General features: G+C 69.9%; 104 protein-coding genes and 1 pseudogene (1 of these 105 only partly in view). 43 read left to right on the forward strand and 62 right to left on the reverse strand.

The features are described from left to right. A protein-coding gene (locus H4F70_RS19615) for a tocopherol cyclase family protein (protein WP_182358448.1) crosses the window boundary here: on the forward strand, nt 1-766 show its 3' portion. The gene continues 308 nt to the left of window position 1, outside the view; only the last 766 of its 1,074 coding nucleotides appear in the window; its start codon lies off the left edge, out of view; it ends in the stop codon at nt 764-766. A 14-nt stretch (nt 767-780) separates the two neighbouring features. On the opposite strand, the gene H4F70_RS19620 is transcribed toward H4F70_RS19615, so the two are convergent. The 10 genes from H4F70_RS19620 to H4F70_RS19665 form a co-directional block, all read right to left on the reverse strand. Then, on the reverse strand, nt 781-1,506 hold the full coding sequence (locus H4F70_RS19620; protein ID WP_235681231.1) for a class II aldolase/adducin family protein: 726 nt from the start codon (nt 1,504-1,506) through the stop codon (nt 781-783). Nucleotides 1,507-1,616: 110 nt separating this feature from the next. Then, nucleotides 1,617-2,015, reverse strand: coding sequence for a DUF488 domain-containing protein (locus tag H4F70_RS19625; RefSeq protein WP_182358450.1), 399 nt, complete (start codon nt 2,013-2,015; stop codon nt 1,617-1,619). A 149-nt stretch (nt 2,016-2,164) separates the two neighbouring features. After that, nucleotides 2,165-2,545 (reverse strand): VOC family protein, encoded by a 381-nt coding sequence (locus H4F70_RS19630; protein WP_182358451.1) that lies wholly within the window; start codon nt 2,543-2,545, stop codon nt 2,165-2,167. Between the two features lie 9 nt (nt 2,546-2,554). Continuing rightward, a complete protein-coding gene (locus H4F70_RS19635; protein WP_182358452.1) occupies nt 2,555-3,550 on the reverse strand; it encodes a bile acid:sodium symporter in 996 nt (331 codons plus the stop codon). A gap of 22 nt (nt 3,551-3,572) precedes the next feature. Beyond that, entirely contained in the window at nt 3,573-4,457 is an 885-nt protein-coding gene (locus H4F70_RS19640; RefSeq protein WP_182358453.1) for an SMP-30/gluconolactonase/LRE family protein, read from the reverse strand. Nucleotides 4,458-4,621: 164 nt separating this feature from the next. Continuing rightward, the gene (locus H4F70_RS19645; protein WP_182358454.1) at nt 4,622-6,757 is read right to left on the reverse strand and encodes a hypothetical protein; all 2,136 of its coding nucleotides are present in this window, start codon (nt 6,755-6,757) and stop codon (nt 4,622-4,624) included. A gap of 126 nt (nt 6,758-6,883) precedes the next feature. Next, nucleotides 6,884-7,684 (reverse strand): tyrosine-protein phosphatase, encoded by an 801-nt coding sequence (locus tag H4F70_RS19650; protein WP_182358455.1) that lies wholly within the window; start codon nt 7,682-7,684, stop codon nt 6,884-6,886. Continuing rightward, the gene (locus H4F70_RS19655) at nt 7,681-9,294 is read right to left on the reverse strand and encodes an ABC transporter substrate-binding protein (protein ID WP_182358456.1); all 1,614 of its coding nucleotides are present in this window, start codon (nt 9,292-9,294) and stop codon (nt 7,681-7,683) included. The genes H4F70_RS19650 and H4F70_RS19655 overlap by 4 nt, the downstream gene beginning before the upstream one ends. A gap of 45 nt (nt 9,295-9,339) precedes the next feature. Continuing rightward, nucleotides 9,340-10,218 carry a TauD/TfdA dioxygenase family protein gene (locus H4F70_RS19660; RefSeq protein ID WP_182358457.1) on the reverse strand — a complete coding sequence of 293 codons (879 nt, stop codon included), beginning with the start codon at nt 10,216-10,218 and terminating at the stop codon, nt 9,340-9,342. Between the two features lie 72 nt (nt 10,219-10,290). After that, nucleotides 10,291-10,905 carry a TetR family transcriptional regulator gene (locus H4F70_RS19665; protein WP_182358458.1) on the reverse strand — a complete coding sequence of 205 codons (615 nt, stop codon included), beginning with the start codon at nt 10,903-10,905 and terminating at the stop codon, nt 10,291-10,293. Between the two features lie 372 nt (nt 10,906-11,277). Here H4F70_RS19665 and H4F70_RS19670 point away from each other — a divergent pair, with 372 nt between their 5' ends. The 3 genes from H4F70_RS19670 (at nt 11,278) to H4F70_RS19680 (ending at nt 13,104) form a co-directional block, all read left to right on the forward strand. Further along, on the forward strand, nt 11,278-11,643 hold the full coding sequence (locus H4F70_RS19670; RefSeq protein ID WP_182358459.1) for a helix-turn-helix domain-containing protein: 366 nt from the start codon (nt 11,278-11,280) through the stop codon (nt 11,641-11,643). Between the two features lie 13 nt (nt 11,644-11,656). Next, nucleotides 11,657-12,490 (forward strand): ImmA/IrrE family metallo-endopeptidase, encoded by an 834-nt coding sequence (locus H4F70_RS19675; RefSeq protein WP_182358460.1) that lies wholly within the window; start codon nt 11,657-11,659, stop codon nt 12,488-12,490. 77 nt (nt 12,491-12,567) lie between these two features. Beyond that, complete coding sequence (locus H4F70_RS19680; protein WP_235681608.1) at nt 12,568-13,104, forward strand: PIN domain-containing protein; 537 nt, start codon at nt 12,568-12,570, stop codon at nt 13,102-13,104. Nucleotides 13,105-13,190: 86 nt separating this feature from the next. Here the strand turns inward: H4F70_RS19680 and H4F70_RS19685 are convergent, their stop codons facing one another. From H4F70_RS19685 to H4F70_RS19720, 8 genes are all read right to left on the reverse strand, one after another. Beyond that, on the reverse strand, nt 13,191-13,952 hold the full coding sequence (locus H4F70_RS19685) for an SDR family NAD(P)-dependent oxidoreductase (RefSeq protein WP_182358462.1): 762 nt from the start codon (nt 13,950-13,952) through the stop codon (nt 13,191-13,193). Nucleotides 13,953-14,036: 84 nt separating this feature from the next. Then, nucleotides 14,037-16,016 (reverse strand): oxidoreductase, encoded by a 1,980-nt coding sequence (locus H4F70_RS19690; protein WP_235681232.1) that lies wholly within the window; start codon nt 16,014-16,016, stop codon nt 14,037-14,039. Between the two features lie 38 nt (nt 16,017-16,054). After that, nucleotides 16,055-17,509: an aldehyde dehydrogenase family protein gene (locus H4F70_RS19695; protein WP_182358463.1), complete on the reverse strand. Its 1,455-nt coding sequence runs from the start codon at nt 17,507-17,509 to the stop codon at nt 16,055-16,057. Between the two features lie 75 nt (nt 17,510-17,584). Next, nucleotides 17,585-18,583 (reverse strand): PDR/VanB family oxidoreductase, encoded by a 999-nt coding sequence (locus H4F70_RS19700; protein WP_182358464.1) that lies wholly within the window; start codon nt 18,581-18,583, stop codon nt 17,585-17,587. A gap of 54 nt (nt 18,584-18,637) precedes the next feature. Continuing rightward, nucleotides 18,638-20,029 (reverse strand): aldehyde dehydrogenase family protein, encoded by a 1,392-nt coding sequence (locus H4F70_RS19705; RefSeq protein WP_182358465.1) that lies wholly within the window; start codon nt 20,027-20,029, stop codon nt 18,638-18,640. After that, nucleotides 20,026-20,829, reverse strand: coding sequence for an SDR family NAD(P)-dependent oxidoreductase (locus tag H4F70_RS19710; RefSeq protein ID WP_182358466.1), 804 nt, complete (start codon nt 20,827-20,829; stop codon nt 20,026-20,028). Before H4F70_RS19710 ends, H4F70_RS19705 begins: the two co-directional genes overlap by 4 nt. Nucleotides 20,830-20,910: 81 nt before the next feature. After that, nucleotides 20,911-21,630 carry a GntR family transcriptional regulator gene (locus tag H4F70_RS19715; RefSeq protein ID WP_182358467.1) on the reverse strand — a complete coding sequence of 240 codons (720 nt, stop codon included), beginning with the start codon at nt 21,628-21,630 and terminating at the stop codon, nt 20,911-20,913. Continuing rightward, nucleotides 21,627-22,706 (reverse strand): aromatic ring-hydroxylating oxygenase subunit alpha, encoded by a 1,080-nt coding sequence (locus tag H4F70_RS19720; protein WP_182358468.1) that lies wholly within the window; start codon nt 22,704-22,706, stop codon nt 21,627-21,629. The genes H4F70_RS19715 and H4F70_RS19720 overlap by 4 nt, the downstream gene beginning before the upstream one ends. A 490-nt stretch (nt 22,707-23,196) precedes the next feature. On the opposite strand from H4F70_RS19720, the gene betT reads away from it, so the two are divergent. The 3 genes and pseudogenes from betT (at nt 23,197) to H4F70_RS20750 (ending at nt 26,885) form a co-directional block, all read left to right on the forward strand. Continuing rightward, complete coding sequence (gene betT / locus H4F70_RS19725) at nt 23,197-25,374, forward strand: choline BCCT transporter BetT (protein ID WP_235681233.1); 2,178 nt, start codon at nt 23,197-23,199, stop codon at nt 25,372-25,374. Nucleotides 25,375-25,749: 375 nt separating this feature from the next. Then, nucleotides 25,750-26,034: pseudogene (locus H4F70_RS20745) on the forward strand (integrase catalytic domain-containing protein); the annotation flags it as partial. Between the two features lie 299 nt (nt 26,035-26,333). Continuing rightward, nucleotides 26,334-26,885 carry a hypothetical protein gene (locus H4F70_RS20750; RefSeq protein WP_235681234.1) on the forward strand — a complete coding sequence of 184 codons (552 nt, stop codon included), beginning with the start codon at nt 26,334-26,336 and terminating at the stop codon, nt 26,883-26,885. Between the two features lie 297 nt (nt 26,886-27,182). Here the strand turns inward: H4F70_RS20750 and H4F70_RS19735 are convergent, their stop codons facing one another. Continuing rightward, nucleotides 27,183-28,049, reverse strand: a complete 867-nt coding sequence (locus H4F70_RS19735) for an alpha/beta fold hydrolase (RefSeq protein ID WP_182358469.1) — start codon at nt 28,047-28,049, stop codon at nt 27,183-27,185. A 51-nt stretch (nt 28,050-28,100) separates the two neighbouring features. Next, complete coding sequence (locus H4F70_RS19740; RefSeq protein ID WP_182358470.1) at nt 28,101-29,045, reverse strand: 3-carboxyethylcatechol 2,3-dioxygenase; 945 nt, start codon at nt 29,043-29,045, stop codon at nt 28,101-28,103. On the opposite strand from H4F70_RS19740, the gene H4F70_RS19745 reads away from it, so the two are divergent. Next, nucleotides 29,039-30,106, forward strand: coding sequence for a LysR family transcriptional regulator (locus H4F70_RS19745; RefSeq protein WP_182358471.1), 1,068 nt, complete (start codon nt 29,039-29,041; stop codon nt 30,104-30,106). The genes H4F70_RS19740 and H4F70_RS19745 overlap by 7 nt on opposite strands. Nucleotides 30,107-30,129: 23 nt before the next feature. Here the strand turns inward: H4F70_RS19745 and H4F70_RS19750 are convergent, their stop codons facing one another. The 5 genes from H4F70_RS19750 to H4F70_RS19770 all read right to left on the reverse strand — a co-directional run bounded on the left by H4F70_RS19750 (nt 30,130) and on the right by H4F70_RS19770 (nt 35,336). Next, nucleotides 30,130-30,927: an ABC transporter ATP-binding protein gene (locus H4F70_RS19750; protein ID WP_182358472.1), complete on the reverse strand. Its 798-nt coding sequence runs from the start codon at nt 30,925-30,927 to the stop codon at nt 30,130-30,132. Further along, nucleotides 30,927-31,772 carry an ABC transporter permease gene (locus H4F70_RS19755; RefSeq protein ID WP_182358473.1) on the reverse strand — a complete coding sequence of 282 codons (846 nt, stop codon included), beginning with the start codon at nt 31,770-31,772 and terminating at the stop codon, nt 30,927-30,929. Before H4F70_RS19755 ends, H4F70_RS19750 begins: the two co-directional genes overlap by 1 nt. Before the next feature lie 11 nt (nt 31,773-31,783). Next, nucleotides 31,784-32,830 carry an ABC transporter substrate-binding protein gene (locus tag H4F70_RS19760; protein WP_182358474.1) on the reverse strand — a complete coding sequence of 349 codons (1,047 nt, stop codon included), beginning with the start codon at nt 32,828-32,830 and terminating at the stop codon, nt 31,784-31,786. 26 nt (nt 32,831-32,856) lie between these two features. After that, the gene (locus H4F70_RS19765) at nt 32,857-34,509 is read right to left on the reverse strand and encodes an FAD-dependent monooxygenase (protein ID WP_182358475.1); all 1,653 of its coding nucleotides are present in this window, start codon (nt 34,507-34,509) and stop codon (nt 32,857-32,859) included. Between the two features lie 197 nt (nt 34,510-34,706). Beyond that, on the reverse strand, nt 34,707-35,336 hold the full coding sequence (locus H4F70_RS19770) for a TetR/AcrR family transcriptional regulator (protein ID WP_182358476.1): 630 nt from the start codon (nt 35,334-35,336) through the stop codon (nt 34,707-34,709). A 103-nt stretch (nt 35,337-35,439) separates the two neighbouring features. Between H4F70_RS19770 and H4F70_RS19775 the strand changes: the two genes are divergently transcribed. Beyond that, the gene (locus H4F70_RS19775; protein WP_182358477.1) at nt 35,440-36,393 is read left to right on the forward strand and encodes an aldo/keto reductase; all 954 of its coding nucleotides are present in this window, start codon (nt 35,440-35,442) and stop codon (nt 36,391-36,393) included. A 177-nt stretch (nt 36,394-36,570) separates the two neighbouring features. Continuing rightward, nucleotides 36,571-37,554, forward strand: coding sequence for an AurF N-oxygenase family protein (locus tag H4F70_RS19780; protein WP_235681235.1), 984 nt, complete (start codon nt 36,571-36,573; stop codon nt 37,552-37,554). Between the two features lie 6 nt (nt 37,555-37,560). On the opposite strand, the gene H4F70_RS19785 is transcribed toward H4F70_RS19780, so the two are convergent. Continuing rightward, nucleotides 37,561-38,607: an SNG1 family protein gene (locus tag H4F70_RS19785; protein WP_235681236.1), complete on the reverse strand. Its 1,047-nt coding sequence runs from the start codon at nt 38,605-38,607 to the stop codon at nt 37,561-37,563. Between the two features lie 127 nt (nt 38,608-38,734). Here H4F70_RS19785 and H4F70_RS19790 point away from each other — a divergent pair, with 127 nt between their 5' ends. Beyond that, on the forward strand, nt 38,735-39,313 hold the full coding sequence (locus tag H4F70_RS19790) for a TetR/AcrR family transcriptional regulator (RefSeq protein ID WP_182358479.1): 579 nt from the start codon (nt 38,735-38,737) through the stop codon (nt 39,311-39,313). Nucleotides 39,314-39,355: 42 nt separating this feature from the next. Here H4F70_RS19790 and dnaB read toward each other — a convergent pair whose 3' ends face one another. The 7 genes from dnaB to H4F70_RS19825 all read right to left on the reverse strand — a co-directional run bounded on the left by dnaB (nt 39,356) and on the right by H4F70_RS19825 (nt 47,649). Continuing rightward, entirely contained in the window at nt 39,356-42,004 is a 2,649-nt protein-coding gene (gene dnaB, locus H4F70_RS19795; protein WP_182358480.1) for a replicative DNA helicase, read from the reverse strand. Between the two features lie 622 nt (nt 42,005-42,626). Beyond that, nucleotides 42,627-43,088, reverse strand: coding sequence for a 50S ribosomal protein L9 (gene rplI, locus H4F70_RS19800; protein ID WP_182348396.1), 462 nt, complete (start codon nt 43,086-43,088; stop codon nt 42,627-42,629). 16 nt (nt 43,089-43,104) lie between these two features. Then, the gene (gene rpsR, locus H4F70_RS19805; RefSeq protein WP_182348395.1) at nt 43,105-43,359 is read right to left on the reverse strand and encodes a 30S ribosomal protein S18; all 255 of its coding nucleotides are present in this window, start codon (nt 43,357-43,359) and stop codon (nt 43,105-43,107) included. Between the two features lie 113 nt (nt 43,360-43,472). Then, entirely contained in the window at nt 43,473-44,003 is a 531-nt protein-coding gene (locus H4F70_RS19810) for a single-stranded DNA-binding protein (RefSeq protein ID WP_182358481.1), read from the reverse strand. 203 nt (nt 44,004-44,206) lie between these two features. Then, entirely contained in the window at nt 44,207-44,494 is a 288-nt protein-coding gene (rpsF, locus tag H4F70_RS19815; RefSeq protein ID WP_182348393.1) for a 30S ribosomal protein S6, read from the reverse strand. A gap of 162 nt (nt 44,495-44,656) precedes the next feature. Next, nucleotides 44,657-46,243 (reverse strand): pyridoxal phosphate-dependent decarboxylase family protein, encoded by a 1,587-nt coding sequence (locus H4F70_RS19820; RefSeq protein ID WP_182358482.1) that lies wholly within the window; start codon nt 46,241-46,243, stop codon nt 44,657-44,659. 20 nt (nt 46,244-46,263) lie between these two features. Then, nucleotides 46,264-47,649 carry an MFS transporter gene (locus H4F70_RS19825; RefSeq protein WP_182358483.1) on the reverse strand — a complete coding sequence of 462 codons (1,386 nt, stop codon included), beginning with the start codon at nt 47,647-47,649 and terminating at the stop codon, nt 46,264-46,266. A gap of 161 nt (nt 47,650-47,810) precedes the next feature. Here H4F70_RS19825 and H4F70_RS19830 point away from each other — a divergent pair, with 161 nt between their 5' ends. The 3 genes from H4F70_RS19830 (at nt 47,811) to H4F70_RS20900 (ending at nt 50,926) form a co-directional block, all read left to right on the forward strand. Then, the gene (locus H4F70_RS19830) at nt 47,811-49,241 is read left to right on the forward strand and encodes a hypothetical protein (protein WP_182358484.1); all 1,431 of its coding nucleotides are present in this window, start codon (nt 47,811-47,813) and stop codon (nt 49,239-49,241) included. Between the two features lie 220 nt (nt 49,242-49,461). Continuing rightward, a complete protein-coding gene (locus tag H4F70_RS19835) occupies nt 49,462-49,839 on the forward strand; it encodes a response regulator transcription factor (protein ID WP_235681237.1) in 378 nt (125 codons plus the stop codon). Nucleotides 49,840-50,428: 589 nt separating this feature from the next. Then, complete coding sequence (locus H4F70_RS20900) at nt 50,429-50,926, forward strand: helix-turn-helix transcriptional regulator (protein WP_182358486.1); 498 nt, start codon at nt 50,429-50,431, stop codon at nt 50,924-50,926. Between the two features lie 75 nt (nt 50,927-51,001). On the opposite strand, the gene H4F70_RS19845 is transcribed toward H4F70_RS20900, so the two are convergent. The 5 genes from H4F70_RS19845 to H4F70_RS19865 all read right to left on the reverse strand — a co-directional run bounded on the left by H4F70_RS19845 (nt 51,002) and on the right by H4F70_RS19865 (nt 58,014). Beyond that, nucleotides 51,002-52,090: an N-acetylmuramoyl-L-alanine amidase family protein gene (locus H4F70_RS19845; RefSeq protein WP_220471741.1), complete on the reverse strand. Its 1,089-nt coding sequence runs from the start codon at nt 52,088-52,090 to the stop codon at nt 51,002-51,004. Nucleotides 52,091-52,445: 355 nt separating this feature from the next. Beyond that, nucleotides 52,446-52,946, reverse strand: coding sequence for a peptidylprolyl isomerase (locus H4F70_RS19850; RefSeq protein WP_235681239.1), 501 nt, complete (start codon nt 52,944-52,946; stop codon nt 52,446-52,448). 303 nt (nt 52,947-53,249) lie between these two features. Continuing rightward, nucleotides 53,250-54,839, reverse strand: a complete 1,590-nt coding sequence (locus H4F70_RS19855; protein ID WP_220471742.1) for a glycosyltransferase family 87 protein — start codon at nt 54,837-54,839, stop codon at nt 53,250-53,252. A 113-nt stretch (nt 54,840-54,952) separates the two neighbouring features. Further along, on the reverse strand, nt 54,953-57,388 hold the full coding sequence (locus H4F70_RS19860) for a transglycosylase domain-containing protein (protein WP_182358489.1): 2,436 nt from the start codon (nt 57,386-57,388) through the stop codon (nt 54,953-54,955). Between the two features lie 221 nt (nt 57,389-57,609). Beyond that, entirely contained in the window at nt 57,610-58,014 is a 405-nt protein-coding gene (locus H4F70_RS19865) for a DUF5318 family protein (protein WP_235681240.1), read from the reverse strand. Nucleotides 58,015-58,204: 190 nt separating this feature from the next. Between H4F70_RS19865 and H4F70_RS19870 the strand changes: the two genes are divergently transcribed. The 7 genes from H4F70_RS19870 to H4F70_RS19900 all read left to right on the forward strand — a co-directional run bounded on the left by H4F70_RS19870 (nt 58,205) and on the right by H4F70_RS19900 (nt 65,759). Continuing rightward, complete coding sequence (locus tag H4F70_RS19870; RefSeq protein ID WP_182348383.1) at nt 58,205-58,801, forward strand: PadR family transcriptional regulator; 597 nt, start codon at nt 58,205-58,207, stop codon at nt 58,799-58,801. Continuing rightward, a complete protein-coding gene (locus tag H4F70_RS19875) occupies nt 58,794-59,894 on the forward strand; it encodes an inositol-3-phosphate synthase (RefSeq protein ID WP_182358490.1) in 1,101 nt (366 codons plus the stop codon). The genes H4F70_RS19870 and H4F70_RS19875 overlap by 8 nt, the downstream gene beginning before the upstream one ends. A gap of 426 nt (nt 59,895-60,320) precedes the next feature. Further along, nucleotides 60,321-61,835: an MFS transporter gene (locus H4F70_RS19880; protein WP_182358491.1), complete on the forward strand. Its 1,515-nt coding sequence runs from the start codon at nt 60,321-60,323 to the stop codon at nt 61,833-61,835. 114 nt (nt 61,836-61,949) lie between these two features. Next, entirely contained in the window at nt 61,950-62,555 is a 606-nt protein-coding gene (locus tag H4F70_RS19885) for an FKBP-type peptidyl-prolyl cis-trans isomerase (RefSeq protein ID WP_182358492.1), read from the forward strand. 104 nt (nt 62,556-62,659) lie between these two features. Then, nucleotides 62,660-63,583 (forward strand): LLM class F420-dependent oxidoreductase, encoded by a 924-nt coding sequence (locus H4F70_RS19890; RefSeq protein WP_182358493.1) that lies wholly within the window; start codon nt 62,660-62,662, stop codon nt 63,581-63,583. Beyond that, on the forward strand, nt 63,580-64,059 hold the full coding sequence (locus tag H4F70_RS19895) for a nuclear transport factor 2 family protein (protein WP_182358494.1): 480 nt from the start codon (nt 63,580-63,582) through the stop codon (nt 64,057-64,059). The genes H4F70_RS19890 and H4F70_RS19895 overlap by 4 nt, the downstream gene beginning before the upstream one ends. 194 nt (nt 64,060-64,253) lie before the next feature. Then, on the forward strand, nt 64,254-65,759 hold the full coding sequence (locus tag H4F70_RS19900; RefSeq protein WP_235681241.1) for an endoglycoceramidase I: 1,506 nt from the start codon (nt 64,254-64,256) through the stop codon (nt 65,757-65,759). A gap of 13 nt (nt 65,760-65,772) precedes the next feature. On the opposite strand, the gene H4F70_RS19905 is transcribed toward H4F70_RS19900, so the two are convergent. The 6 genes from H4F70_RS19905 to H4F70_RS19930 form a co-directional block, all read right to left on the reverse strand. After that, nucleotides 65,773-66,027: a hypothetical protein gene (locus tag H4F70_RS19905; RefSeq protein WP_235681242.1), complete on the reverse strand. Its 255-nt coding sequence runs from the start codon at nt 66,025-66,027 to the stop codon at nt 65,773-65,775. A 10-nt stretch (nt 66,028-66,037) separates the two neighbouring features. Then, complete coding sequence (locus tag H4F70_RS19910) at nt 66,038-66,937, reverse strand: carbohydrate ABC transporter permease (RefSeq protein WP_182360562.1); 900 nt, start codon at nt 66,935-66,937, stop codon at nt 66,038-66,040. A gap of 83 nt (nt 66,938-67,020) precedes the next feature. Continuing rightward, nucleotides 67,021-68,115: a carbohydrate ABC transporter permease gene (locus H4F70_RS19915; RefSeq protein WP_182348376.1), complete on the reverse strand. Its 1,095-nt coding sequence runs from the start codon at nt 68,113-68,115 to the stop codon at nt 67,021-67,023. Between the two features lie 55 nt (nt 68,116-68,170). Continuing rightward, complete coding sequence (locus tag H4F70_RS19920) at nt 68,171-69,460, reverse strand: ABC transporter substrate-binding protein (RefSeq protein ID WP_182358496.1); 1,290 nt, start codon at nt 69,458-69,460, stop codon at nt 68,171-68,173. Nucleotides 69,461-69,607: 147 nt separating this feature from the next. Next, nucleotides 69,608-70,765, reverse strand: a complete 1,158-nt coding sequence (locus H4F70_RS19925; RefSeq protein ID WP_182358497.1) for an ABC transporter ATP-binding protein — start codon at nt 70,763-70,765, stop codon at nt 69,608-69,610. A gap of 92 nt (nt 70,766-70,857) precedes the next feature. Further along, nucleotides 70,858-71,733 (reverse strand): helix-turn-helix domain-containing protein, encoded by an 876-nt coding sequence (locus H4F70_RS19930; RefSeq protein WP_182358498.1) that lies wholly within the window; start codon nt 71,731-71,733, stop codon nt 70,858-70,860. A gap of 130 nt (nt 71,734-71,863) precedes the next feature. On the opposite strand from H4F70_RS19930, the gene H4F70_RS19935 reads away from it, so the two are divergent. The 4 genes from H4F70_RS19935 to H4F70_RS19950 all read left to right on the forward strand — a co-directional run bounded on the left by H4F70_RS19935 (nt 71,864) and on the right by H4F70_RS19950 (nt 75,709). Then, complete coding sequence (locus H4F70_RS19935; protein ID WP_235681244.1) at nt 71,864-72,277, forward strand: nuclear transport factor 2 family protein; 414 nt, start codon at nt 71,864-71,866, stop codon at nt 72,275-72,277. Continuing rightward, nucleotides 72,274-72,672: a PaaI family thioesterase gene (locus H4F70_RS19940; RefSeq protein ID WP_182358499.1), complete on the forward strand. Its 399-nt coding sequence runs from the start codon at nt 72,274-72,276 to the stop codon at nt 72,670-72,672. The genes H4F70_RS19935 and H4F70_RS19940 overlap by 4 nt, the downstream gene beginning before the upstream one ends. A 124-nt stretch (nt 72,673-72,796) precedes the next feature. Beyond that, nucleotides 72,797-74,767, forward strand: a complete 1,971-nt coding sequence (locus tag H4F70_RS19945; protein WP_182358500.1) for an arabinofuranosyltransferase — start codon at nt 72,797-72,799, stop codon at nt 74,765-74,767. Between the two features lie 132 nt (nt 74,768-74,899). After that, nucleotides 74,900-75,709: an LLM class F420-dependent oxidoreductase gene (locus H4F70_RS19950; protein ID WP_182358501.1), complete on the forward strand. Its 810-nt coding sequence runs from the start codon at nt 74,900-74,902 to the stop codon at nt 75,707-75,709. A 63-nt stretch (nt 75,710-75,772) separates the two neighbouring features. On the opposite strand, the gene H4F70_RS19955 is transcribed toward H4F70_RS19950, so the two are convergent. Continuing rightward, complete coding sequence (locus tag H4F70_RS19955; RefSeq protein WP_182358502.1) at nt 75,773-76,600, reverse strand: alpha/beta fold hydrolase; 828 nt, start codon at nt 76,598-76,600, stop codon at nt 75,773-75,775. 106 nt (nt 76,601-76,706) lie between these two features. Between H4F70_RS19955 and H4F70_RS19960 the strand changes: the two genes are divergently transcribed. Both H4F70_RS19960 and H4F70_RS19965 read left to right on the forward strand, forming a co-directional pair. After that, entirely contained in the window at nt 76,707-77,279 is a 573-nt protein-coding gene (locus H4F70_RS19960) for a MarR family winged helix-turn-helix transcriptional regulator (RefSeq protein WP_182358503.1), read from the forward strand. Beyond that, nucleotides 77,276-78,631, forward strand: coding sequence for an MFS transporter (locus H4F70_RS19965; RefSeq protein WP_182358504.1), 1,356 nt, complete (start codon nt 77,276-77,278; stop codon nt 78,629-78,631). The genes H4F70_RS19960 and H4F70_RS19965 overlap by 4 nt, the downstream gene beginning before the upstream one ends. A 19-nt stretch (nt 78,632-78,650) precedes the next feature. Here H4F70_RS19965 and H4F70_RS19970 read toward each other — a convergent pair whose 3' ends face one another. Next, nucleotides 78,651-79,205 carry a flavin reductase family protein gene (locus H4F70_RS19970; RefSeq protein ID WP_182348366.1) on the reverse strand — a complete coding sequence of 185 codons (555 nt, stop codon included), beginning with the start codon at nt 79,203-79,205 and terminating at the stop codon, nt 78,651-78,653. An 80-nt stretch (nt 79,206-79,285) separates the two neighbouring features. Here H4F70_RS19970 and H4F70_RS19975 point away from each other — a divergent pair, with 80 nt between their 5' ends. Continuing rightward, nucleotides 79,286-79,981 carry an SDR family oxidoreductase gene (locus tag H4F70_RS19975; RefSeq protein WP_182358505.1) on the forward strand — a complete coding sequence of 232 codons (696 nt, stop codon included), beginning with the start codon at nt 79,286-79,288 and terminating at the stop codon, nt 79,979-79,981. Nucleotides 79,982-80,008: 27 nt separating this feature from the next. On the opposite strand, the gene H4F70_RS19980 is transcribed toward H4F70_RS19975, so the two are convergent. Further along, nucleotides 80,009-80,617, reverse strand: a complete 609-nt coding sequence (locus tag H4F70_RS19980) for a TetR/AcrR family transcriptional regulator (RefSeq protein WP_182358506.1) — start codon at nt 80,615-80,617, stop codon at nt 80,009-80,011. A 239-nt stretch (nt 80,618-80,856) separates the two neighbouring features. Here H4F70_RS19980 and H4F70_RS19985 point away from each other — a divergent pair, with 239 nt between their 5' ends. Continuing rightward, the gene (locus H4F70_RS19985) at nt 80,857-81,789 is read left to right on the forward strand and encodes a metal-dependent hydrolase (RefSeq protein WP_182358507.1); all 933 of its coding nucleotides are present in this window, start codon (nt 80,857-80,859) and stop codon (nt 81,787-81,789) included. A gap of 36 nt (nt 81,790-81,825) precedes the next feature. Continuing rightward, the gene (locus H4F70_RS19990) at nt 81,826-83,037 is read left to right on the forward strand and encodes a hypothetical protein (RefSeq protein ID WP_182358508.1); all 1,212 of its coding nucleotides are present in this window, start codon (nt 81,826-81,828) and stop codon (nt 83,035-83,037) included. 14 nt (nt 83,038-83,051) lie between these two features. Here H4F70_RS19990 and H4F70_RS19995 read toward each other — a convergent pair whose 3' ends face one another. Then, nucleotides 83,052-83,426, reverse strand: a complete 375-nt coding sequence (locus H4F70_RS19995) for a nuclear transport factor 2 family protein (RefSeq protein ID WP_182358509.1) — start codon at nt 83,424-83,426, stop codon at nt 83,052-83,054. Nucleotides 83,427-83,659: 233 nt separating this feature from the next. Here H4F70_RS19995 and H4F70_RS20000 point away from each other — a divergent pair, with 233 nt between their 5' ends. Then, the gene (locus H4F70_RS20000) at nt 83,660-84,568 is read left to right on the forward strand and encodes an NHL repeat-containing protein (RefSeq protein WP_182358510.1); all 909 of its coding nucleotides are present in this window, start codon (nt 83,660-83,662) and stop codon (nt 84,566-84,568) included. Nucleotides 84,569-84,680: 112 nt separating this feature from the next. Here the strand turns inward: H4F70_RS20000 and H4F70_RS20005 are convergent, their stop codons facing one another. After that, nucleotides 84,681-87,638, reverse strand: coding sequence for a leucine--tRNA ligase (locus H4F70_RS20005; protein ID WP_182358511.1), 2,958 nt, complete (start codon nt 87,636-87,638; stop codon nt 84,681-84,683). A gap of 141 nt (nt 87,639-87,779) precedes the next feature. Here H4F70_RS20005 and H4F70_RS20010 point away from each other — a divergent pair, with 141 nt between their 5' ends. The 4 genes from H4F70_RS20010 to H4F70_RS20025 all read left to right on the forward strand — a co-directional run bounded on the left by H4F70_RS20010 (nt 87,780) and on the right by H4F70_RS20025 (nt 91,082). After that, on the forward strand, nt 87,780-88,187 hold the full coding sequence (locus tag H4F70_RS20010; RefSeq protein WP_182348358.1) for an SdpI family protein: 408 nt from the start codon (nt 87,780-87,782) through the stop codon (nt 88,185-88,187). Nucleotides 88,188-88,233: 46 nt separating this feature from the next. After that, nucleotides 88,234-89,223, forward strand: a complete 990-nt coding sequence (locus tag H4F70_RS20015) for a bile acid:sodium symporter family protein (protein ID WP_182358512.1) — start codon at nt 88,234-88,236, stop codon at nt 89,221-89,223. Between the two features lie 91 nt (nt 89,224-89,314). Further along, the gene (locus H4F70_RS20020) at nt 89,315-90,229 is read left to right on the forward strand and encodes a DUF1648 domain-containing protein (RefSeq protein ID WP_235681245.1); all 915 of its coding nucleotides are present in this window, start codon (nt 89,315-89,317) and stop codon (nt 90,227-90,229) included. Between the two features lie 97 nt (nt 90,230-90,326). Continuing rightward, on the forward strand, nt 90,327-91,082 hold the full coding sequence (locus H4F70_RS20025; protein WP_182358513.1) for a hypothetical protein: 756 nt from the start codon (nt 90,327-90,329) through the stop codon (nt 91,080-91,082). A gap of 27 nt (nt 91,083-91,109) precedes the next feature. On the opposite strand, the gene H4F70_RS20030 is transcribed toward H4F70_RS20025, so the two are convergent. The 4 genes from H4F70_RS20030 to H4F70_RS20045 all read right to left on the reverse strand — a co-directional run bounded on the left by H4F70_RS20030 (nt 91,110) and on the right by H4F70_RS20045 (nt 94,873). After that, nucleotides 91,110-91,715, reverse strand: a complete 606-nt coding sequence (locus H4F70_RS20030) for a YqgE/AlgH family protein (RefSeq protein ID WP_182358514.1) — start codon at nt 91,713-91,715, stop codon at nt 91,110-91,112. Nucleotides 91,716-91,781: 66 nt separating this feature from the next. After that, the gene (locus tag H4F70_RS20035) at nt 91,782-92,345 is read right to left on the reverse strand and encodes a hypothetical protein (protein ID WP_182358515.1); all 564 of its coding nucleotides are present in this window, start codon (nt 92,343-92,345) and stop codon (nt 91,782-91,784) included. 63 nt (nt 92,346-92,408) lie between these two features. Continuing rightward, nucleotides 92,409-93,305, reverse strand: coding sequence for an NAD-dependent epimerase/dehydratase family protein (locus tag H4F70_RS20040; RefSeq protein ID WP_182358516.1), 897 nt, complete (start codon nt 93,303-93,305; stop codon nt 92,409-92,411). A gap of 116 nt (nt 93,306-93,421) precedes the next feature. Continuing rightward, complete coding sequence (locus tag H4F70_RS20045) at nt 93,422-94,873, reverse strand: CCA tRNA nucleotidyltransferase (RefSeq protein WP_235681246.1); 1,452 nt, start codon at nt 94,871-94,873, stop codon at nt 93,422-93,424. 83 nt (nt 94,874-94,956) lie between these two features. On the opposite strand from H4F70_RS20045, the gene H4F70_RS20050 reads away from it, so the two are divergent. From H4F70_RS20050 to H4F70_RS20085, 8 genes are all read left to right on the forward strand, one after another. After that, on the forward strand, nt 94,957-95,772 hold the full coding sequence (locus H4F70_RS20050) for an NUDIX hydrolase (RefSeq protein ID WP_235681247.1): 816 nt from the start codon (nt 94,957-94,959) through the stop codon (nt 95,770-95,772). Beyond that, nucleotides 95,769-98,711 carry a glycoprotein gene (locus tag H4F70_RS20055; RefSeq protein WP_182358518.1) on the forward strand — a complete coding sequence of 981 codons (2,943 nt, stop codon included), beginning with the start codon at nt 95,769-95,771 and terminating at the stop codon, nt 98,709-98,711. The genes H4F70_RS20050 and H4F70_RS20055 overlap by 4 nt, the downstream gene beginning before the upstream one ends. Before the next feature lie 8 nt (nt 98,712-98,719). After that, on the forward strand, nt 98,720-102,580 hold the full coding sequence (locus H4F70_RS20060) for a murein biosynthesis integral membrane protein MurJ (protein WP_182358519.1): 3,861 nt from the start codon (nt 98,720-98,722) through the stop codon (nt 102,578-102,580). 51 nt (nt 102,581-102,631) lie between these two features. After that, a complete protein-coding gene (gene sigM, locus H4F70_RS20065) occupies nt 102,632-103,198 on the forward strand; it encodes an RNA polymerase sigma factor SigM (RefSeq protein WP_182358520.1) in 567 nt (188 codons plus the stop codon). 143 nt (nt 103,199-103,341) lie between these two features. Next, nucleotides 103,342-104,331 (forward strand): hypothetical protein, encoded by a 990-nt coding sequence (locus H4F70_RS20070; protein WP_182358521.1) that lies wholly within the window; start codon nt 103,342-103,344, stop codon nt 104,329-104,331. A 221-nt stretch (nt 104,332-104,552) separates the two neighbouring features. Further along, nucleotides 104,553-105,548 (forward strand): thioredoxin-disulfide reductase, encoded by a 996-nt coding sequence (gene trxB / locus H4F70_RS20075; protein ID WP_182358522.1) that lies wholly within the window; start codon nt 104,553-104,555, stop codon nt 105,546-105,548. Between the two features lie 29 nt (nt 105,549-105,577). Further along, a complete protein-coding gene (gene trxA, locus H4F70_RS20080) occupies nt 105,578-105,901 on the forward strand; it encodes a thioredoxin (RefSeq protein ID WP_182348347.1) in 324 nt (107 codons plus the stop codon). A 266-nt stretch (nt 105,902-106,167) separates the two neighbouring features. Then, the gene (locus H4F70_RS20085) at nt 106,168-107,361 is read left to right on the forward strand and encodes an N-acetylmuramoyl-L-alanine amidase (protein ID WP_182348346.1); all 1,194 of its coding nucleotides are present in this window, start codon (nt 106,168-106,170) and stop codon (nt 107,359-107,361) included. A 76-nt stretch (nt 107,362-107,437) separates the two neighbouring features. On the opposite strand, the gene H4F70_RS20090 is transcribed toward H4F70_RS20085, so the two are convergent. The 9 genes from H4F70_RS20090 to rpmH all read right to left on the reverse strand — a co-directional run bounded on the left by H4F70_RS20090 (nt 107,438) and on the right by rpmH (nt 114,593). Further along, nucleotides 107,438-108,187, reverse strand: a complete 750-nt coding sequence (locus tag H4F70_RS20090; RefSeq protein ID WP_182358523.1) for an acetyltransferase — start codon at nt 108,185-108,187, stop codon at nt 107,438-107,440. A gap of 142 nt (nt 108,188-108,329) precedes the next feature. Further along, the gene (locus H4F70_RS20095; protein ID WP_235681248.1) at nt 108,330-109,547 is read right to left on the reverse strand and encodes a ParB/RepB/Spo0J family partition protein; all 1,218 of its coding nucleotides are present in this window, start codon (nt 109,545-109,547) and stop codon (nt 108,330-108,332) included. A 1-nt stretch (nt 109,548) separates the two neighbouring features. Continuing rightward, nucleotides 109,549-110,418, reverse strand: coding sequence for a ParA family protein (locus H4F70_RS20105; protein ID WP_182348343.1), 870 nt, complete (start codon nt 110,416-110,418; stop codon nt 109,549-109,551). 234 nt (nt 110,419-110,652) lie between these two features. Beyond that, nucleotides 110,653-111,327, reverse strand: coding sequence for a 16S rRNA (guanine(527)-N(7))-methyltransferase RsmG (gene rsmG / locus H4F70_RS20110; protein ID WP_372497620.1), 675 nt, complete (start codon nt 111,325-111,327; stop codon nt 110,653-110,655). A 309-nt stretch (nt 111,328-111,636) separates the two neighbouring features. Beyond that, nucleotides 111,637-112,272: a Jag family protein gene (locus H4F70_RS20115; RefSeq protein ID WP_182358524.1), complete on the reverse strand. Its 636-nt coding sequence runs from the start codon at nt 112,270-112,272 to the stop codon at nt 111,637-111,639. 67 nt (nt 112,273-112,339) lie between these two features. Then, nucleotides 112,340-113,617: a membrane protein insertase YidC gene (yidC, locus tag H4F70_RS20120; protein WP_182358525.1), complete on the reverse strand. Its 1,278-nt coding sequence runs from the start codon at nt 113,615-113,617 to the stop codon at nt 112,340-112,342. Between the two features lie 74 nt (nt 113,618-113,691). Further along, nucleotides 113,692-114,057: a membrane protein insertion efficiency factor YidD gene (gene yidD, locus H4F70_RS20125; protein ID WP_182348340.1), complete on the reverse strand. Its 366-nt coding sequence runs from the start codon at nt 114,055-114,057 to the stop codon at nt 113,692-113,694. Beyond that, nucleotides 114,054-114,422 (reverse strand): ribonuclease P protein component, encoded by a 369-nt coding sequence (gene rnpA, locus H4F70_RS20130; protein WP_182358526.1) that lies wholly within the window; start codon nt 114,420-114,422, stop codon nt 114,054-114,056. Before rnpA ends, yidD begins: the two co-directional genes overlap by 4 nt. Before the next feature lie 27 nt (nt 114,423-114,449). Then, nucleotides 114,450-114,593, reverse strand: a complete 144-nt coding sequence (gene rpmH, locus H4F70_RS20135; protein WP_143910285.1) for a 50S ribosomal protein L34 — start codon at nt 114,591-114,593, stop codon at nt 114,450-114,452. Nucleotides 114,594-115,295: the final 702 nt, after the last annotated feature.

Consider the following 115,295-nt stretch of genomic DNA (forward strand, 5'->3'; position numbering starts at 1 on the left):
CCGGGTCGGGACCTTCTTCGGCGACGACGGACGTGTACGAGTGGACCTCGGCGCCCGGTCCCGGCTCGACGTCACCGTCTCCGGGCACGCCCGCTGGCCCCGCCGTCGCTTCGGGGGTTCGAGCGTGTTCCAGTGCGTCCCCGCGCTCAACCAGTACTGGCACCCGTGGCTGCTCGGCGGACGCGCCCACGGAACGGCGGTGCTCGGGGGTAACGAGATCGACCTCACCGGCGCGCAGGTGTATGCCGAGAAAAACTGGGGGCGCGGCGGTTTCCCCGACTCGTGGTGGTGGGGGCAGGCGCACGGGTTCGACGACCCGGACGCGTGCGTGGCCTTCGCCGGGGGAGTGGTGACGGCGGGGCCGTTGCGCACCGAGGTCACGGCCCTGGTGGTGGCGCTCCCCGGCGGCCCCGTGATCCGGCTCGGCAACCCCGTGACGTCGCCGGTGCGCGCCGTCGTCACGGACGAAGCCTGGTCGCTGCACGGCCGGAACAGAAGCTGGGAAGTCGGCGTGGAAGCGGAGTCGCCGCTGTGCGCCGCCCATGTGCTGCCTGTGCCGCTGCCATCCGAACGCCGCAATGTTCCCGGTGCCATCGAGCACCTTGCCGGGCGGCTGACAGTGGAGGTGCGGCGCCGCGGGCGTGCGTACTGGCGGGGCGAGACACGCCTTGCCGCCTTGGAACACGGCGGGATCGACCGCGCCCGGGCCGAGGTGCGGCGCCGCGGCGGGCCGGCCGACGCTACCGGCGCGCCGCCACCACGGTGAGGCGCCGGCCCGGGTCAGCGCGGCCGGGACAGCACCTCCGCCGCGAGTGTGGGTTCGTCCCGGAGGGCCTTGCGCACGGCCGCCTCCCAGAACCCGTGATAACCGTTTCCGTCGCTGTTGGCCTGCCGATCCATCCACCAGTCCGGCAGCGACGACTTCTCCGGGCCGCCCGCCACCCGCACCATCCACGCGTTCTTCGCCCGCTGCTCCAGCGCCACCGCGCGCAGGTATGCCGCCCGCGCGGTGTCCCCGATGACGAACACCCCGTGCCCGCCCAGGATCGCCCGATCGGCATCGCCGATCGCGCGCACCGCCGCATCCGCGGCCTCACGACTGTTCACGGCCCCCTCGTACTCGTCCACGAGCACCACCTCGCCGCCGCCAAGGCTCGAGCTCTGGTCGTACGCAGGCGGAACCGCCTTGAGGTCGCTCCACACCGTGCCGTACTCGGAATGATTGTGCACCGCGTACTGCACCTCGGGGCGGGCCACGTGCAGCGCCAAGTGCAGGGGGATCCCCAGCGGCACCGGCCAATCACCCTCGATGACGTTGCCGTCGAGGTCGATGCGCAGCACGTCCCCGGGCATCATCTCCTCCCAGGTGAGCAGCCACGGGTTGCACAGCAGCGTCCCGTCGCCCATGTTCACCGTGATGTGCCCGGCCAGGTGATCGCAGTACCCTTCCGCCCACAGCGTGCGGCCCAGCAGGACGATCTCCTCGCGCACATCGAGCTCCGGCATCAGCCGATCCCGGGCAGGGGTGAACTGTGCAACCGTTCGGTGCGCCGGATGGGCCATCGCGGAGTCCTCTCCCCGGTCAGTGCACAGCTCTAGTCGGTGCACGGCTCTGGTCAGCGCTTGCCGTTGATCCACTGGCGCAGGACGACGGCCTGGTTGTGCTCCTCGTCCTTGGCCGAGTAGAGCAGCACGATGTCCCGGTCCTTCGCGGCCGCGACGATGGCGCGCGCCGCCGCGCCGCCGTCGTCGTCCAGCTCCGCCCGGTAGCGCTCGGAGAACTCGCCGAACTTGTCGGGGTCGTGGCCGAACCACTTGCGCAAGTCGGTGGTGGGCGCGGCGTCCTTCACCCATTCGTCGAACGGCAGCGACCCCTTCGACACCCCCCGCGGCCACACACGGTCCACGAGGAACACGCTGGGATTGTCGGAACCCGAGGCGATGGCCGCGACCTCGTCGTGGCGCGGATGCCCCTCGGTGGCCTCGTAAACGCGGACCAAACGGATCTGACCCATCGGATTCCTCCATTCCCACCACGGCAGAGCGACCATGCGCTGTTCCACCACCACCGTAGACTTCGGCGTGCTCGTGGCACCCGGTTCCGACCGCGTACCCGGAACCGCGGTGAGGTATGCGGCCGGGGCGCATCGCACCGGGACCGGCCTCAGTCCGGCAGCACCGTACTCAGGCAGAACGGATGCCCGGCCGGGTCCAGCAGCACCCGCCACCGGTGGGGGGACGGCTGCACATCGGCCTCGCGGGCGCCGAGCGCGACGGCGGCCGCCACATCGGCGTCCAGGTCCTGCGAGGCAAGATCCAGGTGCATCTGCTGGTGCTGCGGCCCTCCCGGCCACGACGGCGGGGTGTACTCGTCCACCCGCATGAGAGTCAGCATCGGCCCGGCCCCGGACAGGCCGACCACCCCTCGATCCTCCGTCGCAAAGGCCTCCTCGAGCCCGAGCAGGCGCGAGTAGAACCGGGCGAGCGCGTCCGGGTCGGGACAGTCGATGGATACCGAGGCCAGCGTCACTGCGCGATCAGTCATGGCGACAGACTAGGCGCCGCCTCCGACAGGATCGACCGGGTCGGCTCGCGCCGGCAACAAGCACGGCACCAGCCGGACCAGCACCACCATGACGACGAGTTCGACCAGGGTCTGCGTCACCACGACGAGCGGGGCAAGGCCGAAGGCGGCGGGCAAGGCGAGCACCAGCGGCAGGACGACGAGCGAGTTGCGGGTGACCCCGCTGAACACCACCGCCCGGGCCGCCGGAACGTCGAGCCGCGCCACCCGGGCCGCAGCCAGCCCGATGGGCACCATCACCGCGGCGAACAGGAGGTACACCGGGACCGCGAGCAGCAGCGCGCCGAGACGCTCACGCACCCCGTCGATCTGCGATGCGACGACCACGGCAAGCGTGAGCATCATCAACGGCACCATCGCCGCCGACAGGGCCGCCTGCACCGCGGCGACCGCGCTGCTCCGGCGCGCCGCCGCCTGCGTGACTCCCGCCGCCGCCAGCGGCACGACGATGAGCAGGAGGAACGCTTCCACGAACGGGCCCGCGTCCACTGCGTCAACGATTCCGGCGCCCAGGAACAGCCGCAGGTACACGGGCAGCAGCACCATCTGCGCGAGCATCAGCAGCGGGGCCGCCGCCAGCAGCCGGCCGGCAGATCCACCGGCGATCCCGGTGAAGACGATGACGTAGTCCACGCACGGCGTGAGCAGCACGAACAGGACCCCCACCAGCAGCGCGTCGTCGTGCGCGACGATCCGCGACACGCCCCAGACCGCCGCCGGGACCGCCAGGAAGTTCACTGCGAGCACCGTCGGCAGGAACCGCCGGTCGCGCAGCGCCGCACCGAGCTGCGTGAACGGCACGCCGAGGAACGTCGCGTAGAGCAGGAGGCCCAGCACCGGCGTGATCGCGGAACCGGCGGGGCCCGCGACGGCCGGGGCCGCCAGGCCGACCGCCGCCCCCACCGCGAGCGCCGTCAGGTAGAGGAGCACCTGGTGCCGCTCTGCCCACTCCGCGCCCCGTCGCATAGGGGCGATTGTCCCCGGCGCCTCAGCCGAGGGTGATGCGCAGTATCCGCCCCCCGCGTTCCGTCGCGGTCACCTCGGGGCGCCAGTCGGGTGACGAGCACACGAACAGCTCGCCGCCGTCCGCGCCGCCATCGCTCCGACGGCGCAATGCCACCGCATACGGGTGGGGAACGGCGAGACGGCGGTCCACGGCGCCGCCCGCGTCGACGCGCAGGATCTCCTGCGTGAACGGGGATGCCACCCACACGTTGTCGTCGCCGTCGATCGCGATGCCGTCCGGCATCACGTCGCCGTCGAAGTCGCACAGCGTGCGACGGTCGGCCAGCGTCCCATCGGCGCCGACCGAGAACGACGTCAACCGGCCCGGCACCGAGCGTGTCTCCGCGACGATCAGCGTGGCGCCGTCGTCGGTGGTGACGATGCCGTTGGCGAACATCAGGCCGCCGGCCGCCGATGCCGCCGCGCCGTCGGGGTCCACGCGGATCAGGTCGGCCGGGCGGGCCGGCTCGGGCGGAGCCGAGCCGTCGCCATAGTCGCCCACATAAGCGCGCCCGGCCGCGTCGACGAGCATGTCGTTGAGCTGCCAGGCCGCCAGATCCGACAGGTCCGCGTGCACCGCGAGGCGCCCGTCGTGCTCACGCCGGTAGACGGTGCGGTCGGTGCCCGAAGCGACAAGCAACCGGCCGTCGGGCAGGAACCCCAGGCCCGCCGGCGCAGTGTCGAGCTCCACCATCACCTCCGGAACGAACCCCCCGGCCGGGTCCAAGCGGAGCACGCGCCCGTCGTACACGTCGGAGAACCACAACGCACCGTCATGCCAGCGCGGGCATTCCGGGAATCGCAGGTCCTCGGCGATCACCTCGAACTCCACCGGTTGCTTCGGCCGCACAGCATCGTCGTCGCTCATGAATACAGTCTGGAGCCGCGCCGCCGCCGCTGTCACCGGTTCCTCCCGCCGGGCGAATCACCTGTCGCGTGGCGGAACCGCCGCCGTCGCATGCCTGCGGCGTGCACGGACGAATCCGAGCACGCCGCAGGCGATCTTTCAGTGCCGTACCGCCACAGACTCGATCAGCGACCAACCTTCGAGTCCGGCCCCGCCGTCACGGCCGACCGGGGAACCATCCGGGCCGCAAGGTCCGCCGGCTCCAGCAGCTGGAACCGCGACACATACGTGGCGGACTGCCCGGCGCCCAGGTGGGTGCTCCAGCTCAGTCCCGCCGCGTTGTCGTGCTTGGTACCGATCGCGGTGCCGTCGAACATCTTCGCCCCCGCGACCGTCGACCAGATCGTCCCGTAGAAGGACTCCTGCACCGCGGCGCCGCCGCTCTGATCGGTCCATCCGATGCTGCGTCCGTCGTCGGCGATGCACGACGCGCTGCGATCGGTCACCGCGCCGACGCCGTAGTCGTCGACGTTGAGGTAGCAGTCGCCCGCCCGGTAGACGATGACGTCGTGCGCCTCACCCGAGGTGTTCCGCACCACGATGGAGGTCCGGTAGTCGCTTGCGCCCTCGACGAACGTGTCCGTCTGTTCCACCTGGACGCCGGTGGCGCCGACGGCCGCGACGGTCTTGATCACGTACGGATTTCCCGCCGTCCCGTCGCCGAACATCTGCTGGCTCACGGGGGTGAGCGGCTGGGATCCCCTCCCGAAGGTGTACCCGTAGGCCGCGCCGTCCACCGCCAGATCGGTGGCGCATGCGCCGTGCGCACCGTCTAGGAAGTACACCGAGCGTCCGTCACGCGGCGCTTTCACATCGCAGCGCAGGTCACCGAACACCTCAAGGCCGGTGAGCGCGCCGGGACGCGTCTCGGGCGGAATGTCGCCCGGGTCCGTGCCGCCACCGTCGCCCGGGTCCGTGCCGCCGCCCGGGTCGCCACCGTCGGTTCCCGCGCAGTACGGGCCGTAATCCTTGACGAAGAACCTGCCCGCCGCCAGGGTCCATTCCTTGTGCTTCTCGGCGCTGAAGATCCACGTGTTGATCGCCGCGGAAGCCGAGAGTGCGGCGCTCGACGTGAAGCCGGCCGTCGCGTCGACACACGCCTGATCGTCGGCGGATCCGTGGAATTCCGCGAATCCGCCCGCCTTGAGGTCCACTCCTGCCGAGGCGGACAGCGGGCCCGCGGCGGCGTTGAGCCCGATGAGGGCGCTGACCCCGGCATTCGCCTCCATCGACACCTGAAGCTCGGCCTCGTGGTCGAACCGGATCTGCTCGTCCGGCGAGCTCACCCTGGCGATGTGGTCGTCGTACACCCTGATGCCCGCCGAGAACGGCTTCGTCCACGTCGCTTCCGCGTGGCCGCTGATGTTGCCTTCGAGCGTCACGTACGGCGCGACCTCGACCGAGAACGGCCCGCCGATCGGCACGACGATCCTCGGCTTCGACGCGAGCGAGCACTTGAGCTCGGCCGAGGCGTTCAGGTCGAGGTCAAGCACCGCATCGGCGCTCACCACGCTCTTGAGGAACGGCTGCGTCGTCGATCCGAACACCGCTTCCGGACTGAATTCCAGATGCATGGTGATGTCCTGGATCGCGCCGGTGACGGTGAACGACTCCTGCGATCCCGTCTCACACGAGAAGAGCGACTTGATCCGCAGCGGGTTCCGGGCGGACCCGGATTCGCGCGGCATGAGCATGCCGTCGCTCGGCGCGCCCCGCAGCGTCGGCTGCCCGTCACCGGGGAGGTACACGACGGCATCGGCGTCCGTCACCGTGCTGTTGAGGTCGAAGGTCGAGTAGGCGTCGGCCACTTCCGCCGGGGTAATCGTGACCCGCAGCAGCCCGCTGTCGAGCCGGTCCACCGCCGTCACCTTGCCGATGGTGCCATATGGCACGCCGAACCCGGCATTGACCACGAAGTATCCGCCGACCACGGGCTCCTGGTCGCCCGGCGTGTAAACCACGGTCTGCTCCTGCCCGTAGTCCCCGATGATCGACGCCACCTGCCCGGGTTCCGCGATCACCGTCGTCGGCAGCGGCTCGATGTCGGTGACGATCGGTTCCGTGGGATCGGGGTCTTCATCGCCACCGCCGCCGATGTCCGTTCCGGACGAGCCCGCGGATCCGCCGGAGAGCGATCCGAATGATCCGCTGCCGAGCGAGCCCGCCCCGGCGGCGGGACCGACCACTCCGACGGTCAGCACCCCCGCAGCGGCGATGGCGGCGAGTATCCGCCACCTGGGGCCGTTCGGTCCTCTCCTCATCGCCATCTGCGCACTCCCACCTCTCGCCGTTCCGGCCCGCGGGCGCGGGTCCAGGCGAATCGGACGCTACCGAGAGTGCAATGCCTTGCATATCTGCTGATCGGCCGACACGGCCGGCACCGCCACTCACTCGAGAAGCCGCGCCCGGAACGCCGTCACCGTCGCCACGCCGAGCCGAAGCCAGTCCGCCGCGAACGCGTCCCAGCCGCCGAACCGGGTGCGTACCGCATCGAGCACCGCCCGCATCTCCTCCGGGTGTTGTTCGGTGAGGGGGCGCAGGAGCCCAGGGTCGATGCCGAGCGCGCCAAGCCTGGCGTACAGCGCCTCATTCTTCTCCCTGTTGTACTCATTGGAGGCCAGGTAGTCGGCGATGATCGCGTCGTCGGGCACGCCCAGCAGGCCGAGGGCGACCGCCGCCATCATCCCCGTGCGGTCCTTGCCTCCGGTGCAGTGGAACAACAATGCATTGCGCGCAGCTGCCGTCTCACCGATGGTGCGCGCATAACCGTCCATCGCCGCCCGGCTGTCCATCTGGCGCACAAGTCCCCGCTCGGCGATCGCGCCCGCCTTGCCGACGCCCATCATCCGTTCCAACGCCGCACGGTCACCGGAGTCGAAGGCGCTCACCACCGCCGCGGCGAGCGCCTGCGTAGCGTCGTCGAGAACAGGCGCGCGCACCAGCCTCGTACCCGGCGGCAATCGGTCCGGACCCGTTGCGGCCGCCTCGCCCACTCCCCGGAAGTCCACCACCGTGGTGATCCCGGCGTCCGCGAGGGTCCGCACGTCACGCTCGGTGAGCGCGCTCAGCCCGTCGCCCCGGAAGAGCCGGCCGCCTACCGTCGTGCGTCCGTCACGCGCGGCGAACCCGCCCAGATCGCGCACGTTGTGTGCCCCTTCGAGCACCAGCTGCCGGCCGGCCGGAGTCATCCGATCCACGCGTTGCCGAGCAGCATGATCCCGTCCGGGCTGGGGACGGCGCCATACACGTCGTCGGTCCACGCGACGAACTCCGCGCCCGCACCGAGCGGAACGAAGGGCACGTCGTCGTTCACCTTCTGCTGGATCCTGCCCAGCACCGCACACAATTCGTCGTCGTTGCCGGCCTGCTGCGCTTGCTCCAGGAGGCCGTCCATCTCCGAGCTCGAATAGCCCAGAAGATTGTTCTTCGACGTGCTGTTCAGCGCAGCATCCAGGCGGAACACCGGGGCCGCGTCGGTGGTGCCGTTGCCGCCGTAGGTGATGTCGAAATCGTGGTCGACGTACATCCGCTGGACCAGGTCTGTCACCGACGAGGCGTACTGGATCTCCACGTCGAAGCCGACGGCCTCCAACATCGACTGCGCCCACACCGCGGCATTGTGCGAGCTCGGGCTGTTCAGCCCCAGGTAGACGAGGTGTCCGTCGAATCCGTCCGCCTTCGCCTGCTCCAGTTCCGCGCGGGCCGCATCCGCGTCGGTCGGCAGCGGCGTCACGTCGGTATGCCACTCGGACCAATCCTGGAACAGCGCCTTACCCGGGCTGCCCACGCCGGCCTGCGCACGCTCGACGAAGCTTTCCGGGTCGAGGGCCAGCGCGATGGCCTTGCGCACGTGCACATCCGCGCCGGGGCGCGCGTCGCGGTTGTTGATCTGGACGATGTCCATGAGGCTGAGCGGGAAGATGTAGCCGCCGAAATCCTCCTTGGCGGCGGCGATCTGCTCGCCGCCGCGCAGAAACACCATCTGCACGCCGCCGGTGCGCAGCGCGTCGAGCCGCGGCTGGTCCCCGGCGATGTCCACGAACTTCACCGACGACAGGTAGGGGGCACCGTCCCAGTAGTCGGCCCGCGCGGTCACCGTCAACGAAGTGGCGGGGGCGAAATCGTCGACGACGAAGGGCCCGGCACCGATCGGCGTGAAGTTCTCCGCGTCTCCGTATCCGGCGGGGGCCACGATCATCCCGTGCCCGTACGTGAGTAAGGCCGGGAACTCTCGCCACGGGTGCGCCATGTGGAATACGACCGTGCGCGGGTCGGGGGCCTCCATGCCGGTGACTCCCGCGGTGAACTGGCCGCTGTTGGCGCCGCCCTTCGCGTTGTACCGCTCGATGCTCGCGATCACCGCGGCCGCATCCAGCGGGGTGCCGTCGGAGAAGGTCACGCCGTCGCGCAGCCCGAGGGTCCAGGCGAGGCGGTCCTCGCTCTCCTCCAGCGATGCGGCGAGCTGCGGGGCGTAGGCGTTCTCGGCGTCGTCGTAGCGGACGAGCAGACCGTAGATGCTCGCCATCTCGGTGCCACCGGTAGGCCCGGTGGCCTGCGTCTTGGTGGGGTCGAGGCTCGACGGCATCGAGTATCCGGCGAAGGCGAGATTTCCTCCGGACCGGGGTTCGCGCGGGTCGTCAGGTTGTCCGATGACGGCGGCCTCGGTGGCGGGCAACGCGCCTGCGGCCGGGGCGGCCTCGCCGTTTCCGCCGCCGCCTCCGCTCGCGCAGCCGGCCAACAGAAGCCCTGCGCACAGCGCCGCGGCCAGGCCGGCGTGGACCCGGATGGATCGTGTCATAGTGATCTCCGAACGAGGGGTGGGGTGGGTTTCAGCGCCACAAGGTCACGCCGCCGCGGGGCGCGTGCCGACGGCGGGGTCGAAGTACGGCCGGTCACCGTCCACCTCGACGCGCCGCACGTGCCGGCGCTGCGGGAAGTGGTCGGCCGCGGCCCGGTGCATCGTGGAGCGCTCGTCCCAGATGGCGACGTCGCCCTCCTGCCATCGCCACCGGCACTGGAAGCGTTCGTCGGCGACGTGTGCGCGGAGCATGCCCAGCAGCGCGTCGCTCTCGCGCGCGGCGAGCCCTCGGATGCGCCGCAGCGACTGGCCGCCGAGGAACAGCGCGCGACGGCCGGACACGGGGTGGGTGCGCACGATCGGATGGGTGAGCACCTGCGGGTAGGCGGCGTGCAGTCGTTCCACCGTCGCATGCGCTTCGGGGGACCCCTTGCCGCGCTGCAGGATCGATTCGACGATGCTTTCAGTCGTGTGCTCGCCGACGAGGCCGTCGACCAGGGTGCGGATCGGCGCGGACAACTCGTCATACGCCTCGAACATCGACGCCCACAACGTATCTCCGCCGTAGGGAGGGATCGTGACGCCACACAGCACGGCGTAGCCGGGGGGAGTCTCCGTCCAGCTCACGTCGGTATGCCAGATCTCGGCGGTGGGCGGCGAATCGGGCCCGTCCTCAATCGATTGCAGTGCAGGTTCGGTGACACCGCGCAGCCGGGCGAGCGGGTAGATGCTGGGGGTCCCGAGGCGCCGGGCCACGCTGAGCTGCTCGTCCGGAGTGAGGTGGGCACCGCGCACAAACACCACCTGGTGCTCGTGCAGCGCTTCGCTGACGCTCTCGAACTCGTCGTCACTGCAGGTGGCGAGCGAGACGCCCTCGAGCACGGCGCCAATGGTGGCGGTGACTCGTTCCGCTGTGAAGCTCATAGAGGTTCCTTCTTCCGGGGAGGAGGTATCACCCGACCGGCACGACGCCGGACGGCCCGAAGGGGGTGGCGGCTATGCGGTGAGGCCGGCGGTGACCATGTCGACGAGGGTCGTGGACAGTGCGTCGAGTGTGCGGGGCCCGTAGTCGAGCCCCTCCTCGCGACGCGCCTCGTAGGCCGCGAAGGCGCCGACGATCATCTGGAACGCGGTGTCGATCCGCGCGTCGACGACGTCCGCCGGCAGGCCGCTCAAGGCGTGCCGCAGGCTGCGGATGATGCGCTGGTCGGCGGGCTCCAGGTGGTCGACGTCGTCGGAGCTGTAGTCGACGCGGGGCGTCATGCGGGCCGCGAACCGCGCATAGTCCGAGGCAGGCGGAGCTTCCCGCAGGTACTGGGCGTGCGGGAGCACGGAGACCTCGATGAGGGCGCGCACGTCCCCGGCACGCCCCTCGACCTCGAGCCTGTCAAGCAGGACGTTGCGGGTGGCGCTCATGCGGGCGCGGCGCCGACGGAACACTGCGCGCAGCAGGCCGTCGCGGCTGCCGAAGTAGTACTTGACGGCCGACATGTTGCTCTGCTCGGCCTCGCGCAGGATGTCGCGCAGCGAGACGTTCTCGGTGCCCTGCTCGAAGAAGGCTCGGTCGGCGACGCTGGCGATGCGCTCCGGTGCCGGTGTGTCCTGCGTCATATTAATGCACGGTATGAGACAGCGTATTAGTTGTCAACGATGAGAGCTGATGCCTTCGCCCGTCGACCGCGATCGCGCGCGGAATCCCGATGAGGACCCGCAACGCGGCGAGCCCGTCGGCGGTGCCCGGCCAATGCCGCTCGACTGTGCTACCTCCCGACCGTGTCATCACCCATCCGCAGGCGGAGGCCGACCATGAGGACGTCGTCGGTGGGACCACAGCAGGATCAGGCCGCGAGGACACCGATCAGGGTGTGCCGCCACATGCCCGAGACCGCCTCCGCGTCGGTGATCGGATCGCATCGGCGAGCATATCCGGCGCATGTGCGACGTCCCGATAGATATCGGTCGCCGCTTCGGGTACTCTGAATCATGAATCTGAATCTGATTCAGGGGGTGAATCCAGTGCCTTCCACCATCGGGGACGCAATCGAAAGCGCACGTGCCCGGGCCCAACTCTCTCAGCGGCAGCTTTCAGACCGCACCGGAATCTCGCAATCGACCCTCAGCCGCATCGCTTCAGGCCAGCGCGTCGCGAAGATGGCCGAGGTCATCCAGATCGCCGCCGCGACGGGCTGCACGGTCGCGCAGCTCACGGGCATCGGCGCCGCCGAGCACGTGCAGTGCGCGGCTCGCGCCTCCAACGGCTCAGGAATGCAGGAGATGCGACAGCGCCTACTGCACTTCATCGAGCTCGATGCATACCTGGACGACCAGTCGATTCCCCAGGCGCAGTGAGGCCTGCCCCACCATGACAGCCGAACATGAAGCCGCGGACGCGGCCGCAAGGTTCCGCACCTCGCACGACCTGGGGCATCAGCCGCTCGGCGATCTCGTCGAGATCATCGAGCGGAACACCGGACACGACGTCGCCGTCATCGATGCACACCCGGATCAGCACGGCCTCACCGTGCGTGACACCCGCCGTGGCACCGTCTTCATCGGGGTGGCTCGCACGACGCGGCCCATGCGTCAACGCAGCACCTTGGCACACGAGTTGGCACACGTGCTCTTCGGTGATTGGAGCACCGGCACGTTGGTGGGCAATCGCTCTCGTGCAGAAGTTCGAGCCGATGCTTTCGCACGACATCTGCTCCTCCCCGCTTACGGCCTGCAAGAGTTTCTCGGTGAGCATCACCCGGCGTCCGTGTCAGAGTTCTCCGCCGTCGTGCAGCATTTCCGCGTCTCCCCGGCGTTGGCAGCGATCACTCTGCATGAATGCAAGTACATCGACGGCACGACCAAGCAATCATGGATGTCGTCGCTCACCACTCCGGCACTTGCAACCAGATTCGGCTGGCTCGATCACTACCGATCACTGCAGAACGACTCGAACCGCACCCGGTCGCCACGCCGGCTGCTCGCCAGAGCGATCACCGGATATGAAGAGGGGGTCGTCTCCGGCCAGGTCATCGCTACTCTGCGAGGCATTTCCGTGGAGCAGGCCATCGACGAACTCGAGCGGGCGGGAATAATCCCACTCGAACACGATCCCGACTGGATGGCGGGCTCCGAATTGGACTTGCCACCCGCCGATTTCGGCTCTGGCGATGCGGGCCTCGACCACCGAGCCGAGTCCGAGTGACCGGGCGTCCCATCATGGATGCCGGTCCTGGCATCAATTTCCTATCCCTGCACAGGGAGCGACTCCTCTTTGACACCATGGGGCCGTTGAGTGTCCCCGAGACCGTGGAAACCGAGATTCTCCGTAAGGCTCGCCAGGAGCCACGCTTCCGCGCAGCCGGGACGGTATGGAGCAAGCTTCCAGCGCGGCTCATGGAGATACTGTCCGATGACGTGACCCCGGAACTCGCTGCCGCTGTCCAGCGTATTTCCAACGTCTCGTTCGACCAGCGTATGCACTCCGGCAGAGACCTCGGCGAAACGATGGTCATCGCGCACGCCGCAGTGGCCGCCGATGCAGGTGAGGACGTTATCATCCTCATCGACGACGGCGAAGGCTGCCGCATCGCCTCAAGGGAGGCCCGCCGGCTGCAGCGCGCTCGCGCCGCGGGACGAACGGCGGGAAGTATCAGGCTCGCGCGCACAGCCACCGTCCTCGAAGGCGCCGCCGGCACGAAACATCTTCCGGATAAGGCCACCATGCGTGATCTCTACTCGCGGTTGAGAACCCTGGACGACGGTCTTCCACCACTGGAAGCCACTGAACTCCTGTCGTTGCACTGCTGGCAGCGATAGGCGGTGGCGCCTCATCCCGCACTCGCACCATGCAACATCAATCGCAGTTCAACGGCCGATGGCCGTAGCCTTCCAACCGTAACCGCTCAGTGCCACTCGAAGGGGCGCCCGGAGGACAGCGCCCCGTCGACCACATACGCCTGGCCGGACAGGTAGGACGCGTCGTCGCTACACAGGAACGCGGCCATCGAGGCGACGTCCGACGGCTCCGCCAGCCGGTTGTCCAGCGGCATCTTGCCCGTCATGCCCGCGCGCACGGCGGCCGGGTCGGACTGGCTGTCGAAGTACTGCTCCGTCATGTCGGTCCGCACGTAGCCGGGGCAGATTGCGACCGCGCGCAGCCCGTCCCGCCCGTGGTCGAGCGCCATGCACCGCGTCAGCTGCAGCACCGCGGCCTTGGAGGCCGAGTACACGGCCAGGTCAGGTTCGGCCCAGTACGCGTTGATCGACGCCTGGTTCACGATGACGCCCCGCGTCTCGATAAGGTGCGGGATGGCCGCCTTCGACACCAGGAAGACGCCCTTGACGTTGACGTCCATCACCAGGTCCCACTCCTTCTCCGTGGTCTCCGGAACGGACTTCTCCACCTCGGTGCCCGCGTTGTTCACGACGATGTCGAGCCGGCCGTGGCGCTCCACGATCGAGGCGACTACCGATTCCACAGATTCGGGCGACGTGACGTCGATGTGTTCGAAGGCGATGTCGGGCCGATCATCGTAGGTCGGCTCGATGATGCTGGCATTGACGACAGTCGCTCCGTCGTCGGCGAGGCGGCGGGCGATCGCCTCGCCGATTCCGCGGCTCGCGCCGGTGACGAGGGCGATCTTTCCGGCCAGACGATCAGACATGGTTACTCCTCGGCGAGTGGAATCGATGGTGGGATTCTGTTGGGGTGGATTGTGATCGGGCAGCGGGAGCATCAGTAGGTCACTTCAGATGACCCACGCCGCCTTGAGGCCCTCGAGGACCGCCTCTTCGACGGTCCGGGGGGCAACGCAGTCGCCGATGGACACGATGTCGCAGCTCAGCGGTTCGAGCTCCGCGGCCAGCCCGTCCTCGGGCAGCGGGCCCAAGGCGAACACAGTCGCGGCGACACCGTCGACCATCACTGGCTTCGAGCTGAGCCGATGTTGCAAATACACGGTGTCCTCGTCGACACCCATGACCCGCACGTTCGGGATCACTTCGACACCGGCGGAGTGCGCGGCGGCGATCATCTCGTCGCGCACATACTGCTGCAGCATTTCGCCGGCCATGTAGCCGTCGACGCACAACGTCACCTTGCGGCCTCGCCGGGCGAGCATCTGCGCCACACCCAGGCCCGTCCAGTCGCAACGCCAATCAGCGACGACGACCCGGCCGGCGGGCACCTCGGCACCCGCGATCACGTCGGACGACTCGAGGATCACTGGATCGTCGAGGATCTCCACCTCCGGCTGCCGCGCGACGACCCCCGTCGCCAGCACCACAGTGTCCGGGTTCTCGGCCCGCACCAGGTCGGCGTCGACGCGCCTGCGGGTCACGATCTTCACCCCCGCACGCTCGGCTTCGCCGATGAGGTTCGTCGCCGCCCCGCCGAACTCGGCACGGCCCGGAAGCTGTTCGGCGAGGAGAACCTGGCCGCCCACTCGGCGTTCCGCCTCATACAACGTCACGTCGTGGCCGCGCTGTGCCGCGACGGTCGCCGCCTTGAGGCCCCCTGGTCCGCCGCCGACGACCATGACCGACTTGCGTCGGAGCGTCGGATTCGGTAGATCGTAGACGAGCTCACGCCCCGTCTCGGGCCGTTGGATGCACGAGATCGGGTGGCCCGTGTGGTGGTGCCCGATGCACGCCTGGTTGCAGCCGATGCACGCTCGGATGGAGTCCAGCTCGCCGGCCTCCGCCTTGTTCGGCATCTCCGGGTCGCAGATCAGCGCCCGCGTCATCGCGCAAGCGTCGGTCAGGTCCTGCTCGAGCAGCGTTTCGGCGTCTTGCGGCTGGTTGATGCGGCCGGCGACCATCACCGGGATCGCCACCTTCTCCTTGACCCGTCCTGAAAGGGGCGCGGTGTATCCCACCGCCTGCGACATCGGCGGGACGATGTGCACCGATCCGCCGAGCGTCGACGAGGTGCCGGCGGTGACGCTGATGTAGTCGAGCATCCCCTCCGAGTCGAGGTCAGCGCACACCTGGACCGTCTCATCGACCGTCAGGCCGTCGTCGGACATCTCGTCTCCGGAGATCCGCAGGCCGACGACGAAGTCCCGCCCCACCCGGCCGCGCACCTCGGCGACGACCTCGCGGAGGAACCGAATCCGATTGTCGTAGCTGCCGCCGTACTCGTCGGTGCGTTGATTGAGCCGCGGGTTGAGGAACTGGGCAGGTAGATAGCCGTGGCTCGCCACGATCTCGGCGCCGTCCAGCCCACCTTTGAGCATCCGCTCCGCGCCGTCGGCGTACCCGTCGACGACCTCGCGGATCAATGGGCGCGGCATGGCCGCCGGAACCGAATGGAACCGGTCGTTAATCGCATTCGACGCCGAGTACGTGACCGGCCTCGACCCATCGAGCGATTCCATGATCTCGCGGCCGGGGTGGAAGACCTGGCCGAACACCTTGCAGTCGTATGGCCGGACCGCCTGCGCGATCCGCCGATATCCGGCGATCGCCGAATCGTCGGTCGCCATCAGCATGTGCGTCGTGTACTGGGCAGTCTCGTGGATGCCGCTGACCTGCAGCACGATGAGGCCGACTCCGCCGGCCGCACGCGCACGGTGGTATGCGACCAGCTGATCGGTGACTGCGCCGCCATCGGACATGCCGGTGTCGTGCCCGGACGAGACGATGCGATTCTTGATCGTCGTCGATCCGATTCGCAGGGGAGAGGACAAGAGGGGGAACCGCGTGGTCTGACGCGTCGGTGCGGACAAGGTGTGCTCCGTTCAAAGTCTGTGTATGCGGCGGCGCGTCAGCCGAGCCTGATCATCACGTGCTTGACCCGCGTGTAGTCCTCGAGGGAGTACATCGACTGGTCCTTGCCGTAGCCGGAAGCCTTGAAACCGCCCCAGGGCATCTCCGCGGCCATCGGCATATGGTCGTTGATCCAGACCGTGCCGGTCTCGAGCACGCGCGACGCCGTCATCGCCGTGTCTATGTTCCGGGTGAACACCGACGACGCGAGGCCGTAGGGCGTGTCGTTGGCGAGCGCGAACACGTCCGTGTCGTCGTCGAACGGCTGGATGTCGACCACGGGGCCGAAGACCTCGGTTCGCGCGAGGTGATGATCGTTTCCGACGCCGGTGAGCACGGTCGGCTCCACGAACGCGCCGCATCCGGCCAGCGCCCGGCCGCCCGTCGCCACCTCCGCGCCTTCCTCCACCGCACGGTTGACGAGGTCGAGCACCTCGCCCTGTCGCGCCTCGTAGGCCACGGGGCCCATCTCGACGCCGTCGTCCGCCATAGGGTCTCCCACGGACAGTGATTCCGCCCGGCCTACCAGCTCTTCCAGGAGACGGTCGTAGACGCTGCGGTGCGCGAACACCCGCGCCGCGGCACCGCAGTCCTGGCCGGAATTCCAGAAGCTGCCCACCTTGAGGATCTCCGCCGTCGCCACGGGATCCGCGTCGCCGAACACGATCACCGGGGCCTTGCCGCCGAGCTCGAGGTGCACGTGCTTCAGCGTGTCCGCAGCCCTGGCCGCGATCCGCTTGCCCGTCGCCGTGCCCCCGGTCATCGACACGATCCCCACCTCGGGGCTGTCGACCAGCGCATTCCCCACCTGCGAGCCGGAGCCGAACACCGTGTTAATCACGCCCGCCGGCGCCACGTCGCGGATCAGCGCGGCCAATCGCAGCGCGGTGAGCGGCGTTTGCGAGGCCGGCTTGAGGACGACCGTGTTCCCCGCCGCCAGGGACGCGCCCAGTTTCCACGCAGTGATCATCAGCGGATAGTTCCAGGCGGAGATGAGCCCGGCGACGCCGATCGGCTCGCGGCGGATCAAGGACGTGTATCCGTCGGCGTATTCGGCGGCCGCCTTGCCTTCGAGGTTGCGCGCCGCGCCCGCGAAGTAGCGGAAGCAGTCCGCGGCGCCGGCCACTTCCTCGGCGGATGCGACGAGAGGTTTGCCCACGTTCAGGCTCTCCAGGTGGGAGAGGCATGCGGCGTCCGCGTCGATGGCGGCCGCGATGTCGAGCAACACCTCGGCGCGGCGAGCGGGGGTGGCCGACCTCCAGGTGCTGAAGGCGCGGCGGGCGGCGTCGATCGCCGCGTGGGTGTCGGCCGACGTGGCCGACGCGAGTTCGACGATCGTCTCGCCCGTGGCCGGCGCCAGGACGGCAAGCTTGTCCCCGGACATGTCGGCGAACGCGCCGTCTACGACGCTCCGGAGGCTGTCGAAGTCGAAAGTGAAGGGAGGGGTGATCATCGGTTCGTCCGTTTCTGCGCCGGCGGGGTGCGCCGGCGCTGAAGGGTGAGCGCGGGATGGGCAGGGGCGGGAAAGCTAGAGGTCGAGCACGAGCCGGGAGCAGGCGGCGCGCGAGACGCAGAGCATCATGCAGTCGTTCTCTGCCTTCTCGGACTTGGAGAGCACGACGTCGCGGTGATCGGGTACGCCGTCGAGGACGCCGGTCTCACACGTACCGCACGTCCCCTCCTCGCAGGAGGATGGGAGGTCGAATCCCGCATCGTTCAGGGTGTGCAGGATCGAACTGTCGGCAGGCACGATGTACGTGTCCCCGGTGCTTGCGATCTCCACCTCGAACGCGACGTCGGCGGAGGTGTCCACCGCGTCCGCGACGAACTGTTCGGCGAAGAACCGCCACGGCCGGGTCGCGCTGCGGGTGTCGACGGCGTCGATGAGCCCGGGCGGGCCGCACACGTACACCGCCGTGCCGGCGTCGCAGCCGGCGAGCAGGCGATCGAGGTCGAGCACGCCCGCGTCCTCGTCGACGTGGACGGAGGCCCGTCCGGCGGGCAATCGCCGTAGCTCGGCGGCGAACGCCAGCCGGTCCGCTGTGCGAGTGCAGGCCACCAGGCGCCAGTCCGCCCCGCGCGATGCGGCCTCCCGGACCATCGGCAGGATCGGGGTGATGCCGATCCCACCCGCGATGAACAGGTACTTTCCACTCGGTTCAAGCGGAAAGTTGTTCCTCGGCCCTGTCACCGCCAACGTCTCACCACGGTCGAGCAGGTCGTGGATGTACGCTGAACCGCCCCGGCCGGCCTGCTCGCGGAGGACGGCGATCCGCCACGACGACCTGTCGGCCGGGTCGCCGCACAGTGAATAGTGGCGCACCAGCTCCCCGCTCGGTGTGGGCAGCCGGACTTCGATGTGCGCCCCCGGTCGCCAAGCGGGCAGCGGCGCACCGTCCGCGTTGCGCAGGTCCAGCGCGACGACGTCGGTAGCCACCCGTGACTTGCGTGTCACGGTGAGCTGCAGGCCTTCCGGGCCGATTGCGGCGGGCCCCGGCCCGCGGGCGATCGTGGTGGTGGTGTGCATGCGCTGCTCCGCTGTAGGTCCGCGATGACATGGGTCTGTCCGGAATGGCGTAGGTCAGTCCGGGATGGATACGGTCTGCGCATTGACGAACTCGCGAAGACCGTAGGCGCCGAGCTCTCGGCCGAATCCGCTGCGCTTGACGCCGCCGAACGGGATCCGCGGGTCCGACGCCGTCATCGAGTTGATGAAGCACCCGCCTGTGTCGAGACGTGCTGCGATCGCAACCGCCCGGTCCCGGTCCGCCGTCCACACGGCGGAGCTGAGCCCGTACGGCGAGTCGTTGGCCACCGCGACGGCGGCGTCCACGTCCGGCACGCGAATGACGGCCGCCACCGGGCCGAAAGTCTCCTCACGCATGATCGGCGACGCGGTATCCGACACCTCCACGACCGTGGGCGGGTAGAACGCACCCGGCCCGTCCCCCGGCGCACCGCCGACGATGACCGTGTCCCCGTGCGCCACGGCACGGTCCACCTGGCCGGCCAGCTCGTCGCGCAGCTCACGGCGCGACATGGGCCCGACATCGGTGGCGCGGTCGGACGGGTCGCCCACGACCAACGCCCGCGCCCCGTCGGCGAGCGCGGCGATGAACCTGTCCGCCACCTCCTCGACGACAATGAACCGCTTTGCCGCGATGCAGCTTTGACCGGTGTTCTGGAATCGGGCGCGAACCGCACACGCCGCGGCCGCGTCCACGTCGGCGTCCTCGGCGACGATGAACGCATCGCTGCCGCCGAGCTCGAGCACGCACTTTTTGAGCGCGCCGCCCGCTGCGGCACCGACGGCCGCGCCGGCCCTTTCGCTCCCGGTCAGCGTCGCCGCCGCAATGCGCTCGTCGTCGAGCAGTAGGCCTGCGCTCGGCCCGTCGAGCAGGATCGTCTGCACCACATCGTCACCCAGACCGGCTTGCGCGAACAGGCTCTGAAGGAAGAGGGCGGATCCGCTGACGCCTTCCGCATGCTTGACGACGAGCGTGTTCCCCGCGGACAGGATCGGCGCCGCCGCGCGCATGACCTGCCACACCGGATAGTTCCACGGCATGATCGCGAGAACCGGCCCCAGGGGCAGGAACTGCACGAAGGCCTCGCGGCCGGGGATGTCGGCGCGCTCGGCAGCCAGCATGGCGTGCAGGTTGTCCGCGTAGTACTCGCACACGCCCGCCGACTTCTCCACCTCCGCCTCGGCCTGCACGACAGGCTTGCCCATCTCGCGGGTCATCAGCGCCGCCGCATCCGTCGCGTTGTCCCGCAACACGTGCGCCATTGCGCGCAACCGTGTGGCGCGTTCATCGAGGGACGTCGCGCGCCAGCGCGAGAAGGCCGCACGGCTGCGAGTGAGGACCGCGTCGACCGTCTCCGGCCGATCCGCGGTGTAGTCGGCGATGGGTTCGTCGGTCGCAGGATTGATGCTGCGAATGGGCCGCGCGGCCACGGCTGTGCTCGTCATTTCGCAGCCTCCGCTGCCGGGACGACGCGGCTCAGGTCGACGGTGCGGCCCGCCGTCAACCCGCCGTCGAGTACGTATGACTGACCGCTGGCGAAGGATGACTCATCGCTGGCCAGCCACAACGCCAGGTTCGCGATGTCGGCGGGCACCGACATCCGGTTGAGCGGATGGATCGACGCGGCCTGGTCGCGGGCCCGCTGTGGATCGTCCTGCGCGTCGAAGAACTGGTTCAGCATGTCCGTGAGCACGTAGCTGGGGCAGATGGCGTTCGCGCGGATGTTCTCGCTGCCGTGATCGATGGCCAAGGCGCGGGTCAGCGCCTGCACAGCGCCCTTGGACGTGTTGTACACCGCAAGGTGCGGCTCGGCCCAGAACCCGTCGACCGATGCGAGGTTGACGATGGAACCGCCGCCGGCCGCGCGCATGAGGTCCAGCGCATGCTTGGCCGTGAGGAACGGGCCGCGCACGTTGACCGCCATCACCGCGTCCCAGTCCTCCACCGAGGTGTGCTCGATTGTGGCCTCGTACTCGACGGCGGCATTGTTGACCAGGATGTCGAGCTTGCCGAAGCGTGCACGGACCGTCGACATCAGGGCCATCACGTCGGCCTCCGAACTGACATCGCCCTGCACGGAGACGACGTCCCCGCGGTCGACCACGCCCGAGCGGCTCATGGCCACCACCTGCGCGCCCTCGTCGGCGAACCGTTCGACGACGGCCTTTCCGACGCCGCGGCTGCCGCCGGTGACCACCGCCACCTTTCCGGCCAGCCGTCCGGAATCCGACAGTGATTGAGTCATCTGTCCACCTTTTTCGCATGACCGGGACGGCCGCGCCGCAGGGGCGCGACCTCCCGGAGGGTTGTTGTGGGGTGCGGTTCGTTACTGGGCCGACGCGCCGACGGGCTCGGCGGCGCGTTGCCGGACGAGGTCGACCATGCGCCGCTTGTAGTGCCCGAGGTGCTCGGTGAGCAGGGCCGCGCAGGCTTCGCCATCGCCGGCGACCAACGACTCGTAGATGGCGCGGTGCTCGTCCACCAGCGGCCGCGGGTTGTCGATCTCGCGATCGGCTGCAGTCAGCAGGGAGAAGCCGAAGCGCACCTCGTTGAGGATGCTCCGGTAGAGCCTGTCGAGACGCGGACTGCCCGCCAGGTCCACGAGCAGCGTGTGGAAATGCAGGTCGGCTGCGACCAGCCCGCTTGCACTGCTGCCGCCGGCGGCGGCCTCGAACGACTGCAGCGACTGCTCGAAGGCCGCCTCCTGTCCCGGCGTGAGACGTGCGACCGACCGGATCCCCTCGAGTTCCGCCATGAGCCGGACCCGATAGAGGTCCATGACGTCCTCGCCGTCGAGCTTGCACACGGCGGCGCCCTTGTTGGGGTAGTGCTGCACCAGCCCGTCGGCCACCAGGATCCGGATCGCCTCGCGGACGGTGTTGCGGGCGAGGCCGGATTCACGCGCCAGCATCGACTCGCGCAGCGGCGTCCCCGGCGGGATCTCGCCCTCGACGATCCGATTGAGGATCTCCTCGGCGAGCAGATCGGCACTACCGCGCCGCTGCACCCTGTTCCCCAGTCCCACGAATCCGTCGGTGCTCATCATCCACCCACGGTACTGCGAATGAGATCCTGGAAGTGACTGATGGAGTGCTCGTGCTTGGTTACGAGCCGCCCCTCCGGCACCTGCCCGGACTTGGCTCCCCGGTGGGCCGACTCGCACAGCACGAGGTCCTCGATCATCACCTGGTGGATGAGCTCGCTGGTGGCCTGCGCCTCCTGTTCGTCCGCGCCCTCTTCGAAGAAGTACTCGTAGACTGCGAGCGTGTTCTCCTCGTCGATGGGGATGATCTGGTTCGTCGAGACGTTGCCGTGCCCCGGGTAGATGTTCAGGCTCAGCGTCGGGAACAGGAAGTTGTAGCGCCCCTCCCGAATCTGGCACTGATCGATGCCGTCGGTGTCGACCGGCGGGCCGAACTGCGTGGACATCCAGCCGGATTCCTCGCTGTCGTAGCTGCTCAGGTCGATGGCGTCGGCGAAGCTGGGGTGTGCGTTGGGGCAGTGATAGCACTCCAGGAAGTTCTCGATGACGATCTTCCAGTTGGCCTTGAGCCGGTATTCCTTGCGGTCGCGCAGCTCCAGCCGGTCCAGATTCACCCCGGTGCCTTCGATGACCGCCGGCAGATCGCCCATGTACTCGGTCAGCGGCGGCACGTCGTCGTCGAGCGAGACGAAGATGAACGGCCCGTATGTCGCGATCGGCAGGCTGCGCAGACCGAGCTTCTCCTTGTCGAAGCCCTCCTCCTTGCGCGTGCGGGGCGCCGACTTGAGCGAGCCGTCGAGACCGTAGGTCCACGCGTGGTAGTGGCAGGTGAGCATGTTGCAGTTGCCGGCCTGTTCCAGCTTGACCTCGGCGCCGCGGTGGCGGCACACGTTGACCAGCGCGTGCAGCTCGCCGTCCTTGTCCCGGGTGACGAGCACCGGCACGTCGCCGATCTGGATCCGGAAGAAGTCCCCGGGGTTGGGCAGTGAGTGCGTGGGGCCGACGTACTGCCAGAACTTCTCGAAGATCGCCTTGGTCTCGCGCCGGTAGATCTCCGGGTCCGAGTACCACGAGAAGGGCAGTGTGCGGGGGTTGTAGTCGGTCGGCTGCGTGCCGAGGGGCTGATCGAGAAGCGACAAGGCGGACTCCTTAACTCAGGAAGCTGTGCAGGCCTGGGCGGCCGAGACCTTGCGACTGCTGGGTGTGCAGTTGTTGAACAATCTAATCGTTCACTGTGATCCCGGTCAACCCCTGGACGCTGAGTGATCTACACCCCACGGGACTCACTCCGCTCATAAACAGCTCTCATCTGCAGTAATCGAACTTCCTGCGGAGCACGGCGGCGCACCGCGGCCGAACGTCGCCCCTCCCGCGAAGGCGGTCGACACCGCGCACGACCCACGGCGAAACACGCAAGAGTATTGACATAGATCACATCTGTGGCACTGTTGCTCAACAGTTGAGTGTTCTTGGGCGGCACCTCAGCGAACCTTTCTCCACCCGACGTCACCGGACCGAACCACTCGCACGGGCCGGCTAGCGCGCCTGCGGGCCCTCCCCGCCGCGCGCCGCACCCCCACTCGGAACCCCCGGGTCCAGCCGGCCACGGCGTGACCGAACGGAATTCATATGACTTCGCAACCGACCGCGGCGGGCGACGGCACTATGCCGCACTCCGCCGAGCAGCACCCCACCACGCGGATCCGGCCACGACAGGATCCGCGGCATCGCACCCGTCAGATCAGAAAGCCCGTCTTCTGCATCTCTGCGGGCGGCGCATTCGCCGTCGCCCTGTGGGCCCTGTTCTCGCCCGATTCGTACGCGAGCGCCATGTCCGCGTCGTTCGGATGGATCACCGGCTGGCTCGGGTGGTTCTACATCCTGCTCGCCACCGGCGCACTGGTGTTCGTCATCTACCTCGCCTGTTCCCGCTACGGGCGCATCCGGATCGGCCCGGACCACTCCCGCCCCGAGTTCGGCATTCTCACGTGGACATCGATGCTGTTCGCAGCCGGCATCGGCACCGACCTGATGTACTTCGCGGTGTCCGGACCATTGACGCACTATCTCGCGCCGCCCGAGGGCCCCGGCGGGACGGAGCAGGCCGCGCGGAAGGCATCGGTATGGACGATCTTCCACTACGGCATCAACGGTTGGGCGCTCTACACCGTCATGGGCATCGCGCTGGGGTACTTCGCCTACCGCCGCGGCATGCCGCTGGCGATCCGCTCCGCGCTGTACCCGCTGCTCGGCAAAAGGGTGCACGGGCGTGCAGGCGACGCCGTCGATATCGCCGCAGTGCTCGGCACGATCTTCGGCGTCGCGGCATCGCTCGGCATCGGCGTCGTCCTCATCAACGTCGGGCTGAACGTGGTGTTCGGAGTCGCGGTCGGCATCCCCGCGCAGATTGGCCTGGTGGTGGTCGGCGTAGTCGTCGCAACCCTGTCCGCGGTGTCCGGCATCGACAAGGGCATCAAGCGGCTCTCTCAGGCGAACACCGCTCTCGCCGTCGGCCTGACGGTCTTCGTCCTCTTGGCCGGCAAGACCGACTACCTGCTCAACGCGCTGGTCATGAACGTCGGTGACTTCATCCGCTTCTTCCCGGGCATGACGATGGAGACCTTCGCGATGGGCGACGGCAACGCCCACCAATGGCTCGCCGATTGGACGCTGTTCTTCTGGGCCTGGTGGGCGGCGTGGGCCGCCTTCATCGGGATGTTCCTCGCCCGGGTCTCCAAGGGCCGCACCATCCGCCAGTTCGTGGCGGGTGTGCTGATCATCCCGTTCACCTACATCCTCATGTGGGTGTCGATCTACGGGAACTCTGCGCTCGACATCGTCCGCTCCGGCAACCGAGAGTTCGGCGAGGCCACTGTCGACAACCCCGAGGAAGGTTTCTTCGCGCTCCTCCAGAACTACCCGCTGTTCACCGTCGTCGCGGCCGTCGCGGGCCTCACCGCCCTGCTGTTCTATGTGACCTCCGCCGATTCTGCGGCGATGGTGATGTCCACCCTCACCTCCCGGATCGACGATCCGGACGACGACGGCGCCCGCGCACCCCGCGTGTTCTGGGCGGTGGCGACCGGCCTGCTGACGATCGCCATGCTCACCGTGGGAGGTGTCGGCTCGCTGCAGCAGGCGACGGTCGTCATGGCGATCCCGGCGGCCATCGTCATCGTCATGGTGATGATCAGCCTGTTCAAGTCGCTGCGCGAGGAGGGCGCCATGATGGAGACTGCGGCGACGATCCTGCCGAACGCGCTGAGCGGCCGCAGCGAGTCCGGTGATCACCGGACCTGGCGGGCACGCATCCGCCGCGACGTCGCCTTCGCCACGCCCGAGGATGCGGACGAGTTCCTGTTCATGGACGTCGCCTGCGCTCTGCAGGATGCAGGCGACGAGCTGCGCGCGGCCGGGTACGACGTGACCGTCACCGCCTGCACCGACGACGACACCCATCATGTGCGGATGGAGATCACCTGTTGCGTCGACGGACGGCGGCCGTTCGTCTACGCCGTGCACCGGGACCTGTTCGCCACGCCCGCTTTCGCGCGCCGGCGGAATCCCTCAACGCCGGAGGTTTCGGCGCGCCTCGTCGTCCACCTCGACAGCGGCGGTCAGGGATACGACGTCATGGACTACACGCAGCCGCAACTGGTCAACGACCTGCTCGACCACCTCGAGCGGTATCTGGAGTACCTACGACTGGGCGATCCTTCGTCGCACGGGATCCGGGGCGGTACAACCGAATCCGGCAGCCCCACTGCGGAAGAGCCGGCACCGGAAAGAATGCCTGTCGACGCGTGACGACAGGCCGAGCGCGGTTGCAGCCGACTACAACCCCGGAACGCCTTCAGCACCATCGCAGGGCCGGACCGCACCGTGCTCCGGCCCTGCGGCCGTATCGGCGGCAAGGCCGCCGGGTCCGCCACGTGACGGTCAACGATACCGAACACTCCGGGGACCACAACGATCCGGCGTGCCTCACCTACTTTGAGCGCGTGGCGCCGGGTGGTGCCTCACCTACTTTGAGCGCGTAGCCAGGAAAGCTTGCCCGATGTGGAAGGCAAGATCGACATGGCCGCGAGACGGCAGGTGACGAACAAGCTGCGGAATCAGTACCGCAAGGCGTCGAAGGCGGACAAAGGCAAGATCCTCGACCGCGTGGTGGAGACCACGGGTATGGGCCGCTCGACCGCACGGCGGATGCTTCGCGGCCCTGCGCTGCCGGACCCGGCCGAGCAGGTCGACGGACGCACACTGCGCACTCGGCGCTTCAGCGACGACGCCAGGACCCTGCTTGAGCATGTGTGGGCGTTGATGGGCATGCCGTGCGGCAAGTATCTGGTCGTCATGGTCGATCTGTGGCTACCGCTGCTGGCCGAGGCGGGTGATCTGGACACGCCGTTCGCCACCGACGAGACGACCGCGGAACTGAAAGCGATGAGCGCCGCGACCGTTGACCGGTACTTGAAACCGGCACGCGACAGAATGCGGATCAAGGGCATATCGACGACGACGCCGTCACCGCTGCTGCGGAACTCGATTGCCATCCGTACCTGCACGGACGAGGCACCCGACACGCCAGGGGTGATCGAGGCCGACACCGTGGCGCACTGCGGCCCCACGCTGATCGGCGAGTTCGCCCGCACGCTGACGATGACCGACATTGTGACCGGGTGGACGGAGAACTGCTCGATCCGCAACAACGCCTCGAAGGGATCCTCCACGGGATCGAACAGCTGCAGGGCTGGTTTCCCTTCGCCATGACCACCTTCGACAGCGACTGCGGTTCGGAGTTCATCAACCATGAGGTCGCCGGGTGGCTGCAGGACCGCGACATCGCACAGACCCGCTCTCGGCCGTACCAGAAGAACGACCAGGCGCACGTGGAGTCGAAGAACAACCACGTCGTGCGCAAACACGCCTTCTATTGGCGCTACGACACCGCCGACGAACTCGAGCTGCTCGACCGGCTGTGGCGGCTGGTGTCGCTGCGGTTGAACTTCTTCACCCCCACGAAAAAAGCCGTCGGCTACACCGCCGGCGCGGACGGCCGCAGAAAGCGGATCTACGACAAGCCGGCCACCCCATGGCAGCGCCTGCAAGACTCGGGAACCCTTGATGCACAACAACTTTCGCGGGTCTCGGCTCGGATCGACGGGATCAACCCGGCCGACTTGACCCGGCAGATCAACGCCATCCAGATGCAGCTACTCGACCTGGCGCGAGACAAGACCGAAGCCCTCGCCGCCGCCCGCCACATGGACCTGGAAGCATTACAACCGTCAATCAACCGATTGGCCCAGGCGAAGTAGCGCAAGCCTCCCACGCGCTCACACTGCGTGAGGCACCGGCCACCCGCTTCGCGCTCACTTTTACGTGAGGCACCTCGCGATCTCGCCGCGATGCGCGCTTGCTCCTTTGCCAGAGGTATTCCCTGGTCGGCTGCTTCGGCGGGCAGCCCCTCGCTGTCACTGCAACACAGCCCGCCCCAGCTACTAAGGCGTGCAATGGCGGGCCACCCCGCCGGGCCCCGGTGACCCGGGTGCGACAACGGGCGTTACCGTCGCGTCCGGTGATGTCACTCCGGCGGGTCGAGCCGGTGCCGTCGATCAGTTCGGCTCGGCCAGGAAGCCCAGCACCAGGTCGTTGAACTCGTCGAACTGTTCCCATTGGGGCCAGTGACCGGCGTCGTTGATCAATTGGAACCGGCCGTTCTCGATCTTCTTGGCCATCTCGAGCCCGGCGGCGGCCGGCCCCGACGGGTCGTCGCTCGTCCACACCACCAGCGTCGAGTGCTTGATCGCGGCGAGCTCGTCGTCGGTGATGACGTTCCGGTCACGAATGGCATCGTCCTGCAGTGCGAGGATCCCGCGCATCGACTCGCTGAACGTGGGCTGCGAGTAAATGGTGCGGCGCACGTCGACGAGCTCGTCGCTGACTGTCTCGTCGTGCGCCATCAGCCACTCGAGTCGTGTGCGGATGCGCTCGGGGCTGGGATCGTCCGCCGCGGCCTGCGACAGCGTGCGCAAGCGCTCGCGCGCGGCGGGATTCGCGACCGCCCCGCCCGGCGTGTTGAGCACCAGCTTGTCGACGCGCTCCGGGTGGGCAACGGCGAACTTGACCGCGATCCAGCCGCCGAGGGATTCGCCGTTGAGGTGCGCGCGGTCGATGCCGAGCACGTCGAGCAACGCGCGGAGATGCTCGACGTAGTCGGCCAGCTCGAGCCCCCGCGTGGTGTGGGTGGTGTAGCCGTGGCCGGGGTAGTCGAGCGCGATCACCCGGTAGTTCTCGGCCAATGCGGCGACGTTGCGGGCGCAGAATTCGAGGTGGCCTCCCGTGCCGGGAAGCATCACCACGGCCTGCGGCGCGCTTCCGGCCTCGAGGATCCGCGTGGACCATCCGCCGACGGCGACGTGGCGGACCGTGAAATCGGTGCCGAGCAGGGCGGTCCAAATGCTGGGGTTCGTTGCAAGCATCTCGTGTACTCCTTTGTGTTGTCCGACGACGCTTCCGTCGAATCTGCTGTGCTAGTTGCCCTGTGAAATGGCAGTGGTGATGCCGAACCCGGCAATCCACTCGGGGATCGGCCGGTAGAAGCGGGATCGCATCGAGTACCGCCCCGCTGCCGCGAGCGCGGAGTACGCCGCGATCCAGGTGCGCACCTCGTGCGACGAGTGACCGGCGGCTTCAGTGCACCAGGCGGTCGTCCACCCGTCGACGTCGTCGAGGCGCCCCTCCGCGAGCAGGTCGAGGAAGTCGTTGTCCCACTCGGGATTCAGCGGCGCAATCGCGGCCGTGCCGGCCGCCAGGTCACGACCGGCCTGGACCACGCGCCGTTGGCGCTCCGCGCGCACGTCCGGACCGGGGTCGCGGCCGGCGATGAGGCGCTCGGCCACCTCCGGCGCGGCGCCCACCAGCTCGGGGACGGGCGGATCGTGCGAGAGCCCACCCGATCCGACGATCAGCGCCCTCTCGTCCCCCTCCGCGAGAAATCCGCCGATCGCCGCTCCCAGTGCGCGTGCGCGCGATGCGGGACCGAGCGGGATGGCGACGGCGTTGAGGAACACCGGGATCGTCGGCACCGCATCGACCGCTCCGAAGAGCAGCTCGAGCGGTTGGGCGAAGCCGTGGTCGAGACGCATCCGCTCGGAGACCGCGACGTCGACCCCCGCGTCGAGCACATGCTGCGCGAGCGCGCGAGAACGCTCCGTCGGCACGTCCAGCGGGCCCGCGGCGGTGCCGTAATCGCCGACGGTGACGGCCCGCTGACCGATGCAGAACGGCGGCATCAGGTCATAGAAGACGCCGTTGTAATGGTCCGGTGCGAAGATGACGACCAGGTCCGGGTCGAACTCCGCGCAAAACCGGCGGGCTTCGTCGAACGCGGTGTCGACGTCCCGCTGCACATCGTCCGCTGGGTGGTTGACCCCCATCAGCGGCGAGTGCGAGGTGGTGACCAGTCCGAGTGGCATTGATTCCTCCGAAGGGAACGCGCTTCGTCGAAGACGACGAAATCACGGCGTTATGGTTAGGTCTATGCGGATTGATCCGAGACTTGCATAGGCTATTGACTATGTATACGCCCGAGGAGACGCCGAAACCGCGCGCGGTCGGCCCCGACAACAACTTCTCAGTCCAGAAGCTGGAGGTCTTCTGTTCGGTCGTCGAGCTCGGCGGCGTCGGCAGGGCAGCCGAGGCACTGTTCGTCTCGCAGCCGGTGGTGAGCGCCCACCTCAAGTCGCTCGAAAAGCACATCGGCGCACAGCTTTTCGTCAAAGATGGCAGGTCGATCCGTCTGAGTGAGCCGGGCCAGACGGTCTACCGGTGGGCGTCCGATGTGCTGCGCAGCCGGCGGGAGCTCGACAAGTCGTTGGAATCGCTGTCCGCGGGCACTGCGGGCAGTGTCCGGATCGCGGCGAGCATGTCGGCCGGCAACAGCCTGCTCACACCGGTGGTCGTCGATTTCCGGCGGCGGTACCGCGACGTGGACATCACGGTGACGAACTCGTCGGTGGAGGTGGCGATGGAGACCGTCCGTGCCGGGCGGGCGGACTTCTGCGTGGTCGCCACGGATGCCGTGGTCGATGCTCGTTCGTACGAAGCCGAACTGATCGGCCAACCACCGTTCGTACTTCTGGCCGCCGTCGACGACGATCGGGTTCCCGATAGGGTCGGGGCCGTCGAACTCGCGCAGCTTCCATTCATCACGCCTCCCGGCGGATTCGCCATCCGACACAGCCAGGAGGCGGCGCTGGCGCGGCTCGGCGTCAAGCACCGGCATGTCGAGATCGAACTGGGCAGCGCGGAGGCCATCAAGCAGGCGGTCTCCGGCGGGCTCGGCGTGGCTCTTCTGTGGCGGGTGTCGGCGCGCCAGGAGCTCGCCCGGGGAGAGTTGCGGGAGATCACGATCGCGGGTCCGCCGATCAGGGACAAGCTCTACTTCGTCACCCGTAGCCGCAAACGGCTCACACCGGTCCAGCAGCGTCTGCGGCGGGCGATCACCGAATCGATCCCCGACCTGCTCGAAGCCTGAGCCCCTCGGCGGGCGCCCGCCTCTCATGCGGCACGCCCTGCGGCCGGGTGCAGCTTGTGCCAGATGACCCTTTCGATGTCGGCGAGCTCCGTGCTGTGCTGGAACTCGCCCGTACGCGGACGCGGTTGCCCGACTTCGACGGTCTCCCGGATCGTCCCCGGGTGCGCCGACATGATCGCGATGCGGTCCGCCATGAACACGGCCTCGCGGATGTCGTGCGTCACCAAGACCGCCGTGGTGCCCAGGGACTCAAGGATCCCCGCGACGTCGATCTGCAGCTTCTCCCGCGTCAACGCGTCGAGGGCGCTGAACGGCTCGTCGAGCAGCAGGACGTCGGGGCGCACCGCCAGCCCTCGCGCCACGTTGACGCGCTGCTGCATGCCGCCGGAGATCTGCGACGGCAGATAGTCGGCGTACCGCTCGAGCCCGGTCAGCGCCAGCAACTCCTCGACGGCCTCGTCGCGGCCGGCCTTCGAAGCGTGCACCGAGTGGCCGTTTCGCAGGGTCAGGCCGAACGCGACGTTCTTGCGGACCGTGTACCAAGGCAGCAGCGACGGGCGCTGGAAAACATACGACAACCGGGGCGCGTGCGTCGGGCCGTCGGGCATGCGCACGGATCCCGCGCTGGCGGTCTCCAGCCCCTGGATGATGCGCAGCAAGGTGGTCTTGCCGCAGCCGGACGGCCCCACGATCGCGAGGAACTCGCCCCTGCCGACACGCAGCGACACTCCGTCGAGCACCGGCGGCGCCGAATTCGTGAAGCTCTTGCTGACCGCCTCGACCTGGAGTGCGGAAGTGGACAGTGCTGTTGCGTGACTCATCAGAGCCTCCTGTAGGCGCGCCGCTCGAAGAACTCGATGACGGCGGTGAATGCGATGCCGAGGAACGCGAGCAGCAGGGTGACCGCGAAGATCTTCGGGGTGTTGAAGGACTGGGCCGACTGCAGGAGGTTCAGTCCCAGGCCGGCCGACGCGCCGAACAGGTCGGCGACAACCACGCCGATCAGTCCGCGGCCGATGGCCAGGCGAAGCCCGGTGAGGATGAAGGGCAGCGCACCGGGAAGCAGCACCTTCCGGAAGGTCTCCATGCGGGACGCTCCGAACACGATCGCCAGCTCCTTGTGGTCGGTGCTGACGGCACGTGCCCCCGAGACGGTGTTGATGAGGATCGGAAACACCACCAGCGCGAACACGACGGCGATCTTCGACTGCAGGTCGAATCCGAAGATGATGATGAACAGCGGCGCAAGCCCGATGATCGGGGTCGAGTACAGCGCGTTCACCCACGGGTTCGCCCACTTGTACAGCATCCGGCTGGCACCGATGGCCAGGCCCAGGGGGATCGCGATGATCGCGGCCAGCACGTAGCCCGCGGCGAATCCCTGCATGCTGATCGTGAGGTCCGGCCAGATCGAACCCGACGTGAACATCGAGGTCAATGTCCGCACGATCGCCGTGGGCGCCACGATGATCAGGTCGCTGGGTTCGAAAACCCTCACCAGCACCTCCCAGAGGAGGAGGCCGCAGAGGATGGAGATCAATCCGTAGGGGGTGCGCAGCCGGCGGGCCCTGCCCGCCAGGGCGGTCACCGCGGACCCCGCCGCCGACGTGTCCGGGACGGTGACCGGGGGCCTGACGCTCGTCGCCTGGGGCGTTTCGCGTTCCATGCTTGTCAGACTCATTTCTCCCCCCGTGCCGCGTCGAGATACGAGTAGTCCATGTACTGCTCCTCGGTGATCGGCTTGTCCATCAGGCCGAGCTCCAGGTAGGCGTCGACCGTGGCGGTGAACACGCCGGGGTCGTGATGGAAGTCGTCGGGGAAGTAGGCGTTCGGGATCGCGGGCGCGTAGAAGTATTTCTCCAGGCCGGCCTTGATCGCCTCGGGCGGGTCATCGACGAGCTTGCCGATCTCGGTCACGGCCTTGTCCTCGTTGGCCGGGTCCTTGACGAACTCCACGGCCTTGATGATCGCCCGCAGGTACTTGGTGACGGCCTCGGGATTCGCCTTCGCCCACTTTCCGGATGCCTCGATATCCGTGGTCATCAATCGCGGGGTCTGTCCTCCTGACGGCGCGAATCCCAGGTCGGTCAGGCCGCCGGAGTTGATCGCGGTGTACGCGGTCGGATATGTGGACAGCGTCGCAGCCGCCTGCCCGTTCTCTACTGCGGCGACACGCTGCGGGGTCGCTCCGAGCGCCACATAGGTCAGGTCGTTCTCGGGGTCCAGGCCGGCCTGCTCGGCGAGGTTGTCGAAGATGACCCGGGTGATGTCGTTCGTGCTGCCGAGCGCAATCGTCTTGCCGCGCAGCTCGTCCCACGAATCGATGCCGGGGGAAGCGAGGACCGTCCAGATCGACGCGTCCATGGCGGCGGAGATGCCGACGACGTTCGCGCCCTTGGAGGCCGCGGCGATGCCGTCCACGCCGATGTGGCTGATCTGGACGGCGCCCGACTGCATGCCGTTGATGGCATCGGCGCCCTTGGTGACCTTCACGTACTTGTCGACGGCGATGCCTTCGTCGTCGAAGTACCCCAGCGCATCCGCGAGGTGCGGCCAGAGGCCGGTGGTCATGCCGGCCACCGACTGTTCAGCGACGGTGATGGTCGATCCGGATTCGGACGCATCGGAGGCGGTGCTGCACGCAGTGAGTACCGCGGTACTCAGGATGGCTGCGGCCGCAGCGGCGGCGAGCCGGGCGGGCCTGGCACGTTGCGGAAACTTCATGAAGATACTCCTGACCTGTCTGGGCTTCACGCGGAATGTCGTACCGGCATGGCGGTGGCGAGCCCGAGGAGCCGGGAGAAGACCGCCCCCGGGTCCGCCGGGGCGGTGGGCCCGCTCCAGGCGACGACCTGGTCCGGACGCACGAGCACCATCGTCGCGTCCCCGTAGATCGCGGGATCGACAGGCTCGTCGATGTCGAGGACCGCCAGCGGGATCCCCGCGGCGGCCGCGGCGGCGGCGAACGGCCCCGCCGCTGGCGCCCCAGCACCGATGCGAAGCAGCGTGAACTGATCTCCTACCTGGTCGAACAGCGAGTCGCCGCCGGGACGCCAGTGATGCGGCAAACGGGCTCCGGCGACGACGCTCGGAACGTAATCGCCGATCGAGGCGATCGCCGCGTCACCGTCCTGCTCGCCGTCGATGCCCGGCGTGCCGGAGTACTTGGCGCCGAACTGCACGCCCTGGCTGTACCACTGCTTCCTGTCGATCTGCTCGATGCGCGCACCGGCCTGACGGCGCAGCGACGCGCCCAGCGGGCCGGGCTCATGCAGCGCGGGATCGCGGGCGATCTCCTGCATGTCGGAGTCGATCTTCAGCGCCGCACGACTCGTTGCCTCGCCGACGGAGCGCCGCTCGCCTTCGTAGTCGTCGAACACCCGCTCGCCGGCCCATCCGGAAAGCACCGCGTGCAGCCGCCACGACAGCGCCATGGCGTCGCCGATCCCCGTGTTCATGCCGAACCCCCCGAGAGGGAGCCACAGGTGCGCCGCGTCTCCTGCCAGGAGGATCCGGCCATCGCGGAAGCGGTCGGCGACGAGCCGGCGCGCGGTCCACCGGACCACCCCGACAGTGTCGATGTCGTCAAGCCGACGGCCGATCGCGTCGTCGAGCATGACATCCGTGTCCACACTGTCGGGATCGACACCCTCGGGGACGCGCGCGTGGCAGAGGAACAGCGACCCGCCGTCCAAACGGATCAGGCTGCCGCGGAACTGCCTTCCGTACCACCAGTACATCCACCCGGGCCGGTCGCCCAGCATGCCCGCCAGACTCGGCGAGCGGAACTGCACCGAATGCCTCCGCTCACTGACCTCTCCGTCGCCTTCGAGCACGGCGCCGATCATGCGACGCACCGTGCTGGCTCCGCCGTCGCATCCGACGACATACCGGGCGGCGACCTCGTACTGCTCGCCGCTCCCGGTGCGCACCGAGAGCACAGCCGCGTCGCCGTCGTCGCGCACGGATTCGACGCTGTGCCCGCGCCGGACGTCGATACGACCGCTGTCCCGGCAGGCGCTGTCGAGGACCGGCTCGAGATAGATCTGCGAGATCCTGTGTTGCGGTTCCGGCGTCGGCCAATCGTCGAACTCGGCGGCGGAACCGTCCAGCACCTCGTCGCTGGAGGAGAACTCGAACCGGGTGAGTTCGTGGCCGGTCATGCTGGTGCAGTAGACGACATCGGTGGCGTGGTCGCCGGGCAGGCCGGCGCGGCGGATCCGTCCTGCGAGGCCCAGCCGCCGGAAGTACTCCATCGACCGCGCGTTGGTGGTGTTGCACCGCGGGTTCGTGGTGGTGGTCGCCGACGTGTCGAGCAGGAGCACCCGGGTTCCGCGGAGAGCGAGGTCCAAGGCGAGCGTCATGCCCACGGGGCCGGCACCGACGACCGCTACGGGATGCACGTGAGCCTTCCCGTGCCTCTCTGACGATGTGATGTAGGTCATGTCAACGACCGTAGGCGGGCCGCCTATATAGGTCTATGTGGAAGTTCGATGCTCACACATCGCCAAGGGACTATGAATGATCGTCCGTCAGGCGCCGAGACCCCGCCGGCATCAATGCCGGCGGGCTCCGTCACGGTCGGTCGATCCGCCCCCCACTACCCGCCCGCCGGGAAGAGCCGCCCCACGGCGGCGACGATCGCCGCACGCCGGTCCGCCAGGAACGCCTCCCTCTCAGCGCCTTCCAACGTCACTGAGCGCGGCCCGTCGGCCCAGGCCGTCGCCAACTGGTTGACGAAGACGAGGATGTCGAGCGGATCCCACGACGGGTCGAGCAGCCCGTCCTCCTGGGCGCGGCGCAGTATCGCGGTCTTACGCCGCGCCGTCTCCACGACGGCGTCGTCGTCGGCCGGCCCCTCGAGCGCACCCCACTGCATCAGCCTGCGATTGTCGGGGTTGGCGACGAAGTAGTCGTGCACCCGCCCCGCGTATCCCGGCAGATCGGCGGGGTCCAGCTGCGTCGCCTCGGCCACCGCGTCGAGCTGACGGCCGGAGACGAACCGGTAGAGCTCGTCCTTGCCGCGGAAGTACGCGTACACCCGTTCCTTGCTGGTCCTGGCGGACCGGGCGATCCGGTCGATCCGCGCGCCGGCGATCCCGTGCCGCGCGAACTCGGCCGTCGCCGCCGCGATGATGCGTCCGCGTGTCGAGTCTGCAGCCTCGCGGGGACAAGCAGCGTCGACGGAATCCGCAGTGGCGGCTGGATCAGCGTGCGACGGTTCCGGCATCCGCCCAGCCTAACAACCCGAACCGATCGGTTTGACGCCGTGATCTGCCCACGCCTATCGTCAAACCATACTGTTCGGTTTGGCAAGCGAGAAAGGTGGACGCATGCAGCAGAGGACGCTGGGGACACAGGGGCTCGCCGTCGCGGCGGTGGGATACGGGTCGATGGGGACCGCCGTGGGGTACGGACCCACCGACGACGCCGAGTCGATCGCCGCGATCCGCCACGCGCGCGAGCTGGGCGTGACGATGTTCGACACCGCTGAGATGTACGGATGGGGCGAGGGCGAAAAGCTCCTCGGCCGTGCGGTGGCGCCGTTCCGCGACGAGGTCGTGATCGCCACCAAGTTCGGGCTGACCCCGGAGTTCGGCACCGATTCGCGGCCCGAGCACATCCGCGCGGTGGTCGAGGCGAGCCTGCGCAACCTCGGCGTGGACTGCATCGACGTGCTCTACCAGCATCGGGTGGACCCGGCCGTGCCCATCGAGGACGTCGTCGGCACGATGGCCGAGCTCGTCCGCGCAGGGACGGTGAAGTACCTGGGGCTGTCGGAGGCGCCACCCGAGATCATCCGCACAGCCCACGCCGTGCACCCGATCTCCGTACTCCAGACCGAGTACTCGATCTTCGCGCCGGACGCCGCACCACTGTTCCCGCTGTTGGAGGAGCTCGGTATCGGGTTCGTCGCGTACTCGCCGCTGGCGCGCGGCTTCCTCACCGGCGCAGCCGCACCCGCCGCCGACTACGGGCCCGCCGACTTCCGCCGCCAGATGCCGTGGTGGGCTGCGGACAACTACGACGCCAACGCGGCCATCGTCGCTCGCCTCTCCGAGATCGCCGACGCCAAGGGGATCACCCTCCCCGAGTTGGCGCTCGCGTGGACGCTCGCCGCGCACGATCACGTCGTCCCCATCCCGGGTTCCCGCAACGCCGGCCGCGTCGCCAGCAACATCGCGGCCGCCGACGTCGTCCTCACCGCCGACGACCTCGCACACATCGCCGCCATAGCGCCGGCAGGTGGCCACGGCGGCCGCGGCACGCCGTCGCCCTGGCTGTGAATGCGCCGGCGCATCCGCCCCACAGACGGTCATCCGCGACGACGCCCCATTAACTATGGACATCGCGTCACACATAGATCTACTGTGGACACATTGTCCCGGATAGTCGGCCGTTAGGAGTCCGAGATGCAGGCCCCCGCAATCCGTCGCTCACGGCGCCGTGCCACTGCCGGCCGCATGACCACGCTGCGCGATGCCGCCGGTTCACGCCACGCGTACGAGGACACTCTGCGCACGCTGTCCGAGGCGTCCTCGACGGGACCGCACTTCGAGGCGTTCAAGGACATCGCTTGGGATTCGCCCGAATTCGCCGCACCCGCGGACGACCCTCGATGGACGCTTCCCGAGGTCGACCCCTTGAGTCGCACCGATTGGTTCCGGGGCCTGCCCGCCGCGGAACAACGTCGCATCGCCCGCCTCCGAATCGCGTCGATCACGAAGACCGGCAGCCAGTTCGAACAACTGCTGCTGCTCGGCGGCACACAGTTCCTCATGGGCCTGGCCAACGAGAACCCCGAGTTCCGCTACTTCATGCACGAACTCACCGAAGAGACCCACCACATCCAGATGTTCCAGGAGTTCACCAACAGGGTGGCTCCCGAGGTGCACGGCGGGCCGACGCTGTTCATCAAGTCGTTCCCGCTCGTCGGCATGCTGGGCTCGCTGTGGCCCAGCTTGTTCTTCCAGATCATCCTCGCCGGCGAGGAGCCGATCGACCACATCCAGAAGAGCATCATGCGCGGCGGCGGGATCCACCCGCTCACCGACCGCATCATGGAGATCCACCTGGCCGAGGAAGCGCGGCACATCGGGTTCGCCCACGCGTGGCTGCGCCGCCATGCTCCGCGCATGAGCCGCGTCAACCGGCTCGCGCTCGGCGTGACGACCCCGTTGATCATGCGCATCGGATTCTGGGGCATCGTCGTCCCGAGCAGGCAGGACGCGAAGCTGATGGGCATCCCCCGCGACGTCCTGCGCGATACCTACTCGATGCGCAATCCCGATTTCCGGCGTCTCCTCTCCGACGCCTGCGCGGACGTGCGGAGCCTCGCCGACGCCAACGACATGCGGAACCGGCTCACCCTGTGGTCCTGGCGGCGGACCGGGACCGACGGGCGGCCTTCCCGCTACCGCAGCGAGCCGTCGCGGGCCGCGGCCTGACCTTTCTCACACGACGCTGATCGCGGTGTGCTCTCGCCGCTCCAGCTCCGGGACACTGCTGTATCCGGCATCAACGCCCGGCGCGTGGTCTCCTCGATTCTTGAGGACCGACAGTCCGCTGAGGCCGAGTCCGACGACGATCCAGCCGACCAGGGTCCACACCGAGTGCGCAACCGACGCTCCGTCGAAGAATCCGACGGAGCGCGCCGCATTGCCGGCCGCACCGATCGGCAGCAACTGCCCGATCTCGCCCCAGGGCGCGGGGAGCCACTGCCATCCGGTGGCGATGCCGGACAGCGGGTTGGAGACGAAGAGAGTCAAGACTCCGCCGAACGCCAGGCCCGCGTAGCCGATGAGCGATTCGAGCCCCAGGACGAACTCCGATGTGGCGGCAATGCCGAGGGCGAGCACCCCCGACATCGCCCAGTAGTCGGCATCGAAGGTGCCGAAGCCGAACCGCAGGATCGCGCCGATGACGAAGCCGGCGATGAGCGAGAACGCGAGCGAGCCGAACACGCGCAGGCCATGACGCTTCTTCAGGGTGAACGACAGCACGGCCGCCGAGATCATCCCACCGAAGGCCAACGGCAAGGCCAGAACGCTGAGCCCGGTCGCCGACGGATCGTGGTCGGCGGTCGGTGCGACGTCCTCCACCGTCACCGTGCTTCCTCTGTCCTCAAGCCCGGCGGCGACCCCGGTGAGGACTTCCCCGTACGGGCTCCCGGCGCCGGAAGCGGTGTAGACGGCGGCACCATCCGCAGCGACGGCGATGCCCCCGATCACCTCTCGGTCGCGGATCGCCTCCTGTACGTCGTCGGCGCTGCCGTAGACGGTGACGTCGAAGGCGCCCGGCCGTCGCTGGTCGAGCGCACTTGCGAGCCGGTCGACGGCCGATGGCGCCCCTGCGACGCCGAGCGGCAGATCCTCCGGGCCCGAATGGAACTGCGGGGCCAGGAAGGACAACAGCATCAGGGCCACCGCGGCCGCGAGGCCGATGACGGAAACGGCGAGCATCCCGTACGTCTTGGTGCCGGACTTGTCGGTGATTCCCATGCGAGCCCTCGCAGTGCTGTCGAAGCGTCGTCCATCCGGAACGCTGTGTTCCGCTTTCGGTTGTGGAACATACCGCTCCGCTTGTTACGATGCAATGCCATGACGGGTCGCAGCAGGGAGGACCAGCGTGCGCGCGGATGCGAGGGAGAATCGTCAGGCGCTCATCGGCGCAGCCCGGCGGATGCTGGCGGAGCGGGGCGCGGACGTCTCCATGCGGTCGGTCGCCGCCGCGGCCGGAGTGGGGATCGGAACGCTCTACCGACACTTCCCGAACCGCGACGACCTGCTGACCGCCGTGGTCGGTTCCATGGTGGACGACATCACCCGCGTCATCGAAAGCCACGAAACCGGCTGGGCGAGCCCCGAGGACGCTGAAGCCACGTGGCGTTCCTGTGCCCACGAACTGGCCGGGCTCCGGCTCGCCGCAATCGGGGAGAACGTGATCGTCCTCGCACCGCAGGAGGGGGAGGTCTGGAAAGCGACAGCCCCGCTACGGGGTCGGCTCACCGACGCGTACTCGAGTCTGCTGGCCCGGGCGGCGGACGCCGGGCTGGTGGACGCCGCGCTGGCCCCGTGGCGGTTTCATCTCGGATTGGCGGCGATCGCACGTCCGCTTCCCGGCGGGTTCGAGGCAAGGTTCGACGATCTTGCGCCGGGGCAATCGACCTGGCTCGTCGATACTTTCCTCAACGGTCTGCGGCCGTGAAGGCCCTCGCAGAAGAGGACCGCCGGTGGCACACAACGCGTCTCACCCCCGCGCCATGTCAACGAACCTTGACAGGTGCAGTTGGTGCGCCACAGTGACTGTGGCGGTGGGACCGTTGCGGTGCTTGCCCAGGATCAGGTCGGCTTCACCCATGCGCGGGTCGTCCCGCTCGAAGGCGTCGGGCCGGTGCAGCAGGATCACCATGTCGGCATCCTGCTCGAGTGATCCGGATTCACGCAGGTCGGACACCATGGGCTTCTTGTCGGTGCGCTGCTCCGGGCCACGGTTGAGCTGACAGATCGCCACCAGAGGAACCTCGAGCTCCTTGGCGAGGAGCTTGAGGCTGCGCGAGAAGTCCGAGACCTCCTGCTGGCGCGATTCGACCTTCTTGCCCGACGTCATCAGCTGCAGATAGTCGACCACGATCAGCTTGAGATCGTGCTTCTGCTTGAGCCGGCGCGCCTTGGCCCGGATCTCCATCATCGTCATGTTCGGCGAGTCGTCGATGAACAGTGGCGCTTCGGAGATCTCGCTCATGCGGCGCGCCAGACGCGTCCAGTCGTCGTCGGACATCTTGCCCGCGCGCATGTCGCCCAGCTTGACCTTGGCCTCGGCGGAGAGCAGACGCATCACGATCTCCGTCTTGCTCATCTCCAGCGAGAAGATCACACTCGACATTCCGTGCTTGACGGAACAGGACCGCATGAAGTCCATGCCGAGGGTCGAGTTGTGCGTAGGGACCATCGACCGGCCCGCGAGGTAGAGATGGTCCTCGGCCGATACTTCAACGCACCGGACCGGCACCGAGTCGATCGGGCGAACGTCGACGATGAAACGCGAGCCAGATCGAGCGGTGTTCGATGCGTGTCGCCGTTCCTTGTGAGCAATCCGCTTGCGCTCGATACCGAACACCGTGTCGTCGGTCGCGAATGTGAGCGTATAGGCGGTGGACGTGGCTTCGCTCCGGCCACGGACCCGTTTGGTGCTCACCTGGCAGCGGTACCCCAGGCTCACGATCAGCTCGTACACATCGTCGATCAGCCGCTTGTCGACACCCGCGTACTGGACCGAGCCGCCTGCGGTGACGGTGCCGTCGGTGTCGAGCAGGCCCGCAAGCATTGCCCGCCGCTGACGCCACGACCCTCGCAGGTACTGGTTCGGAATGTGCTTGTTGCCCAGTACCCCGAGAGTGCGGAGCTGCGCCTGGACACTGCCGACCGAGTTCCGGCAGCGCTGGCACATCCGCAGGCCGGTGCACGGATCGCCGCACACCGGGCACGTGGGCGACGCTACCGGGCTCGACATGAACCGCGCCTTGCCGCCGCAGGACTGCCCACACGTGCGGACTTCGCTCGTGTGCGGCACGAACGTCTCGCCACACACCACGCACTGGCGCGATTCGGTCGGGGGCTCCGGCGGCAGCGAGATCCGATAACGGTACTTGGCCGACGAGGAACGCGTCGCAACCAGCCCCTCGCCTTCAATGAGCATGGCGATCTCGGGGTCGGCGGTGGTGATGTGCGCGGCGGCCGTGGTGCCGTCACCGAGCCAAGCGCCCAGCGTGTACGGCGGCACGAGCAGGTCCTGGTCGGGCAGCTCCATCGCCTGAGCGTTGACCACTGAATGGTTGATCCGGCTGTCCGCGGTGGGGCATCGGAGAGTGGCCGCGATCTGCTCTGTGGTGCGCACCTCGGCGAACGTGCGCTGGTTCCTGTACCGGTTGTACCCCGCCGCTGCCGCCTGCGCCGACTTCCGCGAAGCACGTGTCTCGGTCAGCCACTGGTGCTCCGCGTCGGCGACGATGACTGTTCCGTCAGAGAACTCCACCTCGAAGCACGGCCTGCCCGCCATCACCTCGGTGGCCGCGACCACCCGCGTCGGCCGGCCGTCGGCGCCGATGAGCTGGTCGCCCACGGCGACCTCACCCATGGTTGTCCACCCGGCGGGCGTGGGAAGCGGCGTGTCGAGCGCCAGCGCCTTGCCCACGCCGGGCCTGGCCGCCACGATGATCATCTGCCCCGGGTGCAGTCCGTTGGTAACCTCGTCGAGCTCCATGAACCCGGTGGGCACGCCCAGCGACAGGCCGCCGCGCGTGGCGATGGAGTCGATCTCGTCCAATGTGGGCTGCAGCAGCTCCTCGAGCGGCAGGTAGTCCTCGGTGGTGCGCCGCTCGGTGACCTCGAAGACCTCCGCCTGGGCGCGGTCCACCACCTCATCCACGTCCTGGCCGTCCGCCCCCGCATACCCGTACTGCACGATCCGGGTGCCGGCCTGCACGAGGCGGCGCAGCACGGCCTTGTCCGCGACGATCTCGGCGTAGTAACCGGCGTTCGCCGCCGTAGGCACCGTGGAGATCAGCGTGTGCAGGTAGGGGGCCCCGCCGATGCGCTTGAGCTCGCCGCGCCGGTCCAGCTCCGCGGACACGGTGACGGCGTCCGCGGGTTCGCCGCGGCCGTACAGGTCGAGGATCGAATCGTAGATGCCCTGGTGCGCCGGCCGGTAGAAGTCCGACGAACGGACGACCTCGAGCACGTCCGCGATTGCGTCCTTGCTCAGCAGCATGCCGCCCAGCACCGACTGCTCCGCCACCATGTCCTGCGGGGGCTGGCGGCCGAAATCCTCGGTGGGAGGCTCCTGCGGCAGCGGCCCGTCCGAGAACCCGGACTGATCACGATCGTCGACCACCGACACGCGCCTCGAGCCTCCCCTCACACGAAGGCCCCAGCGGCCTTCGAACTACATCTACACCGGGCCTGCGACAAGTTCTGATCACGACGCGCCGATGGCCTGAACCGGGCCCCGCGCACACCCGCGGACGGGACGCCCGGAACGACCGTAGGACGTCCGCGCGCAGGTGACAACTACACCTGTGGACGAGCCTGTGGATAAATTGTGAGTAGTCGCCGCAGACCTGTGAAGACATGCCGCCATCCTGTTAACCCCTTGTGGACAAGCTGTGGATGAACCCTTGTAGTTATGCCATTCATGCAGGTAGGGAATGCTGGGCGAACATCACACCCTGTGAATTGTTGGTTCCTCGGCGTGTCGCGCCGACCCGGCATCCGGGCGTGTCGCCGTTGCGGCCGCGTCACGCTTTCCACAAGCTGTCCACAAGCCGCCGTGACGCCCGTCACGGCCCGGAGCGCCAGCGCGCCGACCGGGACGGACGACCACTTCGCCCGCCGTGCACACCGCGCCCGCAGCAGTGAACTGGTACCAGTTCCAGTGCGGCGCGAGAACGCCGCCGATCCCCGCGCCGAAAGTCGGTGCGGGGGTCGGCGGCGATGCGCGATCTATGCGCGCCGGGGCCGGATCAGGCCGCGGCGCCGGTGACCGTCAGCGTGAACACGGCGGTGACGCCCGCGTGCAGCTTGACGGACACCTCGTACTTGCCGACGCTCTTGATGTGCGTCTTCGGCAGCACCAGGGTGCGCTTGTCGATGTTCGGGCCGCCCGCGGCCAGCAGGGCACCCGCCACGTCGCCGGCGGTGACGGAGCCGAACAGCTTCTCGCCGTCCGAGGCCGTACGCGCCTGCAGCTCCACGGCATCCAGGCCCTCGATGGCGCCCTTCAGCTCGTTCGCGTGGTCGATGTCGCGCACGCGCTTGGACTCCTGCGTGCGGCGGATGCCCTCCACCTGCTTGAGAGCGCCGCGCGTGGCCACGATGGCCAGCCCGCGGGGCAGCAGGTAGTTGCGGCCGTAGCCGTCCCTGACCTCGACCGAATCTCCAGCAACACCGACGTTCTCGACATCAGCGGTGAGGATCAGCTTCATCGGTAAATCCCCTTCCTCAACGAGCCGTCGGCGTGTAAGGCAGCAGGGCCACCTCACGCGAATTCTTGACGGCAACGGCTACGTCCCGCTGATGCTGGACGCAATTGCCGGTCACCCGGCGGGCACGGATCTTGCCTCGATCACTGATGAACCGGCGCAGCAGCGCGGAGTCCTTGTAATCGATCACCGTGTTGTTCTCTTTGCAAAACGCACAGGCCTTGGTCTTCTGCGCCTTGGTGGCCTGCGCCTTGCGCTCTCGCGCCTTGGCCATGGTCCTTCTCCGTAGTCTGGGTTCTCACGGGGCTCTGCCGCCCCGCTGCGCTCACCCGGTTCCGACGGGCGCGGCCCGGCCCCACCGGTGCGGCGGGAGCCCGGCTGCGCGGGTCAGAACGGGGGCTCGTCGTCCGAAGCGCCGCCGAACGAGCCCGACGCCTGCGGGGCGCTGCCCCACGGATCGTCGCCGCCCGACCGGCCGCCGCCTGAGGGTGCGCCACCGCCGCCGGCGTAACCGCCGCCGCCACCACCGAACCCGCCGCCGCCACCGCCGCCGCGGCTGACCTTCTCGACCTTGGCGGTCGCGTAGCGGAGGGACGGCCCGATCTCGTCGACGTCGAGCTCGACGACGGTGCGCTTCTCGCCCTCACGGGTTTCGAAGGACCGCTGCTTGAGCCTGCCCTGCACGACCACGCGGGCGCCCTTGGTGAGGGACTCGGCCACGTTCTCCGCCGCCTGCCGCCAGATGCTGCAGCGCAGGAACAGGGCCTCGCCGTCCTCCCACTGGTTCGTCTGCTGGTTGAACCGGCGGGGCGTGCTCGCCACGGTGAACCCGGCCACCGCGGCCCCGGACGGGGTGAAGCGGAGCTCGGGGTCTGCGGTCAGATTGCCGACCACGGTGATGACGGTCTCGCCTGCCATGTGTCCTCCTCGTGCGGTCGGCCCCGACGACGGGGCCGCGGGTTGACGCGAATGCTCGGGCATTCACCGGCCGGGCGTGCCGCGCGGATTCCGGCCGTGCTCTCCGTCATCGGAACAGTCGTGCCGGAACGGCCCTTTCGCAGCGGCCGGTGGTCGGATCGGATGGTGCTCGGATCGATGGGTGGTTGCCGTGACGCGGACGCTCAGGCGCTGCGGCGCAGCACCTTGGTACGCAGAACCGACTCGTTCAGACCCAGCTGGCGGTCGAACTCCTTGACCGTGGCGGACTCGGCGGTCATGTCGACCACCACGTAGATGCCTTCGGTCTTCTTGTCGATCTCGTAGGCAAGACGGCGCTTGCCCCAGACGTCCAGGTTGTCGACCTTGCCGCCGGCCTCACGGACGACGTTCAGCAGCGTCTCCATGGACGGGGTAACGGTGCGCTCGTCCAGACTCGGATCGAGGATGATCATCATTTCGTACTGACGCACGGGACCTCATCACCTCCTATGGGCTTGAGTAACGGCCACGGCGTGTCCGTGGCAGGAGGGTCGTTGCGTCAAGCAACCCCGTCAAGCTACCAGACGGGGTGCTGACCTGCGATGTCGGCCCGTACCGGCACAGGGGGCCATGGCCGTGGCTCGCGGGCGGCCTCACCGCGGCGGCGTCAGCTGCCGGCTGAGTACCGCGGTGAGCAGGCGCTCGGCGAGCGGCGCGGGGATGGCGTCCACCAGCGCGTGCACCGGCGCCATGCGCGCGGGCAGTCCGGCGGGGCCGCCGTCGCCCACACCCGCCAGCCGCAGCAGGCCCTCCACCTGTTCCTCGGTGAGCTCGGCGGGTTCGATGGTGCGCGCCATCTCCACCAGGCGCGCGTCGGGCTCGACCCGGCCGTGCACGCGGGCCGCATCGGCCGCCTCCCGCAGGGCGGCCAGCAGCTCGTCGATCCGCCCGGCGGCGGCACCGGTGATGGAGGCGTGCGCCGTCATCGGCACCCGCCGGGCACGCAGGGCCGTGCCCATCGACGGCTGCACCTGCAGGTACCACCCGCGCTGCGCGAGCTCGTCCACCACGACGCGCACGTCCGGGTCGTCGGGCCCGGCGTCGTCGGCGAACGCCACGAGCGTCGAGTCGACGGCCCCGACGGTGTGCAACCCCGCGATTCCGGGGGATCCGCCGGCGCCGTCGATCCCGGCCGCGAACCGACGGGCTGCACCGTGCGCCGACCTGGCCAGGGATCGGAACCCCGGCAGACCGTCGCCCGGGACACGGTCCTCGATGCCCAGGAGTTTCTGCACCGCCCAGGCCGACGCCATCGGCCCCACCGGACGGCTCGACTGCAGCGTCGGGTTGACCAGGGGATACCCCGCCCAGCCGGCCAGAGTGAACCAGTGCAGCCGCCTCAGCTCGGCGTTCCGGTGCAGCAGCACGGAGACCCCCTTGGGCACATAGCCGTACTTGTGCAGGTCCACGGCCACCGACGTCACCCCCGGAACGTCGAATGCGAATGGCGGCGGGTCGTCGAGGAACGGCAGAATCCACCCTCCGATGCACGCGTCCACGTGGCACGGCACGTCCCACTGCGCGGCGGCCGCCGCGATGGGCTCCACCGGGTCCACCACCCCGTACGCGTAGGACGGCGCGGAGACGACGACGAGTGCGGTACGCGGGCCGATGGCGGCCGCCATCTGCTCCGGATCCGCCCGCAGCGTGTCCGGATCCACCGGCACCGTCTGCACCTTGAGGCCGAACAGGTGCGCGGCCTTGAAGAAGGCGGCGTGCGCCGTCGCCGGCACCACGATGCGCGGATTGCCGGTGCTGCGCCGACGCCGCCACAGCTCACGCGCACCGAGCACCGCCAGCAGGCACGACTCGGTGCCGCCGCTGGTGACGGTGCCGACCGTCGCGTCGTCCCCGCCGAGCTGTCCGGCGACGATGGACACCAGGTCGTTCTCGATGCGGGCCACCGACGGGAACTGCGTGGGGTCCAGGCCGTTGACGTGCGCCAGCAACTCGTAGGCGCGCAGCGCCACCGCGTCGACCTCGCCGAGCCCCGAGTCGAACACATACGCCGTGGTGGTGCCGCCACGGGTGGGCAGGTCGTCCCGCTGCAGGTCCGCGAGGTCCGCCAGCACCCGGCGCGCCCGGGCGCCCAGCGGCGCGTCGGCCGCGGAACCCTCGCCGGCCGCGGAGCCCCCGACCTGCCGACCCGCCGGACCCTCTACTCGTGTGTCCGGATCCATCCGACATCACCCGCCTCGTCTTACCCGCTGCCCCCTCCAGCATGCCCCGTCCGGCCGTGTTCCGGGGGCCGATGCGCCAGTACGAACACGATGCTCAGCAGGGCGCACGCCGCGGGCACCAGGGACATCGACCAGGTGATCGCGTGCAGCGCGGACGGCGGCTGGGCCACGGTCTCGTCGCCGGAGCCGGAGACGTATCCGCTGAGCCCCAGCACCACGGACACGACGACGAACGGACCGAGCGCCAGGCCCACCGTCTCGCCCGCCGTCCACACGCCGGTGAGGATCCCCGCGCGTGACGCGCCGGTGGCGCGCGCGTCGTCGGCCAGCGTGTCCGGCAGCATGGCCAGCGGGAACATCTGCGTGCCCGCATACCCGACGCCGACCACGGCCACCAGCGCATACACGCCCAGGGGCGGCAGCGATCCGCCCGCCGTCAGGCCCAGCGCCCCCGCGGCGAACACCAGCGTCGCCAGCACGTACCCCGGCCGTTTGCCCACCAGCCCCGCGACCCGGTGCCACAGCGGCATCGTCACCAGCGCGGGCCCCACCAGGCATGCGAAGAGCACCGAGGTGAGGCCCTCGTCGCCCAGGTGGTACTGCGCGAAGTACGGGGCCGCCGCGAGCATCGCGCCCGAGGCCACCGCCTGCAGCACGAACGCCGCGAGCAGCGCGACGAACGGCCTGTTGCCCGCGGCGGCGCGCAGCTGGGACCGGACGGTGCCGGTGACCTCGCCGACCCGCACCGTGCGGATGCCGCGCGTGCCGCGCCACGCGGCCACCATGCCCGCGGCGATCCCGCACCCCAGCACGACGCCCATCAGCGCGTACCCGCCACGCCCCTCGCCGCCCGCGGACACCAGGATCGGCGCGGCGACACCGAACAGCAGGATTCCGACGGTGAGCATGGCGATCCGCCAGGCCGTGATCGTGGTGCGCTCGGCCGGGTCCGCGGTCATCTCGGTGGGCATGGTCACGTAGGGAACCTGGAAGACGCCGTATCCGGTGGCCGCGAGCAGGAAGAACACGACCACCCAGCCGGCCGCCGCGCCGCCCGACAGCGCGCCGGGGGTGAGGAAGGTGAGCGCGAACGCCACCGGCAATGCCGCCGCACCGGCGAGAAGCCACGGCCGGCGGTCGCCGCGGGCCATGAGCGTGCGGTCGGTCATCCGGCCGATGGCGGGCGCGATGAGGACGTCCCACAGCTTGGGCAGCAACACCACCGCCCCGGCCAGGCCCGCGGCGACCGCCAGGGTGTCCGTCAGGTAGTAGGCCAGCAGGAGGCCCGGCACCACGCCGAATCCGCCCGTCCCCAGCGAGCCGAGGGCGTAGCCGACGGTCTGGCGGCGCGTGAGATTCCGGCCCGCGGGCCGCGTGTCCGGGCGCCCGGCCTCCGCGTCGGTCACATCCCGCCTCCGCCCTCACCCACCGTCGCAGCCGCGATCAGACGCTGCCGCGCCGCACGCTGTCGTCCTGGTCCGCAGCGTATCGACGCGGGGCCGTCCGCGCGCCCGATTCACCGGGCGCGCACCGTCGCGCCCGCGCGTTCTTCCCTACGCTGGCCCCCATGCGCCTGCCCGCCCGGACGACCACCGTCGTCGTCCTCGCCTCCCTGGTCACCCTGGTGCTGGGGTACGTCAACAAGGCGCGCTGCGCAGGGCCGCCGTTCTCGAACCTGGGACGCAGCCTCAAGTTCGAGGCGCTCAAGAACGTCGACGTGTGCTACTCGGACATCCAGTACCTGTGGATCGGCCGCGACATCGACAACCACGTCTTCCCCTTCCTGCACGGCGGCATCACCGCGTCGGGGAGCCTGTTCGGCGGCACCGTCGAGTATCCGGTGCTCAGCGGGCTGCTCATGTGGCTGGGCGGTATCGGCTCGCACACCGACGCCGCGTTCCTGCTCCACAGCGCCATCATCATGGCGCCGTTCGGGTTGCTCACCGCGTGGCTGCTCGGCCGGATCGCCGGGTGGCGGGCCCTGTGGTGGTCGCTGAGTCCGGCGCTGGTGCTGTTCGCCTTCCACAACTGGGATCTGCCCGCGGTCGCCACCACGGTCGCCGCCGCCTTCGTCATGCTGCGGGGCCCCGGCACGCTGCGGACCCGGGGGATGATCGCCGCGGCGCTGCTCGCGGTGGGCGCCTGCCTCAAGCTCTACCCGGGGCTGTTCGTGCTGCCCGTCGCGCTGGCCGTCCTGTGGGGCCCCGTCGCGCGGCACGCCGGCCCCGCACCCGACGGCCCCGCACCCGACGGCCCCGAGCCCGGCGAGCACGTCGCAGGGACGCCGGACCGGCCATGGCGATCCGGTGCGCTCGACGTGCGCGGCGCGCTCGCCACCGTCGGCGTGGCCGCCGCGGTCGCCGTCGCGATCAACCTGCCGTTCGCCGTCCTCGGCTTCCGCGGCTGGCTGGCGTCGTTCGCCTTCCAAAGCAAGCGCACGGCGGACATCACCACGAACTCCCTCTGGTACTGGGGCCTGCGTCCGCTCATCGGAGACGAGGGCACCTACAACGCCGTCGTCTCCGTCGCCTCGCCCGTGCTGGTCGTCGCGTCGTTCGCACTGGCGCTGTGGATCGGCGTACGGATCGCCCGCCGCACGGGCACGTATCCCTGGCTGCAGGTCTCGGCGGCGATGCTGTGCGGGTTCCTGCTGCTGCACAAGGTGCACTCGCCGCAATACGTGCTGTGGCTGCTCCCGTTCTTCGTGCTGCTGCGCGTGCCGTGGCCGCTGGTCGCCGGGTATCTGACGGCCAACACGGCGCTCGGCATCGGCCTGTTCCGCTACTACGCGGCGCTGGGCACCGATCCGGATGCCGCGCGCCGATGGGAGTACGCGGTGTGGTTCGGCGTGTGGGGGCAGGTCGCGATCCTCGCCGTCCTCTTCGCCGTGTTCCTGCGGTCGGCCCCGGCACGCGCAGGCACGTCGCGATCGTTCCGCTTCCCGGCGCGCCGCACACGGTTCCCCGAAGCACCAGACAATAGAACAACCGTTTCATAGAACGCACGTTCCAGATTCTCTTATCGCGGGAGTCGGCATCCCCGCGTGCATCCGGCGTCCCGCCATTCACTCCGGCACCGGACGACCGGTTGTGAAACGAATTCAGCTCAGTGACCGATCACACCATCAGTGACCGGCGACGGCGGTCCGGAACCGAACCCGGTCCGCCGTGCGGCGTGGCATGGATGCCCGCCGGCGAGAGCACCCTGGGGAGGATCTAGTGCGCACACCGGAACGCGGCCGGCACACGCCGTCCGACGGCACCGAACCCGACGCCCCGCGGGCGCGGGGGGGCGGGACCGCCGCCACCGGACGGGGACCGGCCACGATCCTCCGGCCCGACGCACCCCCCGCACAATCGCGCGCCTACGTGCGGCCCACCCTCTCGCACCGCGAGATCGAGGTGCTGCGCTGCTGGCTGCTCTCCGATTCCAAGACCGAGGTCAGCGGCAAGCTGCACGTGGCGCCCGGCACCATCAAGTCGCACCTGCACCGCATCCGCGGCAAGTACGAGGCGGTCGGCCGCAATGCCGGCACCAAGGCCTCGCTCGTGGCACGCGCACTCCAGGACGGGATCCTCACCCTCGAAGAGCTGTAACCGAGTCGTGACCTGCGGCGCGGACGCCACAGTGATGCACATTATGAATTGCATTGATGTCATTCGCATAACGGCAGGCAGAAGGACTTTCGATCCGCACTTCGTCAATGCTCCGGCCATACCTTTCCGGCGCACTGTGAACAACGGTTTGATTGCGACCGGACAAGCGCGGCCGCATCGCAGAAAAGTTGTCGGGGCCCGTCACTAACCTCGATCACGACAGCAATTATTCGGCACAGAATCACCTCCGCGAACGGGTTCGCCCGGGGAGGTGCAGGTCCGCAGAACAATGCGTCCGTAACCCCTGCCTCTGTGATCCGTCCGCCCGCAGCGCCGGACGTCCGACGGACGACGGCCACAGCGCCCGGCGGCTGCCGCACCGCGCGCAGTCGGCAGTACGGCAGGGGACGGCATCGCACCGGCCACGGGATGCATGTTCGCGGTGCGACCGGCGGGACACGGCCGTCCCGTCCACGAAGGGAGTTGAGGAGCGTTGGCACACGACACGCCCTCGAACGACGACCGGACCGACCACGAGGCGCATTCCGATTCCGCGAGCACCGCCGGGTCGGGTCGTCGCGTCCCTCCCATGCGATCCGACCCGACGGGGCGTCCCGACCTCCCCAGCGGCGCGCGGCCGCGCCCCCGGCCCCAACCCGGCCGCGGCATACCCCGCCCCACCGGCCACCGCGGCCAGGGAGGCGCCCGCCCGCAGGCCCCGCGCAGTCCGCAGACGCAGAGACCGCCCGATCAGGGTCCGCGCTCACACGACCCCCGAGACCACAAGGCGGGCGGCCCCCGCCCGAGCCCATCCGCCGCGGGTGCACCGGGCCAGGCTGGACGTCCCGACCCGGCGCTGCCCAAGCCCAGCCTGTCGGCGCGCGAGGTGGAGGTGCTGCTGTCCTGGTTCCAGTCGGAGTCCAAGGCCGCGGTGTCGGAGAAGCTCGGCCTGGCCCCCGGCACCGTCTCCACGTACTTGTCCCGCATCCGGGTGAAGTACGAGCTGGTGGGGCGCACGGCCAACTCCAAGGCGGCGCTCGTCGCGCGAGCGGTGCAGGACGGCCTGGTCACGCTCGACGAACTCTGACGCCCGCGACGGGGGCCGCACCGATGCGCTGCCCCCGTCGCGGGCGTCAGGTCGCCGTCCGTGCGGCGCCGCCGGTCAGGCGGTCCCCGCCTCGGCCAGCAACGGCCCCGCCAGGTCCGTCGCCGTACCCAGGATCCCCTCGACCTTCGCGATGTTGCCGTCGTTGATGAGGGCCAGCAGCGAGTCGATGCCATTGACGGAGATCAGCTGCTCGAACAGGTCCATGACATCGTCGACGCGGTCCAGAACGCCGTCGAGCAGGCCGCCGCCCGCACCGGCGCCACTGTCACCGGCCGCCGCGCCGCCGGTGGCACCGCCCCCGGAATCGGGGGATCCGCCCCCCGACTCCTCCGCCACCGCGTCCTCCGCGGCCGCACCCGCCGCGCCACCGCCGGCCAGGTAGGTCGCGATGCCGACGGCGATGGCCTTGGCGTGCTTCGCCTGCCCGTCGGCGCTCTCGAGGACCTTCGCGTCACCGGGATTCGAACCGTTGCCCATCTCCACGAACACCAACGGCACCTCGGTGAGCGCGGGGCCGGCGACGTCACCGCGCTCGTTCAGCCCGTCCTGGCCCAGGTAGTTCGACGGCGTGAACCCGCTGTCCTTGTACACGTCGCGCATGATTTTCGACGCCGCGCGCCCGCCGCCGGCCTGCGCCTTCTCCGCCTCGGCGTCCGTGATCCCGTCGAGCTTCGGGATGATCATGTGGAATCCGTGGTTCGCGGTGTCCGTCCCCACCGAGGTGGAATCGGCGTGGATGCTCACGGCCACATCCGCGCCCGACTCGTTGGCCTTGTCCGCGCGGTCGGTGATGCAGCCGCCCCAGCCGGTGGCACCGCGGCTCATGACCACATCCGCACCCAGCTGCTGCAGGGCGCCCTTGACGATCTCCGCCACGTTGTAGGTGATCTCGTACTCGGGGGTGCCTCCCAGCGCGGTCATGCCGGACGTCTGGCAGTTCTTGGTGCCGCCGTACCCGTCGTCGACCTGCTTGGACATGTCGTGGCCCGCCGCCGATTGCTGGTGGCCCGGGTCGAGGAACACGGTTTTGCCGGCCAAGGCGTCGGCGGACACGTCGTCGGCGGCCGCACTCGTGGCCGGCACGACGAAGGCCGCCGCGGTGACGCCCGCCAGCAGAAGCGAAGCGAAAGCAGATCGTTTCATCGTCGGTTGACGCGCGCGCGGGCGACGCGTCGTCCTCCTCCCTCAGGGGCGTCCGGACCCGCCACCGCGGCGTCGGCGCTGCGCCCTGGCCCCGCGGCCGTTCGAGTCCTCTCGGTGAGCATCGGCGTCAGCGGCCGCAGGAGCGTCGATCACGACAGCATCACGCATCACATGTGCTGCAACAATCATAGGAGCCTCAGCAACCACATCAGCCTCAACGTGCACAAGTGAACCAGATACCGCGTGTCAATGCGAGGGGCCGGGTGGAATCGGTGATAAAGAAACCCGCCGCGGGCAACACGTCCCCACGTCGGGGATCGGTCCGCTCGCGGCGGGTGCGACGCGCGCTGGTCGCTCAGCCGACGGTCGCGTCGGTGATCTGGACCTCCATGGTGGGGGCCGTCATGCCGCCCGGGCCCGGCTTGGTGCCGGCGGCGGCGACCTTGTCGAGAACTTCCAGCCCGGCCTCGTCGATGGTGCCGAACACGGTGTACTCGGGCGGCAGCGGCGAGTCCTTGTACACCAGGAAGAACTGGCTGCCGCCGGAGTGCGCCCGGCCGGTGTTCGCCATCGCGATGGATCCGCGCGGGTAGACGACGGTGCCGGGGCCCATGCCCTCGGCCGGCGCGAGGTTCTGCGGGAACTCGTCGGGAATGGTGTAGCCGGGTCCGCCGCGGCCGGTGCCCGTCGGATCACCGCACTGCAGCACGTAGATGCCCTGGTCGGTGAGCCGGTGGCACGGGGTGTCGTCGAAGTAGTCCTGCTGGGCCAGCGACACCATGCTCTCGACCGTGCACGGCGCCTGCGCGCGGTCGAGCGTGAGCCCGATGGTTCCGACCGACGTGGCCAGGGTCACGGGCACAGTGCCGGTGGTCGGCGGGTTCGAGTCCTCCGGCGGGTGCACGTTGCGCGCAGCGGCCTGCGGCGACGCGGTGAAGTCGCACAGCCCTGCCGCCGTCGTGGGCGGCGGTCGGGGTCGTCGGCCGACGCACCGGCGGCGCCGGTGGCGGTCGTGGCGGCGGCCGCGTCGGAAGAACCGTCGCTGCTGCCGCAGCCGGCCAGCACCAGGCCGGCGGCGGACACGGCGACGGCGATGCGGGAGATCGATGTCCATCGTCCTGAAGTCACCAGCGCAGGATATGCCACCGATCCGGCGTCGTCACCGACGCGCGAGGCGTGCCACCGGCCTCCTGCGCGGACGCGGCGGCGCGCCCGACCGCGCCACGGCCCCGCGGATCAACGTTCTGCGCGGCGCATCCGGCGCCCCGTCGAGCACGCCGCCCGCCGGGTCGTCGACCGGCGGAGCACCGCATGCCCGCCCTGCCCGGTCCAGGGGCCCCGCCCGCACCAGGTCCTCGCCGGGCCGGTAGATCTGCCGGATCACCAGCGCGCACAGCCCCACCACCGCGATATCCCGCACCAGGACTGTGGCCGTGAACCACTGCTCCGGCAGGCCCTTGTTGGACACACCCAGGTAGAACATCATCCGCGGCACCCACACCAGGGCGTCGACGGTCATCCATGCGAGCAGGATCCTGCGGTGCGGCAACGCGAGCACCGCGAGCGGCACCAGCCACAGCGAGTACTGCGGGCTCCACACCTTGTTGGTGAGCAGGAACGCCGCCACCACCAGGAAGCACAGCTGCGCGACACGGGGGCGGCGGCGCGCGGTGAGTCCGATCGCGGCTATACCCACGCACGCGGCGGCGAACAACCCCATCGTCACCATATTGAGCGTCGACGGCGTCTCCCCCGGCGCGAGCGGGCCGTCGAATCCGGTCCACCCGGTGAACGAGGCGATGACGTTGTAGATCGAATCGGGGTCCATGGGGCGCGACCGGTTGAGCTGGAAGAACTCCGCCCAGCCGTCGGGGTAGAGCACCGCGATGGGCAGGTTGACCGCCGCCCAGGCGACGGCGGCGCCGGCGGCCGCCTTCCACCACGCGCGCATCCGCCCGGACCGGAAGCACAACACCAGCAGCGGCCCCAGCAGCAGCGCCGGATACATCTTGGCCGCCGCGCCGAGGCCCAGCAGCACACCCGCGAGCACCGGCCTGCGCCTTGCCCACGCCAGCAGCCCCCCCATGGCGAACGCGGTGGCCAGCGCGTCGAAGTTGGTGAAGGCGTGCACCAGCACGAGCGGGCTCAGCGCGATGAGCGCCGCGTCCCACGGGCGCCGGCGGCCCGTCAACGACGCGCTGGCCCACACGGTGATCAGCCACGCCAGGGCGAGCCCCGCGGCGACCACGTTGAAGTAGATGACCACCTCGAGCGCACCCGGCAGCATGCCTGCCTCGGCACCCGCATGCCACGCCTTGGCTATGCGCATAGACGCGTACTGGTAGAGCCCGGAGAGCACCGGATACTCCATGTGCCGGATCACCGGCTGTCCGTCGGGTCCCACGGAGCCGTCGGTCCACGACGACTTGTATGGGAACTCGCCCTGCGCGAGCTTCTCGATGCCGTAGAGCGGAATCGTGTCGGAGTAGCACATGGCCACGTACTGGCGGCTGCCCCGCCAGTCGAGGGTCTGGGCGCCGTCGGGCCCGCCCGGGTACTGCTGGATGCACGGGGCCTTGCCCAGCCACGACAGCGCCAGGACCGCCACCGACAGTGCCAGGAGCACCCGCAGCGGCGTGAAGAAGCGCTGCCGCCCGATGTCCGCATGCGCGCCCACCGGACCGCCGACCAGGGTGGAGAGCCCTGCGGTCAGCGTGTCCGTCCGCGACGGGAGGTCGCGGACGGACACTCCGGGCGGAGGGGGCGCGCCGCCCGCGGCCTGCGGCGGACCGTCGGCCGGCGACGCAGGATCCCCCGGGGGAGTCGCAGACTCCCCCGGGGGATCAGACGCGCCTGTGCGGGTCACGCACCACCGACGCCCGCCGGTTGCACTGCGTAGCCGTAGTCCGTGCCGCCGCGACCGCCGGCCGCGGCTCCGGTCTGCCCGTCGGCGCCGTCCGTCGGGCCGGACACACCGTCGCCTCCGGTGCCGCCGTCACCGGCGCCTGCGCCGCCACCGTTGCCGTTGCCGTTGCCGTTGCCGTTGCCGTTGCCACCGTTACCGTCGCCGCTGGCACCGCCGTCGCCGGTCCCACCGTCATTGCCGGTACCTCCGCCCGGTCCCTGCTGGTTGTCGCCGCGGCTCGGCGGGACGATCACCGGCACCGGGACGCCCATGATCTCCGTCTGCGAGATCTCCGGCAGCTGCAGGTCCGGGAGCCTGCCTTCGCCGGGCGACGTCGTCGGCGCCGGGCCCTCCGTCGTCGTCGGCGCCGAGCCGGTGGTCGTGGTGGGCGACTCGTGGGTCCACTTCGGCACCCCGGCGACGCCGCTGATCGACGCAGGCGTGGGGAAGGTCTCGAAGTCGGTGCCCTTGAGCGCCCCGTCCATCGCGTCCTTCCAGATGTCCGAGGGCAGGCCCGAGCCGTAGATCGTGTTGCCCGCATAGTTGGTGAGCGGCTTGCCGCTGGTGATGTCGCCGACCCACACCGCCGTGCTCAACGACGGGGTGAACCCGATCATCCAGGCGTCCTTGTTGGCGCCGGTGTCGCCCAGCTGCGTGGTGCCCGTCTTGGCCGCGGAGTCGCGCCCTCCGGCGAGGCTGTGCCCGCGCGAGTACGCGGCGATCGGCTCCATCGCCGCGGTCACATTGTCCGCCACGGCGGCGGACATGGCGCGCTCGCCGTCGCCCGGTTCGCGGTCCAGCAGCACGTTGCCGTCGGACGTGACGACCTTGGAGACGAAGAACGGGTCGTGGTGGATGCCCGACGCGGCGAACGTGCCGTACGCCGAGGCCATGTCGATCGGCCGCGACAGGTACTCGCCCAGGATGATGCCGTTCGAGACGTTGCCGTCGTCGTTCTGCAGGCTCGTGCCCTCCACACCCGGGATCTGCTTGGGGATGCCGGCCTTGTGCGCCATGTCCGCCACCGACTCGGCGCCGTGATCCAGCGACAGTTCCATGCGGTAGAAGCTGGTGTTGAGCGACATCTTCAGCGCCTGCGCGATGGTGCAGGTGCCGCAGGACTCGCCGCCGACGTTGCCGATGTCGATGCCGTTGACCGTCAACGGGGAGCTGTCGAAGGTGGTCGCCAGCGAGCGCCCCTCGTCGAGCAGCGCCGCCAGCCCGAACACCTTGAAGGTGGAGCCGGTCTGCAGCGGGGCGTTCGCGAAGTCGTACCCGGTGCCGCTGGGTCCGCCGTAGTACCCGCGGACGGCGCCCGTGCGCGGGTCCACCGACACCACGGCCGTCCGCAGGGTGTCCGGCTCGCCTTCCAAGTTGGAGGTGGCCGCGTCCACCACGGATTTCTGCACCTGCGGGTCGATGGTGGTGGTGATCTTGAGGCCGCCGGTGTTGATCTCCTGCTCGCTGATCCCGGCGTCCTTGAGCTCCTGGATCACCTGCGTCTTGATCAGGCCGTTGGGCCCCTCGAGCCGGTTCTCCTGTTCCTGGCTCGCGCCCTGCTCCAGCACCGTGGGGAAGGTGAGGGACGCACGCTGGGCGGGATCGAGCGCACCGATCTCCACCATCCCGTCGAGCACGTAGTTCCAGCGCGCGTGCGCCATGTCCGGGTTGACGGCCGGATCCAGCGCCGAAGGGCTGCGGATGACCTCTGCCAGCACCGCGCCCTGCGCGACGTCGAGCTGCTCGACGGGCACCCCGAAGTACGCCTCCGACGCCGCCTCGATGCCGTACGCGCCGCGGCCGAAGTAGATCGTGTTCAGGTACGCCTCGAGGATCTGGTCCTTGGACCAGTTGCGGGTCATCTTGGCGGAGATGACCAACTCCTTCATCTTGCGCCACACCGTGCGCTCCGAACCGACCAGCGCATTCTTCACGTACTGCTGGGTGATGGTGGAGCCGCCGCCGGCGTTGTCCCGGCCCAGCACGTTGTCGCGGGCCGCGCGCAGATACCCGGACACGGAGAAGCCGGGGTTGGAGTAGAAGTTGCGGTCCTCGGCGGCGATCACGGCGTTGCGCACGTGCGGTGGAACCTGGTCGAGGTCGACGTCCTTGCGGTTGGCGCCCATCTCCGCGAGCACGGTGGTCCCGTCGTCGGCCACGATGGTGGCCGTCTGCGGGGCCCGGATGGAACCCGGCTGGGGTATGTCGGCCTGCCAGTAGTACACGCCCCCGGCGGCAGCCCCGCCGACGATGAGCACCAGCAGCACGATCAGCCCGTACTTGACCGTCTTCCCGAAGATCCGCAGCGCCTTGCGCCCGCCGGTGGGCGCGGGGTCGCGCGGGTCACGGCCGTCGGGCGTGTCGTCGTGGGGCTCGGATGACCCCGGTGGCATGTAGACCAATGCGTCTCCAGATCGTTGCGGGCCCGCGGCGGGTACTCGGGTGATTGTTCACTTGCGGCCGCGGAACGCGGGCCGGTGCCTCCGGCCCGCGGCAGCGGCGGGCCTGCCGCGGACATGCGGTCTCCGTCATGCGGGAGGTCGCGGTGGGGCGCGGCACCGTTACGGCACGGCGGCACGCCTGGGCGCGGAGTCCGCGCGCACGATAGTACGGCTCACGAGCCTGCGCTGCGCCGCCGCCGTGTGCCGCGGGGCTCCGGGACCCGGCCCAGGACGTAGGACCGCACCAGGTGATTCCACCTGCACGTGCGGCAAACCTCGACCTCATGCACCGTGAACTCCTCGTGCGCCCCGGCCAGCCGCTCCAACTCGTCGAGTGTACGGGCGGAGCCGGACGCCTGGCCCAGCCGCTCGCCGAAGACCCACGACACGAGCGACAACGGCTCCTTGCGGCAGACCGGGCAGACCACGTCGCTGCGCCGGCCGTGGAACTGCGCGGCCTGCAGCAGGTACGGACCGGCGTCGCAGACCTCGTCCAGCCCGGTGCGCCCGCCTGACACCGCCGCGAGCACGGATCTTCTCCGCAGCGCGTAGTCCACCACCTGCCGTTGCGTGTGCACCCGTTCAGGGTACGTGCACGTCCGCCCCGGCGAGAGGTGGTGAGAATCACAACGTGTCGACATGTCGGCACAGTGTGAATGTCGTCTATAGTCCCTACATATATCGGCGCGATACAAATGACGCACCGACCGATCCGGCACACCGACGTGCCGCCCGATCGGACCCGACTCGCCCGAAAGGCGGTGAAGCGTGCTCGAGCTGGCGATCCTCGGCCTCCTGCACGAATCACCCATGCACGGCTACGAGCTGCGCAAGCGACTGACAGGCCTGCTCGGCGCCTTCCGGGCGTTCTCATACGGCTCGCTCTATCCCACCCTCAAGCGCATGCAGGCCCACGGCCTCATCGCCGAGGAGGAGGGGGCGGACGGCGTGGTACGGCGGCGGGCCCGCAAGGTCTACCGCCTCACCCCCGCGGGCAAGGAGCGCTTCGCGGAGTTGGTGGCCGACACCGGCCCGCAGAACTACACCGACGACGGCTTCGGGGTGCATCTCGCGTTCTTCAGCCGCACCCCCGCCGAAGCGCGCATGCGCATCCTCGAAGGCCGGCGTCGTCAGGTGGAGGAGCGCCGCGAGGGCCTGCGCGACGCCGTGGGCCGCGCCTCCGGCCACATCAACCGCTACACCCGTCAGCTCCATGAGCTGAGCCTCGAATCCAGCGAACGCGAGGTCCGCTGGCTCAACGAGGTCATCGCCGCCGAGTCCGGAGCGAGCCGGACCGACTCAACCGAACCGCCGACGATCAACGCGGCGGCCGCAAAGAAAGAAGGAGAACCCGACCATGGGTGATAACAGCACCGCAGTGCGCGTAGCCATCGTGGGGGTGGGCAACTGTGCGTCATCCCTGGTCCAGGGCGTGCACTACTACAAGGACACGCCCGCGGATTCCACCGTCCCGGGCCTGATGCACGTGCAGTTCGGCAAGTACCACGTGCGCGACGTCCAGTTCGTCGCCGCCTTCGACGTGGACGCCAAGAAGGTCGGCTTCGACCTGTCGGAGGCCATCAACAACTCCGAGAACTGCACCATCAAGATCGCCGACGTGCCGCCCACCGACGTGATCGTGCAGCGCGGCCCCACGCTCGACGGCCTCGGCAAGTACTACAAGGAGACCGTCGAGGAGGCCGACGCCCAGCCGGTCGACGTCGTCCAGGCGCTCAAGGACGCCCAGGTGGACGTCCTCGTCTCCTACCTGCCCGTCGGATCCGACGAGGCCGACAAGTTCTACGCCCAGTGCGCCATCGACGCCGGCGTGGCATTCGTCAACGCGCTGCCCGTCTTCATCGCCTCCGACCCGGAGTGGGCCCAGAAGTTCGTCGACGCCGGCGTCCCCATCGTCGGCGACGACATCAAGAGCCAGGTGGGCGCCACCATCACCCACCGCGTGATGGCCCGCCTGTTCGAGGACCGCGGCGTGGCGCTCGACCGCACCATGCAGCTCAACGTCGGCGGCAACATGGACTTCAAGAACATGCTCGAACGCGAGCGCCTCGAGTCCAAGAAGGTCTCCAAGACCCAGGCCGTCACCAGCAACCTCAGCGGCTCGCTGGCCGGCAAGGTCGACGACGAGAACGTCCACATCGGCCCGTCCGACTACGTGGGCTGGCTCGACGACCGCAAGTGGGCCTACGTGCGCCTCGAAGGCCGCGCCTTCGGCGATGTCCCCCTGAACCTCGAATACAAGCTCGAGGTGTGGGACTCCCCGAACTCCGCCGGCATCATCATCGACGCCGTGCGCGCGGCCAAGATCGCCAAGGACCGCGGCCTGGCCGGCCCCATCCTCCCGGCGTCGGCGTACCTGATGAAGTCCCCGCCGGTCCAGATGGAGGACACCCACGCCCGCGAGGAGCTCGAGGCGTTCATCATCGGGGCGGAGGGCTGACGCCCACGGCATCTATCGGGGCGGAGGGCTGACGCCCACGGCATCTACCGGGGCGGAGGGCTAGCCTCACCCCGCACCACCAGCGCCGCCGACCAGGAAACCGCTGCGGATTCGCAACCCGACACCGCAGCGGGGCCCGGTCGGCGGCGCTCGTGCGTTCCCGGACACCCGTCTCCCGATGAGCGGGTGGTCGCGCGTCCACCACCCGCACGCCCCGGGATCACGCGTAACAGACGCTCACCTGCGTCGACGCACACTATCGGTTCGCCCGCGCGCTGCCGCCCAGCGGACACGGACCGGGGACTTCCCGTCTCGCGGAACAGAACCCTTTTCCGCCCCGGACGTCGAGTGTGTGCTGTGTCACGTCCGCAATGACTTGACCGCACACGCACCCGTCCGACACCCGGCCGGGGCGGGAAGGAAATCATGATCCCGACCACCTCGGCCGCCGCGGCCGGGCCGACTGAGAAGAACGGCTGGTCGCCCCGGCTCGCGTTCTCGCTGTTCTCCATCGTGCTCGTGCTCGAACTGCTCAGCGTCAGCTACTTGATGATCGCGATGGCACTGCCCGACATCGCCACGCACTACCAGACCACACAGGCCGCCTGGCTCATCACCGCGTTCCTGCTGCTCGGCGCGGTCGCCGCCCCGCTCGTCGGCAAGCTCGCCGACATCTACGGCAAACGCCGGCTGCTCATCGCCTGCCTTGTCATCGCAGCCGTCGGCTCTCTCCTGTCGGCCCTCGCCGGCAGCTATGCGCTCATGATCGCCGGCCGCGCGCTCGCCGGCATGCTCGTCCCGTGCCTGTTCCTGAGCTACTCGCTGATCCGTGACGTGTTCCCGTCGACGACCGTCCCGCTCGCGGTGAGCATCGCCACCGCCGGGATGGGACTCATCAGCATCGCCGCACCATTCCTCACCGGGTGGCTGATCGACGACTTCGGCTGGCGCAGCATCTTCTGGTTCTTCACCGTCACGCTCGTGGTCCTCGGCGTCCTCATTCTGGTGAGCACGCCCGAAACGACCGTCCGGCTGCGATCGCGCGTCGACGTCATCGGCGCGATCCTGCTCGGCGCCGGGATCGCCGGCGTGCTCATCGCCGTCAGCTTCGGGCCCACGTGGGGCTGGGGAGCCGGATCCACCCTGCTGTACCTGTTCGGCGGCCTGGTGCTGCTGGGCGCCTGGCTGGCCTCGTCGCGCATGATCCGCGAACCCTTGATGCGGCTCGACATCCTGCGGCTGCGCCCGGTGCTGTTCACTGTGGCCGCCGCCGGCGCGGTCTACGGCGCGACCAGCGTCTACTCCACGATCCTGCCGAGCTTGGCGATGACGCCGTCGGAGATGGGCCTCGGCTACGGTTTCGGCGTGGACGCCGAGGGTTTCGCGATCTTCCAGGTGCCCATCGGCGCACTGACCATGGTGGGCGGCATCGTGGTGGGACTGCTGTGCGGTCGCGGGATCGCGGCGCGCACGCTGCTGCTCAACGGCTCCGTGCTCCTCATCGTCGGCGGCACGCTCACGGCGCTGGCCAACGACGACAAGGGCCTGCTGCTGCTGTGGGGCGCCGTCTTCGGCCTGGGCACCGGCCTCGGCTACGCCGCCATCCCCAACCTGGTGATCAAGGCGGCCCCGCCCGAGCTGCAGGCGTCCACCGCGAGCATGACCGGCGTGTCGCAGAGCCTCGTCGCGTCGATCACCCCCGTGATCGCGTACACCATCATGAACGACTCGTTCATGGCGCCGATCGACCCCCAGCTGACGGGCGGCGCGGTGCTCTACACCGAGGGCGGCTACGTCGCCGCCTTCTTCGTGGCCGCCGCGGCGGGGCTCCTCGCCCTGGTGATGGCGCTCGGCATTCCGCGCCGGTTCACCCGGTTCGCCGCCTACGGCGAACCGGCCGCGGCGGGGGCCGATCCGGTCGCCGTCCCCGCCGCGGGCTGACCGGCCCGCCACCACCCGCACGCCGTCCCCCGGCCGTGCGCCGCCCGCCCGCGGCGCACGGCCGGCGCGGTGCGGCGGGCGGACGCCGTCCCGCCATCACTACAGTGGGCGTTCGTGAAGACCCCGAAGCCGCTCCTCCTCGTCCCCGCCGCCGCGTGCGCGCTGATCCTCGCGGGCTGCTCCTCGTCGTCCGACACCGCCGCGGAGGCGACGACGACCCCGTCCGCCACCGCGCAGGCCGGCGCACAGGAGTCGAGCGCACCCACCTGCCCGTCCGCCCCCGCCCCGGCGGACGCCCCGGCCGAGTGGCAGCTCGACGGCGTCACCGGCGCGATCTCGGTGACGGGCCAGACCGACACCACCGCGCCCGGCATCACCGTCGACACGCCGTTCACCGTCGACCGGACCCAGGTGAAGACACTCGAGACGGGCGACGGACCGCAGGTGACCGCCCAGTCCACCGTGCTGGTCTGTTACGTGGGCGTCGACGGGCGCGACGGGTCCGTGTTCGACAGCGCCTACCAGCGCGGCACGCCCGCCGCGTTCCCCGCCTCCGGCGTGGTCCCCGGTTTCCGCCAGGCGCTCGTGGGGCAGACCGTCGGCTCGTCGGTGGCGGTGGCGATCCCGCCCGCCGACGGCTACCCGCAGGGCACCCCCGACGGCGCGATCAAGGCAGGCGATTCGATCGTCTTCGCCCTGAAGATCCTCGCCGCGCGGTAGTCCGGCACGGGGCCGGTCCGGCGACGAGGCTCCGGCGCGGAAGCGTTCCGACGTCCGGGAGAAGCAGTGCGCACGGCACGCCGCACGGCGTTAGCGTGCATGACATGCGTTATGCCGTGATGGTGCCCACCGAAACCGGGCGCGCCGCCGACCCCGACTGGATCGCCGCCTACGCCCGGCACGCCGAGGCCTGCGGTTTCGAGTCGATCGTCGCCGTCGAGCACGCAGTCGTGGTGTCGCGGTACTCCAGCGAGTACCCCTACGACGCCTCCGGCCGCATGGAGCTGGCCGACGATTGCCCGATCCCCGACCCCCTCGACCTGCTCGCCTACCTGGCCGGGTGCACGAAGACCCTGGGCCTGGCCACCGGGGTGCTCATCCTGCCCAACCACCACCCCGTGCCGCTGGCCAAGCGGCTGGCCACCATCGACCGGCTCTCCGGCGGCCGCCTGCGCGTGTGCGCCGGGGTGGGCTGGATGCGCGAGGAGATCGAGGCGTGCGGCACCGACTTCGGCACGCGCGGGCGCCGCACCGACGAATCCATCGACGTGCTCCGCGCGCTGTGGGCGGAGACCGCCCCCGAGGGCGCGTCGCATGACGGCGAGTTCTTCCGGTTCAGCGGGGCGATGTCCTATCCCAAGCCGGTGCGGCCGGACGGCGTCCCGATCCACATCGGCGGCCACTCGAAGCCCGCGGCGCGCCGCGCGGGACGGCGCGGCGACGGGTTCCAGCCGCTGGGCCTGCACGGCGACGCGCTGCAGCAGTCTCTGGCGGAGATGCGCCGGGCCGCCGAGGACGCGGGCCGCGACCCGGACGCCATCGAGCTCACCCTGGGGCACGCGGTGACGAAGATCGATCCGGCACGGGCCGCGAAGCTCGAGGCGGCCGGCGCGTCGCGCATCGTGCTCGCCGGCAGCGGCGCCGCCGACCTGCAGCAGCAGCGCGACGAGCTGTCCGCCTGCGCCGAACGTCTGGGACTCGCAGCGCCGACGGCGACCGCGGTTCCGGCGGCGGGGGCTGCACGATGACGGAGCCGTTCCCGGGCGGCGGGTTGGCCCTCGCCGACAGGATCGCACTGACCGACCTGGTCCACCGGTACGCGGCCCTGGTCGACGACCGTGATCTCGCCGGGCTCGGGGCGCTGTTCACCGCCGACGCGGTCCTGCGCCAGCCCCGGCCGCCGAAGGAGATGGCGCCGATCGACGAGATCGGCGGACGCGACGCCATCGTCCGGAACTTCGCCCGCCTCGAGGGTCTGCGCGCGACGCAGCACGCGGTGGTGGGCACGGTGTTCTCCGCGGGGCCCCCCAGCCAGGCGTGGGGCCGCGCCGCGTGTATCGCCCACCACGTCTCCGGCCCCGACGGGCGACTGGTGGACCACGCCTGGCACTTGACGTACGAGGACGCCTACCGGAGAACAGGCGATGCATGGCTGATCGCCGAGCGGACGCTGTGGCTCTCCTGGATCGAGAAGCGCACGGTGGGCGCAGTGCGGCCACGCTGACTGTGACATCTCACAACCTCGGCGGAGAGCACTGTGATGCGCGCCATTCTGGACTAATGTCCATGTTCACGGGGCGCCCCTGCCGGCGTTCCGGACCGGGGCAGTAGCGCGCACACCAGGGGAGCAGCATGGGCGTCCACCGATCATCGACGGCCCGTGCACCCCGCGGCGGTGCATCACGGGCGCGCCGCACGGTGCGCGCACTCACCACGCTGTGGGCCGCGGTCGCCCTCGGTTTCGGTGCCGCACTCATCGCGCCGGCGACCGCCGCGGCGGCGGAACCTGCACAGTCGATCAGTCCGCCCACCGGCCCGTTGCACACCGACGGGACCCGCATCGTCGACGAGTACGGTCGCACTGTCCTCGTGCACGGGGTGAACAACGTCGACAAGGGCGGGGACGGTGAAAGCCGGGCACGCGAACTCGTGGTGTCCGGCGACGGGTTCACGATCACCCCCCGCGATGCCGAGCTCCTCGCCGGCTACGGCTTCAACGCCGTGCGTCTGGGCGTCTCGTTCGCCGGGCTCATGCCGGAGCGCGGCCGCATCGACCACGCGTACATCGGCCGCGTCGTGGGCATGGTCGACATGCTCGCCGCGCACGGGATCCGCACCCTGCTCGACAACCACCAGGACGGCCTGTCCCCGGTGTGGGGCGGCAACGGCTTCCCGCCGTGGTCCATCACGGCGCGGCCGCTGCCCGGCGAGCCGAACCCGGGCTTCCCGCTGTACTACCTCATGCCGAGCATGAACGCCGGCTGGGACGAGGTGTGGAACAACGACCACGGGGTGCTCGACCGGCTCGGCGAGGCGCTGGGCGCGCTCGCCGGGGCGGTGCGCGGGCACAACGGCGCCATGGGCATCGAACTGTTCAACGAGCCGTGGCCGGGCACAGCCGCACCCACCTGCTTCCCCGTGGGCTGCCCCGGGTTCGACAGCCGCTACCAGAGCGCGCTGGAATCGCTGACGGCGGACGTGCGCGCGCAGAACCCGGACATTCCGGTCTACTGGGAACCGAATGTCACCTGGAACCAGCTGATGCCGTCGAAGCTGGGCGCCGCGCGGCCGATCACCGACGCCGGCATCGTCTTCGCCCCGCACGACTACTGCATCCCCAGCCAGACGTCGATCTACCTCAGCGACTCGGGCGGCTCGGCGGATCTGACGGGCCTGTGCCCGGTGCAGCAGGACCACACGTGGGCGAATATCGACGCGTTCGCCGCGCGCACGCGGCTGCCCACCGTGGTCACCGAGTTCGGCGACGGCGACCCCGCGGTGCTGGGCAACACCCTGCGCAACGCCGACGAGCGATTCGCGGGCTGGTTCTACTGGCACTACAGCTCCACGCGCGGGGCCGACTACACCGAACCCGACCCGTTCGCCGCGCCCGGGCCTCCGGGGCAGGCCTCCGTCGGCCGGCACCTGGTGCGCACCTATCCGCAGGCGACGGCGGGCATGCCGCTGAGCATGGACTTCGACATCGAGTCCGGCGCATTCCGCTACACCTACGAGCCCGGTGCACGGGCCCAGGAGCCGGGGCCCGCCGGCGAGACGCTGATCTACGTCTCATCCCTGCACTACCCGGACGGGTACGTGGCCGAGGTGGACGGCGGGTCCGTCACCTCGACCCCCGGGGCCCGCCACCTCACCGTCCGTGCCGCGGGGTCCGGTCCGGTGACGGTGCGCGTACACGGACGGTGACCGCAGCGGGCCGTCAGATCCGCAGGCGCTCGCGGACCGCCCACCCCGTCAGCGCCAGCAGCACCAGCAGGATCAGCGATGCCAACATGCTCGGCTCGCCGATGACGATCGCCCGGACCGCCGCGACCACGGTGACCACCAGGAAGAATCCGAGGAAGCCCAGCACCGCCTCGAGCCGCTGGCCGCGCCGCCGGCGCGCCCGCTCGACTTCGGTGGGCCGACGGTCCGCACCGGTCACCGCGGTACCCCGCGCGCCGCCGGCGTCCACGCGCCGTCCGTCACGACTTCACCCCGCCCGCGGTCAGTCCGGAGACGATCCGCCGCTGGAAGAGGAGCACCATGATCACCAGCGGGATCGTCACCAGGGTGCCTGCCGCCATGATCGCCGCATAGGGGATGGTGAACGAGTTCGGCCCATGGAACAGTGCGATGGCCACCGTCACCGGCCGTGTCGCCTCGTTCGAGAGCTGGCTGGCCAGCATGTACTCGTTCCAGGTGAAGATGAACGCCAGGATCGCCGTGGTGAACAGGGCGGGCGCGGCCAACGGCAGCAACACCATGCGGAACGCCTGCAGCCGGGTGGCACCGTCCACGCGCGCCGCCTCCTCGAGTTCCCACGGCAGGTCCGACAGGAACGAGGTGAGCGTGTAGATGGTCAGGGGCAGCACGAACGAGATGTTCGGGATGATCAGCGCCTGATACTCGCCGATCCAGCCGATGTCGCCGAACAGCTGGAACAGCGGAGTCACCAGCGCCACCGGCGGGAACATCGCCGCACCCAGGATGACGCCGGTGAGCAGGAACTTTCCGCGGAACTCCATGCGGGCCAGAGCGTAGGCGGTGAAGATGCCGATGAGCAGCGCGACGGCGGTGGTGACGCCGCCGATGATGAGGCTGTTGACGATCGCGCCCAGGAAGTTGTTGCCGCTGGACGTGTCGAGCGCGTCGCCGAAGTTCTGCAGCGTCAGGTGGGTGGGCCACGGCGTCGTGTCATAGGTGTGCGACTGCTCGCGGAAGGCGACGATGACCATCCAGTAGAACGGCGCGAGCCCCCACACCAGAATCACCGCGACGCCCAGGTAGGTGCGCACGACCGGCCACCAGGGGCGACGATGCGTCGCCGGCGCGGCAGGGGACTCCTCCGGGCGCTCGGCGACCCGCACCCCGCCGCCGGACATGCCCGCGCCCGCCGGGCCCCCGCCGGGCCCCTGCGCGCCGTCCGCGCCGGTGTCCTCGTCGGGCGCGCGGTGCCGTCCCGCCATCACAGTGCACCTCCCTTGCGTTGCTCGTCCTGCGTTCTGACGGCGTTCGCCCCCAGGAACTTCACCAGGATGAACGCGACGATGAAGATGATGATGAACACCAGCGTCGACAATGCCGAGGCGCTGTTGAAGTTGCCTTGACGCATGTCGGCGGTGACGAGGATGGACATCGTCGTGGTGGGTGAGGCACCCGAGTCGCCGGTGAGGATGGCCGGCAGGTCGTACATGCGCAGCGCGTCCATGGTGCGGAAGAGCACGGCCACCATCAGCGCGGGCTTGACCAGCGGCAGCGTGATCCGCGTGAACCTCTGCCACGCGGAGGCGCCGTCCACGCGCGCCGCCTCGTAGAGCTCGTTGGGGATCATCTGCAGCCCGGCCAGGATGAGCAGCGCCATGAACGGCGTCGTCTTCCACACGTCGGCGATGATCACCGCGAACCGCGATGCCCACGGATCGGTGGTCCACGCGATCGGGTGGCCGATGATCTTGTTGGCGATGCCGTCGGGCGCGAAGATGAACGCCCACAGCTTGGCGGTGACCGCGGTGGGGATCGCCCATGGGATGAGCACCGCCGCGCGCAGCAGCGAACGGCCCAGGAACGAGCGGCCCATCACCGTCGCCATCCAGATGCCCAGCGCCGTCTCCACCGAGACGGTGATGACGGCGAAGAAGAAGGTAATGCCGACCGCCGGCCAGAAGTCGTGGCCCAGAGTGCCGGGGACGCACGACCACGCGCCGCTGCCGCAGTCGCCCAGCAGCCACAACTTGTAGTTGGACAGCCCGGCGAAGCCGCCCTGGACGAACATGCCCGTGTCCGGGTCGAGGCCCTTGTCCTGCTGGAAGGACATGTAGGCGGCGCGCACCACCGGGTATCCGATGATCGCCGCCAGCACCAGCACCGTGGGGCCGACGAACCAGATCAGGCGACTGTCGAACCGTGCGACGCGCGCCCGCAGCCGCCCGAACACGCCGCCGGGCCCGCCGGGTGCGCCGCCGCCTCCGGAAGACCGGTCATTGTCCGCACGGGCGCCGCGGCCGGAGTCAATGACTCCGGCCGCGGCCCGGGCGTCGTCTGCCTCGGCAGATCCAGCCATCTTCTTCGTCGTCCCCGTTCTCGCCGATCACCCCGCGCGGGGCGATCCAGGCTGGTTACTGGCCGGCGTTCTTGATCACCGTCGAGATGTCGGTGACGGCCTGATCGATGGACTTGCCCGCGGTCAGCGCCGCGTAGACGTTGTCCCGGATGCCCTTGCTGACTGCCGAGTAGAACGGGGTGACGGGACGCGGCTTGGCGTTCTCCAGCGCCGTCTTCAGCACCGGCATGTACGGGTACTTCTCCGCCAGGGCCGGGTCGTCGTAGATGGACGCGAGTACCGGCGGGAAGGCGTTTTCTGCGAACGACATCTGGCTGTCGGGGCTCTCCATGAAGCGGATGAAGTCCAGCGCGGTGTTCTTGGCCTTGGAGTTCACGTTGATGGCCAGGTTGTAGCCGCCCAGCGTCGACGCGCCCGGGCCGTTCTCCCCGACGATCGGGGCCACCGCGAACTTGCCCTGCACCGCCGACTTCGGCTTGTCGCCGCTGCCGTCGGAGTCCGCATTGTCGTACATGTACGGCCAGTTGTAGGCGTACATGGCCTCGCCGTTCACGAAGGCGTTGTTGGTGGCCTCCTCGTCGAAGCCGTTGGAGCGCTTCGCGATGACGTCGCCCTTGTAGCCGTCGACCAGCGCCGTCAGGCCCGCCTTGGCCTCGGGGGAGTCGACGGTGGGCGTCTTGCCGTCCGGACCCACGACGGACCCGCCCCAGGAGTTGATGAACTGGGTGGCGTTGACCGTCAGTCCCTCGTAGTTCTTGAGCTGAGTGACCATGCAGTCCACGCCGGCGGCCTTGGCCTTGTCGCAGCTGGCGGTGAGCTCGTCCCACGTGGCCGGGGCCTGCTCGACCAGGTCGGTCCGGTAGTAGAGCAGCTGGGCGTTGGTGTTCTGCGGGCCCGCGTAGAGCGTGCCGTTGTAGGTGGCGCTCTCCACGGTGGCGGGCAGGAGCTTGGAGGTGTCCAGCGCCAGGTCGCCCTCCAGCGGCGCGATCCAGCCGTTGGCGGCGAACTCCGCGGTCCACGTGACGTCCAGGGCCATGACGTCGTAGTCGTCGTTGCCCGCCTGGAGCGACTGGACGAGCTTGTCGTGCTGGCCGTCCGCGTCCGCCGGCAGCTCCTTGAACTCCACCTGCTGGTCCGGGTGCGCCTGGTTCCACTTCTCGATCAGCGGTTTGACCTTGCCCGCGTCGTTGGAGCCCATCGCGAAGGTGATGTTGCCGCTGCCGCCGTCGGATTCCTCCCCGGCCGAGGACGAACCGCCCCCGTTGTCGCCGCTCGAGCAGCCGGCGAGCGCGATCGTGGCCGCCGCCGTCACCGCCACGACCGCGCGTGGAATGTAAGAACGCATGGTTCGCCTTTCCCCTTACCGAATTCCGTCGGCGCTAGCATGTCACGTCTGCACGCACCTGTCGCCGATTACTGTGACATGACTTACCGGCCGCGGTGAAACCGACCCGCAGTCGTCCCCGGACGGTCACGATCCGCTCTGCGCGCGTCAACCGACCCGCGCCCCGTCCGAAGCGGAGAACAGGTGCGTCTCGGCGGGGTCGAAGGCCAGGACCACCCTGTCCCCGCGACGGGGCGGGGTGCGCCAGTCCGCCCGGGCCACCAGCTGGTGCGCCGATCCGGCCGTGCCGGTCCCCGGCACCGCGCCCGTCCCCGGGAGGTCGGCACCCTGCCCTGCGACCGCGCCGGCGCCGTCGAAGTGCCCGTACATGTAGGCGTCCGCGCCCAGTTCCTCCACCACGTCCACGCTCAGTTCCACTGTCACCCGGTCACCCGCGCCCCCGGCCCCTACGGTGACGAAGTGCTCCGGCCGGATACCCAGCACGAGCTCGCCGCCGGAGCGGTCCGTCACTTCGCGCTCCACCGGCACCACCGCGTCGCCCAGCCGCAGGCCGCCGTCGACGACGGGCAGGCGCAGCAGGTTCATCGCCGGCGACCCGATGAAGCCGGCCACGAACTCGTTGACCGGCCGGTTGTAGAGCTCGCGGGGCGGGGCGCACTGCTGCACGACGCCGTCGCGCAACACCGCCACGCGGTCGCCCATCGTCATGGCCTCCACCTGGTCGTGGGTCACGTAGACCATCGTGGTGGCGAGGCGGCGCTGCAGGTCCGCGATCTGCGCGCGGGTCTGCACGCGCAGCTTGGCGTCGAGGTTGGACAGCGGCTCGTCCATGAGGAAGACCTGCGGCTGGCGCACGATGGCCCGGCCCATCGCCACGCGCTGCCGTTGCCCGCCCGAGAGCGCCTTGGGCTTGCGGCCCAGGAACTCGGTGAGCCCCAGCAACTCGGCCGTCTCGGTCACGCGTCGGGTGATCTCGGCCTTGGGGGTCTTCGCCAGCTTGAGCCCGAACCCCATGTTCTCGGCCACCGACATGTGCGGGTACAGCGCGTAGTTCTGGAACACCATCGCGACGTCGCGGTCCTTGGGCTGCAGGCCGGTGACGTCGCGGTCGCCGATGCTGATGCTGCCGGCGCTCACGTGCTCGAGCCCCGCCAGCATGCGCAGCGAGGTGGACTTGCCGCAGCCGGACGGGCCGACGAGCACCAGCAGCTCTCCGTCGACGATCTCGAGGTCGAGCGAGTCGACGGCCGGGCTCTCCGAGCTCGGGAAGATGCACGACGCGCGCGCGTAGGTCACTGAGGCCATGGGTGGCGGTTCCCTTCACCGGCAGGAACGTGCCGGACGATCCGAGTAGAGGGTTACGCGGGAACGCTAGCAGCACCGTCGCCGCGGCAGCGTCAGCCCGTGAAGGCACGCGCCGTCGCCGCATCGGCCGGATAGAACGATTCGATGGCGAGCTCGGACACCGTCACCTCCAACGGGGTCCCGAACACCGTGGTGACGCTGAGCATCGACAGCACCCCGGCGGCGGTGCGCAGTCGCAGCGGCACGATGATCCCTTCGCCGGCCCCGCCGCCCCCGTCGGCAACCGTGCCGGCATCGCCCGGGCCGGGGTATCCGCGCAGCTCCGCGTGCAGGCTCGCCAACGCGGCGTCCCCGGAGGCCTCGATCTCCTTGCCCAGACGGTGCAGCAGGTGCGCGCGCCACGCCGCCAGGTTCTCGATGTGCGGGGCCAGACCGCCCGGGTGCAGGCTCAGCCGCAGGACGTTGACCGGCGGCTCCAGCAGCGTGGTGTCGGCGACCCCGGCGAGCAGCGGGGCCAGGGCGTCGTTGGCGTCGACGAGGTCCCAGCCGCGGTCCACCACCAGCGCCGGATAAGGCGCGTGGACGTTGAGGATGTGTGCGATCGCGTCGCACACCGCGGCCATGGGCGGGTCGGCCAGGCCTCGCTCCGGGTACGCGGGCGCGTAGCCGCCTGCGAGCAGCACCGTGTTGCGTTCCCGCAGCGGGACATCGAGGCCCTCGCACAACGTGACGATCATCGAGGGCGTCGGCCGCGACCGGCCCGTCTCAACGAAGCTGACGTGCCTGGCGGACACGTCGGCGCGCAGCGCCAGCTCCATCTGGCTCAGCCCGCGGCGCATGCGCCAGCCGCGCAGCAGGCCGCCCGCCGACGTCGCGTCGCCCGTCCGCGCGCGAGTACCGGCGCGCGCCTGCTCCGGGCCGGGGACCGGCTGCGGGGTCGTGACCGGCCGCGGGGTCGTCTGCACCATTCCCCGACGCTATGCCCGGATCGGCCTCCCTGCCATGACCTCCGAGGTAATCGACGTCCTGACCCCGGCGCCGCAGGATCAGTGTCACCCGCCGAACCGCCGGCAGGGCTCCGACACCCAGGAGGACACCATGACCGCCAACGCGCCTGAGAACACCGCGGACGCGATCGAGCCCGGGCTGCGCCGGCTCACCGAGGACTACATCGCAGCGTGGAACGCCACCGACCCCGGCGTCCGGCGCATGCTCGTCGACCGGGTGTGGTCGGTCGACGGAACCTACACCGACCCGCTGTGCGACGCCGCCGGCCGCGACGCCGTCGACACGGCCATCGCCGCCATGCAGGACCGGCTGCGGGCGCAGCTGCCCGGCCATCGCTTCGTCCTGCTCGAGGGCCCCGATGCGCACCATCACCAGTTGCGCTTCCGGTGGGGGTTCCGGGCCGGCACCGCCGAGCCGGTGATCGTCGGATCCGGCGTGGCGATGCGCGACGTCGACGGAAAACTCACCACGGTACTGGGCTTCCTCGATAGGGTCCCAGGATGATCACGCTGTCCGACGAGCAGTGGCGCGGGCTCATGCCGCTTGCCGCGCACCTGGGCCTGGAGCTGGTGGAGGCGGCGCCGGAGCGGGTCGTGGCCCGGGTGCGGCACGCTCCGGAGCTGTGCACGGCGGGCGGAATGCTGCACGGCGGCACCATCATGGCGCTCGCCGACAGCGCCGGGGCCGTCGCGGCGTTCCTCAACCTGCCCGAGGGCGCCGCCACGTCCACCACCTCGTCGAACACGGTGTTCTTGCGGGGCGTCGCCCACGGCACCGTCACCGCGACGGCACGCCCGCTGCACGTGGGACGCAGGACGATCGCCGTCGTCGTCGAGCTGGTGGACGACGACGGGCGCCCGGTGGCCCAGGTCACCCAGTCGCAGGCGGTGCTCGCCTGAGCGCACCGCCGGATGCGGTCGGGGCGGATCCGTCCTGCTCATGAACTGGGGGGAGAGCCCGCGGGACGCCGCCGCGCGTTTCCCCCGGGCCGGAGCCGGCGACGCTCTGGCTACCCTCGTCACCGTGCCTTCGATCCACACGCCCCGCGCGCCGCAATACCCGCGGACCGTCCTCGGCCGGTCCGTCGTCGCGCAGATCGCGGGCGCGACGATCGTGGCCGCGGCGGTGAGCATCGGCTACCAGGCCGCCTACCGGCACCTGCATTTCCCGTTGCCGTCGGAGGTGCCGACGGTCGTCGCATCGCTCGTCACCCTCGCGGTCACGGCCTGCGCGGCCGGCGCGGTGCTCTTCCGCGGAAGACGCCGCAACCGGTACAACAGCCGCAGCCGACACCCGCGCCGCGGCCCGCGCCGCCTCATCGCCGCGGCCGGGTGGGTGCTGCCGGCACTGCTGAGCACCGCGATCCAGTCGTGGCTGCTCACGGGCACGAAGTTCTATCTCAACGGGCTCGGCGGCGACCAGCAGTTCCGCACCGCGTTCCTCACCCGCATGACCGATTCGCCGGCCCTCGCGGACGCCGTCTACCCCGACCTGCCGCCGTACTACTCGCCGGCCTGGTTCTGGGTGGGCGGACGGCTGGCCGATGCCACCGGGATCCCCGCCTGGGAGTTCTACAAGATCTGGTCGATCGTCACCCTGGCGGTGGCGGCGGCGCTCGCCCACGTCCTGTGGGCCCGGGTCGTGCGGCCGTCGACGGCGCTGATCCTGGCGATGGTCACGGCGCTCGTGGGGCTGCACACGGCGGCCTACTCCCCGTATTCGTGGATCCTCGTCGCCCTCGCCCCGCCCCTGGCCGTCCTGGCGCTGCGCACGGCGCGCAGGCTGATCCGCGACGGCCGCCTCGACGTCGGCGCGTGCGCGGGGATCGGCGTCTACGTGGGGCTCGCGGCGATCACGCACGCGCTGATCGCGGGCGTGGCCGCCGTGTTCCTCGCGGTAGTGGTCGCGACGGTGGCCCTGCAGGCGCGCAACCGCACACGCCACCTGCGCCGGTTCCTGCGCGGCGCCGGCATCGCGGTGGCCTCGGCACTGCCGTTCGTCGCGGTGGTGTGGGTCCCGTACCTCCTCGCGTCGAGCCCCCTCGAACCGGACAGCACGGCGGCGAAATTCCTGCCGGAGATCGGCGCCCGCATCCCCACCCCGGTCTTCTACGCGACGCCGCTGGGGGCGCTGTGCGCCGTCGGGCTGGGCTGGCTGGTGGTGCGCGCGCGACGCGACATGGTCGCGACGGGGCTGGCCCTCGCCGTCGGCACCGCGGTGTGCTGGTATGCCCTGTCCTTCCTCGCGCCGCTCGTGTCCACCACACTGCTGGCGTTCCGGCTGGAGCCGCTGTTGATCCTGGCGCTGTCCTGCGCCGGGGTGCTCGGCATCCGCGACGCGGCCGCGCTCGCCCGGCGGCGGGTGCGCGATCCGTCCCGGCGCGCGCAGGCAGCCGAGCGGGCCCGCGTCGTCACCGCCGTCGTCGGCGCCTTCGCGGTGGCGGCCATGCTGCACGTGTCCTACCAGGTGCGCACCGTCGAGCCCGCCTGGAACCGCGCCGCGCTCAACACCCCGGGGCCCGACGGGGTGATCGCCGAGGGCACCGAACTGCAGCGCACCGCGGGCGGTCCGACCGCCCAGGAGATCCACGACGCCATCACAACGCTCAGCGGGGGGCGGGACGCGAGCGACCTGGTGGCGCTCACCGACGTCCACTCCCTGCTGGCGTTCTACCCGTACCGCGGCTTCCAGACCGTGACCTCCGCCTACGCGAATCCCAAGGCCGGCTTCGCCGATCGCAACGGGCTCATCCGCGGCTGGGCGGAGGCCGGCGACGGGCTCGCCGCGGCGCTCGACGCGTCGCCGGTGCGCGCGCCGGACGTGTTCGTGCTCAGCCGCACCCCGCAGGGCTGGGTGTACAGCCTGTCGGTCTCACGCCTTCCCCGCGAGCCGGGCGACGTGAGCGAGCCGGCGGTGTTCTCCCCGTCCGCGTTCGACCCGGCACATTTCGCGGTGCAGGAGGTGGGGCACCTGGCGGTGGCAGTGCGGCGGTGACGGCCCGCGCACCCGCCGTCCGCCTGCCGCCCCCGCCGAGCGTATGCGCAATCCGCCGGGCCCGGCGCGATCGCGGCGGTTTGTGCATACAGTCGTGGTGAACACACACCCGACACCTTCGGAGGCCAGCCCATGACGGACCGCCCCATCCGCGTCGGCGTGCAGCTCCAGCCGCAGCACGCCCCCCGCTACGGGATGATCCGCGACGCCGTGCTGCGCGCCGAGGACGCCGGTGTGGACATCGCCTTCAACTGGGACCACTTCTTTCCGCTCTACCCGGACGCACAGGGCCGCATCGACGGCGCACACTTCGAGTGCTGGACGATGCTGGGCGCGTGGGCCGAGCAGACCGAGCGCATCGAGATCGGTGCGCTGGTCACGGGCGGCGGATACCGCAATCCGGACCTGCTGGCGGACATGGCCCGCACCGTCGACCACATCAGCGGCGGGCGGCTCATCCTCGGCGTCGGCGCGGGCTGGTTCGCCAAGGACTACGAGCAGTACGGCTACGAGTTCGGCACCAAGGGCTCGCGCATCGACCTGCTGGGGGAGAACCTCGACCGCATCGCGGCGCGGCTGCCCCGCCTGGACCCGCCGCCCACGCGCGACATCCCGGTCCTCATCGGCGGCGGGGGAGTGCGCAAGACGCTCCGGCACGTGGCCCGTCACGCGGACATCTGGCACTCGTTCGCCGACCCCGACGGATACCCGGAGAAGCTCGACGCCCTGGACCGGCACTGCGCAGACGTGGGCCGGGACCCGGCCGAGATCGAGCGCTCGGTGCCCTGGCCCACCGCCTCCGACGACGGCCACACCCCCGAACAGCGGGCGGACCAGCTGGTGGCGCAGGGCGCGACGCTGTTCACCGTCGCATCCGGCGGCCCCGACTACGACTTCGGCGAGCTCCGGCAGGCGCTGGCCTGGCGGGACTCGCGGGCCTGACCCTGCCAGTCGACCCGACTCTGCCCGCCGACCCGACTCCGCCCGCCGCCGCGACTCGCAGCGTCAGCTCGCCGGGCGGGCCTGCGCACCCGACGCGCCGCGCGGTACCGTCGGCCCCGCGCTGCCGGCGAGCAGGATCGACGCCACCAGCTGCGGGTTGTCCCACATCGGCACGTGACCGACGCCGGGGACGATCGTCACCTCCGCCTGCGGAAACACGCCGCGTACGCGCTTGGCCTCGTAGCAGGGCAGGACGAGGTCGCGCCGCCCCCACGCCACGGTCACCGGCACGGACGTGTCGACGGGCCGGGTGAACGCGAAGTCCGCGCTGAGGCCGCGGTCGATCACCGTGTTGCTGAGCAGGCTCGCCGCGTCGATGCGGGCCGTCTCAGCGGGGACCCGCCACGGGTGCGACATGAACACGCCCATGCCCACCGACTTTCCCACGGGGTTGCTGACGAACGCGTCCCGCGCCCTGCCCATCCGTCGCGTGGCCCAGCGCAGGGTGCGGAACGTGTTGACCGCGCGCGCCTGGTCGAGCGGGCCTGCGAAGAAGCCCGCGGGGGACAGGCCGGTGGCCGAGGCGACCTCGCCGCGCGCTGCCGCCTCGAGCGCGAACCAGCCGCCCAGCGAGTTGCCGGCCACGTGCACCTTCTCGTCGGGCGCGATCTCGCGGAGGAACTCCACGGCGAGGTCGGCACCGATCTGCAGCGGGTTCGGGCCCTCGGGCATCTCCGGGGAGTCGCCGTGCCCGGGCAGGTCGACGGTGACCACGCGGCGGTGCCGGGCGAGAAGGTCCACCACCGGATCCCACGCGTGGCGCCGATGGATCACGCCGTGCACCAGCACCAGGGTGGGGCCTTCCCCGCGGATGTCGTAAGCCAGCTCCATGGCCTTAGTGTGACGCACGTTCACGGCTACCGCAAGGGCGTCGGGTGACCGACGCCACGCCGGCGCCGCTTTGCCACTCGACATTACTTAGTTAGACTTACTAACTATGTCCGAGAATGCGGCGCCGGAAGAGAACACGGCCGCGCAGGAGTCCGGGGCGACGGCGTTCCCCGAATCCGCCGACGAGGTCGCGCTGGCCGCCGACCTGCGCCCGGTGCTGCTGCGCCTCAACAACCTCGTCCGCCGTCGCGTACCGTCCGTCGAGCTCACCCCCGCGCAGAGCACGGCACTGACCACCGTGCTCGACCATGGGCCGCTGCGCATGGGGGAGCTGGCCGAACGCGAGCAGATCCGCATGCCCACCGTCACCGCCATCATCCGGCGCGTCGAGAAGCTCGGACTGGTCCAGCGCCGGCCCGACCCCGACGACGGGCGCGCCGTGCTCGTCGAACTCACCGGGTCCGGGCGCGAACGCCTGGAGCATGTGGCCCGCGAGCGCAACGTCCTGCTCGCCGCGCTCCTCGAACAGCTCACCGACGGCGACCGCCAGGCGATCGCCGCGGCCGTCCCCGCGCTCAACGCGATGCTCGCGCTGGACCTTCCGGGCCCCGCCGATGCAGGCCACACCGACGGACCCGGCACACCGCAACTCCAGGAAAGCGAGACGCACGCACGATGAGCACCACCCCGCAGGGCGCACCGCCAGCCCACGCCGACGAACACCCCGGACTTCTCGACGCGCTCAAGGGCCAACCCAAGCAGGTCTGGGTCACCGCCTTCGCCGCGGTCATCGCGTTCATGGGCATCGGCCTGGTGGACCCGATCCTCAACACCATCACCGAGGCACTGCACGCCACGCCGTCGCAGACCACCCTGCTGTTCGCCTCCTACCTGGGCGTTCAGGTGTTCGCGATGCTGCTCACCGGGCTGATGAGCTACCGCTTCGGCGCCAAGCGCACCGTGGTCACCGGGCTGATCCTCATCGTCATCGCCGCCGGGCTGTGCGCCTTCGCCGGCACCATCGAGCAGCTCGTGTGGCTGCGTGCGCTGTGGGGCCTGGGCAACGCGTTCTTCATCGCCACGGCGCTGTCGGTGATCGTCGGCGCCGCCACCGGCGGCCAGAAGGGCGCGATCCTCATGTACGAGGCGGCGCTGGGCCTCGGCCTGGCCGTCGGGCCGCTGGCGGGCGCGGTGCTGGGCAACATCTCGTGGCGCGGGCCGTTCGCCGGCACCGCCATCCTCATGGCCATCGGCGCCCTGCTGTGCGTGATCATGCTGCAGCGCGACGGGGACAAGGCGCACCGCACTCCGATCCGGCTCACCGACCCGCTGCGTGCGCTCAAGGACCGCAACCTGCTGATGACGTCCATCGGCTCCGCCTTCTACACCGCGGCGTTCTTCGCCGTGATCGCCTGGGCCCCGTTCGCGCTGGGCAAGGGCGCCTACTACATCGGCTTCGTCTTCTTCGGGTGGGGCGTGTGCGTCGCGATCTCCGGCGTCCTCATCGCACCGCGCGTCGCGGCGAAGTTCGGCGAGCGGCACGGCCTCATGGGCGCGGTGTTCCTGTGCGCCGTCGTGCTCGGCATCATCGCCGTCGGCACCGCCGTCGAATCCGACGCGCTGATCGTCGTCGGCGTCGTCGTTTCCGGCCTGGTGTCGGGCGTGCTCAACACGCTGTTCACCGGGGCGGCGATGAGCTCGGCCGGCACGGTGCGGTCCGTATCCAGCGCCGGCTACAACTTCCTGCGCTGGATGGGCGGCGCCGTCTCCGCCATCCTCGTCGGCCACCTCGCCGAGTGGTTCGGCTCCGACGACGATCCCGCGATGGCGGCGCCGTTCTGGGCCGGCGCGCTGTGCTGCCTCGTCGCCGTCGGCTTCCTGGCGCTGCGGCCCACGACGCGGCCGCGCCCCGAGAGCGAGCTCGAGGTCCTCGAGGACGAAGTCGCCGCCGAGGGGCCCGCGCAGGCCGTCGACGAGGCGGGCCTCGAGCCGCAGCCCGGCGACGCCCCCACCGTGCACTCCCGCGCGTGACCCGGCCGCCGGCGCGGGCTCAGGACTGAGCGAACCCGGAGCGCGCCTGCCCGTCCCCCGGCCGGCGGGGCACGAAACTGCCGTACCCGCCGCGGAAGAACAGCAACGGATCGGCCTGCCGATGCACCTCCAGCTCGCTGACGCGGGCGATCACGATCGTGTGGTCGCCCGCGTCGTGCTCGAACTCCACGTCGGCCTCGATCCGTGCCAACGTGCCGTGCAGGGCCGGGGCGCCGTTGAGCGCGGGCTCCCAGGCGGTGCCGTCGAACTTGCCGGCCCCGCTCGTGGCGAATCGGCGGCACAGCTGCAGCTGATCGTGCGAGAGCACGTTGACGCAGAGGCCGCCCGCGTCGCGCATGAGCGGCCAGCTGCGGGAGCTCTTGGCGGGGCAGAACGAGACGAACGGCGGGTCCAGCGACAGCGACGTCACCGACTGGCAGGCGAAACCCTGCGGCGCACCGTCGTGCACGGCGGTGATCACGGTGACCCCGGTGCAGAAGTTTCCCAGCACCCGCCGCAGCTCGTCCTGGTCGATCAGCCGTCGCTGTCCGCCGCCGCGCGCCGCAGTTACCATACGGCCATCGTCCCAGCCCGGCCGCAGATGCACACCGCAGACCCGCGGACCGGCCCTGCCGAACACCTTGGAGGCACCACATGACCAGCACCGACGCCGCCACACGGGCCGCGCTGGTCACGGGCGCGTCCAGCGGGCTCGGCGCGGACATCGCGCGCGAGCTCGCCGCCGACCATCGCCTGCTGCTCGGCGGCCGCGACGCGCCGCGGCTGGACGCACTGGCCGCCGAACTGCCCGCGGCAGAACCGTGGCGGGTGGATCTCACCTCGGCCGCCGCCGTCGCCGGCGCCACCGCACGCATCGACGCGCTCGACGTGCTCGTCCACAGCGCCGGCGTCTGCGAGCTGGGCCCTATCGCCGAGTCGGACACCGCGCAGTGGCGGCGCACCTTCGAGGCCAACGTGTTCGCCGTCGTCGAGCTCACCCGCGCGCTGCTGCCCGCACTGCGCGCCGCGGGCGGCCACGTGGTGCTCGTCAACTCCGGGGCGGGGCTGCGTGCCAACCCGGGGTGGGGGTCTTACGCGGCCAGCAAGTTCGCGTTACGAGCGTTCGGAGACGCGCTCCGCCAGGAGGAGCCGCGGCTGCGCGTGACCTCCGTGCACCCGGGCCGCATCGACACCCCCATGCAGCGGAACATCGTCGCCTCCGAGGGCGCGGAGTACGACCCGCGGCGGTTCCTCGCCTCCGCCACCGTCGCGCGCGCCGTCGGCAATGCCGTGCGCACCCCCGCGGACGCGCACCCGACCGAGATCGTGCTGCGGCCCACCGGGCGCTGAACGCGGGACCGGCCGTTCGGCAGCCCCCTACCGGGCGGGCGCGATCCGCGCCTGCGCGGCGATCGCCGTACCCATCCACCGGTCCAGATAGCGCCGCAGCACCGCGCGCCCCCAGGCAGGGTCCGCGGGCGACAGGAAGAACGACTGCATGGTCCGCAGCACGAACTCGACGAGCTCGCGCAGCGCCGCCTCGTCGTAGCCGTGGGCCTCCCAGTCCACGTCGAAGCGCCGGATCATCGTCATGCCGAAGGCGATCGCCTCGGGTGCGGTGACCCCCTGCGCATGCTCGCCGGAAAGCATGAGCCCCAGGTGGGGGATCCGGTGGACCTCTTCGAGCGTGAAGAGCACCGCCTCCACCATCGCGCCGGCCGGGTCGGTGAGGCCACGGACGTGCGCGGCAAGGCGGTCGAGGAAGCCGTCGACAGAGGCGATCGCGGCCGCGCGCATGAGCGAATCGGCGCTGGGGAAGTACCGGTACACCGTCTGACGGATCACGCCCAGCCGTTCGGCCACGTCGGCGATGGTGATGCCGGCCCCGGTCTCGGTGATCAGTGCCACCGCAGCGGCGACGATCCTCTCGGCGGCCTCTTCATCGTTGGCGGGGGGTGCACCGCCCCAGCCTCGTCTGCGCGCCACCTGCCGTGTCCTCGTCTCGCAATGCCCCGTGCTCCGGGGCGCACCCGATTCCCATCACCCCGGACCGCCGCTGAGCGGCCCGGCCGACGCTACCATGCGCCCCGCCGCACGCCCCGCACGAAGACCGCCGGCACCTGCCGCGATGCATCCACCGTTGACCATACAGTAATCCGAATGTTTGTATGTTCGTATAACCCCTGCGCGCCGACGGGCGGCGCCGGACGGCGAGGAGTGTGCCGATGACCGATCTGCAGATGCGCAAGATGCGCTTCGCCTTCGACGAGTACGACGTCCCCTTCAACTGGAACCCCGACAACCCGTCGTTCTCCGCGATGGCCAATGCCGTGTCGTTCCTGGCCATCGGGTTCGAGAAGATGATCGTCAACATGATCCGCGAGATCATGCCCCGCATCACCGACCCCGCCATCGCGGAGGAGGCCACCGCGTTCGTCCGCCAGGAGGGACAGCACTCGGCCGCCCACCGCCAGCACGCCGCCGCGCTGGTGCGCCGGTACCCGTCGCTGCAGGAGACCCTCGACGGCGTCATCGGCGCCTTCGACAAGCTCGCGGTGGACACCTCCGCCGACTACCGCCTCGCCTACACCGCGGACCTGGAGGCCACCTTCACCCCGGTGTTCAAGTTGATGCTCGACAACGAGGCGAGCCTGTTCCGGCCCGGCGACGACCGCGTCGCGTCTCTGTTCATCTGGCACTTCGTCGAGGAGGTGGAGCACCGCAGCTCCGCGCTGATCATCTTCGACTCGGTGATCGGCAGCGACGCCTACCGCATGCGCATGGCGCCGTCGATCTTCAAGCACGTTCTCGACGTCATCCGCATCGCCTGCGAGGGCTTCAACAAGCATGTGCCGCTGGAGGATCGGCAGGTGGACGCGATGTGCATGTTCGCCAACCACCGCCGCCGTCAGCGCCTCGCCAAGCTCATCCCGGGCATGGAGTACGTCGACCACGGACCCATGCCGCGCGCGTTCACGGCGCTGCCGATGCGCGAACAGCTCGTCGCGCTCGTCGGCACCGTGCGCAGCCAGCTGCCCCGGCACAACCCCGAGCACGAGAACCTGCCCGCCCTGGCCGACGTGTGGTTCCGCCGTTACGACGACGGGTATCACGTCACCCGCTGGTACACGGCCGAAACCACTTCCACCGCTTCCTGACCCCGCTCACCACCCGTCCGTTACAGGGAGTTCCGCATGACCGACCACTGTTCGCCGGCCTTCGCCGAACTCGCGCACTCGATGGGCTTCTCGTGCGCCGAGACGGGCGGCGTCGTCTCGTTCCGCAGCCCCTTCGGCCTGGAGAACTGGACGCTGCCGGTGCTGGGCACGCTCATCATCGCCGGCTCGGTGCTGGCGCTGGTGTACGCGATCGTCCGGCTGCGCCGCCACGGCGACCCCACCAACCTGGTGCTGTGGATCGGCGCGCTGTTCTTCCTGTTCATCATCGAACCGCCCATCTACTTTCCGGCTGCCTTCGGCACCGAGGAGTACCTGGGAACGATGTTCGCCCACAACGTGTTCGCAGTCGACTTCCTGTGGGGCCGGCTGCCGCTGTACATCGTGGCGATCTATCCCCTCATGGCCACGGTGGCGTTCGAGCTGGTGCGGATGCTCGGGGTGTTCCGCCGCTACGGGACGTTCGTCGGCGCTGCCTGCGTGGGCTTCGTGCACCACGCGTTCTACGAGATCTTCGACCAGCTCGGGCCGCAGCTGCGCTGGTGGGAGTGGTCGGCGGACAACGAGATCGCCAAGCCGTTCCTCGACGCGGTGCCCGTGCCGTCCATCGTCGTGTTCGCGGCGCTCTGGCCCATGTCGCTGGCGCTGTGCGTGCAGTTCTTCGTGGGCCGGCACGTCGACGCCGGCAGGCGATTCGGCGTGCACGGTACTGACGCCGGCAGGCGATTCGGCGGATGGGGGTTGACAGGCCGCACGGTCGGTGTCGGCCTCCTCGCGTCGGTGGGCGTGCTCATTCTGCCGATGCCCGCGACGATCATGGGGATCGGCGGCAATGGCTGGCGGGCCGCCGGCTACGTGATCGAGCTCGCCGTCATCGCGGTGATCGCGGTCGTGGTGCTCACCCGGCAGTGGTTGCGGTTGCGCCCCGGCTCCGGCGCAGGCCTGCTCACGGGGGCGGACGCCGCACGGTACGACAACCCGTTCATCCGCTTGTACGCGATCGTCTACCTCGTGGTGTTCGCGGTGCTGTGGGCGTCGGCGCTGCCGGACTACGCCGACGCCGTCGATGGAGTCACCGCGAACGGCGACCCCATCGGCAACATCTGGTACACGCTCGCCTGTTTCGTGGTGGCGATCGCCGTCGTCGCCGCCGCCTGGTCGGTGCGGCAGGCGCGGCCGGTGCTCAGCGGCGACGGCCCTGCCGAGCACGCACTGACGCCGACGAGCTGACCGGCGGACGCCTACTACTTGGTGACCATGTCCTCCGGACCCCAGTACGCGCGCATGCTGGTGATCTTCGCGTCGTCGTCGAAGGTCATCACGTCGATCGGGGTGATCTCCACGGTCTGGTCGCCGGCCTCCGTGGTGATGCGGAAGTGGAAGGCCGCGCTGGCGCCGGCGATGCGGGCCGTGTAGATCTCGCCGGTCTGCTTCATGCCGGCGACGACGCTGTAGAACTCGCGGATCGACTCCTCGGTGTCCCGCACACCGCTGCCCACCGGATCCTCCACCGTGGCGCCCGGCGCGAAGAGGCCGACGATCTCGTCGACGGTGCCGGTGGTGACGGCCGTGATGTAGGCCTCGATGGTCTTGCGGACGGCCTCGGGTGCGGGTGCCATGGGTGCTCCTCGACGGTGACGGCGGAATGAGAACTCGTTCCACCGGAGCGTACGCGAGTGACGTCCGCGCCCCGCCAGCCTCGCTCCCGCCGTGCGGACGTCCGCAGACCAGCAGGCCCGTTATGCAACCGTGACGCTGTGTCCGTCCGGTCTACGTCATTTGGCGGATTCCTTCCGGATCGCACAGTTCTAGTCTTCCAAGGAACACCTATTCAACGACGTAAGGATCCGCCATGCGTTCACACCACCGCCTGCGCCGCGCCGCCCACCTGGCCGCCGCGGCAGCACTCGCCGTCGGGGTCGCCGCGGGCGGGGCCACCGCCGCGGGAGCAGACCCGCTGCCCACCGAGCCGACGCTCATCGCCACCGGCTGGGCCGACAGCACGGTCACCACGATGGGCCTCGACGGATCTGGTACCGCAATGCTCGACGCCACCGGAATCGACGGGCCGCAGGATGTGGCGGTCATCGGCGACACGGCCTACGTCGCTTCCTTCAGGAACGGCAACGTCGTCGCCGTGCCGCTGGACGGCGCGCCCGCCCATGTGGTGATCTCGGACCTGGCAGGCCCTGAGGGCATCGCGACCGCAGGCGGGCGCCTCTACGTGGCCGACACTGCTTCCGGGACGATCTTCTCGTCGCTGCCCGATGGAACCGACAGGGAAACCCTCGCTGCCGATACAGTCGCCCATACCGGCATCGCGGTGCACGACGGCCGGCTCTACGTGGCCAACATCAACGACGGTGAGATCATCTCCATGACCACCGCCGGCGACGATGTGACGACGGTCGCGAGCGGGCTCGACAGCCCGCGCGACATCGCCTTCGCGGGCGGGCGGCTCTTCGTCACCGACAACACCGAGGTGACCTCGATGAACCCCGACGGCACCGACCCACAGACGATCGCCACCGGTATCGACCGCGCGACCGGCATCGTCGCGGACGGTGACACCCTGTTCGTCACGGCGGATGCGGCCGATCAGATCGTCACTATGCACCTCGACGGCTCCGACCGGCGCGTGATTTCCACCGCCGTCGACCACCCCGTCGGCATCGCCGTGTACACCCCACCGAACCCGGCGTGCGGCGGCTCGCTCGCATCGCTGTGCAGCGTGTTCGGCAGCCTGGAGAGCGTCGGCTGAGCCGGGCCGACGACCCCGCGCGGGCCAACGTCTTCGACCAGTGAGCGTGTGCCGACGCCTTCCCACCCGAATGCGTCGGCACGCGCTCACCCGTCGCCGGGCCTGAGCCCCCCTACTTGACCACGTTGATCATCTTGCCGGGCACCACGATGACTTTCTTGGGGTGCGCGCCACCCAACAGCTCCACGATGCGCTCGTCAGCCAGCGCCGCCGCTTCGATGTCGGCCTTCGCCATGTCCGCGGGCACGGTGATGCGGCTGCGCACCTTGCCGTTGACCTGGATCGGGTACTCGACCGTGTCCTCCACCAGGTACTTCTCGTCGGCGGTGGGGAAGGGGCCGTGCGCCAGCGAATCCCCGTGGCCCAGCAGCGACCACATCTCCTCCGCCAGGTGCGGGGCCACCGGGCCGAGCATGAGCACCAATGGCTCCACGGCGGCCCGCGGCGCGCCCGCCGGGTAGGCCTTGGTCAGGTGGTTGGTGTATTCGATGAGTTTGGCCACCGCGGTATTGTCGTGCAGCGCCGCGTAGTCCTCACGCACGCCGGCGATCGCCTTGTGCAAGGCCCGCAGCGTCGCCTCGTCGGGCTCGTCGTCCGTCACCGTGACGGAACCGGACTCCTCGTCCACCACGAGGCGCCACGCGCGCTGCAGGAACCGCTGCGCGCCCACGACGTCCTTGGTGGCCCAGGCGCGCGACGCGTCGAGCGGCCCCATCGACATTTCGTACACCCGCAGGGTGTCGGCGCCGTACTGCTCGCAGATGTCGTCCGGCGCGACGGAATTCTTGAGGCTCTTCCCCATCTTGCCGTACTCACGGTGCACTTTCTGCTCCGTGCCGTCCGCATGCACCAGATAGAACCCGCCTTCGCGCTCGACCACGTCGTCGGCGGGCACGTAGATGCCGCGGTCGTCGGTGTAGGCGTAGGCCTGGATGTAGCCCTGGTTGAACAGGCGCCGGTACGGCTCCTTGGACGAGACGTGCCCCAGGTCGAAGAGCACCTTGTGCCAGAACCGCGCGTACAGCAGGTGCAGTACCGCGTGCTCGAGCCCGCCCACATACAGGTCCACCCCGCCCGGGTCGGCCGCGCCGTGCTCGGCGGGCCGGGGGCCCATCCAGTAGCGCTCGTTCTCCGGATCGCAGAACGCCTCGGTGTTCGTCGGGTCGATGTACCGCAGCTGGTACCAGGAGCTTCCGGCCCACTGCGGCATGACGTTGGTGTCGCGGCTGTAGTGCCGGAGCCCGTCGCCCAGGTCCAGCTCCACATTCACCCAGTCGACGGCCTTGGCCAGCGGCGGCGACGGCTCGGAGTCGCGGTCGTCCGGGTCGAAGCTCACCGGCCGGTAGTCCTCCACCTCCGGAAGCTCCACCGGCAGCATCGATTCCGGCAGGCCGTGCGCCTCGCCGGTATCGTCGTAGACCACCGGGAACGGCTCACCCCAGTAGCGTTGCCGTGCGAACAGCCAGTCCCGCAGCTTGTACTGGATCGTGCCGGTGCCCACGCCGTGGCCCTCGAGCCACTCGGTGACGGTGCGCTTCGCCTCGTCGACGGCCATGCCGTTGATGTCGAGACCCTCGACGTTGGCCGAGTTCACCGCGAAACCGTCACCCGCATAGGCGCTCTCGGTCACGTCGACAGCAGATTCGCCGGCGGCCGCATCGTCGTTGCCCTCGCCTGCACGCACCACCTCGACGATGGGCAGCCCGAAGGCCGTGGCGAACTCCCAGTCGCGCTGATCGTGCCCGGGCACCGCCATGATGGCGCCGGTGCCGTAGCCGGTGAGGACGTAGTCGGCGATGAACACCGGCACCTGCGCACCGTTGACCGGGTTCACCGCGTAGCTGCCGGTGAACACGCCCGTCTTGTCCTTGTTCTCCTGGCGTTCCAGGTCGGACTTCGACGCGATGGCGTCGCGGTACGCCTGCACCGCCTCGGCGGGGGAGGCGGCTCCTCCCGTCCACCGCGGGTCCACCGGCTCGCCGTTCGGCCCCTCCGGCCAGAACGCGGTGGTGAGCTGGTCCACCAGTTCGTGCTCGGGGGCGAGGACAACGTAGGTGGCGCCGAAGAGCGTGTCGGGGCGCGTAGTGAACACCTCGATGGGCAACTCGGCCACGGAGAACTTGACCGTGGCACCGTGCGAGCGGCCGATCCAGTTGCGCTGCATCGACTTGACCTGCTCGGACCAGTCGAGGAGCTCGAGGTCGTCGACGAGCCGGTCGGAATACGCGGTGATCCGCATCATCCATTGGCTCAGCTTCTTGCGGAAGACGGGGAAATTGCCGCGGTCGCTGCGCCCGTCCGCGGTGACCTCCTCATTGGCCAGCACCGTGCCCAGGCCCGGGCACCAGTTGACCAGCGAGTCGGAGCGGTAGACCAGCCGGTGCGCGTCGATGACCTCTGCGCGCTCTGCGGCCGTCAGCGCGGACCAGTCGCGGCCGTCGTCCAGGGTGCGCTCGCCGGAGGCGAACTCGGCCTCCAGCTCTGCGATCGGCCGCGCCTTCTGCTGCTCGGCGTCGAAGAAGGCGTTGTAGATCCGCAGGAAGATCCACTGCGTCCACTTGTAGAACTCGACGTCCGTCGTGGCGACGCGCCGGCGCTCGTCGTGGCCGAGGCCCAGGCGGCGAATCTGCCCCAGGTAACGCTGGATGTTCTGCTCGGTGGTGGTGCGCGGGTGCGTGCCCGTCTGCACCGCGTACTGCTCGGCGGGCAGCCCGAACGCGTCGAAACCCATCGTGTGCAGCACATTGCGGCCGGCCATGCGGTGGTAGCGCGCGTACACGTCGGTGGCGATGAAGCCCAGCGGATGGCCCACGTGCAGCCCGGCGCCCGACGGGTAGGGGAACATGTCGAGGACGAACAGCTTGTCGTCGGGCACCGCGCCGGCCAGGGGCCCGGTGGGGTTCGGCGCGTGGAAGGTGCCCGCCGACTCCCAGGACCGCTGCCAGCGCTGCTCGATCTCGCCGGCCTTGTGCGCCGTGTAGCGATGCGGCGGCGCGGCGTCGGGCGCCGACACGGCTCCGGCCGGGGTCGCGGTGCTGCGGGAGGCGGAATCGGTCACGGGCGTCACCATCTACTCGGGGTTGTCGACACGCTGCAGGCAGTCACTGCAGGCACGCTGCACACGTCAGGATAGAGGGTGGGCACCGGGCGGTTCGGCAGCGCCCGGCGCACCCCGCGCTCATCGTGCGGGCGGTCGGATATCATGAATCGCGTGGTGATCGCTGCAATCGTGTTCCTCGTCTTGGCCGTCGCGCTCGGCGCCGTCGCCGCCGCGGCCCTCTCCGGCAGCCTTCCGCGCAACCGGTGGTGGGGCCTGCGCACCGACGCGACCCTGCGGGACGACGCCACCTTCCGTACCGCCAACCGCGTCGCCGCACCCGCACAGTTGGGCGCCGCGGCGGTCCTCGTGCTCGGTGCGTGCGGTGGACTGCTGCTCGACGCCGCCGCCGCGCTGTTCGTCGTCATCGCCGCACCCGTGGTTGCGGTGGTGCTCACCGCGGTGGGGGCGGGCATCGCGCAGCGCGTCGCCGCAGCCATGCCGCCCGCCGACGCCGGCGCGTGCGGGCACTCCTGCGGCGCGTGCTCCCTGCAGGACTCGTGCGCCTCCGCCGTGCACTGATGCCGATCGGCCGCCGCAGAACACACCGTCCCCGCCGGTCCACCGTATGAAGCTGCTCAAACGCCTGAACATCGACGGTTTCGTCGCCGCGATCTTCGGCATGGTCGTCCTGGCGAGCCTGCTCCCCGCCTCCGGGGCGGGCGCCGAGGTGCTCGATTGGGCCGTGAAGATCGCCATCGGCCTGCTGTTCCTGCTCTACGGCGCGCGGCTGTCCCCACGCGAGGCACTCGAGGGATTCACGCACTGGCGCCTGCACCTGACCGTGCTCGCTGTCACCTTCGTACTGTTCCCGTTGATGGGGCTCGCGATGCGGCCGCTGGCGCCCGGGGTCATCTCCGACGACCTCTACATGGGCCTGCTGTTCCTGTGCCTCGTGCCGTCGACGGTGCAGTCGTCCATCGCGTTCACGTCGATCGCCAAGGGCAACGTGGCGGGTTCCATCGTCAGCGCGTCGTTCTCGAACATCCTCGGCGTCTTCCTCACGCCCGCACTGGTGCTGTGGCTGATGGAGACCACCGGCTCCGGCGGAATCCAGGCCGACGCCATCGTCGAGATCATCCTGCAGCTCCTGGTTCCGTTCATCGCCGGCCAACTGCTGCGGCCCTGGCTGGTGGGTTTCCTGCAGCGGTACTCGGCCCCCATCAAAATCGTCGACCGCGGCTCGATCCTGCTGGTGGTCTACGCCGCATTCAGCGAGGGGATGAACGCGCACATCTGGTCGTCCACCTCGGCGGCGCAGATCTTCATCGTCATCGGCCTGTCCTGCGCCATGCTCGCTCTCGTGCTGGGCGTGACCGCCTTCGCGGGACGCGCGATGGGCTTCTCCTGGCCGGATCAGATCGTCATCATCTTCTGCGGTTCCAAGAAGTCGCTGGCGAGCGGCCTGCCCATGGCCACCGTGCTGTTCTCCGGGGGCACGGTGGGCCTGATCGTCCTGCCGCTGATGATCTTCCACCAGATCCAGCTCGTGGTGTGCGCGATGCTGGCGCCCAAGTTCGGCGAGAAGTCCGACCGTGTGGCCGTGGCCGAGGGATGAGCGGCAGCATGGCGGGAGGTGTCGGGACCGCCGACGGCCCGGCGGGCAGGCGCGTCGACCCGGCCGGCGCCGCCTTCGGCCTGGCTTCCCGGTGCTCGCCGCCGCGGTCACGGCGGCGCTCACCGCCGTGTGGGCGGACCGGCTGCCCGACCGCATCGCTGATCACTGGTCCGGTTCGGGCGCCCCCGACGGCTTCTCCAGCCCGTGGTCCAACGCATGGTTCATCGCGGCGCTCATCATCGTGATCGGCGCCGGCGCCGGGGCCGTCGCCGCGTCGACCCGCGCGCAACTGATGCTCAGGCGCGTCATGCTGGCGGTGGCGTGCCTGGTCACCGGGCTGATCGCCACCGTCGACATCGTGCTCCTCGCAAGCCAACTCGACCTGGACGACCCGGCGGACGCCCGCCTGAGCACCTGGTCGATAGGGGCGGGGGTCCTCGTCGGCCTCGTCGTAGGGCTCGTCGGCGCGGCACTGCTGGGCGACCACCGTCCACGGATTCCGGCGACCGCGCCTCCGCCGCCGGAGCTGCCCCGTGCCGACCCGCTCGTCTTGCCGGTCGCGGACACCGTGGGCATCGGCGGGCGTGCCGCCGCCGGAATCTACGGTTTCCTCGCCGCCGTCGCGGTGGCGACGTGCGTACTGGTGGGGTCGCCGTGGCCGGTGCCGCTGTTCATCGCGGGGGCGCTGCTCGTCGCCGTGGTATCACGATTCAACGTGGTTCTCGACGACAAGGGTCTGCGCGTGCTGTGTCTCGGAGTGACGATGATCGGGTACGGGGCCGACGAGTTCACCGAGTCCCGCGTGCACGATGTGCACCCGTTCGCCGAATTCGGCGGCTGGGGGCTGCGCGTGCGCCCGCGCAGGCGGTACGGGGTGGTCACCCGGCGCGGGCCCGGATTCACAGTACGCGCCGCGTCCGGCGACAGGATCACCGTGACCACCGATCGCGCAAACGAGTTCGCGGCCGCCGCCAACGCGCTGGCGGACCGCGCCGCCCGCGGCTGATCCGCCCCCCGCGGGCCTGCCCCCGGCCGGCATGGCACCCGCCGGTATCGTTATGCCGTCCGTCACACTGCGGACGAGTCGAACAGCAGGGGGAACGATGACCACCATCCGAGGCGGACGCGTCCGCGTCGCAGCCGTATCCGCAGCGTCCGCGCTGACGCTCGCCGGTGTGCTCGGCGCGTGCTCCTCAGGCTCGGACGCCGATTCCGGCTCCGTCGAGAGCGCGACCGGCACGGCCGCCACCGCGGCGGCGGCGCAGGCCGGTTCCGAGGAGCTGCGTGCGCTGCTGCCGGAACAGGCCGCCTTCGGCGAGGGGTTCGTGGCCGCCCCGGTGACGACCGCCCAGCTGGATGCGACGCTCAACCAAGTGCGCGACAAGGCGAAGTCGCAGGTGGTGGACCCTGCCGAGTGCAAGAACACCCTCGACCTCACCGCCGGCCTCGACCCGGCGGCCACCGCGATGGTGGCGGCCGGCAATGAGGACCAGGGCACCAAGATCGGCGTGATCGTCTCACGCGACGACCCCTCGCTGGACGCGTTCCGCTCGTCCCTCGACCGGTGCGGCCAGGTGACGGTGGAGGTCGACGGCACCGCCACCGATGTCACCACCGAGACCTTCGCGCCTGCCGGTGCGACGGGGGAGAAACCGCTGGGCATCACCCGCACGCAGTCCGTGGGCGATGCCGGGAGCGTCACGACGATCCTCACGGCCGAGGAGGTGGACGGGACCTCCATCCGCGTCATGGTCCACCAGCCGTCCACCGAGGCTCTGCCACCGGAGGTGCTCGATCACTTCCGGCAGACGGCGGCGACGCTGATGAACGACACCGCCGCGCGCGCCGCGCAGCGGTAGGCGACCTCGCCGGGTTCCGGCGCCCGATCAGTTCCGATCGACGTCGATGGGATGCGTCGCGAGCATCGCCCACGGCTGGGGCTGCCGCCGGAGCACGCGCCCCCACAGGTCCACCTGCGGGGGCGCGATGATGTCGCCCGGCCGCGAGGTGAACACCATCCAGTCGTCGCGCAGCAGCTCGCCGTCGAGCTGCCCGAACGTCCACCCCGAGTAGCCGACGAAGATGCGCGCGCCCTCCACCAGCGGCGCCACGTCGAGCGGATCCGCCGCGACGTCGATGAGGACCACCCGCCCGTCCACCCGGGTGATCCCGTCGACGTCGTCGATACCGACGCCGCGCCGGAGAACCCCCAGGCACAACGCGCCGTCCAGCTTCACCGGGCCGCCCAGGTGGAACACCTTGGCGGGGGAGCAGACCTCGGACCACTCCGGCAGGCCGTCGACCAGCGGCGTCTCGCTGGGGCGATTGAGGACCATGCCGAGCGTTCCGCCGTCGTTGTTCTCGATCACGTAGATCACGCTGCGGCGGAAGACCGGTTCCGTCAGATGGGTTCCGGACACGAGCAGGCTCCCCGGGCCCACCTGTGCGACCGGCGATTCCTGGCGTCCCTCTCCATCAGCTGGATACGTCACACTGCCATCTTGGCACTGATCCGCCGCGGCGGCGCGGTGATCGGCGTGCGTGAATCGCGCACGCTCTCAGCGGACGCCCACACCCCAGGAGCCGGTACCGGGGACGGCGGCCAGCCCGCGGAGCATCGCCGCGGCGGCGGACCCGGACCCCGCCGGAGGCTGTGGCGGGGACAGTGGCGGTGGCGGGGACAGTGGCGGTGGCGCCGGTCCGGCCGTGTCAAGGTAGCCGTCGCCATCCGAGTCCACCAGCCGCGTGTCCGGAAAGCCGTCGTCGTCGGAGTCGACGAGCAGGCTCCCGTCCTGCTGCCCGTCCTGCTGCCCGACCTGCTGCCCGCCGGGTGCGCCGCCGGCCCCGTGCTCCACCCGGATCTCCGTGGCCCAGGTGCCGTCGCCCGCGGCGTCGACGAACCACCGTTCGCCCCCGCCCGCGCCGGCCGCGACGTCGAGGCAGGTGGTGTCCGCGACCCCGTCCGAGTCCGCATCCCACATGGCGTCGTCGATCAGGCCGTCACCGTCGAAGTCCAGTGCCACCGCGTCCACCGTGCCGTCGCCGTCCACGTCGAGGCCCGCCGGTGACGTCCATTCCGTCACCTCACCGTCGCCCGTACCGAATGCATAGGTGATGTCCACACGCCCCCGTCCTCACGCACGCCGCCTGCCCCTAGGACGCGCCGGAAGACACAGCGGTTCCCGTCAGGCGCCGAACGGTTCGGCCTGCGGCGCCCAGCCGGTCGCGCCGGTGAAACGCGCACTGGAGACGCGTTGGGAGCGTCCGAGGGGACCCGCCACCAGGCCGGGAAGCGTGCGCAGATCGTCGCGGCCCACGCGGCGGGCGATCTCGCGCCGCCATTCGCCACGCGTCCGCGGCTCCTCGGCCACGTTGTAGAGCCCGGCGGGGGCGTCCAGCGCCGCGACCACGGCGCGACCGACGTCCGACAGCGCGATCGACGAGAAGTAGGAGCCGTCCCGACCGGCCAGCGCGAACCATCCGCGGCGGGCGACCGATTCGATCATCGCCATCATCGGGTCGTCGGCCGGAGCGCCGTGCACCTGCGCCAACCGGAGACTCACCCCCGTCCCGCCCCCCTCCGTGAAGCGGCGCACGTGCGCCTCGCCCGCAAGGTTCGCGCGCATCGGTCCGGGCGCGCTCACCGGGCTCGACTCGTCCAGCCAGGCGTCCCCGCCGTCGCGGTAGACCATCGTGATGGTGTCGTGCACGATCCGGGGGATCCGGAACTGCAGCGCCGCGTCGACCAGCGCACGCACGCCCCCGTCCCGCACTGCGCGATACTGCCGTATTGCGCCCGCGGTCCGCAGCGACGTCGGCAGCGCCACACGCATGTCCACCACCGCGTCCGCGCCGTCCAGCACGCGGCGCAGGTGCGTGCCGTCGCCCACTAGGTCGCCGCCGACCCAGCGCACGCCGTCGTCGTCCGCCCGCGGCAGTGCGGCGCCGGTCCCCACGCGGCGGCTGTGCGCCACCACCTCGTAACCGGCGTGTCTGAGCGCCTCGAGCGCCGATCGGCCCGTCGCGCCCGCCGCGCCCAGCAGGACGATCCGTCGTGCAGTTCCTTCGGGCGAGTTGCTCATGACCACAGCCTAATGCCGCTCCGGGCCCTCCCGCGGCGAAGAACTACCGCCGGTGCGGGACGCCGCGGCCCGCCGGGGCCGACCGCCCGCGCGGTTTCACGTGAAACACAGGGCCGTCAAACGCGACGCGCCCACCAGTCGAGCAGCTCGCGTTCCGCCTCGTCCCGGGGGAGCGGTCCACGCTCCAGCCGCAGCTCCTTGAGGAACCGCCACGCCGCGCCGACCTCCCGGCCCGGACCGATGCCCAGCAACTCCATGATCGCGTTGCCGTCAAGGTCGGGACGCACCCGCGCGAGGTCCTCCGCGGCCGCGATGGCTGCGATGCGGCGTTCCAGATCGTCGTACGTAGCCTGAAGCCGCGCCGCGCGTCGCTTGTTGCGGGTCGTGCAGTCGGCACGCACGAGCTTGTGCAGGCGCGGCAGCAGCACGCCGGCGTCGTTGACATACCTGCGCACGGCCGAGTCGGTCCACTCGCCACTGCCGTATCCGTGGAAGCGCAGGTGCAGGAACACCAGCGTCGAGACGTCCTCGATCATCTTCTTCGAGTATTTCAGCGCACGCATCCGTTTGCGGGTCATCTTCGCACCCACCACCTCGTGGTGGTGGAAGCTCACGGCCCCGCCCGGCTCGTTGCGCTTGGTGGCCGGCTTGCCGATGTCATGGAACAACGCCGCAAGCCGCAGCACGAGGTCCGGATCCCCGTCCTCGAGGTCCATCGCCTGCTGCAGGACGGTGAGCGAGTGCCGGTACACGTCCTTGTGCTGGTGGTGCTCGTCGATCTCCAGCTGCATCGCCGGGACCTCGGGGATCACGTACTCGGCCAGGCCCGTGCGGCAGAGCAGGTCCACTCCCTCCACCGCGTGCTCGCCGAGCATCAGCTTGTCGAGCTCCACCCGGATCCGCTCGACCGTGATCCGCTCCAGTTGCCCGGTCATGGCCGTCATCGCCTCGACCACCCGGGGCGTCGGCGTGAACCCCAGCTGCGCGACGAAGCGGGCCGCGCGCAGCATCCGCAGCGGGTCGTCGTCGAAGGAGTCCTCGGGCCGGGTGGGCGTGTCGAGTACGCCGGCGAGCAGGTGATCGAGCCCTCCGAGCGGATCGACGAACTCCAGCGTCCCGTCGCTGTCCACCCGCACCGCCATAGCGTTGACGGTGAAGTCGCGCCGGACCAGGTCGTCCTCGAGGCTCTCGCCGTAGGTGACGGCCGGATTGCGGCTCACACGGTCATACTTGTCCGCGCGGAAGGTGGTCACCTCGATCTGCCATCCCGAGCGGACCGCGCTGATCGTCCCGAATGCGATACCGGTGTCCCACTGGGCCTCCGCCCAGCCCGACAAGATCTCCTGGACCTGCTCCGGGCGGGCATCGGTGGTGAAGTCGAGGTCCGTGCCCAGCCTGCCCAGCACGGCATCGCGGACGCTGCCGCCCACCAGATACAAACGGTGTCCGCGCTCGGAGAACCTGCCGCCCAGTCCGGCCAGTATTTCCGAGAGCGACCGCAGGGTCGCAGTGGCGCCGGCAAGCAGCCGCTGCCGGCGTTCGGCCTCGGATCCTCGGGTAGTCGACACGATCGGCCATTTTATCGTGGCGGCCATCCGACATAGTCGACGGCGTCCCCCTACGTCCGAGACCGCCAAGTACGATTGTCCACGTGTCCCCCGCCGATCACTCCCGCAGCGGGCGTCGTCGCCGACGGCGCCCCGCTCAGCCGGGCAACGGCACGCGGAGCGGGGGAGCACGCAACGGGGGCACGCGCGGCGCGGGTGCACGCAACTCCGGCACGCGGAACAACGGTGCGCGGCAGGGCTCCGGCGGGGGACGCCGCACGGGTGACGGAACCACCGGCCGGCGCATGCACACCGTCCGCGAGACTTCCGCAGGCGGCCTCGTCATCGACGGTTTCGACCGCACCTCCGCGGACGGTTCCGCGCCCGCGGGCGAGCTTCGGGCCGCGCTGATCGGCCGGCTCGACCGCCGCGGCCGCACGCTGTGGTCCATGCCCAAGGGGCACGTCGAGGCCGGCGAGACCGTCGAGCAGACCGCGACGCGCGAGATCGCCGAGGAGACGGGGATCCGTGGCGAGGTGCTCGCGTCGCTCGGAAGCATCGACTACTGGTTCGTCTCCGACGGCCGCCGCATCCACAAGACCGTCCACCACTTCCTGCTGCGCTACCAGGGCGGCGAGCTCTCCGACGAGGACTACGAGGTCAGCGAGGTGGAGTGGGTCCCTCTCGGGGAACTCTCCGGGCGGCTCGCCTACGCGGACGAGCGCAAGCTCGCCGCCGTCGCAGCCGAGATACTCGGCGAGATGATCTCCGGACCCGCGCCGCGCGGAGACGCCGGCGACGAGGTGGGAGCCCCGCCGCGGCCGCAGCCGGGATCCGAGCCGTCCAAGCGGGCCCGCAGGCGCCGCCGCAGCCACCGCGCGATGCTTCCGAAGCCGAGGGGGAAGACCAGCCCCACATGAGGATCCGGACCACCAGGCCGTCCGGCGTCGTGCACGGGGTGCGTCGAGCGGCCGCCGCGGTGGCTGCGGCTTCGCTCACGTGCGCGCCGGCGGCTCTCGCCGTCGGCGTCGCCGCCCCGGCCGCGCATGCCGCGCCCGTCACCGCGGCACCCACCCCGACCACCGAGGTGGCAACACCCACGGCGTCGGAACCCACGACGGCAGCCGCCGCCGACGGCACCTCATCCGGCGACTCCCGCCGCGCCGGCATGCCCCAGTTCCTCTCGCTCACGATCAGCACCGTCACGCCTGAGGTCGTCCGCGACGACCGGACCACCGGTGGCGGCACCCCAGGGGGACGGCCCCGCCAGGACGGCCGCGAGGACACCGTCACCGTCACCGGAACCGTCCGCAACGTCGGCGACCGCGACGTGTCCGACGTGGAGGTCCGCCTGCAACGCGCACCGCGGATCGACGCCACCGAGGAGGTGCGTTCGGTCTTGAGCCTCGATCAGAGCAGCTACGGCACCGTCGGCCTCTTCCACCCGGTGGCCGAGTCGCTCGGCCAAGGCGAATCGGCGGATTTCACCTTGTCGCTCCCACTCAACGACACCGCGACGCGCTCGCTGGAGATCACCGAACCAGGCGTGTATCCGCTGCTGGTCAACGTCAACGGGACCCCCGACTACGGCGGGCGCGCCCGGTTGGACGACGCGCGATTCCTGCTTCCGGTCCTGTCCCTGCCCGCCGGCGCCACCCCCACCGCCACCGCCCGGCAACAGGGGCCGGTGGCACCGTCCCCGGTGCCGGTGACCATGCTGTATCCGCTGACCGCGGCACCCGAGCTCGCAGCGGGCCAGCCCGGGCCGGCCTTGGATTCGCCCGCCGCCGTCCGCCTCGTCGACGATTCGCTCCCGCGGTCGCTGGCGCCCGGCGGCAGACTGCACGGTGTGCTCGCCGCCGCGCGCGAGGCGCTCAGCCCGGAGGCCGACCCGCACGGCGCGCTCGGCGCCGGGCTGTGCCTCGCCATCGACCCGGACCTGCTCGTCACGGTCGACGCGATGACCCGCGGTTTCGAGGTCTCCAAAGACCCCGCCGACCCGGATTCCGACCCGTCGAGCACCGACACGGTGGAGGCGGAGGGCCAGGCCGCGGCTGCGGCATGGCTCAAGGATCTGCGTGAACTCGCGGCGCAGACATGCACGGTGGCGCTGCCGTTCGCGCAGGCCGACCTCGACGCGGTGCGGAGTCTCGCGTCGCCGCAGGTCACCGCCTCGGCTCTCGCCGCTCCCGCCGACATAGTCGACGGCATCCTGGGAGTGAAATCGGTGCGCGACCTCGTGTGGCCTTCGACGGGGCAGCTGGCGCCCGCAACCCTCGCCACCGTCACGCAGGCCCTCGCCCCCGCACCGGAGGAATCGGCCGGCGCCGCACCGGCGCCCCCCGATCCTGCCGCTCCGCCCGCGGATCGCCACGCGGCGCCCACCGTGCTCATCGCGGACAACACGGTGGAGACCGCCGGGGCAGCGAAGATGGCGGGTTCCGGCTCGACCTCCTCGGCGAGCGGCGAAACCGCGGACGTCGCGCGGATCACCCCGGCGAAGGCGGCCGACGAAGCGGCTGCGGCCGACGGCGTTTCCGAGGCCGGGCCCCCCGAACCCGGTGCCCCAGCGGGCGGCGCGCCGATCGCATCGAATCCCGCGCTGCTGTTCGACATGCCCACCAGCGCCGCGCTCGCCGCCGTCGGCGCCCAACCGTCCACGCCCGCATTCGTGCCCGAGGACCTTCGATTCGAGATCGACGACGACTCCCGCACGGCGCGACTGCAGGATGCCATGGGGGCCGTCGCCTGGCCGTTGCTCGAAGCCCGGCGCTCCGCGATGTCCGCGCTCCGTTCCGGCGGCTCCGGAAGCGGATCCGATGCCACCACGCCACCCGCGCCGCTCGTCATCGCGCCGCCCCAGGATTGGACTGCCGACCACGACGAGGCCTCCGCGCTGCTGGGTCTGCTGCAACGGGCCTATCAGGACGGCCTCGCCGCACCGCGCCCCCTGAGCACCGCGCTCGCCGCGGCGGGGGCGCCCGGGGCACCATCGGCCGAACTGTCCGATCCCAACCCTGGAGACGGGATCGCGGAGGTCGGCACGGACGGGTCCGATCCCGGCTCCGGTGGCACCGGTGCGACCGGCCGAGCGGGCTTCGGTTTCACGTGGAACACCGACCGATCGGTGTCGGACACCCTGATCGAGAAACTCCGCGGCCAGCTCGCCCGGCTGGGAACCCTGAGCGGCATGCTCGCAGGCAACGGCCCGGACGGCGAAACCCCGGAGCACTACATCACGCCGCTCTACCGTGACGTGCTGCGGGCGGTGAGCACGTGGGGCCGCGGCGGCTCCGGAACATCCGACGTGCGCGCCGCCGCGGAGGACCGGACCGCGGCGCTCACGGCGTCGTTGACCGACCAGTTCGACGCGGTCACCGTCGTGGCACCCGGCTCCGTCTACACGCTCGCCTCGTCGCAGAGCCCATTGCTCGTCGTCGCGAAGAACGACCTGGCGATGCCCGTGACCACGAGCCTGCGGATTCGTGCCCCCGAGGGCGTGCAGATCGGCCAGGCGGACGACTACGTCATACCCGCACGCGGGAGCCGGCAGATCCAGGTCCCCGCGCAGATCGAGTTCAGCCGGCAGATGGACCTGCGCGTGCAGCTCCTCGCGCCCGATTCCACCCCGATCGGTGAGCAGATCCACATTTCGCTGCATTCGAACGCGTACGGCATGGTGATACCCGTGCTGACCGGCGTCTCCGGCGCGTTGCTGCTGTTCCTCGCGGGCCGCCGCGGATGGCATCGGTTGCGCGGACAGCACGACCGGGCCGACGATCGTGCGAGCGAACGCGGGCCCGTCCTCGAGCAGTACCGCCGCGACGATGCGCATCCGGGCCCGGAAGACGAAGGTTGAGAAGCCAGATGACCGACGCCCACCGCCACCACGACGACGGTAGCGACGCCGGGGTGCGCAGCACTCGCGGCGCCGGACCGGACGCGTCCGGCGCCCGCAGCGGGGGCTCCCGGCCCAGCGTCCTCGCATCCACCGGGTCGATGGCCATCGCCACCCTGATCAGCCGCATCACCGGGTTCTTCAAGGTGCTCCTCACCGCGGCGGTCCTCGGCCCGGCCATGGCGAGCGCGTTCACCGTCTCCAACACGCTGCCGAACCTGGTGTCCGAGCTGGTGCTCGGTGCGGTGCTCACCGCCATCGTCATCCCCGTGCTGGTCCGCGCCGAACGCGAGGACGCCGACGGCGGCGCCGCGTTCATGCGAAGACTCTTCACGGTGGCGATGACGATCTTCGGCATCGCCACCGTGGTCTCCGTCGCGGCCGCGCCGTGGTTGTCACAGCTCATGGTGGGCGACGACTCCGAGGTGGACCTGGGGCTGTCCACCGCCTTCGCCTACCTACTGCTGCCGCAGATCATCTTCTACGGCGCCGGCGGGTTGCTCACCGCGATCCTCAACACCCGGAGCGTGTTCAAACCGGGCGCGTGGGCCCCGGTGGTCAACAACGCCGTGGCAATCACGGTGCTGGTGCTCTTCGCGGTGATGCCCGGCGAGATCACCCTCAACCCGGTGGACATGGGCACTCCCAAGCTGCTCGTGCTGGGCATCGGCACCACGCTCGGCGTGCTGTGCCAGGCTGCGGTGCTCGTCCCCGCGATCCGTCGGCAACGGATCGACCTGCGTCCGCTCTGGGGCATCGACCCGCGGCTCAAGAAGTTCGCGGGCATGGCCGTGGCGATCATCGTGTACGTGGCGATCAGCCAGGTGGGGATGGTCATCACCACGCGGATCGCCGCCGACGCCGACGCGGCGGGCCCCGCCATCTACAACTTCGTCTGGCTGCTGCTCCAGGTTCCCTACGGCATCCTCGGTGTCACGCTGCTCACCGCGGTGATGCCGCAGTTGAGCCGCAACGCGGCGGCCGGCGACAACCGGGCCGTCGTCGACGACCTCACGATGTCGACCAAGCTGACGATGCTCGCCCTGCTGCCCGTCGTCATGTTCTTCACCTTCGACGGGCCGGGCATCGGGCGCGCACTGTTCAACTACGGCGCGTTCGGCGGGGACTCGGCGACGCTGCTGGGCATCACGCTGTCCGCGTCCGCGTTCACCCTCATCCCGTACGCCATGGTGCTGCTGCAGCTGCGCGTGTTCTACGCGCGCGAAGAGGCGTGGACGCCGACCTTCATCATCATCGGCATCATGGCGGTGAAGACGGCGCTGTCGTTGTTCGCGCCCGTGCTCGTCGCTCCGGAACACGTCGTCATCGCGCTCGGCACCGCCAACGGGCTCGGCTTCGTCGCGGGCGTCGTCGTCGGCGGCGCACTGCTGCGCCGGAGCCTCGGGCACCTCAACCTCGGCTCCATCTTGCACGACTCGATGCGCATACTTTTCGCATCCGCCGTCGGCGTCGCCGCGATGCTGCTCCTCGAGCTTCTCACCGGACTGCACGACATCGCCGGCCGCGGGCGCGGGCTTCTGTCCGTGGTGGCCGTCAGCGTCGACGGCGTCGTCATGCTCACGGTGACGGTCCTGGTGCTGTCCCGCATGCGCATCCCCATGGTCGACCAAGTGGGCCGGTCCCTGGCCCGCGTGCTGGTACGGGTGCTGCCGGGTGCCGTGACACCCGCCCGCCTGCGCCGGGCGGCCGCCGCAGACTCCGCCGTCGCAGAGGGCCACCCGCACGACGCCATGTACGGTGCCCGGCCCGGGCAGTACAGGGAGGACTTCGACGGCACGCGCGCCGGCGACGGCCCCGGCGGCGCGCTGCCCCCCGGCGACGCGGGAGCACGCGACGGCCGGCACCTCCCGCCCCCGGGGCACGGCGCCATCCAGCCGGAGGACCCGTACGCCGGGGACCCGGTGCGATCGCGGCGGCCCGTGCCGCGCGGACCGCTGTTCAGCGGGCCCGGACAACCGCTTCCGGACCTGTTCGTCCCGTACTCTGGATTCGACACGACCACCTACGACCCGCTGCTGCCACGGGTCGATGCCGCCTTGAGGAAGTTGCAAGTGACAGAGACGCACGCCGCGGCGCAGCGCGCCGGATCCGGCAGCCCCCAGCGCGGACCGCGACTGATCCCCGGCGCGATGGTCGCGGGCGGACGGTACCGGCTGCTCGTCCGGCACGGCGGCACGCGCGGCCTGCATTTCTGGAAGGCGCTCGACACCCGCCTCGACCGCGAGGTCGCACTCACCTTCATCGACCCCGACGGGGTCCGCGCCGGCGCGGACGCGTCCACCGACGCCGACAGCATCCTCTCCCGCACGTTGCGGCTCGGCAAGATCAGCGCACCCGGCCTGGCCCGCGTGCTCGACGTCGTCCGCAGCGTCTCCGGCGGCATCGTCGTCTCCGAGTGGACCGACGGCAGCCCGCTCAGCGAGGTCGCGGCCACCGATCCGCCGCCGGACGGCGCCGCCCGGGCCGTGGCCGTCCTCGCCTCGGCCGCCGAGCAGGCGCACCGGGCGGGCGCCGAGATGTGCATCGACCATCCCGACCGCATCCGCATCACGCCCGACGGCGCCGCGGTCCTCGCCTTCCCGGCCACGCTGCCCGGCGTCGACCACGCCGACGACGTCCACGGTCTCGGCGCCACGCTGTACGCGCTGCTCACCAACGAGTGGCCGGCCTCCAAGGACGACCCGGCCGGCGAGGTCGGGGGATTCCGCACTGCGTTGCTCGGCGCACAGGGCCTGCCCACCGAGCCGCACGTCGTGCGCACGGACATCCCGTTCGAGATCTCGGCGGTGGCGATGCGCGCCATCCAGGGCAACAGCGGCATCCGCACCGCCGCGACCGTCCAACACGTGCTCGAGCAGGCCGCCAACGCGCCCACACCTCCGCCTCCCGGCCGCCGGTTCGCCAGGACCGACCGGGGCGCCCGAGGAGAAGGACGCCCCGTCGACGCGCCCGTCGCACGCGAGGACGGGAGGCACACCGGGGAGACGGAGCACGCGGCCCCAGCACCGGACCGTGCGGCTCCCGGACCGCATTCGGACGCACCGCACCGCACCGCCGACGAACACACCGGGCGGATACCCGCGGGGGGCGGGCAGTCGCCGCCCCGGCGCACCGCCGCGCGCCCGCGGTCCCTACTGCTCGACGACGGCCCCAAGGGGCCGTCCCGCAAGACGATGTCCACCGTGCTGGTGGCGCTCGCGGTCGCCGTGATCGCCGTCGTCATCTTCGTGATGGTGCAGGTGGGCGACGTCTTCGGCGGGGGCAGCGACGCACCGTTGACACAACAGAACATCGGCCTCAATCCGACTACGACGGCCGCGCCCACCACCGAGCAGGCGCCCGCCCCGCCGCCACCGCCGGCGAGCGTCACCGCGAAGCCCGTCAAGATCGCCGTGTACTCGCCGCAGGGCGTCCCGGACGATCCGCGCGGCGCGCCGCTCGCCATCGACGGCGACCCGGGCACGCAGTGGTCGACGGACCAGTACTTCCAGCAGCTGCCGGCCCTCAAGAACGGCGTGGGTCTCATGGCCGAGTTCGACAGGCCGGTCAAGGTCATGAAGGTCGGCATCGACTCGCCCACCCCGGGCACGCACGTCGAGATCCGGACCGCGCCGGGACCCAACGCGTCGATCGCGCAGACACGTCTTATCGCGTCGGCCCAGCTCGAGGGCGGGCACACCGAGATCGCGGTGGACCCGCCCACCGACCAGGCGTCCACGCACGTGCTCGTGTGGCTGACGGAGTTGGGTCCCGCGGGCTCGCGCTTCCAGTCCAAGATCACCGAGGTCCAGTTCACCGTCGCGGAATAGTGACGGCAGTCTCCCGCAGAGCCCGCCGTCCGGTGCGCTAAAGTTCCGTGCGTGCGGACCAATGGGGGGGATCGCTCGCGGAGCGATGTGGAGCTACTCGCCGACCATGTGCGGGGTGACCGGTACGCGTTCGCGGATCTGATCGCCCGGCACCAGGACTATCTGTGGGCGGTTGCACGGCGCAATTGTCGCGATGCGGAGGACGCCGCGGACGCGGTCCAGGAGGCGCTGCTCTCCGCCCACCGGCGTGCCGGGGCGTTCCGCGGCGAGTGCGCCGTGCGCAGCTGGCTGCACAGGATCGTGGTGAACAGCTGCCTCGACCGGCTCCGCCGCAACGCCGCGCGGCCATCGGTGCCGTTCCCCGAGGGCGGCTGGGAACCGGCGGACCACCACGATGGTTTCGCCCGGGTCGACGCTGCGATGACGTTGCGCGTGGCCCTGGCCGAGTTGCCCGACGAACAGCGAATGGCCGTCTATCTGGTCGACGTGGAAGGCCGGTCGGTGGCGGACGCGGCGCAGATGCTGGGAGTCGCGCGGGGCACCGTGAAGAGCCGTTGCGCGCGTGCCCGACTCAAACTCGCCCGCACCCTCGCGGGCCTGCGCGAGCACGCCGGCTGATCGGACCGGGTGAAGCGGCCGGCCCACCCGGACCGCGCGGCCGGAACCCGCGGGCACCGGTATGCGTCCTAGAAGACAGCGGCGAAAACCCACGGGCCGCACGGATCGCACGGCAGAAGCGATGGAGAGGAGTGAGCCCCGGGATGTCGACGGAGCATGCTGCGGACGCCGCACACTCGCCGCCCTTCCCGCCGGCGGTTGTCGCCGCGCTGCACGCGGACCTGTGCGAACACGACGAAGCGCCGGGCACGCGGCCTCCCGGCCCGGGGGCGGCCCCGTCCACCGCCGGCCCTGACACTCCGGACCACCTGCGCGCGCCGCGCGAGGCGGTCCTCGCCGATCCGGACGCCGCCCGCCTCCTCGGCGACCTCGACGAGGTCCGCGCGCGACTCGCTACCGTCATGCCCCGGACCGCAGGCCCGTCGGCCGCCGCCGAGCGCCCCGACGCCGTCGCAGCAGGCGCCGCGCCGGACGGAACAGTGCGGGACGGAGCGATGCCGGAGCTCGTCGCGGCCCGGCTACGCCGCGCCCTGGTCGCGGAGTCCGCGCCGGGGAACGCCCCGCCGGCGCCCGCCGGCGCCTGCTCAGCGGGCGATCCCGCGGCCGCACGTACCTCGGCTCCCCGTGGACGCCGGATGCTCGCCGCCGCGGCCGCTGTCGCCGCCATCGGGGCCGCCGTGGGCGGTTCCACGTTCTGGCTCACCGCCGGCTCGGACGTCTCCACCGGTGCCGTCGCAGCGCACAGCGCACCCGCCGCCGGGGCCGCCGTCCCCCGCGACATCGCCGCGGACGGACTGACCAACGACAGCAGCGTCAATGCCCCCGCGGACCACGCGGGGGAGCGCCCTGGCGGCGCCTCCGTCGACGGCGGCGCGCTGCTGCAGATGCAGGGCAGGACGGACCTGGGGCCGTTTGCCGACCCCGCAGTCCTCCGCCGGTGCCTGGCCGCCAACGGGCTTCCGACCGGTGCGCGGATCCTGGGGTCCGGCCCGGTGCACGTGGACGGCCACAAGGGCACCCTGCTGCTCGTGCCCGGCCCTCGTCCTCCGATGCTGACCGGACTCGTCGTCACCGCGCAGTGCGGCGTGAACGGCGACGGGCTGCTCTTCCGGACCGACCTCGGCGCGCCCTGATCCTCCGCCGCACCCGGCTCGGGAACAACACGGATTAGTCTGGTGTTGACCGGAAAGACACGCCGGACGGCGTCCCGGGCCTCCGTTGGCACAGTGCGGCCCGTGGAGCGGACCCGCGACGCGCCCGGGCTCGACGACGACACGCGATCGACTCGGCCGCCACCCCGGTCCGGGCCGCTGCGACCGCCGGCATACTCGTACCGCCCGAACGGAAGGCACGCATGAGCACCTCCACAGTCCACGAACTCATCATCGTCGGCTCAGGCCCCGCCGGGTACACGGCCGGGATCTACGCCGGCCGCGCAGAGCTCGCGCCCGTCCTGTTCGAGGGCTCCCAGTTCGGCGGCGCGCTGATGACCACCACAGACGTGGAGAACTACCCCGGTTTCGCCCAGGGCATCATGGGCCCCGAACTGATGGACCAGATGCGTGAACAGGCCATCCGGTTCGGTGCCGACGTGCGCACCGAGGATGTCGACGCCATCGACCTGTCCGGCCCGGTGAAGACGGTCACCGTCGGCGACGAGGTCCACCGGGCGCGTGCCGTGATCCTCACGATGGGCGCAGCCGCGCGTTACCTGGGCGTTCCCGGGGAACAGGAGCTGCTCGGCCGCGGCGTCAGCTCCTGCGCCACCTGCGACGGCTTCTTCTTCAAGGAGCAGGATATCGCCGTGATCGGCGGCGGAGACTCGGCGATGGAGGAGGCGACCTTCCTGACCAAGTTCGCCCGGTCGGTCACCATCGTGCACCGGCGCGAGGAGTTCCGTGCATCCAAGATCATGCTTGAACGCGCCCGGGCCAACGAGAAGATCCGGTTCCTCACCAACAAAGCGGTCGAGTCGGTCGTCGGCGACAATGCGGTGTCCACGCTGAACCTGCGTGACACGGTGACCGGCGAGGAGTCGACCCTCGCGGTCACCGGCATGTTCGTCGCCATCGGCCACGACCCGCGCAGCGAGCTGGTCCGCGGCCAGGTGGACACCGACGAGGACGGCTACGTGCGCGTCGCTTCGCCGATGACGTCCACGTCCGCTCCCGGGGTCTTCGCGGCCGGCGACCTTGTCGACCACACATTCCGGCAGGCGGTCACGGCCGCCGGCACCGGCTGCTCCGCCGCTATCGAGGCGGAGCGTTGGCTGGCCTCGCACCCCGCCGGCGACGACGCCGTGAAGTCCGCCAGTACGCACGCGGCGGGCCCCGTCGCCGCCACCGTCTGATCCATCCGACCGAAATCCGGAGGTTCCCCATGTCCTCGACGATCACCGTCACCGAAGGTTCTTTCGAGAACGACGTGCTGCAGAGCGACAAGCCTGTGCTCGTGGACTTCTGGGCCACATGGTGCGGTCCGTGCAAGATGATCGCTCCTGTCATCGAGGAGCTCGCCGCGGCGCATTCCGACAAGGTCACCTTCGCCAAGGTGGACGTGGACAAGGCGCCGGGGATCCAGCGCGACCTGCAGATCATGTCCATCCCGACGCTGATGCTCTTTGAGGGCGGCCGGCAATCGGGCCAGCTCGTGGGCGCTCAGTCCAAGTCCAAGATCCTCGAACTGTTGTCCGGAAAGATCTGATCCGGTACACGTTGCGGGCCCCGGTGACATACTCGCCGGGGCCCGCAATCTCTCGGCGCACCGGCTGCCCCGGCGCCACTGCGCGACACCCCCACCTCGCCCGTCACACGGACGATGCCCCGCGCGGCCATTCGCACGTCGTTCTGGAAGAATGAGCGCGGAACTCGGCGATGGTCCGTGCAGCGGCCGTCGGGGCCGGCGATGCGGCCGGTGTCCGGGCCGACCAATCCAGTGAACGACGATCCCACGCGAAAGGTACGAACGGCATGCACCCACTCCGCCTCGGCTCGCGCGGTGCCGCGGTGGCGGAGGTTCGTACCATCCTCACCGGTATCGGCATGCTCCGGGGCGAAGCCGCGGTGGATGCGTCCGTGCCGGTCGGCAGCGAGCAGTGGAATCGCGGCGAGCCTTTTTTCGATGAACACCTCGACCTGGTCATCCGCACCTTCCAGCAGCAACGGGGTCTGCTCGTCGACGGAGTCGTCGGGCCTGCCACGTACCAAGCGCTGCGCGACGCTTCCTACCGCCTGGGCACCCGCACGCTGGCCTACCAGGTGGCGGCGCCGATGACCGGCGACGACGTCGCCACCCTCCAGCTGCGGCTGCAGGATCTCGGCTTCTACCGCGACCTGGTCGACGGCTACTTCGGCCGCGCCACACACGAGGCGTTGGTGTCGTACCAGAGCGAGTACGGCCTTTCCGCCGACGGTATCTGCGGGCCCGCCACCCTGCGGTCGCTGCAGTTTCTCGGCACCCGTGTCACCGGCGGGTCTCCGCACGCCTTGACGGAACGCGAGCTGGTGCGCCGCTCGGGTCCCCGCCTGGCGGGCAAGCGCATCGTGCTCGACCCGGGCCTCGGCGGCACCGAACCCGGGTTGACCGTGCCGAACCCGCACGCGGACAACGAATCGCTCACCCAGGCGGACATCGCATGGGACATCACGACCCGCCTCGAGGGTCGCATGGCCGCCACCGGTATGGAGACCATCCTGACCCGGGGTCGCAGGAACAGCCCCACCGTGGCCGAACGCGCGCACATCGCTAACGCCTTCGGCGCCGACCTCATGATCTCCATCCAGGCGAGCTCATCGAGCTCGCCGCACCCCAACGGTGTCGCCACCTTCCACTTCGGCAACACGCACGGGTCCACCTCGATGATCGGTTCGATCCTCAGCGGATTCATCCAGCGCGAGATCGTGGCACGCACGGCCTTGCGCGACTGCCGCAGCCACGCCCGCACCTGGGATATCCTGCGTCTCACGCGTATGCCCGTCGCCCAGGTCGACGTGGGCTATCTGTCGAACGCCACCGACCTCACGCTGCTGTCGAACCCGCAGACCCGGGACATCGTCGCCGAGGCGGTCCTCGTCGCCGTCAAGCGCCTCTACCTGCTGGACAAGGACGACCAGCCGACGGGCAGCTACACCTTCTCCCGCCTGCTCGCCGAGGAACAGTCCTGAACCCAGGGCGTGCAGACCGCCTGGACTAGTCGAGTCCGCGCGTCCACCGAATCAGACGGCCACCGAATCCGCGGGGCTATCGCATCCTGGATTCCGCCGACGCCCGGGCGGTGACCAAGGGCGAACCTCCCGCGCGCGGCGTCGACACCGCCTGATCGGTGACGAGCAGGCTCTCGAGCGCCGCTTCCACCTCGGCCTTCCATCCCAGATCGCGGCCCAGTTCCAGGCGGAACCGCGGGAACAGACTGTGGGGCGCTACCTCTTCGAATCCCCACGCGGCCAAGGATACCGCCGGAATCATGCACCGCGAGCACGTGCAATCGGGCCCGGCCGACTCCGGTATGCCCCGCACCAGGTCGAACGGATCGAAGGCCTGGTCGCCGGGGCCCAACGTTGCGGGCGCCCGATAGCCGAACGCCTCGACCGCGCGCACACCGCGCCGTATCAAGTCGCCCACAACGGCGTCGAGAAGAACGGCGTCCCGGCCGGGGTCCATCTCTCCCGCAGGTCCCGCCCGGCTGGTCAGCTGCGTCAACAGGATCGCGTCCGTGCTCGCCGGCCCCGTCGGAAAGCGATGGGCGTACGGGAGGAGCGCCGGAGGGGCGTACAGCGCGTAGCCGACAGCGGCGTCCTCCTCCCATGCGATCCGTCCGCACGGGCCCCAGTCCAGCATCACCATCGAAAGCCACGCCTCCTTCTCGAAGGCTGCATCGAGGTGCGGGCCGTCGCCGGAATCAGGGTCGACCTCCCAGAAGACGCACGATCGTCCGTGTCCCGGAAGATCGCCTATCGTCGCCAGGGTCAGGGGAGTGGTGTCCACCTCCACTGCGCCAATCGCCTCCCACCGCGTTCGCCCTGCCGAGGGGCACCATCTCCACACCACGCCGCCCGAGTTTCATCACAGTGACGAAACCCCGACGCATCATTGGACGATCACATGCCGATCCGCGATCGCCCGCAAGAGCGCTTCAGTCGTTCTCGTGCTCCATGAGCTTGATGATGCGCTCGAGATCGTCGACGGTGCCGAACTCGACGACAATTTTGCCCTTCTTCTTGCCCAGGCTCACGGTCACCCGCGTGTCGAAACTGTCCGAGAGCCGCTCCGCCACCTCCTGCAGCGCCGGCATCTGAATCGGCTTACGGCGGACCGGAGCCGGGGTCGGGGAGTCGCCCTCCCTGTTCGCGAGCGTCACCGCCTCCTCGGTGGCGCGCACCGACATCCCCTCGGCGATGACACGCGCGGCGAGCGCTTCCTGCGCCTCCGCGCCCGCCTCCAGCGACAGCAACGCGCGCGCGTGTCCGGCGGACAGCACTCCGGCGGCGACGCGCCGCTGCACCGGTACCGGCAGCCGCAGCAGACGTATCGTGTTCGAGATGACCGGCCGAGAGCGCCCGATGCGCGACGCCAGTTCATCGTGCGTCACGCCGAACTCCTCCAGCAGCTGCTGGTAAGCCGATGCCTCTTCGAGTGGATTCAGCTGGACGCGGTGAATGTTCTCCAGCAGCGCGTCACGTAGGAGTGTGTCGTCCGCGTTGTTGCGCACGATCGCCGGAATCGTGGCGGTTTCCGCACGCTGACTCGCGCGCCAGCGGCGCTCGCCCATGATCAGCTGGAAACGGTCACGGGAAACCTCGCGAACGACCACCGGTTGCAGCAGTCCGAACTCGCGGATCGAGTGCACCAGCTCCGCCAGTGCCTCCTCATCGAAGACCTGACGCGGCTGCTTGGGGTTCGGCTCGATCTGTTCGAGCGGAATCTCTCGATACTCCGCACCGATGTCCGCGGGTCCACCCGCGCCGGTATCGGAGTCCGTGCGGGCCGCGTTCGCGTCACTACGCCCCGCAGACGCGGGCGCCTGCTCTCCAATGTTCCGACTCGCCACTGCATCGCGTCGTGCAGCGCCGCCCTCATCGGAGTCGTCCTGCGCGGACTCGTTCTTTGTGGAGGCGGTCTTCGTGCCGGTCGGCGCCGCACCCGACGCGTCACCGTCAACACGTACTTCCTCGGGGGAGTCGACCGACGAGTCCTCGTCCTTCTCGGGCCCCGCCGGCGCACCGATGATCTTCGAATCGGGGCCGAACACCACGTCCGCCGCGGCGGCGCCGAGTCGCGGACCCTCTGTCGGTCCGGTGGGGATCAACGCGGCCAGCCCTCGCCCCAGGCCGCCCTTACGTGTCTGACTCATCTCATCGCTCCCGCACCTTGACCGTGGCTGCCCCACGCTCCGCTATTTCCTTCCCGGCATCCAGGTAGCTCATCGCACCCCTCGAGGCCGGGTCGTACTCCAACACCGTCAAACCATAGCCCGGCGCCTCGGACACCTTCACGCTTCGGGGGATGATCGTCCTGAGCACCACCGCACCAAAGTGATTGCGCACCTCGTCCGCCACCTGCCCGGCCAGCTTCGTCCTGCCGTCGTACATCGTCAGCAGGATTGTCGAGACATGGAGCGAGGGATTGAGGTGCGCCTGCACGAGCTCGATGTTGCGAAGAAGCTGTCCAACGCCTTCGAGGGCGTAGTACTCGCATTGGATCGGCAGCAGCACCTCGCGCGCCGCCACCAATGCGTTCACCGTGAGCAGGCCGAGCGATGGCGGGCAGTCGATGAGTACGTAGTCGATGTTGTGCTGATCGAGTGCCGTGTGGTCGATCGCATTCTTCAACCTGCCCTCGCGCGCAACCATCGAGACGAGCTCGATCTCGGCACCGGCGAGATCGATGGTGGCCGGCACGCAATAGAGATTCTCGTTGTGCGGGCTCTGATGGATCGCCTCGGCCATATCGACCTCGCCGATGAGCAGCTCGTACGACGAAGCCACTCCAGATCGGTGGTCGATGCCGAGCGCAGTACTTGCATTGCCTTGGGGGTCGAGGTCGATGACGAGAACCGACAACCCGTGTGCGGCGAGCGCCGCTGCAAGGTTGACCGCGGTGGTGGTCTTGCCGACGCCGCCCTTCTGGTTCGCGATCGTGATCACACGCCGCGCCTCCGGCCGAGGGAGCGCCTCAAGCGCCGGCTGCGCGTTCTGCACTTCTTCAGCAGTGTCGTTAGTCATGCCACCGTCCGTTGGAGTCGTCAGCCTGTAGTTCGTTCGCGCAAGGGGAGTGTTTCACGTGAAACGCGGCGAACGCACGGTCCAAACCACGGTCCGTCGTTTCACGTGAAACGGCGACTTCGCGGGAACCAGTGCAGCCGCGCTGCGTAGGCGCTCGGTGGTCCACGACGGAGTCACGAGGATGGGACGACGCAAGAATCACCTGCATGGACCTCGTTGTTCGCGCGGGGCGCATCACTGCGCACGAGCAACCCTGCGAGTCGCACGTACTGCGGACACCACAGTAGTCGGCGTACTCAGAAGTCCCTCACCACAGGTGGCCAATCGCAACTCCGTGGCACCGGCCTTCTCCAGGTCCCGGCGTGCTCGATCGATCTCCTCCCCGGCGCTGGACCCTTTGATCGCGAGCATATGCCCGCCCTTGCGCACCAGAGGCAACGACCAGGGAACCAGCCGCTCCAGTGGTGCCACCGCACGCGAAGTCACATAGTCCGCACCGCCCGCCTCCTTCACCACACCCGACTGCTCCGCCCTTCCGCGTACAACGATCGCCCCGAGCCCGAGCAACTCGTTGACCTCGCCGAGGTATCGGGTCCGGCGCAACAGCGGTTCGACGAGCTTGATGGTCAGATCGGGGCGGGCGATCGCCAGTGGAATGCCAGGCAGGCCGGCGCCACTGCCGATATCCACGACGGTCGCGCCGTCGTCGATCAGTTCACCGAGGACTGCGCAGTTGAGGATGTGCCGCTCCCAAAGCCGGGGCACCTCACGCGGGCCGATCAGCCCTCGCTCCACGCCATCGGACGCCAAGGATGCGTAATACCCGAGCGCGAGAGGCAACCGATCCCCGAATACCTGCTCGGCGGCTTCCCGCATGGACTCTGGAACTTCTTGTTCCACGTGAAACAACCTCGCTCACGACAGACGGTGCACTATGGGTCAGAAACACAAGGGTGTAGTTCGAGGGGTGAGCATTCGGTGCTTCACCGCAACGCCCCGCGATGCGTACCCACGCACGCACTCTCCGGGCACTCGATCCGCAGTACCGGCTCTCATTGTCCCTGGTGGACGACTGGCCGCACAAGTCCGCGATACGGCCGCTGTGGAAAACCCGCCCCGACCCGATGTTCGGCCGCCATGTCGGATACGGGGGTGAAAAGCAGCCGGTCCCCGCAGTGCGCGACTACGGGGACCGCTTCCGCTACCGACCGCTCTGCTTCACTCGGGCAGAACGACGACGCGCCGAGAGGAGTCTGTGCCCACACTCTCGCTGTAGACGCCGTCGACCGACGCCACTGCGTCATGGACGATCTTGCGTTCGAAGGGCGTCATCGGCTTGAGCTCTTCGCGTTCGCCGCTGTCTTTTACCCGTTCGGCCACCGTCGTTCCCAAGCGTGTCAGTTCGGTGCGCTTGCCCGCACGCCAGCCGGCCACGTCCAGCATCAGCCGGCTGCGGACGCCGGTCTGCTGCTGGACCGCGAGGCGGGTCAGCTCCTGCAAGGCGTCGAGCACGTCGCCTGACTGGCCGACCAGCCGTCCGAGGTCACGGCCCCCGTCGACACTCACGACCGCACGACGGCCCTCGACGTCCATGTCGATGTCCCCGTCGTAGTCGAGGACGTCGAGCAGCTGCTCGAGGTAGTCGCCGGCGATCTCGCCCTCCTCGACAAGCAGCTCTTCACCACTGAGCCCGGACCCGTCCTGCTCGTCGGTCGACTGCTCCGCCGCGGTGTCGGCCTCCGCGGGCGTGTCGGACTGTTGGTCTTCGGCCTGCGCCCCTTCGGGCTGCAGCAGGTCGTCGTGAGCCACGTGATCTCTCCTTGTCTCGTGCCCCGTACGGGGAGGCTTCGTCATCGCTATGCGGGGACCGGCTGCGGCGGGCTCTCTGGCGCCGCGTGCGCGGCCCGGGGGAGCACCGTCGTCAGCGGTGCTTCTTCTTGCCGCCGCCCGACTTCTTCTGCGGCCCCTTACCGCCGGAGCCCTGTCCCTGGGGACGACGCTTCTGGCCTTGCCCCGACCGATTCTGGTTCTGCCCGCCGCCGCTCTTCTGGCCCTGCTGTCCCTTCCGCGCATTCGGCTTCTGTCCGGGGGCCGGCTTCTTCTTCGGCTGCTGCGCGGCGGAATCGCCACCCGCGCCGCTTCCCGTCTGCGACGGGGCGCCGTCGTCTTCGGCGGCCTCGCCGCCCTCCGCCGCGGCTTCTTCGTCCGAAACGACGTCGCCGTCGATCACCGCGGCCGCACCCTTGGCCCGCCCCTTCTTGCCCTGGGTCGGCCGTGCTCCCGGCTTGGGCGCACGATCGGCACGCACCTGCTCCAGCCGCTCCTTCTTCGCGGCCTCTTCCTTCTCGATCTTCTTGAACACGTAGTGCTGCTGAACCACGGTCCACGCGTTGTTGCTCACCCAGTAGATGAGGATGGCCACCGGCAGGAACGAACCGGAGACGAGCACACCCAGCGGGAACACGTACACCGCCAGCTTGTTCATGATCTTCGCCTGCGGCTGCGTCGCGGCATCCGGGCTCTGGCGGGCGACCGACGCCTTGGCGTTCAGATGCGTGGCGACGGCGGCCACGATCATCAGCGGTACGGCAACCGCGGCGATGAGCGCACGCGACGGCGTATCGATGAATCCGAAGAACCCCTTGAAGGTCTCCGCCGACTGCGTGATGTAGCTGGACAGCGGCACGCCGAAGATGTTCGCGTGCATGAAGTTGTTCACGTCTTCCGGAGTGAACGCATAGTTCGCGATGCCCGCGTTCACCTGCGCGCACGTCGCCGGGTCGGGGATGTCCTCGCAGACGTTGACGACGCGACCGATACCGCCGGTGCGGTTGAACGAGCGCAGCACGTGGAACAGGCCGATGAACACCGGCGCCTGGGCGAGCATCGGCAGACAGCCCAGCAGCGGGTTGAACCCGTGCTCCTTCTGCAGCTTCTGCATCTCGACGGCCATGCGCTGCCGGTCGTTCTTGTACTTCTTCTGCAGGGCCTTGATCTGCGGTTGCAGCTCCTGCATCTGACGCGTGGTGCGGATCTGTTTGACCGCGGGCCAGTACAGGATCACGCGCAACGTGAACACGAGGAACACGACGGACAGCACCCATGTGATCGCGCTCTGCGAGCCCAACCCCAGGAGCTCGAAGAACTTGTACCACATCCGCATGATCCACGAGACAGGCCAGTAGATGAAGTCAAGCACGGCGCTAGGCACTCCTATTCTCAGCGCAGACTGCGGTGCAGCCCGTCCGATGCAACGTCGAACGATCGGTGCGGTCAATCATGGCGGACCGGGCCCGCCGCCATCGTCTTGGTCTCCGGTCCGGAGGCGGCCACGGGATCCTCCGCGTGGCCCGCATCTCCGGTCGCCGAGCTTCGATGCCCGTGACGCGGTGGAACAGGGTCCCATCCTCCCGGATACCACGGTCCGCACTTGAGCAGGCGCCAGCAGGCGAGCGCGGTGCCGCGCAACAAGCCCCATTCTCGCAGGGCGGTGACGGCGTACTCACTGCAGGTCGGGATGAACCGGCACGTGGGTGCCCGGGTGGGCGAGACATACGTGCGGTAGAGCTCCACGGCGAACACTGCGGCGCGAGCGGGCTGTGCGGCCATGCGCCGCAGCGCACCCCGCCCGCCGGTCATCGCGGCGCCGCCGGGCCACCGAGCAGGCCCAGCTTCCGCAGGCAGCCGCCCACCTGACGGTCGAGCTGCGCCGACGTCGCGCCGGCCGCACCCGGCAATGCCCGCAGCACTACGGACACGTCGGGATCGAGTCGATCGACGTACCCTGCGGCGACATGACGAAGCCGCCGGGAGACCCGGTGGCGTACCACCGAATTCCCGACGGCTGTGCTGACGATCAGGCCGAAACGCGGGCCGTGGACAGTGACCGGCTGATGCTCGGTCACCGCATGGACGACGATGTCGCGGCGGCCGCACCGACGACCACCGCGCATCACCGTGGTGAAGTCTCCACGGCGGCGCAGACGGTACCGGTCCTGCAGCACTGTCGCGTTCCGCGCTCTGGCTGCCGGTCAGGCAGACAGTGCCGCGCGGCCCTTACGACGACGGTTCGCGACGATCGAGCGGCCGGCGCGGGTGCGCATGCGCAGCCGGAACCCATGAACGCGCGCGCGGCGCCGATTGTTCGGCTGGAATGTCCGCTTGCCCTTGCTCACGGTGATTCTCCTTAAAGTTCTCCGGCACCTCGTGGCGCCGCGGCTGGTGTCCGATGCGTCCCGTGACCCCATGCGACGGCTCCAACGGCGTCCCACCCGCGGGTGGGACCGCACGGCGGAGCCCGGATCGCATGATGCAGAAGGCCACGTACGTGTGTTCTGCGCGTCCCCGGCGGCCCGCAGGCACAGGGATCAGCGCAGGACCACGCCCTGTCGGGACCCGCCTGCAGGCTTCCGTGCAGCGCCGATCCGCCGGCGTCTATCCGTGTTGATCCACCCATGCCGAGGAAGCCCCGGATGAAACGGCAGACCGCCCGAGACTACTCAGCGCAAGGACCGAGGTCAAACCGGTCGATCTGCCCCTACGGTGCGGGTGAACTGCACGGGCGCGACCGAGTGCGACACGCCACAGTGCCCGGGTGCTTGCGGATGTCACCTGTCTGTGCGTTTCCGTTGCGCAACCGTGTCCCCCTTGTTAGCGTTCCAAGGTGACGAAGCGGTAACAACGGATCGGGTGGGCATCCGATCCAAACAGCAACGAAGCAGTCCCTGAGCAGGACCGGAGACGCCGGGCCCGCGTGCCGGGTCCACGGCCGACGATCAGACGAACCGCGACGACGACGTGGTGGCCTGCTCTGACGGCCGTCGGCGCGGTCACAGCGCCGACAGCGAGGGAGTCGAGCGTCTGGCGAACCCGACAAC

Source organism: Tomitella gaofuii (genome assembly GCF_014126825.1).
GTDB classification, from domain to species: domain Bacteria; phylum Actinomycetota; class Actinomycetes; order Mycobacteriales; family Mycobacteriaceae; genus Tomitella; species Tomitella gaofuii.

Excerpts from the sequence above, each read along its gene's own strand:
- H4F70_RS19820 (WP_182358482.1), bottom strand. The coding sequence starts at position 46,243 with ATGGATCCGGACACACGAGTAGAGGGTCCGGCGGGTCGGCAGGTCGGG.
- trxA (WP_182348347.1), top strand. The coding sequence starts at position 105,578 with ATGTCCTCGACGATCACCGTCACCGAAGGTTCTTTCGAGAACGACGTG.
- H4F70_RS19660 (WP_182358457.1), bottom strand. The coding sequence starts at position 10,218 with ATGAGCTTCACAGCGGAACGAGTCACCGCCACCATTGGCGCCGTGCTC.
- yidD (WP_182348340.1), bottom strand. The coding sequence starts at position 114,057 with ATGACCGGCGGGCGGGGTGCGCTGCGGCGCATGGCCGCACAGCCCGCT.
- rpsR (WP_182348395.1), bottom strand. The coding sequence starts at position 43,359 with ATGGCCAAGGCGCGAGAGCGCAAGGCGCAGGCCACCAAGGCGCAGAAG.
- H4F70_RS20115 (WP_182358524.1), bottom strand. The coding sequence starts at position 112,272 with ATGACGAAGCCTCCCCGTACGGGGCACGAGACAAGGAGAGATCACGTG.
- H4F70_RS19685 (WP_182358462.1), bottom strand. The coding sequence starts at position 13,952 with ATGTCTGATCGTCTGGCCGGAAAGATCGCCCTCGTCACCGGCGCGAGC.
- H4F70_RS20000 (WP_182358510.1), top strand. The coding sequence starts at position 83,660 with ATGCGTTCACACCACCGCCTGCGCCGCGCCGCCCACCTGGCCGCCGCG.
- rplI (WP_182348396.1), bottom strand. The coding sequence starts at position 43,088 with ATGAAGCTGATCCTCACCGCTGATGTCGAGAACGTCGGTGTTGCTGGA.
- H4F70_RS19985 (WP_182358507.1), top strand. The coding sequence starts at position 80,857 with ATGACCGATCTGCAGATGCGCAAGATGCGCTTCGCCTTCGACGAGTAC.
- H4F70_RS20085 (WP_182348346.1), top strand. The coding sequence starts at position 106,168 with ATGCACCCACTCCGCCTCGGCTCGCGCGGTGCCGCGGTGGCGGAGGTT.
- H4F70_RS19775 (WP_182358477.1), top strand. The coding sequence starts at position 35,440 with ATGCAGCAGAGGACGCTGGGGACACAGGGGCTCGCCGTCGCGGCGGTG.
- H4F70_RS19995 (WP_182358509.1), bottom strand. The coding sequence starts at position 83,426 with ATGGCACCCGCACCCGAGGCCGTCCGCAAGACCATCGAGGCCTACATC.
- H4F70_RS19650 (WP_182358455.1), bottom strand. The coding sequence starts at position 7,684 with ATGACTCCGGCCGGCCGGCAGCTGGTGCTCGAAGGGGCACACAACGTG.
- H4F70_RS19670 (WP_182358459.1), top strand. The coding sequence starts at position 11,278 with ATGAATCTGAATCTGATTCAGGGGGTGAATCCAGTGCCTTCCACCATC.
- H4F70_RS19715 (WP_182358467.1), bottom strand. The coding sequence starts at position 21,630 with ATGATGAGCACCGACGGATTCGTGGGACTGGGGAACAGGGTGCAGCGG.
- H4F70_RS19910 (WP_182360562.1), bottom strand. The coding sequence starts at position 66,937 with ATGTCCGGCGGCGGGGTGCGGGTCGCCGAGCGCCCGGAGGAGTCCCCT.
- betT (WP_235681233.1), top strand. The coding sequence starts at position 23,197 with ATGACTTCGCAACCGACCGCGGCGGGCGACGGCACTATGCCGCACTCC.
- H4F70_RS20750 (WP_235681234.1), top strand. The coding sequence starts at position 26,334 with ATGACCACCTTCGACAGCGACTGCGGTTCGGAGTTCATCAACCATGAG.
- H4F70_RS19780 (WP_235681235.1), top strand. The coding sequence starts at position 36,571 with ATGACCACGCTGCGCGATGCCGCCGGTTCACGCCACGCGTACGAGGAC.
- H4F70_RS19960 (WP_182358503.1), top strand. The coding sequence starts at position 76,707 with ATGTCCGAGAATGCGGCGCCGGAAGAGAACACGGCCGCGCAGGAGTCC.
- H4F70_RS19955 (WP_182358502.1), bottom strand. The coding sequence starts at position 76,600 with ATGGAGCTGGCTTACGACATCCGCGGGGAAGGCCCCACCCTGGTGCTG.
- H4F70_RS20900 (WP_182358486.1), top strand. The coding sequence starts at position 50,429 with ATGCGATCCGACCCGACGGGGCGTCCCGACCTCCCCAGCGGCGCGCGG.
- H4F70_RS19970 (WP_182348366.1), bottom strand. The coding sequence starts at position 79,205 with ATGGTAACTGCGGCGCGCGGCGGCGGACAGCGACGGCTGATCGACCAG.
- H4F70_RS19875 (WP_182358490.1), top strand. The coding sequence starts at position 58,794 with ATGGGTGATAACAGCACCGCAGTGCGCGTAGCCATCGTGGGGGTGGGC.
- H4F70_RS19935 (WP_235681244.1), top strand. The coding sequence starts at position 71,864 with ATGACCGCCAACGCGCCTGAGAACACCGCGGACGCGATCGAGCCCGGG.
- H4F70_RS19630 (WP_182358451.1), bottom strand. The coding sequence starts at position 2,545 with ATGACTGATCGCGCAGTGACGCTGGCCTCGGTATCCATCGACTGTCCC.
- H4F70_RS20095 (WP_235681248.1), bottom strand. The coding sequence starts at position 109,547 with ATGAGTCAGACACGTAAGGGCGGCCTGGGGCGAGGGCTGGCCGCGTTG.
- H4F70_RS20055 (WP_182358518.1), top strand. The coding sequence starts at position 95,769 with ATGAGGATCCGGACCACCAGGCCGTCCGGCGTCGTGCACGGGGTGCGT.
- trxB (WP_182358522.1), top strand. The coding sequence starts at position 104,553 with ATGAGCACCTCCACAGTCCACGAACTCATCATCGTCGGCTCAGGCCCC.
- H4F70_RS19625 (WP_182358450.1), bottom strand. The coding sequence starts at position 2,015 with ATGGGTCAGATCCGTTTGGTCCGCGTTTACGAGGCCACCGAGGGGCAT.
- H4F70_RS19810 (WP_182358481.1), bottom strand. The coding sequence starts at position 44,003 with ATGGCAGGCGAGACCGTCATCACCGTGGTCGGCAATCTGACCGCAGAC.
- H4F70_RS20060 (WP_182358519.1), top strand. The coding sequence starts at position 98,720 with ATGACCGACGCCCACCGCCACCACGACGACGGTAGCGACGCCGGGGTG.
- H4F70_RS19890 (WP_182358493.1), top strand. The coding sequence starts at position 62,660 with ATGCGTTATGCCGTGATGGTGCCCACCGAAACCGGGCGCGCCGCCGAC.
- H4F70_RS19965 (WP_182358504.1), top strand. The coding sequence starts at position 77,276 with ATGAGCACCACCCCGCAGGGCGCACCGCCAGCCCACGCCGACGAACAC.
- H4F70_RS19760 (WP_182358474.1), bottom strand. The coding sequence starts at position 32,830 with ATGAAGTTTCCGCAACGTGCCAGGCCCGCCCGGCTCGCCGCCGCTGCG.
- H4F70_RS19705 (WP_182358465.1), bottom strand. The coding sequence starts at position 20,029 with ATGACGAGCACAGCCGTGGCCGCGCGGCCCATTCGCAGCATCAATCCT.
- H4F70_RS19950 (WP_182358501.1), top strand. The coding sequence starts at position 74,900 with ATGACGGACCGCCCCATCCGCGTCGGCGTGCAGCTCCAGCCGCAGCAC.
- H4F70_RS20040 (WP_182358516.1), bottom strand. The coding sequence starts at position 93,305 with ATGAGCAACTCGCCCGAAGGAACTGCACGACGGATCGTCCTGCTGGGC.
- H4F70_RS19975 (WP_182358505.1), top strand. The coding sequence starts at position 79,286 with ATGACCAGCACCGACGCCGCCACACGGGCCGCGCTGGTCACGGGCGCG.
- H4F70_RS19655 (WP_182358456.1), bottom strand. The coding sequence starts at position 9,294 with ATGACACGATCCATCCGGGTCCACGCCGGCCTGGCCGCGGCGCTGTGC.
- H4F70_RS19920 (WP_182358496.1), bottom strand. The coding sequence starts at position 69,460 with ATGCGTTCTTACATTCCACGCGCGGTCGTGGCGGTGACGGCGGCGGCC.
- H4F70_RS19645 (WP_182358454.1), bottom strand. The coding sequence starts at position 6,757 with ATGAGGAGAGGACCGAACGGCCCCAGGTGGCGGATACTCGCCGCCATC.
- H4F70_RS19740 (WP_182358470.1), bottom strand. The coding sequence starts at position 29,045 with ATGCCACTCGGACTGGTCACCACCTCGCACTCGCCGCTGATGGGGGTC.
- H4F70_RS20105 (WP_182348343.1), bottom strand. The coding sequence starts at position 110,418 with ATGACTAACGACACTGCTGAAGAAGTGCAGAACGCGCAGCCGGCGCTT.
- H4F70_RS19785 (WP_235681236.1), bottom strand. The coding sequence starts at position 38,607 with ATGGGAATCACCGACAAGTCCGGCACCAAGACGTACGGGATGCTCGCC.
- H4F70_RS19880 (WP_182358491.1), top strand. The coding sequence starts at position 60,321 with ATGATCCCGACCACCTCGGCCGCCGCGGCCGGGCCGACTGAGAAGAAC.
- H4F70_RS19735 (WP_182358469.1), bottom strand. The coding sequence starts at position 28,049 with ATGCTTGCAACGAACCCCAGCATTTGGACCGCCCTGCTCGGCACCGAT.
- H4F70_RS19930 (WP_182358498.1), bottom strand. The coding sequence starts at position 71,733 with ATGGTGCAGACGACCCCGCGGCCGGTCACGACCCCGCAGCCGGTCCCC.
- H4F70_RS19830 (WP_182358484.1), top strand. The coding sequence starts at position 47,811 with ATGCGCCTGCCCGCCCGGACGACCACCGTCGTCGTCCTCGCCTCCCTG.
- H4F70_RS19640 (WP_182358453.1), bottom strand. The coding sequence starts at position 4,457 with ATGAGCGACGACGATGCTGTGCGGCCGAAGCAACCGGTGGAGTTCGAG.
- H4F70_RS19915 (WP_182348376.1), bottom strand. The coding sequence starts at position 68,115 with ATGGCTGGATCTGCCGAGGCAGACGACGCCCGGGCCGCGGCCGGAGTC.
- H4F70_RS19925 (WP_182358497.1), bottom strand. The coding sequence starts at position 70,765 with ATGGCCTCAGTGACCTACGCGCGCGCGTCGTGCATCTTCCCGAGCTCG.
- H4F70_RS19990 (WP_182358508.1), top strand. The coding sequence starts at position 81,826 with ATGACCGACCACTGTTCGCCGGCCTTCGCCGAACTCGCGCACTCGATG.
- H4F70_RS20005 (WP_182358511.1), bottom strand. The coding sequence starts at position 87,638 with ATGGTGACGCCCGTGACCGATTCCGCCTCCCGCAGCACCGCGACCCCG.
- H4F70_RS19895 (WP_182358494.1), top strand. The coding sequence starts at position 63,580 with ATGACGGAGCCGTTCCCGGGCGGCGGGTTGGCCCTCGCCGACAGGATC.
- H4F70_RS19750 (WP_182358472.1), bottom strand. The coding sequence starts at position 30,927 with ATGAGTCACGCAACAGCACTGTCCACTTCCGCACTCCAGGTCGAGGCG.
- H4F70_RS19940 (WP_182358499.1), top strand. The coding sequence starts at position 72,274 with ATGATCACGCTGTCCGACGAGCAGTGGCGCGGGCTCATGCCGCTTGCC.
- H4F70_RS19665 (WP_182358458.1), bottom strand. The coding sequence starts at position 10,905 with ATGACGCAGGACACACCGGCACCGGAGCGCATCGCCAGCGTCGCCGAC.
- H4F70_RS19845 (WP_220471741.1), bottom strand. The coding sequence starts at position 52,090 with ATGAAACGATCTGCTTTCGCTTCGCTTCTGCTGGCGGGCGTCACCGCG.
- H4F70_RS19680 (WP_235681608.1), top strand. The coding sequence starts at position 12,568 with ATGGGGCCGTTGAGTGTCCCCGAGACCGTGGAAACCGAGATTCTCCGT.
- H4F70_RS20015 (WP_182358512.1), top strand. The coding sequence starts at position 88,234 with ATGAAGCTGCTCAAACGCCTGAACATCGACGGTTTCGTCGCCGCGATC.
- H4F70_RS20025 (WP_182358513.1), top strand. The coding sequence starts at position 90,327 with ATGACCACCATCCGAGGCGGACGCGTCCGCGTCGCAGCCGTATCCGCA.
- H4F70_RS19635 (WP_182358452.1), bottom strand. The coding sequence starts at position 3,550 with ATGCGACGGGGCGCGGAGTGGGCAGAGCGGCACCAGGTGCTCCTCTAC.
- H4F70_RS19710 (WP_182358466.1), bottom strand. The coding sequence starts at position 20,829 with ATGACTCAATCACTGTCGGATTCCGGACGGCTGGCCGGAAAGGTGGCG.
- H4F70_RS19675 (WP_182358460.1), top strand. The coding sequence starts at position 11,657 with ATGACAGCCGAACATGAAGCCGCGGACGCGGCCGCAAGGTTCCGCACC.
- H4F70_RS19620 (WP_235681231.1), bottom strand. The coding sequence starts at position 1,506 with ATGCCGGAGCTCGATGTGCGCGAGGAGATCGTCCTGCTGGGCCGCACG.
- H4F70_RS19860 (WP_182358489.1), bottom strand. The coding sequence starts at position 57,388 with ATGCCACCGGGGTCATCCGAGCCCCACGACGACACGCCCGACGGCCGT.
- H4F70_RS19770 (WP_182358476.1), bottom strand. The coding sequence starts at position 35,336 with ATGCCGGAACCGTCGCACGCTGATCCAGCCGCCACTGCGGATTCCGTC.
- H4F70_RS19700 (WP_182358464.1), bottom strand. The coding sequence starts at position 18,583 with ATGCACACCACCACCACGATCGCCCGCGGGCCGGGGCCCGCCGCAATC.
- H4F70_RS19755 (WP_182358473.1), bottom strand. The coding sequence starts at position 31,772 with ATGGAACGCGAAACGCCCCAGGCGACGAGCGTCAGGCCCCCGGTCACC.
- H4F70_RS20070 (WP_182358521.1), top strand. The coding sequence starts at position 103,342 with ATGTCGACGGAGCATGCTGCGGACGCCGCACACTCGCCGCCCTTCCCG.
- H4F70_RS19695 (WP_182358463.1), bottom strand. The coding sequence starts at position 17,509 with ATGATCACCCCTCCCTTCACTTTCGACTTCGACAGCCTCCGGAGCGTC.